88 protein-coding genes (1 of these 88 running past the window's edge) are annotated in these 115,343 nt (G+C 65.7%); 40 read left to right on the top strand and 48 right to left on the bottom strand.

All coding sequences use genetic code 11. The features are described 5' to 3' along the window. From HW466_RS15060 to rfbD, 4 genes are all read left to right on the top strand, one after another. A partial coding sequence (locus HW466_RS15060) for a GDP-mannose 4,6-dehydratase (protein ID WP_176316088.1) occupies nt 1–201 on the top strand: 201 nt, incomplete at its 5' end. Nucleotides 202–212: 11 nt separating this feature from the next. Continuing rightward, a complete protein-coding gene (gene rfbA, locus HW466_RS15065) occupies nt 213–1,106 on the top strand; it encodes a glucose-1-phosphate thymidylyltransferase RfbA (protein WP_059943849.1) in 894 nt (297 codons plus the stop codon). Next, nucleotides 1,091–1,642 carry a dTDP-4-dehydrorhamnose 3,5-epimerase gene (rfbC, locus tag HW466_RS15070; RefSeq protein ID WP_151004882.1) on the top strand — a complete coding sequence of 184 codons (552 nt, stop codon included), beginning with the start codon at nt 1,091–1,093 and terminating at the stop codon, nt 1,640–1,642. The genes rfbA and rfbC overlap by 16 nt, the downstream gene beginning before the upstream one ends. Before the next feature lie 8 nt (nt 1,643–1,650). Beyond that, nucleotides 1,651–2,571 carry a dTDP-4-dehydrorhamnose reductase gene (gene rfbD, locus HW466_RS15075; protein WP_151004880.1) on the top strand — a complete coding sequence of 307 codons (921 nt, stop codon included), beginning with the start codon at nt 1,651–1,653 and terminating at the stop codon, nt 2,569–2,571. Nucleotides 2,572–2,580: 9 nt separating this feature from the next. Here rfbD and HW466_RS15080 read toward each other — a convergent pair whose 3' ends face one another. From HW466_RS15080 to HW466_RS15190, 23 genes are all read right to left on the bottom strand, one after another. Next, nucleotides 2,581–3,258, bottom strand: coding sequence for a GNAT family N-acetyltransferase (locus HW466_RS15080; protein ID WP_239005939.1), 678 nt, complete (start codon nt 3,256–3,258; stop codon nt 2,581–2,583). Then, entirely contained in the window at nt 3,258–4,583 is a 1,326-nt protein-coding gene (locus HW466_RS15085; protein ID WP_151004876.1) for an aminotransferase class I/II-fold pyridoxal phosphate-dependent enzyme, read from the bottom strand. Before HW466_RS15085 ends, HW466_RS15080 begins: the two co-directional genes overlap by 1 nt. A gap of 37 nt (nt 4,584–4,620) precedes the next feature. Continuing rightward, nucleotides 4,621–5,535, bottom strand: a complete 915-nt coding sequence (locus HW466_RS15090) for a UDP-3-O-acyl N-acetylglycosamine deacetylase (RefSeq protein WP_151004891.1) — start codon at nt 5,533–5,535, stop codon at nt 4,621–4,623. Continuing rightward, nucleotides 5,532–13,133 carry a type I polyketide synthase gene (locus HW466_RS15095; RefSeq protein WP_239005927.1) on the bottom strand — a complete coding sequence of 2,534 codons (7,602 nt, stop codon included), beginning with the start codon at nt 13,131–13,133 and terminating at the stop codon, nt 5,532–5,534. Before HW466_RS15095 ends, HW466_RS15090 begins: the two co-directional genes overlap by 4 nt. A 2-nt stretch (nt 13,134–13,135) precedes the next feature. Then, nucleotides 13,136–14,668, bottom strand: a complete 1,533-nt coding sequence (locus tag HW466_RS15100) for an LTA synthase family protein (RefSeq protein WP_244138231.1) — start codon at nt 14,666–14,668, stop codon at nt 13,136–13,138. Nucleotide 14,669: 1 nt separating this feature from the next. Then, a complete protein-coding gene (locus HW466_RS15105; protein WP_239005928.1) occupies nt 14,670–15,491 on the bottom strand; it encodes an SDR family NAD(P)-dependent oxidoreductase in 822 nt (273 codons plus the stop codon). A 1,077-nt stretch (nt 15,492–16,568) separates the two neighbouring features. Then, nucleotides 16,569–18,044 (bottom strand): glycosyltransferase, encoded by a 1,476-nt coding sequence (locus HW466_RS15110; protein ID WP_151003306.1) that lies wholly within the window; start codon nt 18,042–18,044, stop codon nt 16,569–16,571. 15 nt (nt 18,045–18,059) lie between these two features. Continuing rightward, entirely contained in the window at nt 18,060–19,145 is a 1,086-nt protein-coding gene (locus HW466_RS15115; protein ID WP_059451355.1) for a CgeB family protein, read from the bottom strand. Continuing rightward, nucleotides 19,126–20,466, bottom strand: coding sequence for a glycosyltransferase family 4 protein (locus HW466_RS15120; RefSeq protein WP_239005929.1), 1,341 nt, complete (start codon nt 20,464–20,466; stop codon nt 19,126–19,128). The genes HW466_RS15115 and HW466_RS15120 overlap by 20 nt, the downstream gene beginning before the upstream one ends. Further along, a complete protein-coding gene (locus HW466_RS15125; protein WP_330989192.1) occupies nt 20,463–21,308 on the bottom strand; it encodes a polysaccharide deacetylase family protein in 846 nt (281 codons plus the stop codon). Before HW466_RS15125 ends, HW466_RS15120 begins: the two co-directional genes overlap by 4 nt. Before the next feature lie 131 nt (nt 21,309–21,439). Further along, a complete protein-coding gene (locus tag HW466_RS15130) occupies nt 21,440–21,991 on the bottom strand; it encodes a hypothetical protein (protein ID WP_059794142.1) in 552 nt (183 codons plus the stop codon). Then, nucleotides 21,988–23,100: a glycosyltransferase gene (locus HW466_RS15135; protein ID WP_151003308.1), complete on the bottom strand. Its 1,113-nt coding sequence runs from the start codon at nt 23,098–23,100 to the stop codon at nt 21,988–21,990. The genes HW466_RS15130 and HW466_RS15135 overlap by 4 nt, the downstream gene beginning before the upstream one ends. Continuing rightward, nucleotides 23,097–24,266: a nucleotide sugar dehydrogenase gene (locus HW466_RS15140; protein WP_059451350.1), complete on the bottom strand. Its 1,170-nt coding sequence runs from the start codon at nt 24,264–24,266 to the stop codon at nt 23,097–23,099. Before HW466_RS15140 ends, HW466_RS15135 begins: the two co-directional genes overlap by 4 nt. A 157-nt stretch (nt 24,267–24,423) precedes the next feature. After that, nucleotides 24,424–25,803 (bottom strand): BNR repeat-containing protein, encoded by a 1,380-nt coding sequence (locus tag HW466_RS15145; RefSeq protein ID WP_239005940.1) that lies wholly within the window; start codon nt 25,801–25,803, stop codon nt 24,424–24,426. A gap of 113 nt (nt 25,804–25,916) precedes the next feature. Continuing rightward, entirely contained in the window at nt 25,917–31,334 is a 5,418-nt protein-coding gene (locus HW466_RS15150) for a glycoside hydrolase family 99-like domain-containing protein (RefSeq protein ID WP_151003312.1), read from the bottom strand. Nucleotides 31,335–31,339: 5 nt separating this feature from the next. Beyond that, nucleotides 31,340–33,187: a BNR repeat-containing protein gene (locus HW466_RS15155; protein WP_151003314.1), complete on the bottom strand. Its 1,848-nt coding sequence runs from the start codon at nt 33,185–33,187 to the stop codon at nt 31,340–31,342. Beyond that, complete coding sequence (locus tag HW466_RS15160) at nt 33,184–35,391, bottom strand: coiled-coil domain-containing protein (RefSeq protein ID WP_151003316.1); 2,208 nt, start codon at nt 35,389–35,391, stop codon at nt 33,184–33,186. The genes HW466_RS15155 and HW466_RS15160 overlap by 4 nt, the downstream gene beginning before the upstream one ends. Continuing rightward, nucleotides 35,388–36,656 carry a UDP-N-acetyl-D-mannosamine dehydrogenase gene (gene wecC / locus HW466_RS15165; RefSeq protein WP_151003318.1) on the bottom strand — a complete coding sequence of 423 codons (1,269 nt, stop codon included), beginning with the start codon at nt 36,654–36,656 and terminating at the stop codon, nt 35,388–35,390. Before wecC ends, HW466_RS15160 begins: the two co-directional genes overlap by 4 nt. Beyond that, nucleotides 36,653–37,771 carry a non-hydrolyzing UDP-N-acetylglucosamine 2-epimerase gene (wecB, locus tag HW466_RS15170; protein WP_151003320.1) on the bottom strand — a complete coding sequence of 373 codons (1,119 nt, stop codon included), beginning with the start codon at nt 37,769–37,771 and terminating at the stop codon, nt 36,653–36,655. The genes wecC and wecB overlap by 4 nt, the downstream gene beginning before the upstream one ends. Nucleotides 37,772–37,785: 14 nt before the next feature. Beyond that, complete coding sequence (locus HW466_RS15175) at nt 37,786–38,958, bottom strand: KpsE/RkpR family capsule polysaccharide export protein (protein ID WP_239005930.1); 1,173 nt, start codon at nt 38,956–38,958, stop codon at nt 37,786–37,788. Beyond that, the gene (locus HW466_RS15180) at nt 38,955–39,617 is read right to left on the bottom strand and encodes an ABC transporter ATP-binding protein (RefSeq protein WP_059870078.1); all 663 of its coding nucleotides are present in this window, start codon (nt 39,615–39,617) and stop codon (nt 38,955–38,957) included. Before HW466_RS15180 ends, HW466_RS15175 begins: the two co-directional genes overlap by 4 nt. Further along, nucleotides 39,614–40,429 carry an ABC transporter permease gene (locus HW466_RS15185; RefSeq protein WP_151003331.1) on the bottom strand — a complete coding sequence of 272 codons (816 nt, stop codon included), beginning with the start codon at nt 40,427–40,429 and terminating at the stop codon, nt 39,614–39,616. The genes HW466_RS15180 and HW466_RS15185 overlap by 4 nt, the downstream gene beginning before the upstream one ends. Before the next feature lie 6 nt (nt 40,430–40,435). Next, on the bottom strand, nt 40,436–41,602 hold the full coding sequence (locus HW466_RS15190) for a polysaccharide biosynthesis/export family protein (RefSeq protein ID WP_059506969.1): 1,167 nt from the start codon (nt 41,600–41,602) through the stop codon (nt 40,436–40,438). 715 nt (nt 41,603–42,317) lie between these two features. On the opposite strand from HW466_RS15190, the gene HW466_RS15195 reads away from it, so the two are divergent. Further along, nucleotides 42,318–43,130, top strand: coding sequence for a mechanosensitive ion channel family protein (locus HW466_RS15195; RefSeq protein WP_059506968.1), 813 nt, complete (start codon nt 42,318–42,320; stop codon nt 43,128–43,130). 83 nt (nt 43,131–43,213) lie between these two features. On the opposite strand, the gene HW466_RS15200 is transcribed toward HW466_RS15195, so the two are convergent. Then, entirely contained in the window at nt 43,214–43,897 is a 684-nt protein-coding gene (locus HW466_RS15200; protein ID WP_059506967.1) for a DedA family protein, read from the bottom strand. A 171-nt stretch (nt 43,898–44,068) separates the two neighbouring features. Here HW466_RS15200 and mutL point away from each other — a divergent pair, with 171 nt between their 5' ends. Both mutL and miaA read left to right on the top strand, forming a co-directional pair. Next, a complete protein-coding gene (gene mutL / locus HW466_RS15205; RefSeq protein WP_151003322.1) occupies nt 44,069–46,066 on the top strand; it encodes a DNA mismatch repair endonuclease MutL in 1,998 nt (665 codons plus the stop codon). Further along, nucleotides 46,063–47,040 (top strand): tRNA (adenosine(37)-N6)-dimethylallyltransferase MiaA, encoded by a 978-nt coding sequence (gene miaA, locus HW466_RS15210; RefSeq protein WP_174905551.1) that lies wholly within the window; start codon nt 46,063–46,065, stop codon nt 47,038–47,040. The genes mutL and miaA overlap by 4 nt, the downstream gene beginning before the upstream one ends. Nucleotides 47,041–47,092: 52 nt before the next feature. Here miaA and HW466_RS15215 read toward each other — a convergent pair whose 3' ends face one another. Further along, nucleotides 47,093–47,488: a YybH family protein gene (locus HW466_RS15215; protein ID WP_151003966.1), complete on the bottom strand. Its 396-nt coding sequence runs from the start codon at nt 47,486–47,488 to the stop codon at nt 47,093–47,095. A 107-nt stretch (nt 47,489–47,595) separates the two neighbouring features. Beyond that, on the bottom strand, nt 47,596–48,651 hold the full coding sequence (gene purM, locus HW466_RS15220) for a phosphoribosylformylglycinamidine cyclo-ligase (protein WP_059506963.1): 1,056 nt from the start codon (nt 48,649–48,651) through the stop codon (nt 47,596–47,598). A 247-nt stretch (nt 48,652–48,898) separates the two neighbouring features. Here purM and hda point away from each other — a divergent pair, with 247 nt between their 5' ends. From hda to panB, 6 genes are read left to right on the top strand one after another with little or no spacing between them, the layout of a single operon-like run. After that, nucleotides 48,899–49,633 carry a DnaA regulatory inactivator Hda gene (gene hda, locus HW466_RS15225; protein ID WP_044844057.1) on the top strand — a complete coding sequence of 245 codons (735 nt, stop codon included), beginning with the start codon at nt 48,899–48,901 and terminating at the stop codon, nt 49,631–49,633. Between the two features lie 11 nt (nt 49,634–49,644). After that, nucleotides 49,645–50,322, top strand: coding sequence for a histidinol-phosphatase (locus tag HW466_RS15230; RefSeq protein WP_006750664.1), 678 nt, complete (start codon nt 49,645–49,647; stop codon nt 50,320–50,322). A 5-nt stretch (nt 50,323–50,327) separates the two neighbouring features. Next, on the top strand, nt 50,328–51,863 hold the full coding sequence (gene pcnB / locus HW466_RS15235; RefSeq protein ID WP_151003968.1) for a polynucleotide adenylyltransferase PcnB: 1,536 nt from the start codon (nt 50,328–50,330) through the stop codon (nt 51,861–51,863). Between the two features lie 35 nt (nt 51,864–51,898). After that, nucleotides 51,899–52,441, top strand: coding sequence for a 2-amino-4-hydroxy-6-hydroxymethyldihydropteridine diphosphokinase (gene folK, locus HW466_RS15240; RefSeq protein WP_059451334.1), 543 nt, complete (start codon nt 51,899–51,901; stop codon nt 52,439–52,441). Continuing rightward, the gene (locus HW466_RS15245) at nt 52,438–53,124 is read left to right on the top strand and encodes a deoxynucleoside kinase (protein ID WP_059451333.1); all 687 of its coding nucleotides are present in this window, start codon (nt 52,438–52,440) and stop codon (nt 53,122–53,124) included. Before folK ends, HW466_RS15245 begins: the two co-directional genes overlap by 4 nt. Before the next feature lie 44 nt (nt 53,125–53,168). After that, on the top strand, nt 53,169–53,984 hold the full coding sequence (gene panB / locus HW466_RS15250) for a 3-methyl-2-oxobutanoate hydroxymethyltransferase (RefSeq protein ID WP_059451332.1): 816 nt from the start codon (nt 53,169–53,171) through the stop codon (nt 53,982–53,984). A gap of 135 nt (nt 53,985–54,119) precedes the next feature. Here panB and HW466_RS15255 read toward each other — a convergent pair whose 3' ends face one another. The 5 genes from HW466_RS15255 to grpE form a co-directional block, all read right to left on the bottom strand. After that, on the bottom strand, nt 54,120–56,039 hold the full coding sequence (locus tag HW466_RS15255) for a chorismate-binding protein (RefSeq protein ID WP_151003970.1): 1,920 nt from the start codon (nt 56,037–56,039) through the stop codon (nt 54,120–54,122). Between the two features lie 4 nt (nt 56,040–56,043). After that, nucleotides 56,044–57,180, bottom strand: coding sequence for a molecular chaperone DnaJ (gene dnaJ, locus HW466_RS15260; protein WP_059451330.1), 1,137 nt, complete (start codon nt 57,178–57,180; stop codon nt 56,044–56,046). A 253-nt stretch (nt 57,181–57,433) separates the two neighbouring features. Then, the gene (gene dnaK, locus HW466_RS15265; RefSeq protein WP_151003972.1) at nt 57,434–59,383 is read right to left on the bottom strand and encodes a molecular chaperone DnaK; all 1,950 of its coding nucleotides are present in this window, start codon (nt 59,381–59,383) and stop codon (nt 57,434–57,436) included. A gap of 147 nt (nt 59,384–59,530) precedes the next feature. After that, nucleotides 59,531–59,971 (bottom strand): thioredoxin family protein, encoded by a 441-nt coding sequence (locus HW466_RS15270; protein WP_151003974.1) that lies wholly within the window; start codon nt 59,969–59,971, stop codon nt 59,531–59,533. A gap of 10 nt (nt 59,972–59,981) precedes the next feature. Further along, complete coding sequence (grpE, locus tag HW466_RS15275) at nt 59,982–60,527, bottom strand: nucleotide exchange factor GrpE (RefSeq protein WP_059451327.1); 546 nt, start codon at nt 60,525–60,527, stop codon at nt 59,982–59,984. Nucleotides 60,528–60,878: 351 nt separating this feature from the next. Between grpE and HW466_RS15280 the strand changes: the two genes are divergently transcribed. Further along, on the top strand, nt 60,879–61,040 hold the full coding sequence (locus tag HW466_RS15280) for a hypothetical protein (RefSeq protein ID WP_006476841.1): 162 nt from the start codon (nt 60,879–60,881) through the stop codon (nt 61,038–61,040). On the opposite strand, the gene HW466_RS15285 is transcribed toward HW466_RS15280, so the two are convergent. The 3 genes from HW466_RS15285 to hrcA all read right to left on the bottom strand — a co-directional run bounded on the left by HW466_RS15285 (nt 61,012) and on the right by hrcA (nt 63,650). After that, the gene (locus tag HW466_RS15285; RefSeq protein ID WP_059451326.1) at nt 61,012–61,419 is read right to left on the bottom strand and encodes an RNA-binding S4 domain-containing protein; all 408 of its coding nucleotides are present in this window, start codon (nt 61,417–61,419) and stop codon (nt 61,012–61,014) included. The two genes, HW466_RS15280 and HW466_RS15285, sit on opposite strands and share 29 nt — an antisense overlap. A gap of 5 nt (nt 61,420–61,424) precedes the next feature. Continuing rightward, nucleotides 61,425–62,489, bottom strand: coding sequence for a ferrochelatase (gene hemH / locus HW466_RS15290; RefSeq protein WP_059451325.1), 1,065 nt, complete (start codon nt 62,487–62,489; stop codon nt 61,425–61,427). A 138-nt stretch (nt 62,490–62,627) separates the two neighbouring features. After that, nucleotides 62,628–63,650, bottom strand: a complete 1,023-nt coding sequence (gene hrcA, locus HW466_RS15295) for a heat-inducible transcriptional repressor HrcA (protein ID WP_059451324.1) — start codon at nt 63,648–63,650, stop codon at nt 62,628–62,630. A 130-nt stretch (nt 63,651–63,780) separates the two neighbouring features. On the opposite strand from hrcA, the gene HW466_RS15300 reads away from it, so the two are divergent. Then, nucleotides 63,781–64,683: an NAD kinase gene (locus HW466_RS15300; protein ID WP_059451323.1), complete on the top strand. Its 903-nt coding sequence runs from the start codon at nt 63,781–63,783 to the stop codon at nt 64,681–64,683. A gap of 19 nt (nt 64,684–64,702) precedes the next feature. Continuing rightward, nucleotides 64,703–66,352: a DNA repair protein RecN gene (recN, locus tag HW466_RS15305; RefSeq protein ID WP_059506960.1), complete on the top strand. Its 1,650-nt coding sequence runs from the start codon at nt 64,703–64,705 to the stop codon at nt 66,350–66,352. A 127-nt stretch (nt 66,353–66,479) separates the two neighbouring features. On the opposite strand, the gene glnE is transcribed toward recN, so the two are convergent. Continuing rightward, nucleotides 66,480–69,281 carry a bifunctional [glutamate--ammonia ligase]-adenylyl-L-tyrosine phosphorylase/[glutamate--ammonia-ligase] adenylyltransferase gene (gene glnE / locus HW466_RS15310; protein WP_174905552.1) on the bottom strand — a complete coding sequence of 934 codons (2,802 nt, stop codon included), beginning with the start codon at nt 69,279–69,281 and terminating at the stop codon, nt 66,480–66,482. Nucleotides 69,282–69,510: 229 nt separating this feature from the next. Between glnE and HW466_RS15315 the strand changes: the two genes are divergently transcribed. The 3 genes from HW466_RS15315 (at nt 69,511) to tldD (ending at nt 76,141) form a co-directional block, all read left to right on the top strand. Further along, nucleotides 69,511–73,710, top strand: a complete 4,200-nt coding sequence (locus tag HW466_RS15315) for a YhdP family phospholipid transporter (protein ID WP_059546828.1) — start codon at nt 69,511–69,513, stop codon at nt 73,708–73,710. A 47-nt stretch (nt 73,711–73,757) separates the two neighbouring features. Further along, the gene (locus HW466_RS15320) at nt 73,758–74,585 is read left to right on the top strand and encodes a carbon-nitrogen hydrolase family protein (protein ID WP_059451319.1); all 828 of its coding nucleotides are present in this window, start codon (nt 73,758–73,760) and stop codon (nt 74,583–74,585) included. Nucleotides 74,586–74,674: 89 nt separating this feature from the next. Next, entirely contained in the window at nt 74,675–76,141 is a 1,467-nt protein-coding gene (gene tldD, locus HW466_RS15325) for a metalloprotease TldD (protein ID WP_059451318.1), read from the top strand. Between the two features lie 110 nt (nt 76,142–76,251). On the opposite strand, the gene HW466_RS15330 is transcribed toward tldD, so the two are convergent. After that, nucleotides 76,252–76,497 carry a hypothetical protein gene (locus HW466_RS15330; protein WP_170296680.1) on the bottom strand — a complete coding sequence of 82 codons (246 nt, stop codon included), beginning with the start codon at nt 76,495–76,497 and terminating at the stop codon, nt 76,252–76,254. A gap of 42 nt (nt 76,498–76,539) precedes the next feature. Between HW466_RS15330 and aroG the strand changes: the two genes are divergently transcribed. Beyond that, complete coding sequence (gene aroG, locus HW466_RS15335; protein WP_059465445.1) at nt 76,540–77,613, top strand: 3-deoxy-7-phosphoheptulonate synthase AroG; 1,074 nt, start codon at nt 76,540–76,542, stop codon at nt 77,611–77,613. A 120-nt stretch (nt 77,614–77,733) separates the two neighbouring features. Here aroG and hmpA read toward each other — a convergent pair whose 3' ends face one another. Then, nucleotides 77,734–78,942, bottom strand: a complete 1,209-nt coding sequence (hmpA, locus tag HW466_RS15340; protein WP_151005077.1) for an NO-inducible flavohemoprotein — start codon at nt 78,940–78,942, stop codon at nt 77,734–77,736. 95 nt (nt 78,943–79,037) lie between these two features. Further along, nucleotides 79,038–79,589 carry a cob(I)yrinic acid a,c-diamide adenosyltransferase gene (locus tag HW466_RS15345; protein WP_059506956.1) on the bottom strand — a complete coding sequence of 184 codons (552 nt, stop codon included), beginning with the start codon at nt 79,587–79,589 and terminating at the stop codon, nt 79,038–79,040. Nucleotides 79,590–79,729: 140 nt separating this feature from the next. Here HW466_RS15345 and HW466_RS15350 point away from each other — a divergent pair, with 140 nt between their 5' ends. From HW466_RS15350 to proC, 6 genes are all read left to right on the top strand, one after another. Continuing rightward, complete coding sequence (locus HW466_RS15350) at nt 79,730–81,139, top strand: FAD-binding oxidoreductase (RefSeq protein ID WP_059797852.1); 1,410 nt, start codon at nt 79,730–79,732, stop codon at nt 81,137–81,139. Between the two features lie 38 nt (nt 81,140–81,177). Beyond that, nucleotides 81,178–82,671, top strand: coding sequence for an FAD-linked oxidase C-terminal domain-containing protein (locus HW466_RS15355; RefSeq protein WP_059451314.1), 1,494 nt, complete (start codon nt 81,178–81,180; stop codon nt 82,669–82,671). 165 nt (nt 82,672–82,836) lie between these two features. After that, on the top strand, nt 82,837–83,925 hold the full coding sequence (gene glcE / locus HW466_RS15360; protein ID WP_059451313.1) for a glycolate oxidase subunit GlcE: 1,089 nt from the start codon (nt 82,837–82,839) through the stop codon (nt 83,923–83,925). 7 nt (nt 83,926–83,932) lie between these two features. Next, nucleotides 83,933–85,159, top strand: a complete 1,227-nt coding sequence (glcF, locus tag HW466_RS15365; protein WP_059506954.1) for a glycolate oxidase subunit GlcF — start codon at nt 83,933–83,935, stop codon at nt 85,157–85,159. 139 nt (nt 85,160–85,298) lie between these two features. Further along, the gene (locus HW466_RS15370) at nt 85,299–85,997 is read left to right on the top strand and encodes a YggS family pyridoxal phosphate-dependent enzyme (protein WP_059506953.1); all 699 of its coding nucleotides are present in this window, start codon (nt 85,299–85,301) and stop codon (nt 85,995–85,997) included. A 50-nt stretch (nt 85,998–86,047) separates the two neighbouring features. Beyond that, nucleotides 86,048–86,860, top strand: coding sequence for a pyrroline-5-carboxylate reductase (gene proC / locus HW466_RS15375; RefSeq protein ID WP_174905553.1), 813 nt, complete (start codon nt 86,048–86,050; stop codon nt 86,858–86,860). 95 nt (nt 86,861–86,955) lie between these two features. On the opposite strand, the gene ubiA is transcribed toward proC, so the two are convergent. From ubiA to recG, 6 genes are all read right to left on the bottom strand, one after another. Then, a complete protein-coding gene (gene ubiA, locus HW466_RS15380) occupies nt 86,956–87,828 on the bottom strand; it encodes a 4-hydroxybenzoate octaprenyltransferase (protein ID WP_151007156.1) in 873 nt (290 codons plus the stop codon). A gap of 279 nt (nt 87,829–88,107) precedes the next feature. Next, nucleotides 88,108–88,596, bottom strand: a complete 489-nt coding sequence (gene dpsA / locus HW466_RS15385) for a non-specific DNA-binding protein DpsA (RefSeq protein ID WP_059452029.1) — start codon at nt 88,594–88,596, stop codon at nt 88,108–88,110. Nucleotides 88,597–88,717: 121 nt separating this feature from the next. Then, nucleotides 88,718–88,873 (bottom strand): hypothetical protein, encoded by a 156-nt coding sequence (locus HW466_RS15390; protein WP_170296714.1) that lies wholly within the window; start codon nt 88,871–88,873, stop codon nt 88,718–88,720. A 98-nt stretch (nt 88,874–88,971) separates the two neighbouring features. Next, nucleotides 88,972–91,158: a catalase/peroxidase HPI gene (gene katG / locus HW466_RS15395; RefSeq protein WP_151006002.1), complete on the bottom strand. Its 2,187-nt coding sequence runs from the start codon at nt 91,156–91,158 to the stop codon at nt 88,972–88,974. Nucleotides 91,159–91,698: 540 nt separating this feature from the next. Continuing rightward, entirely contained in the window at nt 91,699–92,658 is a 960-nt protein-coding gene (locus HW466_RS15400) for a hydrogen peroxide-inducible genes activator (protein WP_059452027.1), read from the bottom strand. A 137-nt stretch (nt 92,659–92,795) separates the two neighbouring features. Beyond that, nucleotides 92,796–95,123, bottom strand: a complete 2,328-nt coding sequence (gene recG / locus HW466_RS15405) for an ATP-dependent DNA helicase RecG (protein ID WP_174905554.1) — start codon at nt 95,121–95,123, stop codon at nt 92,796–92,798. A 167-nt stretch (nt 95,124–95,290) separates the two neighbouring features. Between recG and queA the strand changes: the two genes are divergently transcribed. From queA to HW466_RS15435, 6 genes are all read left to right on the top strand, one after another. Then, complete coding sequence (gene queA / locus HW466_RS15410) at nt 95,291–96,358, top strand: tRNA preQ1(34) S-adenosylmethionine ribosyltransferase-isomerase QueA (RefSeq protein WP_151006185.1); 1,068 nt, start codon at nt 95,291–95,293, stop codon at nt 96,356–96,358. Between the two features lie 132 nt (nt 96,359–96,490). After that, nucleotides 96,491–97,678, top strand: coding sequence for a tRNA guanosine(34) transglycosylase Tgt (tgt, locus tag HW466_RS15415; RefSeq protein WP_151006186.1), 1,188 nt, complete (start codon nt 96,491–96,493; stop codon nt 97,676–97,678). A gap of 234 nt (nt 97,679–97,912) precedes the next feature. Beyond that, entirely contained in the window at nt 97,913–98,236 is a 324-nt protein-coding gene (yajC, locus tag HW466_RS15420; RefSeq protein WP_006476868.1) for a preprotein translocase subunit YajC, read from the top strand. A gap of 106 nt (nt 98,237–98,342) precedes the next feature. Further along, nucleotides 98,343–100,373, top strand: coding sequence for a protein translocase subunit SecD (gene secD / locus HW466_RS15425; protein WP_059452023.1), 2,031 nt, complete (start codon nt 98,343–98,345; stop codon nt 100,371–100,373). A gap of 18 nt (nt 100,374–100,391) precedes the next feature. Further along, nucleotides 100,392–101,342, top strand: coding sequence for a protein translocase subunit SecF (gene secF, locus HW466_RS15430; RefSeq protein ID WP_059452022.1), 951 nt, complete (start codon nt 100,392–100,394; stop codon nt 101,340–101,342). Between the two features lie 158 nt (nt 101,343–101,500). Beyond that, nucleotides 101,501–103,045 (top strand): S41 family peptidase, encoded by a 1,545-nt coding sequence (locus HW466_RS15435; protein ID WP_174905555.1) that lies wholly within the window; start codon nt 101,501–101,503, stop codon nt 103,043–103,045. A gap of 28 nt (nt 103,046–103,073) precedes the next feature. Here HW466_RS15435 and HW466_RS15440 read toward each other — a convergent pair whose 3' ends face one another. The 4 genes from HW466_RS15440 to HW466_RS15455 all read right to left on the bottom strand — a co-directional run bounded on the left by HW466_RS15440 (nt 103,074) and on the right by HW466_RS15455 (nt 106,304). Beyond that, a complete protein-coding gene (locus tag HW466_RS15440) occupies nt 103,074–104,351 on the bottom strand; it encodes an MFS transporter (RefSeq protein WP_059506946.1) in 1,278 nt (425 codons plus the stop codon). A gap of 175 nt (nt 104,352–104,526) precedes the next feature. Beyond that, the gene (locus tag HW466_RS15445) at nt 104,527–105,108 is read right to left on the bottom strand and encodes a YceI family protein (protein WP_059452020.1); all 582 of its coding nucleotides are present in this window, start codon (nt 105,106–105,108) and stop codon (nt 104,527–104,529) included. A 66-nt stretch (nt 105,109–105,174) separates the two neighbouring features. Further along, nucleotides 105,175–105,735, bottom strand: a complete 561-nt coding sequence (locus HW466_RS15450; protein WP_060346753.1) for a YceI family protein — start codon at nt 105,733–105,735, stop codon at nt 105,175–105,177. Nucleotides 105,736–105,743: 8 nt separating this feature from the next. Then, entirely contained in the window at nt 105,744–106,304 is a 561-nt protein-coding gene (locus HW466_RS15455; protein WP_151006124.1) for a cytochrome b, read from the bottom strand. Nucleotides 106,305–106,564: 260 nt separating this feature from the next. Here HW466_RS15455 and HW466_RS15460 point away from each other — a divergent pair, with 260 nt between their 5' ends. The 8 genes from HW466_RS15460 to HW466_RS15495 form a co-directional block, all read left to right on the top strand. After that, nucleotides 106,565–107,230 carry a paraquat-inducible protein A gene (locus tag HW466_RS15460; RefSeq protein ID WP_059452017.1) on the top strand — a complete coding sequence of 222 codons (666 nt, stop codon included), beginning with the start codon at nt 106,565–106,567 and terminating at the stop codon, nt 107,228–107,230. Beyond that, nucleotides 107,227–107,856 (top strand): paraquat-inducible protein A, encoded by a 630-nt coding sequence (locus HW466_RS15465; protein ID WP_059452016.1) that lies wholly within the window; start codon nt 107,227–107,229, stop codon nt 107,854–107,856. Before HW466_RS15460 ends, HW466_RS15465 begins: the two co-directional genes overlap by 4 nt. Continuing rightward, nucleotides 107,849–109,468, top strand: coding sequence for a PqiB family protein (locus HW466_RS15470; RefSeq protein WP_059452015.1), 1,620 nt, complete (start codon nt 107,849–107,851; stop codon nt 109,466–109,468). Before HW466_RS15465 ends, HW466_RS15470 begins: the two co-directional genes overlap by 8 nt. Continuing rightward, a complete protein-coding gene (locus HW466_RS15475) occupies nt 109,465–110,202 on the top strand; it encodes a PqiC family protein (RefSeq protein ID WP_174905556.1) in 738 nt (245 codons plus the stop codon). The genes HW466_RS15470 and HW466_RS15475 overlap by 4 nt, the downstream gene beginning before the upstream one ends. A gap of 502 nt (nt 110,203–110,704) precedes the next feature. Further along, entirely contained in the window at nt 110,705–112,834 is a 2,130-nt protein-coding gene (locus HW466_RS15480; RefSeq protein ID WP_151006829.1) for a site-specific recombinase, read from the top strand. 165 nt (nt 112,835–112,999) lie between these two features. Then, entirely contained in the window at nt 113,000–114,298 is a 1,299-nt protein-coding gene (locus HW466_RS15485; RefSeq protein ID WP_151006814.1) for a THUMP domain-containing class I SAM-dependent RNA methyltransferase, read from the top strand. Nucleotides 114,299–114,594: 296 nt separating this feature from the next. Continuing rightward, the gene (locus HW466_RS15490; RefSeq protein WP_059452011.1) at nt 114,595–115,011 is read left to right on the top strand and encodes a VOC family protein; all 417 of its coding nucleotides are present in this window, start codon (nt 114,595–114,597) and stop codon (nt 115,009–115,011) included. A gap of 73 nt (nt 115,012–115,084) precedes the next feature. Then, nucleotides 115,085–115,343: the start of a helix-turn-helix transcriptional regulator gene (locus HW466_RS15495; protein ID WP_059452010.1), read on the top strand. It continues 428 nt past the right edge of the window; the window shows 259 of its 687 coding nt (coding positions 1–259); it begins with the start codon at nt 115,085–115,087; the stop codon falls past the right edge of the window.

Genomic DNA, 115,343 nt, shown 5'->3' on the forward strand with positions numbered 1-115,343 from the left:
GACCGTCCGGGCCACGATCGCCGTTATGCAATCGATGCACGCAAGCTCGAGCGCGAACTCGGCTGGAAGCCGGCCGAAACGTTCGAAACCGGCCTCGCGAAAACGGTGCGCTGGTATCTCGACAATCAGGTGTGGGTCGACGAAGTCGCTTCGGGCGACTACCGAAAGTGGGTCGCAACGAACTACGCGCATCGCGCGTAAGGAGAACGGACATGGCGCGCAAGGGCATCATTCTCGCCGGCGGGTCCGGCACACGGCTCTATCCCATCACGCATGCGGTCTCGAAGCAGCTGCTTCCAGTCTACGACAAGCCGATGATCTACTACCCGCTCTCGACGCTGATGGTCGCGGGCATTCGCGACGTCCTGATCATTTCGACGCCGCAGGACACTCCGCGCTTCGAGTCGATGCTCGGCGACGGCAGCCAGTGGGGGATGAACATCCAGTATGCGGTGCAGCCGTCACCCGACGGTCTTGCGCAGGCGTTCATCATCGGTCGCGAATTCGTCGGCAACGATCCGTCGGCGCTCATCCTCGGCGACAACATCTTCTATGGTCACGATCTGGCGAAACAGCTCGCGCACGCGGATGCGCAAGACGCCGGCGCGACGGTGTTCGCCTATCACGTGCACGATCCGGAACGCTATGGCGTCGTCGAGTTCGATCAGGACTTCCGTGCCGTATCGATCGAAGAGAAGCCGGCCAAGCCGCGGTCGAACTATGCCGTGACCGGTCTCTACTTCTACGACAACCGCGTGTGCGACATCGCGGCCGACATCAAGCCGTCGCCGCGCGGCGAGCTTGAAATCACCGACGTCAATTCCCGCTATCTCGAGGACGGTGCGTTGAACGTCGAGATCATGGGCCGCGGTTATGCATGGCTCGATACGGGTACGCACGATTCGCTGATCGAGGCCGCGAGCTTCATCGCGACGCTGCAGAAGCGGCAAGGGCTGGTCGTCGCTTGTCCCGAGGAAATCGCGTACCGCCGGCACTGGATCGATGCCGAACAGGTGCAGGAACTCGCGCAGCCGCTGTCGAAAAACGGCTACGGCAAATATTTGCTGAACATTCTCACGGATCAGGTTGCATGGCCATCACGGTAACTGCTACGGCGCTCCCCGAAGTCAAGATCGTCGAGCCGAAGGTATTCGGCGACGCGCGCGGCTACTTCTACGAAAGCTTCAACGGGCGCGAATTCGCGGCGCTCGTCGATGCCGACGTCGAGTTCGTCCAGGATAACCACTCGCGCTCCGCGAAGGGCGTGCTGCGCGGGCTCCACTATCAGATCGAGCACGCGCAGGGCAAGCTCGTGCGCGTGGTCGAAGGCGAGGTGTTCGACGTGGCGGTCGACATTCGGCGGAGCTCGCCGAATTTCGGCAAATGGGCCGGCGTGACGCTGTCGGCCGACAACCATCGCCAGCTCTGGGTGCCGCCCGGCTTCGCGCATGGCTTCGTGGTGCTGTCTGAGTCGGCGCAGTTTCTCTACAAGACCACCGACTACTGGTTTCCGGAGCACGAGCGCAGCTTGCTGTGGAACGATCCCGAGATCGGCATCGAGTGGCCGCTCGACGGCGAGCCCGTGCTCGCGGCCAAGGATGCAGCCGGCAAGCGGCTCGCCGAAGCCGAGTGCTACAAGTGAGCGGAATCGTGCAACAGAAAACATCGCCCTGCCAACGGACCATTCTGCTCACCGGCATCAATGGACAGGTGGGATTCGAGCTGGCGCGCACTCTGCAGGGTCTCGGCAACGTCGTCGCGCTCGATCGCGGTGCGCTCGACTTGTCGCGCCTCGATCAGGTTCGCGAGGTCGTGCGCGTCGTCAAGCCACACCTCATCGTCAACCCGGCCGCCTATACGGCCGTGGATCACGCGCAGAACGACGTCGCGATGGCCACGCGTCTGAATGCGGAAGCACCGGCCGTGCTCGCCGAAGAAGCGAAGCGCATCGGCGCGGCGCTGATCCACTACTCGACGGACTACGTATTTGCCGGAACGAAGAACGGCGCGTATCTCGAGGACGATCCGGTCGATCCGCAAAACGTGTACGGCGCGACCAAACTCGCGGGCGAGCAGGCGATCGCGGCATCGGGATGCGCGCATCTGATTTTCCGCACGAGTTGGGTGTATGGCACGCGCGGCAAGAACTTTCTGTTGACCATGCTGCGCCTCGGCGCGGAACGCGACGAACTGAAGATCGTCGCGGACCAGATCGGTGCACCGACGTGGTCGAAGACGATCGCTGCGCTGAGCGCGAACGTCGCCGCGCAGGCCATCGGCGCCTCCACGAACGAAAAGGACGGCCAGCACGAATGGTGGAACACGCATTCGGGTGTCTATCACCTGTGCGCGGCCGGTTCGACCTCATGGCACGGATTCGCCGAAGCGATCTTCCGTCTTTCGAATCTGTCGAAAAAGCCGTCGTTGTCGCCCATTCCCGCCAGCGCTTATCCGACGCCCGCGTCGCGCCCGGCCAATTCCCGCATGTCGAATGCAAAACTGGCGGAGCACTTCGGCTTGTGCGCGCCGCATTGGGAAGCCGCGCTCGAATTGTGCATGAAGGAAATTTGATGCACGCCGTCAGGCGCGACGCGTGAGCCGCATCCGTACCGAATCAAGCTCGGCAGGCAGTTGCCGCGAGCGTTTACGCGACCGCGGCAGCGCGGTAAAGCCGAGCCGCTCGTACAGTGCGCGAGCGCGCTCGTTGCGGGTCAGCACGTCGAGCACGATGTCGCGGCTGTCGTCGTCAGGCAACGCCCCCGTCCCGAGCGCGTCGCGCAGCAGTGCGGTGAAGATGCCGGTACCGCGCCGCCGCTCGTCGGTCGCGCAATGCGCAATGAGGATCTGCGCCCGCTTGGGCGCCGGAATCTCGGTTTCGAGCACCAGCCCCCGCAGCAACTGGCCGATCGTGCGGCGCACGCCGAAAAAGCGCGCGAGAGCCCACACGATGTGAACGTCGTCGAACATCGTGCGGCGCCCGTCATGGATGGCCATCACGGCATGCACGGTGCCGTCGGCGCCGACCGCGACCCGATGCCTGCGCCAAGAGAACCGGCCGTGACGCGACCGGAACGCGTGTTGCAGGAACGCGATGCACTGCGCGTCGCTTTCACCGAGAAAGAAGCCGAATTCGCCGACACCGGATGCGAACACAAGCGGCGCGCACGCTGCCGCATCGTCCGCGCATGCGGCGCGAAACGGCGTCGACGCACCGGCATGCGGCACGTCGAAGGATGGCGCGAGCGCGACGGCCGGCATCATGCTGCGCTCGCCAGCCGTGCCAGCACGCCAACCGTCCGGCTGATCTGCTCCGGCTCGTGCGTCGAGCAGATGAAGAACCGCAGGCGCGCGGCCTTCTCCTCGACGGCCGGATAAAAGATCGGCTGCACGTTGATTCCTTCGTCGAACATCGCGTTGGCCCACTGCGCGGCTTTCAGCGAACTTCCGGTGATCACCGGCACGACCGCATACCCGGCGCTCGTGCCGGTGTTGAGCCCCGCCGCGCGTGCCTCGGTCAGGAACTGCCGCCCGCGCGCCTGCAGTTGCGCAACGCGCGCCGGTTCGGCCTGCAGGCGTTCGAGCGCGGCCAGCGACGCCTCGGCGAGCGTCGGCGCGAGTCCGACGCTATAGAGAAAGCCCGGCGCCAGATGGCGCAGCATGTCCACGAGCGGCTGACAGCCGGCGATGAAACCGCCGCAGCCGGCCAGCGTCTTGCTCATCGTGCCCATCCATATGTCGACCTGGTCGGGCGCGACCGCGCAATGTTCGCGAATGCCCTTGCCCGTCTCGCCGAGCACGCCGAGCGAATGTGCTTCGTCGACCAGCAGGAACGCGCCGTGACGCGCCTTCACGTCGACGAAACGCTGAAGGTCCGGGAGGTCGCCGTCCATGCTGTACAGCCCCTCGATCGCGATCAGCACGTGCCGGTATTCGCGACGCACGCGCGACAGCAGTTCGTCGAGCGCCTGCCAGTCGTTGTGCGCGAAGCTCAGCCGTTTCGCGCCGCTCAGCTGCGCGCCCTGCACGATGCTGTTGTGCGCGAGCGCGTCGTGGACGATCAGGTCGCCGGGGCCGAACAGCGCGCCGATCACCGTCACGTTGGTCGCATGGCCGCTCACGAACGCGACGCAATCGTCGGTCTCGTAGAACGCGGCCAGCGCCCGCTCGAGAGCGCGCTGCACCGGACGCTCGCCCGCGACCATCCGGCTCGCGGACGCCGACGTGCCGTAGCGGTCGATCGCGGCCTTCGCGCGTTCGGACACGGTCGCGTCGCCGGCGAGGCCGAGGTAGTTGTAGTTCGCGAAGTTCACGTATTCGCGGCCGCCGATCCGGGTGGTCGCGCCGGCAACGCCATCGTGTACGCGGAAGAACGGTGAATCGACGCGCAGCTTCTCGCCCATCTCGCGCATGATCCTGACCTGCTGATACTGCGGCATCGACTCGAAACGGCTGCGCGCCGACACGGCGTGTGCCGCCGGTGCAGCGGGCACGCCGGGGGCCGCGGCGGCTTCCGTCGCGCGCTCGAGTTGCCGTTTGAGGGCTTTCGCCGCCAGTTGCTGGCGAAGGTGTTCTCCGAGTGCCATGTCCTTGATTCCGGGCAGTCCGTCCGTTGTGTCCGCGTTACGCGGATACGTCGACCCATTCGTACGCGTCGGGTGTACCGAGCAACGCGCTGAGGAGCCTGTAGTTCATTTCGTGGGTGGGGCGATGGGCAATGACGCGCCCGAGCAGCGGCGAGCCTGCAAGCGCCAGGTCGCCGACGAGATCGAGCACGCGGTGTCTTACGAATTCGTCGGGCGCGCGCAGTCCGCCGATCACGTGGTTGCCGATGATCGACGCCGTGCAGGACGGCCTCGCGCCGCGCAGGATCGGCGTGCCCGTCAGGTAGCCGGCCGCGATCGCCGGCACGGCCCATTTGATTCGCCCGTACGAACGCGACGAAGAAATCTCGCTGGCGAACGTCTCCGGCGTGAGCTCGCCGTCCCACTGCATGTCGCCGAAGCCCTTGAGATCGTCGCGCACGCTGAATTCGTATCGCTCGGCGGGCTCGACGCGCAATTCGCGTCGTGACGCACCCTCCCCGTCGGCCACACCCACCGGCTTGAGAACCCGCAAAAAGCGCTTCGAGCGCTGCAATTCGGCACGGCCGCCGGCCGTGATCGCGTCGATCCACGGCCGCGCGCTTCCGTCGAGAATCGGCACCTCCTCCGCATCGAGTTCGACGATCGCGTGATCGATCTCGCAAGTCAGCAGCGACGCAAGCAGGTGCTCGACCGTACGCACACTCATGCCGTCGTCGGCACGCAGCATCGTGCAAAGCGGCTGTGCGCGACGCACCGCCGGCCCGGCGGCGAGCATTCCCAGCTCACGGTCGCCGCGCATGCGGCGAAACACGATTCCGTGCCGTTTGTCCGACGGCGTCGCGGGCACGATCCGCACCTGAACCCGGCGCCCTGTGTGCAGACCGTGTCCGGTCATCGTCACTGGCCGCGCGACCGTCCCTTCGCTGGCCTGCCATCCCTGCGGTGCTTTCACCCGGCATGCACCGGCGTCGACTTGCATGTTTCTGCCCCCTGATTCCGTTCGTGATCCTGATGACATGCGAGCGTCGCTCGTGCCTCGTCGCCCAATGCATGCCGCGCGACCAGCGCTTCCGCCAGCTCGTCCGATGTCGCGGCCTTTGCATCGCCGTTGCCCGCGTCGAACAATTCGACGATGCGCTCGGCCAGCGTGTGCACCGTCGCACCTTCCGCGATCGCCATGATCGACAGCTTCACACCGAAGGTCTCCTCGACGGCCATGCCGAGCTCCATGCCCATCAGCGAGTCCATTCCGAGATCGAGAACCGACCGGCCGGCATCGACACGCTCCGGCGACATGTGCAGAATCCGCGCGATCTGGCCGCGCAGCACCGTCTCGACGAGCGCGACCGCCTCGGCTGGCGGCAACGTACGCAATTGCTCGAGCAACACGCGGTCCTCGCTCGACGTTTCGGCCGCCCCACCCGTCTGCAATGCCGCGTATCGCCGAGCGTGCGCGGCCGGCATGCCGCGCGCGACGGCGCCCCAGTCGAGGCGCACGACGGCTTCGCCCGCGGTCCCTTCGGCCAGCGCGCGTTCAAGCGCGGCCATCGCTTCGTCCGACGTGATCGACGCACCGCCGATGCGCGACTGCAGCGCCTCGCGCGTGCCGGCGTTGCGCGCCAGGAAGCCGACATCCTCGATCGGCCCCCACGCCATGAACAGAGCCGGTTGCCCGGCCGTGCGGCGATGCGCGACCAGTGCCTCGAGGAAACCGTTGGCGGCCACATACGCGCCCTGTCCGGGGTTGCCGAGATAGGTGGTAGCCGACGAATACACGACGAAGAAATCGAGCGCGCAACGCTGGGTCGCGCGATGCAGGTTCCATGCGCCCGCGACCTTCGGCTCGAGCACCGCCGCGAAACGCGCATCGTCGACGTTGCGCAGGAGCCCGTCATCGATCTGCATCGCCGAGTGCAGCACGCCTTTGAGCGGCGTTCCGCGACACTCGATTTCGTCGACGAGGGCGTTGAGCGCCGCGCCGTCGGTCACGTCGCATCGAGCAACCGAAACATCGACGCCAAGCTTGTCTCGCCAGCGATCGGCTTCGGCCTGCATTGCCGCACCCAGTACGCCGCTGCGGCTCGCGAGCGTGAGGTGCCGTGCGCCGCGCTCGATCATCCAGCGCGCGGTCGCGAAGCCGAGCCCGCCGGTGCCGCCGACGATCAGATACGCCGCCTGCGGGTCGAGCCGCAGCGTCGGCACCGCGACGCCGCGCGTGGGCACCGGCGTGCCTGACGGATAGGTCACGAGCACCTTGCCGATCTGACGCGCCTGCTGCATGTAGCGGAACGCTTCCTCCGCACGTGCCGCCGGGAACGCGCGGTATGGCAACGGATGCAGCACACCTGCGGAGAACAGGCTCATCACTTCCTCGAACAGTCGCGTCGTGAGCGACGGCAGCACGCCCATCAGCTGATCGGCGTCGATGCCGAAATAGCTGATGTTGTTGCGGAACGGTCGCAGGCCGATCTGGCTGTTCTCGTAGAAGTCGCGCTTGCCGAGTTCGAGGAAGCGGCCGAACGGGCGCAGCGTGTCGATGCTGCGCACCATCGCTTCGCCGGCGAGCGAATTGAGCACGATGTCGACGCCTTCGCCGTGCGTGCGCGCACGGATCTCGTCGGCGAACGCGAGGCTGCGCGAATCGAACACGTGATCGACGCCGAGCAGGCGGATGAACTCGCGCTTCTCGTCGCTGCCGGCAGTGGCGAAGACTTCCGCGCCGAGATGTCGCGCGATCTGGATCGCGGCGATGCCGACCCCGCCCGCGCCGCCGTGCACGAGCACGCGTTCGCCGCGTCGCAGTCGCGCGAGTTCGCACAACGCGTAATACGCGGTGAAGAACGTCGTCGGAATCGTGGCGGCCTCCTCGAACGACATCGCGTCTGGCTTGCGCGCGATCGCGGTAGCGCGCGTGATCACGCGCGTCGCGAACGATGCCGGTGCGAAACCCAGCACCGCGTCGCCCGGCGCAAAGCCTTCGACGTCCGCGCCGACCCGCGCGACGCGTCCCGCCATTTCCATGCCGATCGTCGCGCCCGCGAAGCCCGATTCGACGGCTTCGTCGGACAGCAGCCCCATCGCATACATCACGTCGCGGAAATTGAGCCCGGTCGCCATCGGCTCGATCTCGACCTCGCCCGCGGCGAGATCGCGTTCCGGTATCGCGAACCATTCGAGGTTGCGCAACGAACCCGGCATGTCGAATGCGAGCCGGGCACGCGGCCGAGCCGATGCGCTCGACGGCGCGTCGTCACGCTCGGCCGCCCGCGCAGCGGGCAGCATGCGCGGCACGTAGCGGCCCTGCGGCACAAGCAGCACTTCTTCCTCGCCATCGTCGCCAAGCAGCGTCATCGCAAGCTGCGAGGCCGGCTGCTCGACGGCACGATCGACGTCGATCAACCTGAGCGGCAGCGTCGGATACTCGTTCGCAATCACGCGGCCCAGCCCCCACAACGTTCCATGCTCGGGGTGTGACGACGTGCCCGCGGCAAACGGCGCGCCACCGCGCGTCACGACACACAGTCGCCCGCGCTCCGTCGCGCCGGCTGCATCGAGATCGCGCACGAGCGATGCGAGCGCGAGCGCGCCGCCCTGCTGCGCGCGCATCATGGCCGCACCGTCGGCGGTGTCGAGCGATGCAACGGGCGCCACGAACACGACATGCGCCAGATGCCCGGCCGGCTGACGCGCCGACCATGCCGCGGCGTCGCGAACCGCTGCCGACTCGACGCGGCAACCCAGCCGCTCGAGCGCGTCCGCCAGCGCGATGCCGAACGCGTCGTCGTCGTCCTGCGCGATCAGCCAGTGCGCGCCGTCACTCTGCGCCGGGCAATGCGCCCGCCCCTCGTCCCGCGACGCGCCGGCAGGCGGCTTGCGCGCGACGAAGAAGGTCGGCATGCCCTCGAGATCGAGGCCTTGTTCGGTATCGCGCACCACGTCCACCAGTCCGGCGCGTTCGCACATCGACTCGATCGCGGCGGGCGTCAGTGCGCCGTACGCACCGGCCATGCCGCCACCACCGGCCGTGCCGAACACGATGTCGGAGAACCGGCTGCGTCGCGCATCGGCAATGACGACGAGCCCGCCCGGCGCGAGCCGCTCAGCGATCGCCGTCAGCGCGGCGAGCGGATCCGGATGCTCGCCCAGCATCCGGTTGACGATCACGATGTCGAACGGCGTCACGTCGCTGCATTGCGAGAACAGCGGTGCGTCGGTCGCGAACGCCAGCGTCCGCACGTGCGCGTGCGCGTCGGCATCGAACCCCGCGAGTTGCTGCGGCGTACCCGCCAGCAGGTGTTCGCAGCGCCCCGCCGGCAGCTCCATGTCAAGCGGCTGCAGTACGTCGCCATTTGGCGCACCGAATTCCAGTACACGCAAGCGGCGTGTATCCGGCCACGCCGCGACGGCCTGCGTCACGCAGGCGGCGAGCAGCGCGCGCGCATGCGCCCACGTCGGCGATGCATCGAAAAGCTGTTCGACCAGACTGCGCCCGGCCGACGACAGCAGCGCACCCTCGGACGACGGGTCGCGCAACACGCGCGGCAGCGCCGCGCCGACGTGCGCCAGCAGCGTCAGCTCGGCAACGTGGGCAGGCGATGCCGCCAGCACGTCGCGCCACAGCGCGTCGCGCGCGGGCATCGCCGCGCAGGCTTCGTCATCGCGAACCAGACGATCGCCTTCGAAGCGGGCCAGTCCGTCCTCGACGACGATTTCCGCCAGTCGCGCGACCTGTTGCGGGTGCGTGTCCGTCGGCAGCGTCGGCTGGGAGAACGCGCCGAGCGCATCCAGCGCATCGAGCGCATGCAGACCGGCGAGCACATCGAGCAGCGGCAGCATTTCGGTCAGATGCTGCGTGCGGCGCGCAAGATCCTCACGCGCTGCGACATGCGCGTTCGCACGCTCGACGAGCACGCCCGGCGGCGGCAGCGCGTCGGCCGTGTGACCGGCCGGCAGCGGCCGCGCTTCGAGCACGTAAGCGAAGCGCGCCGGCGCGCCGTGACGGCGCCCGGCGAGATCGACGCGACGGAAGCGGCACGCTGAAAGGCGCGCGACGATCTTTCCGTTTGCATCGATGAATTCGAACGACGCGACGATCGAATGCGGGCTGCGGCGATGAATACGCGCCAGCACACGACGAATCGCTTCGCCGTTCAGGAAGTCGACACGGCTGATCTGCACGGGAACGAACGCCGAATGCGCATCGTTCGGCGCGGCGCCGGCCTGCGCCAGCACCGCGAACAGCGGATGGAAGCCGCTGTCCATCAACGCGGGATGCAGCAGATAGTCCGAGCGCGCACGCGCATCGGCAAGAACCGACGGCACATCGAGCTCGGCAAGCGCGTCGTCGCCCGACACGCGCAGCGACCGCACCCACCGGAACGCCGGCCCGTAGCTCAGGCCGATTGCCGTCGTGCCCGCATACAGTGCGTCGCCGGAAAGCGCCGGACGCGACTGCAGATGGGCGACGACGGACGCGTCCGGCGTGCTGTCCGCATCGAGCGTATTGCCGCTTTCGAGCAGCCGCCCCGTCACGTTCAGGTTCCATGGAGCGTCCGACATCCGGTCGCGCGTCTCGATCGTGAACGACGCGGTGCGCACGTCGATCGAGAACCGGAACAGCTTCGCGTGCTGCGGCTGGAACACGACCGGCATGCGGATCTCGACGTTCTCGACAGCCACATCCGGTGTGCCGAAGAACGTGCGCGCCGCCGCGAGTGCCATTTCGACATAACCGGCGCCCGGGAACGCGACACCGCCGTCCACCACGTGATCGGCGAGCATCGGCACGCGCTGCGGATCGAGCTGGTTCTCCCAGGCAAACGCGTGCTCGTGCAGGCGGTAGCCGAGCAGCGGATGATCGACGCGGCGGTTCACGAGCCCGTAGCCCTCGACGCTCGGCACGAGCCAGTAACGCTCGCGCTGCCACGGATAAGTCGGCAGCGCGGCGTGCGGCACATCGGGGACGAGGCGGTCGAGATCGACACGCGCACCGTGCGCGAGCGCCGACAGGATCGCATGAGCAAGCATCTCCGCACTGTCGTGCTGGCGCTTGAGCGTGGGCACGACGACGCCCGGCGCGACACGCGCGGCAAGCGTCTGCTTCACGTAGGTACGCAGGATCGAATGCGGCGCGATCTCGATGAATACGCGCACGCGATCGTCGGCCAGGTGGGCGATTGCATCGCCGAAACGAACGGGCTCGCGAATGTTGCGCCACCAGTAACCCGCATCGAGCGCGGTACCCGGCAACGTGTCGCCAGTCACCGTCGACACGAATCGCGTATGCGTATCGCGCGGCGCAAGATCGGCCAATCCTTCGCGCACGACCGGCTCGATCGCATCCATGCGACTGCTGTGGAACGCGTAATCGAGGCCGAGCATCTGGTAGAAATGGCCGGCGTCCACGAGTGCCGCGCCGATCGCTTCGAGCGCGGCTTGCGAACCTGCGAGCGTCACCGAGTCTGGGCTGTTGGTGCCCGCGATTTCGATGGCCGCGGCCAGATCGAGACGCGCGATCCAGTCGCGCGCCGCGGCTTCGCCGATGCCGGCCGCCGCCATCCTGCCCGCGCCGCGCGTCAGGCCCTGGGCACCGCTGCGAATCCGGATCACGCGCACCGCTTCGGCGAGCGTGAGCGCGCCCGACACCCAGGCCGCGGCGATCTCGCCGACACTGTGGCCGACTGCCGCGTCGAAGCGGATGCCGCGTGCGGTCAGCACACGCGTGATGCCGACCTGCATCGCGAACAGCAGCGGCTGCGCGTTCTCGGTTGCAGCGAGCCATTCGGCGTCGACACCTTCGCACATGACTTCGACGAGCGACGCGTTGCCGTCTGCACGCCACAGCGCATCGACTTCGTCGAGCGCGTCGCGAAACACCGCATCCTCCGCATAGAGCCGCTTGCCCATGCCGGCCCATTGACAGCCGTTGCCCGCGTAGACGAACGCGACTGGCGCGTCGCCTTCGATGGCCTGCGCCTGCACGGCGCAGGCCGGCAGCCCGCGCTCCGACGGCTGCGCGAGTGCAGCAAGCGCCGCCAGGCCTTCAGCCCGATCCGCAGGCGCGACGACCGCGCGATGCTCGAGCCACTGACGACGCCGCGCGGCGGCCGCCGCCAGCGCGGCCCAGTCGGCGCCCGACTGCAGGCGCGCGAGATGACGTGCGGCAACGGCTGCCAGCGCGGCCGGCGACCGGGCGGTAAGGACCAGCGGCGGCAACGGAGCATCGATCCTTGCCGCCGGCTGTGCGACTGGCGTCGGCGCCGCGGCTTCGGTGACGACGACGTGCGCATTCGTGCCACCGAAGCCGAACGAATTGATGCCGATGGTCAGCGGTGCATCGCCGCGCGCAAGCGGCGTGAACCGATCGACCACGCGCAGGCGGCCGCCCTCGAAATCGATGCCGGGATTCGGCGTGTCGAAATGCAGCGAACGCGGCACCGCGCGGTGCTTCAGGCACAACACGGCCTTCAGCAGTCCGGCCATGCCCGACGCCGTTTCGAGGTGTCCGATATTGGTCTTGACCGAACCGATCAGCAGCGGATCGGACTTTGGCCGACCGCCCGACACCGCGTCGATCAACGCGCGCGCCTCGATCGGATCGCCGACCGCGGTGCCCGTGCCATGCGCCTCGAGATACGCGAGCGTGCGCGGATCGATGCCCGCGCGCCGATACACGGCGCGCAGCAGGTCCGCCTGCGTCGCGGCGGCCGGCACGTTGATGCCGCCGTGCGAATGACCATCCGAATTCACACCCGATCCGGCGATGACCGCGTGGATCGTATCGCCGTCGGCCAACGCCTGGTCGAGCGGCTTGAGCAGCACGAATGCACCGCCTTCGGCTCGCACGTAGCCGTCGCCGGTCGCATCGAACGCGCGGCAGCGGCCGCGCGGCGACAGCATCGACGCCTTCGAGAAGCTGACGAATCCAAACGGATGCAGCAGCAGGTTGACGCCGCCGGCAAGCGCCATCGCCGTTTCGCCCGACTGCAACGCACGGACCGCCTGATGAAGCGCGACGAGGGAGGACGAGCATGCGGTGTCGACCGACATGCTCGGGCCGCGCAGGTCGAACAGGTAGGACACGCGGTTCGATGCGATGCTGAGCGTGTTGCCGGTGGCCGAATACGGATCGATCGTATTCATGTCGTCCATATTGCGGTTGCCGTAATCCATGCCCGCCACGCCGACGAACACGCCGCAATCGCGTCCGCGCATCGAGGCCGGACGAACCCCCGCGTCCTCGAACGCCTCCCACGCGAGTTCGAGCAACAGCCGCTGCTGCGGATCCATTTGCGCCGCCTCGCGCGGCGAGATGCCGAAGAAATCGGCGTCGAAGCCCGCGACGTCGTCGACGACTCCCGCGGCGAACGTGTAGCTCTTTCCCGGCTCCCGTTTCGACGGGTGCTGGTAGAACGATGTGCCGAATCGATCCGGCGGAATGGCGGTCACGGCATCGCGTTCATCGCACAGCAGTTGCCAGAAGTCGTCGGGTCCCTCAACCCCACCGGGAAAGCGGCACGCCATCCCAATAATCGCAATTTTCTTTTCCATCATCACGCTGGCGTCTGCAGCATCCCGGTCGGCGACGCAGCGCGGGTGCAATCGACATGCACCATCGCGCGCTGTATCGCGGCACCGAGACGCTCGACGCGAACGTCTCGGCGCTCGCCGAGATCGTTCGCGAAGTTGCGCCAAATAAAGTAGTCGCTATTGGTCGGTTCGGTTTCGAGCGCGTCGAACACCGAGGTCAGCGCGGGAACGTGGTCACCGTAAAAGCACAGCACGGTCGGCCGCTCCCGCTTGCGGAGATAATCGGTCAGTTTGCCGATCATGCCGTCGGCATTCTCGACGTGTCGAAGATAGGCGGTCAGGTCGCGCCAGCGTGCGTCGTCGCCGAGCGTGTGCCGCGATTCGGATTCACCCGGCCCGACCGATTCCAGATGCAGCGGGCCGTGGTTTTCCATCGTGATCGCAAACGCGAACAGCGGCCCGTCGCCGTGCTCCTGGACGGCCGCGATGATCGCATCGGCCACCGGGCCATCCCCGATATACGGCCCGATCCGGGCCGCATCGCCGAAATCGCGAATATCCAGAAAGCGGTCGAAATGCATGAGCCGGAATGCCCGGCTGCGCCCGAAGAAATCGGCGTGATACGGATGAATCGCGAGCGTGCGATATCCGCCCCGCTTGAACCAGCCCGCCAGCGACGCACATGCGCGGCGCACATACATGTACGGGTAAAAACGCGAGTAGCCGAGCGCGGACGACGGCAACCCCGTCAGCATCGCGAATTCGCTGCGCATCGTATTGGCGCCCCAGGCGGGAACGTTCAGGCTGCCGTGCATGAATGCCTCGCGGCGTGCGCGATCGAAATTCGCATACGGCGCCGACGACACGCACGCGCCGAGCCGGCGCGCGTCGAAATAGGATTCGCTCTGGATGACGATTACGTCCGGCGTGCTGTCCGGACGGCCATCGGAAAACGGCCCGGCGTCGACCGCCCGAAAGAACGCGTTGCGCTCCGCACGCCGCAGCCCGTTTACGAGGTAAGCGACGAATGCCGCGAAGAAACCCGTCCGACGCTGATCCGCCATTGGGTCGAGCGTCAGCGGCATGCGGCACGACAGCGCGACACAGGCCGGCACGCAAGCGATGGCGATCAGTGCGGCGGCGCCACGCGCCAGCAAGCCGGCCGGTTGTTCGAGCAGAAACCCGATCGTCGCGACCGCCACGGCGACAACGATGCCGAGCACCTTGCCCGCACTCAGAAACGGCAGATAAAGACGCGGATGGGCGAAAACCTGGCTGAACAGGCTCAGGTCGGTGAAGACGAAGGGCTCACGGAGGGATTCGTATTTCGCGTTGCTGATGACGGCCAGCAACGCGATCAGCACGAGGGCAACGGATGCCGAGAAAAGTGGCCGTGCCGTCACCGCGAAAGTCGCGCCCGCCACGATCGCGAACGCGCAGACATGCAATGCGATCGCCCCCGGCGAACGAGGGAGCGACGCGCGCGGATACGCGATGGCCTCTACGAGAAACGAGAGTGCGGCTGCGGCAGCCGCGAACGCGAATCCGGGCTGCACGTCACGCCTTCCCGCGCGGGAGATAGGACAGACGGCCGAGAATGGCATCTGCCAGCGTGGCGGGCAGCAGACGCAGCAACTTGATGCCGAAGGCAAGACTGAACGGAAAGGCAATTTCCACGCGGCGTCGCGCGAGGCGCTTCTTGATGTATCCGGCAGCCTTCTCCGCACTCCACATGAACGGTTTGCTGCCGGGGAAGACGTCACTCATCGCCGTGCGGACGAAGCCGGGCATCACGACTGACAGACCGATACCCTCGCGGGCGAGGATCGGGCGCACGGAATCGCAGTAAGCGACCAGTGCGGCCTTGCTCGCACAGTACGCGGGCGAGATGGCCATACCCCGCAATGCGGCCAGCGAACTGACTACCGCGATCTGCCCGCGCCGACGCATGCGCATCCGGTCGATGACCGGCAGCACCGCATGCAACGCGCCGTACAGGTTGGTATCGACGACGTCGGCGGTGCGCGCGATGTGCTCCCAGTCGTCCGCGGAACGCAGCGTGCTGGCCACGCCCGCATTCGCGATCATCAATTCGATTGGATGCCGCGTATCGAAATCGATCATCCAGTCCTGGACGGCGGTCGAGTCGCGCACATCCATGCAGCCGATCACGACGCGGGCGCCGCGCGCACGACACTCCGCGGCGACTGATTCCAGCCGCGCCGCATTTCTGCCGATCAACCCCAGCGTGGTATCGGGCGCGGCATAACTCAATGCCAGCGCGCGTCCAAGCCCGGCACTGCTGCCGGTTATCACGATTGCTCGCGGCCTGCTTGCGCTCACCTGCCCTCCCCGGTTGCGAATATTGCTGTTTTCCATCGTTTTAAACAGACTTTGTTTTTCAGCGATGTGTGGTTATCGATCTTCAAGCGCCGAGCGCTGCCTGATATTTCGATCAAGCAGCGGACAACATCGTCGATTTATTGCGTTTGATTATTTCGTATGATTTAACGGCGACCGCAACATGCGACGCACTGGTATCGCACATCGGCGTAACGACGTGCGACCGCCCAATCAGGGTTGCGAAAAAATGTGCGGACCATGCAGCGAAACGTCGCCGCATGGAAATTTGCGCGGCGCGAAAGGTTGTTGGCCACAAGCTTACAACGCGCCGACGCGATCATACATCAATATTAATATTCGAGTAATCCCTTACATGTTACATCCGCTTACATCAGACGCACCCTCAGCGGTTCCACGCCATGCAAAGGACAAAACTCGCGTTGTTTGCAATCCTCCGGCATCGGCAGCACACCGATTCGTGAGGTACGAATTTCGGCAAAAAATGCCGAATTATTCGTTTTACCCTCTGGCATCCACCGCGTCGCGAGTTACGTCCGACGCGCGGATACACGATGCCTGCGTCCGCCGTGCGACGAGGCGCACACGGCAATCCTGCAAGCCGTTTTAAAGTTTTCCCGGCTCCTTGTCAGACATGAATCTTCCGACTTGACGATCCGGCACGAGCACGTGTGATGGCATTCTGCTCCGTCCAATTGGGACGTACAGAATTCCTCGAATGTTCTTTGCAAATCTTGATGATCCTTCGACTCGCTTGATCCGCCGTGCGATGTATGGAAATCGTCAGGCGCTGCGCTCGGAACGCCGCCGGACCGGCGACACCGGCGAAGCCAGGTGACCGTGCCATCGGTAAAAGTGAAATGCGCGGCCCCGCTCCCGTCGCGCGGGACCAGCCGGCGAACATGGTGCGGCGCGCGGCATTCGTCGGACAACATCGTTTGTCGTCGTGCGCTGCCTCGCCGTGCAAGCCTCGACGTTTCGCTCTGTTTTGACAATTTCCTTACGCAAACTCATTACGAGAAAGGAAGTCACCCTAACCAAATCGATCATTCTTGCCCGTCACTCGAGTTTCACTGGACTGCGCTTACGCTGAAATCACGATTCCACCCGGGCACGATGCTCTTGCCACGACCAATAGAGGACCATGCCGAAGCCGGCACAAACCGTTACGTTGAGCGGAATCAGTACATAGTTCTTTTTCTGAATCGCAAGAAAAACCGTCACGAGCGAATAAGCAAACGTGGCGATTTCGCCCGCGAGCAGAACGGCATTGATGCGCGGCATCGCTGAACGATAGGCCTCCTTGCCTTTTGGCGTACGATGAAAACCGCTATATACGCCGAAAACCGCGCGCACACCCCCGGCGAAGTAATACCAGGCCATCGGTAAAAACATCGCGATATAAAGGTAGGTATCCCATACCGCTTTCAGAACGCTCGACTTGTCATCGAATCTCGCACCCTTGCGGGAGCCGAACGCATTCGCAAGCGCCCAGATTGCAACCAGAACGAAAAAAACGAATGCGCCGAGGTGGATGCCCACGCCGTCAAAATGCACGAGGCAGGTCAACGGCATGCTGAGCAGGATCAGCACGTAGATCGAAGCCAGCAGCACCGACGAGAACATCACCGAGATCGCGTGCATCCGCTTCATCAGCGGCATGCTTTGCGACAACATCTGTCCGACATGCTTGAACCCGCTGTGGATAAGACCGCGCCCCCACCGTTCCCGTTGTATCCGAAACGCACTGATGGTCTCCGGCAGCACCGACATGGAAACGACTTCTCGCATATACGCGTATTTCCATTCGCCGAACTGCGCGCGATAGCCCAGATCCACGTCCTCGGTGACCGTCGACGCATTCCAGCCGCCCAACGCATCGACGCACTCCTTGCGCCACACACACGAACTGCCGCTCAGCGACGCCATGTCGCCGTCCTCGCTCAATCCCACCGTCACGTATTGCTGGTGGCCCATTTCCATGGCCTGGAACCGTGTCAGGAACGACACGTCACGATTCTCGTAACCGATGCCGGTCTGCAGAAAACCGAGCTTCGGATCAGTGAAGCACGGGATCGTCTTCAGCAGGAAGTCCGGCGGCGGTACGAAATCCGCATCGAAGATCGCAAAGAATTCGCCTGATGACTGCTGGATGCCGTTGACCAGGTTGCCGGCCTTGTAGCCGGTTCGAGACTGACGCTTGATGAGCCGAATGTTGATCCCGTCGGCGGCGTAGCGCTCGACTTTCGCACGCGCGAGCTTCGTCGTCGCATCAGACGAGTCGTCGAGCACCAGGATCTCGATCTCGTTGGCCGGATAGGTCAGCCGGCACGCCGCATCGATCAGCCGCTCGACCACCTCGGACTCGTTGCAGATCGGAAGCAGCACACTGACCCGGGGATGAAACCCGTCTTCGGAGATTCGGACAGGCTGCGCCAGTTCGGTCAGCTTGCGCCGTTCGACCTTGCGGGAAATCCGCAGCACGCGCAATTCGAGCAGCACGTACAGCGCAAAATAGAGCACCACCAGCAGGAAGATCAACTGGGCAGCATAGGAAAGCAGCGCGAGCATCGTGACCGCTTCTCCTCAGATCTTCACGACGGCGCAGATCTCTTCCAGCCGATGCGCCCACGTATGGTTCTGTCTCACGTAGCGCGCGCCTGCCTCTGCTCGTTCGAGATCATCCTGTGACGGGCCATGCCGCAGCCGCGAAAACAGCTCGCGCGCGTCGTCATGCGTATCGATCACGTGGCAGAACTCGCGGAAATACCGGTCGACCGCGCGGCTTGCATTCGTCACCGCGATACCGCCGCACGCGAGAATCTCCAGCAGGCGCCGCGAGAACATCGTCTCGGAGCCCGTCACGGAATTCACGTTGATCGAGATCGCATGAGACTTGTACACGTGCGCGGTCTCCCGATGCGGCACCTTGCCGTGCACGCGCAGCCCGTTCCTCTTCGGATAGCGGAACTCGAAGAAGCGTGACAGGCGATCGTGGTTCCGGTCGAATACGTTGAGTTGCAGATTGCTCTGCTCGCAGGTGTCGAACACCATGTCGAGAAAGCGGCGGCGTTCGTTCAGGATGCGCCGATAGTAGCTGCCCGTAAAGCATGCCTCGTTGCGAACGAAATTGAAGCCCGAGAAATTGTGCGATGCCGGTTGATACGGCATCACCAGCGTGTTCACCGGCACGTGCGCGGGCACGTGCTGTCGATATCGGTCGAGACACTCCACGTCGGTCGTGAACACGTAGTCAAATACCTTCGCCACGTCGATGAACGTGTCGAAGAACGCGCCGTCGTCCTTGTTCCAGAATACGGTCGGAACGCCTGCGCGCTTCGCGAACTCGACCAGCCGAAAGATCGCTGTCGGCTTGCTCAGCCGCATCAGCGGCGTCTGTCGCGCCAGCTCGTAGCGCCAGCTCCCGTCCACGCCGTGAAACGCCGACTCCACGAGCACGAGATCGGGTTTCCAGTTGCCGATCACGTCCGCGTAGTTGGCCGGCGTCATGGTCCGCACGCGACATTCCGCCGACAGGCAATCCGCGGTGAAGTAATCGGTGACGAGCGCAATCTTCAGGCGCCCAAAGCGTCCGGCCTGCTCCACATCCTCCGCAACCGCCGGATAGTCGTAGACCAACGAACCCAGTTTTCTAATGACCCTGCCGACCATTTAACCCCTCACCCTGCGACATTGGCAGCGCGTTCATGACAAATTCGCGCCAGCGGCGCTGCGTGGTCGCGTATTCTCTCGACCGCCCCCGGTACGCCGCGAGCGTACTGCGATCGGACAGCGCCACATCGATTACCCGCGCCAGGTCGACCGCATCGCCGGCCTTGAAAAACCAGCCGGCCGGATTCGAACCCATTTCGTCGCGAAACACCGGCAGGTCCGGCACGATCACCGGCTTGCCCATCGCGAGCGCTTCCACGAGCTTGATTGGCGGCACGATCTCGCAGACCTTGAATGGCTTGCGCGGAATGCACACCAACGCGCAACGACCGAGCGTCCGACGCGCCTGCTCGGGCGAGGTCCGGCCCAGAAAGCGAATCCGCTCCGACAATCCGAGGCGCTGCACCTGCGCCTCCAGCGCCGGCCGCGCCTCCCCTTCTCCGACGATCTCGACCCGCACCGCGCGCCCTTGCCCGCTCAACCGGGCGACCGCATCGATCAATGTATCGAGCCCTTCATAGCCGATCAGCGAGCCCGCGTATCCGATCGTGTCGGCGTCGATCTCCTCCGGTGGCGACGGCGTAAACCGCTCGGGGTCCACGCAATTCGGCAGCAGATGCATGCGCTCGCCGGCGATGCCCCAGCGGTCGCGCGCGAACCGCCCCAGTTGCTCGGAGATCACGAACAACTTGTCCGCGTGCCGGGCCACCAGCCCCTCCAGCTGGAGCCCTTGCGCGAACCCTTGTCGTCCCTCGTATTCCGGCATGCGCGAGATGCGCGTCAACTCCCACAACCCGCGCATCTCGTACTGGAACGGAATGCCCAGTTGCCGTGCCGCCAGCAGCGCCGGCAACGCATTCACGTGATTCGACGCCGCATGGATCACCGACGCGCGACACTGCAAGGCCACACGCGCGATGACGGGCGCTGCCTGCAACGCATACATCAGCACCGGCCGGTTGTTGAACGGCGCGCTCGCATGCAGATACCGGACCTCGCTCACCTGCGTCTCGCTTCCGGCGACGTCGGCCAGACGATCCGCACGATCGCCGGGATAACCGGGCCGCGTCAGCGCATGCACGCGACCGCCCGCCGCTGCCAATGCGCGCACGACTTCATGCGTGCGTGTCGTATAGCCACTCGTGTGATACGGCAATGCGCTCGCCGCCACATACAGCATGCTGTTCGGATCGCCGATGAACGGCACGCCGCGCGAGCGCTGCTTCACCTTGCGCTCGAGCAGATGCGCCGTCAGTCGACGACTCATCGCGAGCAGCGGCTCGGTCAACGCCGTCTGCAACGAATCGAGCATCGTGCTCATGCTTTCACCGCCCCGGCCGCCTTCAGTTCGGCACGGTCGAGATCGGTCGTATGCGTGGGTCGAATCTTGCCGCGAGCCTGCAGGTCCAGGAATTCCGATGTCGTGATCACGTCGTAGTCTTTCGTCAGACGCGACAGGAGTTTCCGGTAGCCTTCGACCCGCTGGTCGTCCCGATAGGTCGCGTGCCCGTTCTCATCCCAATACAGCAGCGACCACGAATGGAGCAGGAAAATCGAGAACGTCGGACTGCCGCTGAACGCGTCGAGCAGCAGTTTTCCCCACCACGGACGAAACCGGAAATACGGCGATTCGGGGTAAGTCAGACGTGCCCACCATTCTTCCTTGCCGACCTTCGGCAGAATCTTCTTCTCCGTCATCGGCACCTCGATCACGCCGTTCGACCACTGGAACGGCAGATTCGTGGGCTCGCTGTAGTTGCACTGCCCGGCATGGACCGCACACAGGGAATTGTTGAACGACAGTGGTACGCCGGTGGACTTCAGCGCGCGAATCGTCGACGCGTTCCAGCGAAACGAGCCGGCGCGGTGCGCCAGCACCGGCTTGCCCGTTTCCGCAGAAATCAGTTGCCCGAAGTGGCGAATCACGAACTCCGCACGCGCATCGTCGGTGTACTGATTCATGTATTGCGGGCGCCGCGCAAGGCCGTGCTCCGCCCAGAACGTGTCCGGCAGGTATTCCGGGTGCGTATGCAGTTGAACGTCCTGCCCCGCGGCATCGAGCCGGCGGACGACCTCTTTCGTCTCGTCGAGGTACGCATACGCGCCGCACTGGTCCACGAAGAACACGTGCTTGACGCCGAACTCATCCCCGATGGAAGCCATTTCGGCGATTCCCGCCCGCCCCTTCTCGTGCACTCCCCACATCAGCCGCTTGACGTGATCCTCCGTGGCGCGCTTGGGCAACGCCTCGGTATCCACCGTCAACATGGCATAGCGATTTCTATCCATCATGTTCAGTTCACTTTCACCAATGCGTTCCAGTCGGCGTCACTGGCGCGCGCCGCGGCCGGCGGCACGATCCGCGCATCGCGATAGCGCCACGCCAGATACGCGCGCTTTCTTTCGCGATACGAACGATCCTCGCCGCTCAATTCCGGCAGGTATTCCACCAGCCAACCCAGCCTTGAATAGAACGCGAAATCGGCCACGTCGGTCACCAGTACCGGCGCCAGCGCTTCGTTGCCTTTCAGCCGCGCGGAAAAACCTTCGCACGCACGACGCAGTGCATCGCGCTCCGTACCCGGCGCCCAGATCAGCAGCGTGTTCGCTTCTACCGAAACCGGCGCGTGTTTCAGCGTCGGCAGCCACGGATAATTCGTCACGTGCGGCGCGATCACGCCCAACGTGGACAACGCGCGCTTGACACCACGCCATGCGCGCTCCTTCAGTGTGGCCGGCGGTTTCCCGGCGAGCAAATCATGGCGCGTCAGCAACGTCCAGTCGGGCTTTGCCGCCAGCGCGCGCAATTCGCGCCGCAACGTCCGGGTTTCGTCGATGATGCTCAATGCGTTCGCCTCTTGTCAGCAATTTTGGCGAGGATCTCGTCCGCCGCGAGCGACGCGCCGTTCATCGGCACCGCACGTCGCGCCGGTGCCGCCTCGCGCAACATGTCCAGCAACGCGTCGACGGCGGCCTTGCGTTCCTGTTCGGTCTCGCAAGCCGAGACGACGGCAGGCATCACGTCGGCGACCATCCGCGCGCGGCGATCCTGATCGTCCACCAGTTGCGCGTTGGGCACCAGCAGCGCGGGAACGCCCGACTGCACCAGCTCACAGCAGGTGTTGTAGCCCGCGGCGCCGACAAATGCATCGAACGCGCGCAGATAGCGCGCCAACGGATAGACCGAGATCGGCAGCACGCCGGCCGGCAATTCGACGTCGCGCACCGAGATGGGCGCCCTTGCCCAGACCACCTGGAAACCGGCCGCCTCGAACGCGCCAATCAATCCGTGCCCGATGCCGGCGACATCCTTCAGATTGCCCGGACCGAGCGAAAAGAGAACGAAGCGGCCGGCCTGCGGCAGGCCGAGCGCCGTTCTCGCCGCCGCGCGGTCGAGCAATTCGTCATCCTCCAGCAGGCAGACCGGTGGCACCGTCAGCCGCGTGCCGCCATTCGTCAGGGACGCGCGTGCTTCGGTCGTGCCCAGTTCACCCGGCTGGATCACAAGGTCGAACAATGCTTCATCCACCGGCACCGTCTTGGTATCGGCCTTGAGCAGCCCGCGATTGGACCAGACGAGAATGGGCGCGCCATACACTTCGCATGCCGTCAGCAGCCCCTTGAACGGCCACGTTCCGTCGAATACGACCGCATCCGGGCGAACTCGCTCCAGCATCATGCCCAGCCGCACGGCCAGTTCGCTGTTCCAGCCGAACGTCGAACTCGACGACCAGTAATGCGAAACGAAATAGTCCGCTTCGAATCCCATCTCCTCGATGATCTCGATCGCCGATGCCAGCGAGAAAAAGAACGGGCGCGCGCGGCCCCGCAGGCGACGCGCGTATGCGAGGCACCGGTTCAGATGGCCCATGCCCGAGCCGTTCACGTTGAAGAACAGGATGCGCGGCAACACGCTCGCCGCGTGCAGTGGGTGACCGGACTTCTGGTCGCTCATGCGTCCCCGCCGAACAGGTCGCGCGTGTACACCTTGCCTGCGACATCCGACAGATCACCGGTCAGGCGATTTGCAACGATCACGTCGGCGGTGCGCTTGAATTCTGCGAGGTCGTGGACGACCGACGAGTTGAAGAACGTCGGTTCGTGCAAAGCCGGTTCGTAGACGATGACCTCGACGCCTTTTGCCTTGATGCGTTTCATGACGCCCTGGATGCTGGATGCGCGGAAATTGTCGGACCCGGCCTTCATGACGAGGCGGTAAATGCCGACAATCTTCGGTTTGCGCTTGAGAATGCTCTCGGCGATGAAGTCCTTGCGCGTGCTGTTCGACTCGACGATCGCACGAATCAGGTTCTGCGGTACGTCGCGATAGTTGGCCAGCAACTGCTTCGTGTCCTTGGGCAGACAGTAGCCGCCGTAGCCGAAGCTCGGGTTGTTGTAGTGCGCGCCGATGCGTGGATCGAGACACACGCCATCGACGATCTGGTGCGTATCGAGACCGTGCTGCGCGGCGTAAGTGTCCAGTTCGTTGAAATAGGCCACGCGCATCGCCAGGTACGTATTCGCGAAGAGCTTGATCGCCTCCGCTTCCGTGCTGCCCGTGAACAGCGTGGGAATGTCCTGCTTGATCGCGCCTTGCTTCAGCAGACCGGCAAACGCTTCGGCTCGCTCGGAACGTTCGCCGATCACGATCCGCGAAGGGTGCAGGTTGTCGTACAGCGCGCGGCCTTCGCGGAGGAATTCGGGAGAAAAGATCAGGTTGTCGGTGCCGAGCGCCGCGCGCGTACGTTCGGTGTAGCCGACCGGAATCGTCGACTTGATCACCATCACCGCACGCGGGTTGATCGCCATCACGTCGCGAATGACGATCTCGATCGAGCGCGTATTGAAGTAGTTCGTGTCCGGATCGTAGTCGGTCGGCGTGGCGATCACCACGTAGTCGGCGCCGGCGTATGCGTCCTCCTTGTCCAGCGTCGCGCGGAAGTTCAGGCTCTTGTGACGCAGGTAGTCCTCGATCTCGGCATCCTCGATCGGCGACTCCTTGCGGTTGAGCATCGCCACTTTCTCGGGGACGATGTCGAGCGCCACGACTTCATTGTGCTGCGACAGCAGGACGGCGTTGGACAGGCCGACGTAGCCTGTGCCGGCGATGGCGATTTTCATGCGTATTTCTCACAGGCAAACACTGGAATCTTCATCTCTTATATCTACCTTCAAATTCATCGGCTGCTTGATACGAGCAGTTGAAAATAACGAATCCCGAGCCCCTGATAGTGCGAGCATCCTGGCGATGCGACACGCACGACAGGGCAAGTCTCCATCAAGGCGACTTGCGCTCGGTATGCAGGATCAGATCCGAAGTGAAATCGCATGGGACGGCAGTGTTATCGCAGTTGCGCGGCTTGTCCCGGTTGTCTGCGGGCAAGCTGAACCACGTCACGACATGACTCTCCTTCGATTCATGTGCCGCCATATTCTCGAGTCTCACCACCTGAACGTTAGGCACTGCGCCATTAGGTGCCTGGACCTTCTTGATAGCCGGAGACGGGTTCCACACATTCGGAGAAAGCGCCTCCGCCACCTTCATCGACTTGTCGTCATAAACAAGCGTCTTGGCACCGATTTCCGGCTGGCTCACTTGTTCGATCAGGTGGCCGTCACTCGCCTTGACGCCCGAGAAGTTGATTTCACCCTTGATGGTGCCTCCGCCTCTCGGATCCCACCGGTAGGTCCATTGCGTCGCCGGCGCCGTTTTCCAGATTCCATTTTCAAGGCGAGCATGAAACAGCTGCGTGGCCCCCTTTGAATCGAATTTCAGGTACGAGATGACGGGCCGCCCAGCCCCGTCGAACCCCAACCGGATATTGTTCAACAGACCGCTTTTTTCAGGGATCTCGTCCACGACTTCCGCCGACCTCGGTGTAATCGGCAAAGGAATGATGTCGCCCGCACTGTTTTGCCACGTCTTGAGGTCACGACTTTTCGCGTAGTTCACGTTGAAGTTCGTTTCGACGAAGTAATTTTCTCGCCAAACCCACGCAACATGGAAGAACCCGTCAGGACCGCGAACGTAATTCGTATGGTACGCATTCACGGGCTTTTTTTCTGACGCAGGGGCAAAAATCGGGCGATTCGTCCAACGTACCCAACCAGAGCTATCGAGTCGATTGATAAATTCCTCACCGTCACCGCTGTGACCTGAACGGTACGAAAATCCCAGCGCACCGTCCATGAACCTGAAAAAATAAGGATACGTCGCTTGCGCCTCGTCTGATCCGATCATCGGTCGAACTGCTTCGAGGCCCGCCAACTTGTCCGGAGCGTCCATTCGTGCGTATACAAGCGGAGAGGCGTGCATGTTTCCGGAAACATGAAGACGATTCGACTTGTCGAGCGCTATGACGATCGAGTTGTGGGCATCCCACCCGACAAAGCGCGACGCAACCCTCGTCTTCGCAACTTCCCCGGTGCATTTGTTTATCTGTGCAACCGACAGCCATCGATCCGCGTCGTAGTACGAAACATAAATAAAATTCTTGTCTTCCAGAGCATCGAATTTGACACGCGAAGCGCCCCACACCCGATCGATCTTCAGGTCCGGCGACATATCCGCACACTTCGCATCAGTTGCCTCGGCTGCCCACGATGTCGAAGACGCTACGACACCCAGCAACACCAGCAATCCAACTGCAAACTGCATCGTTTCCAAGGGCACCTCCTCTCCGAATTACCCAAGCCGCACCATACAAGGAAACCGGCTGAAGCGGCGACCTCTCCGACTCGCACATATCGTCGGCGGTCGCCGCAGTCCATTTAGCCGCTCACCGCAGCCCCGGCCGCCGTGCGCACGCGTCCCATCTCAACTCCCGCAAAGGCCGCTTTCACGAGCCCGGCGTACTCCGGATATCGCCGAGTGACCACATCAACGCCCGCCTTGACCAACGCCGTCTTTTCGCCCTTGAAGCTGGCCGTTCGAACGTGATAGACAAACGACCAGGGAGAAATCAGGTTGCGCCAGCCGGCCTTAAAAGCACGCATGCAGAAGTCGTTCTCCTCGCCGTAGCCTCGGGGGAAGCCCTCCTCGTCGAACAACCCACATTCGTCAATGAGGGCTCGGCGAATATACATACAGAATCCCGATCCGGTCGGCACTTCAGGCGGAATACATGCCTGTGTTGCTTGTGTCACGAGGAGTGCGTACTCGTCATGGCTGAGATGCGGCGGACGCGGGCAATATTCGTTGAACTTCGGGAATGAAAACGCTCCTGCGTTATCACTCATCGCAGTGACGGTCGCTATCTTCTCGCGACTATAGGCGGCGGCCCGCAACCCCTCGAGCCATCGAGGCGTTACCACCGTATCCGAGTTCAACAGTACAACATCGTCGTCGCCCGCCTCGCGAATACCGCGATTTATCGTCTTGGTATAACCGATATTCACGTCGTTCTTGAGAATGACAACACCAGGCACTCCCTCGAACTCTTCCAGCATCGGCGTGATACCCGGATCAGGACTCCCGTCGTCGATCACGATCAACCGGTCCCGAGTCAGATCGGTATGCTGGAGCACCGATCGCAGGCAATCGCGAACGGCCGCGACCGCGTTATAGACCGGCACGATCACGGTCGTCGGCTGCGCATAGCCGATTGTTCGCGCCGCAACAGCGGCAGGTGCAGCACCCGTCGCGACCAAACCCTGTCGCTCGAATATCTTTGCATAACCGTCGGAAAGCGCAGCCTTCAAATTGTCTTGTGTGAAATGCTGCTCGACAAACATGCGTCCGGCTCGCCCCATTTCGGACACGAGCTTGTCGTTTTCGCAGAAGCGCACCACCGCGTCCACGACTCCGTCGATATCGCGGTAAGGCACAAGAATGCCCGTTTTCCCGTGCTGCACCAGTTCGCCCAGCGCTCCCCAGTCATAAGCGATAACCGGGCGGCGGGCTGCCATTCCCTCGGCAACCGTGCGGCCGAAGCTCTCGGCAAAGTGCGAGAGATTGAGAAGCACATTCAATTCCGACATTGCCTTGCGCGGATGTTCGGCATAGCCGGCAATGATCAGATTATCGGGACGCGCACCGGACTCGACCTCTTCCTGCCACTTTTTGACCTGAGCATTCACCGGACCAACCACCACGAAGCGGGCTCGCGGTGCGCGTGCGGCGGCTCGCCGCGCCACCTCGACGAAATCCTCGACGCCCTTCTTCGGAATATTCGAACTGACAATGCCGAACTTGATCGTGTTTCCGAACTTGTTCTCGAGTTCGAAATCGCTCAGTGTCACCGCATTGGGTACGTAAAGCGTCTTTTCCGGACGCGAAAACAACTGGCTCGTGGCACGGCTGTTCCCAATCACCCAATCCGAACGTTCGAATACACGCCCGATGATTTCGCTGATCGTCAATCCAAGTTGTTCACGCAAAGGATCATCAAGCGAGATCAGTTCGCGTGAGTGAACGACTCGGGTCCTGCCCATGCGCGCCGCAGCCTCCAACGGCTCGAGCAGCACGATTGTGTTTGCGTGCACTACATCGACTGCGTGACGTGCGATGATGTCCGCAAAGGTCACCGTCAACCAAGCCTTGCTGGCCCGATTGTTCTTCCATTGCGGATACGGAAAGCAATATACACCGAGACTGCGCTCGCATATTTCGCGAATATAGGCCATGTTTCCGCCGGACGGCAGAGTCATCACGACGTTGACGGATTGTTCCGCGAACGCGCTCAGCACGTCCAGCAGGCTCCGCTCTCCGCCGAACAGATGATGGCCCGAGATATGCGCACAGAGCATCACTGTCGGCCAATCGGGGTTCGGCTGCCTCTGCCCTTTGTGCCACGCGACCATCGGAAGCGGCTTTCCGTCCGTGATGGCTTCCTTCGTATCCGCAAGCGCATTTTTCGACCGATCGTGTACGTCCGCCTCTCTCGGATAAGATGCGATCCCCGCCGGCAATACTTGCGGCGTGACTCCTGCGACAGATTCTGCAGCCGACGCGAAGGCCTTCAGATAGGACCGCCCCCACCGCTGGTCTGGCTCAAGATATGTGCCCTCCGCCCACTCATTCCAGGCGTTGATGAAGACGAGCGACTCGCCGCCTTGGTTGAATCGCTGCTCTTGCTCGAGGATGCGCTGCATCCAGCGACGGAAGCCATATGGTGTCGCTCCGTGGAACACTCGCGCATCTGTCAGACGGCGAGCGGTATTGTCCCAACCCAGCATGGTTCCTCGATGAACCGGCCACGAATAGCCATCATCAAACTTGGCGATATCACCGTCGACCACTGCCGAGTAATCGAAAATCTGGCCGCCAAAGTTCTTGTGCAAGTCTTGCACCTTGTCACGCAGGTCAACCCGCTCTGCCTCGTGAGGCGGAAACAAGACATAACTATCGAGCCCGTAATTCTCGGGCGAACCTTGTAACGTTTCCAGCCCGAATCGAACGGCGCACAAGTGAATCTCGCCCAGCCCGGCCTTCCGGCATTCCTCCCGCCACGCAGCAGCGGTTTCGAGCCAGTTCGGAATGATCGAAATTCGATACACCATCATCACCGGCTTGCCGCCATACCGAATCCAGCGCGGGTCCTTCATCATCGGGATCAGTTCCCGGATCAGCGCGACATTGCTCTCGAGCGTATAGGTCTGCTCCATCAGCACATGCCGGTTCTGGCCGTCCCAGTTCCGTGACCAGTTCTCGTTGGCCCAGCAAACGCAGAAACCAGTGTCGACCTTCTTGGATCGAGCCATCTGCTCAATTGGATGATTCAACAGTTTTTTGCCGTCAAACCAGTAGTAGTAATAGCAGAACCCGTGAATCCCGAATTCGCTGGCCAGCTTGGCCTGTGCGACCTGAGTTTCCTCAAGACGCAGATCGTAGTATCCGAGCTCGGTCGGCACTCGCGGCTGATAATGGCCCCTGAACAGCTGTCGGGCTCGGGTGACGTTAGTCCACTCAGTGAACCCTTTCCCCCACCACAAATCGTTTTCCGGGATCGGATGAAACTGCGGGAGATAGAACGCGATCGTCTTCAACGTCCGAGCGCGAGCGGGCTGAATCGCTTGAGCGCCCTTATCCGCTTCGGGCTGGACAGACAGATTCCCGAGTTTTGCAAGCACGGACAACACGCCCAGAACAGTGGGCCGTCCCGGAAAACCGCTGGCGGCATTCTTGTCGCCAACGAGCTCACTCGCCCAGAGCGCCGACGCCAGCCCTCTCAGCAACAAAGGTTTGAGCCACACTTCAGCTCCAACCGGCACCGTGATCGTCTCGTCTGAAAGGCTCAACCCCAAGCGGGACAGCGCAATCTTCACGCCGTCGATTACACGATGATTACCGCTTTCCTTGGGAAGCGACACGAACCGCTTCGCGCGTATGCCCCAGTCTGGATTCGCGGTAAATTCGGCTGCCCGGTTCGCAATGTCCGACAACTCGTCGTCACCCTCGCCGGGCGCGAGCCACAGCACGGCCTGATAGTCGTCGAATACATTCGATCCGGCCAGTCGAAGAAAATTCTGGGCGTTTCCATCGCCGTCGCAGTCACCGACGATGGTCACGGATGCCGTCGAGTTGCCGAAGGCAACGTGCTCGACGTCGGAGAACCCCATCACAAACAAATCGTGTTGCTGCCCCAGACCGGAAAGCGTCCTTCTCACACGCTCCCACGCCTCGTCGTTCATCACGTTTGCCACGATCGCGATCGAGGCCATTGGACGTAGTCCGCGCAGCATGAACGCGTCTTTACCCAACCTGAACATCGGTTGATCAGTCCGACGATTAACGTTCGACTTCATCACAACGTGATGGGCGCCTCGGTTAACCCTACTCGCATCGACACTTGCTTCGCGCTCGCGGCCTCGATTAATCAAATGACCAAAAAGTCGAACGATTTCCGAATCGTTCGAGCAACGAAGTTCTGCCACCCAGCGTTGGAGTCTTTCCGCGTTTGTGCCCACGGACAGGACGTCTTTAAACAGCGCGCTGCGGCGATTGCCCTGCATCGAGTTTCCGTCGACGGCACTCAACACGGCTCCGAGCGCGGGTGCCAGCTTGTCGATAGAGACCATCGAGACTTCGTCGTACTCGAACAGGTCCGCCATTGCCGGCGAGTCGCATACCAATACCGGAACCCCCATTCCGACGGCATCGGTAAGCTTTGCGGGAACCTGAAACTGCGCCGCCAGCCCGCCGTCGTGCAGGAAAACACAGACATCAGCCATCGAGACGATGGCGGGAATTTCCGAGAATGGCTTGTTGGCGATGAATGCCATCTGACAACCACGGACCTGCTTGAGCGTCTCCTTCAGTGTCTGATCGGGGAAATCTCCCACGATTGTGAACAAGACATCGTCCCGCGCGAGCTCGGCGATTGCTTCGGCGGTCTCGACCAACCCCTTGTGCGACCGCGGAGTACCGAAGAACAGCACGATTTTCTTGTCCGCGGGCAGGCCGTATTTTTTTTTGCTCTTGCTCTTCAACTCCGGCGACGGAACAAAAACATTTTCGTCACGAGCATGACGAACGATCAGACCTCCATATCGGTTCTGCAACGCCGGGTTCGAGACAGTAACACCGTCGAACAAATTCACCAGACCAACGGCAATGCGCGTCCAGTCCTGGCCGGCCAGGTTCAACTTGGGGATGTGTTGATGCTTGTCCAGATACTCGGCGATGCCGATTGGCGACTCGGCCTGCACAAACGCCAGCTCCTCGTCGTCGATGTCCATCAACACCTTTGCATCCCAGATCATCTTGTACAGCGCGCCGAACAAGACATTGGGGCCGCGCGGCTTCGAGAGATGCACGATATCGTAGGGATGCGCGACAACCAATTCGATCGCCTGCTCGACAAATCGCGACTCGTCCTCTACCAGGATCGCGTGCTTCGCGATTTCGGTTTCCTGTATCGGCCCCCAGATCTCTCGCCCGAACTGGGGAAAGAGGCTGCCGATGATCTCTACTTCGGCAAATCGTTCATACAGCATCGCCAGCGTATAGGCTCGTCCTGCCGAATTATGTGCGAGTTCCCAACTGCAGACACCCACTCGCGGCTTGCCGGCCTCATCGCGGCTCTTTCGATATCTTTGCTTCGCGAGAGCGAGGTTCGTCGACGCTATCCGAGCAAGCCCGGGCGTGGTGATCAACACCTCGGTGTATTTCCGAATGGCTTCTTCGTACTTCCCCGAACGCATGTATTCATTGCCAAGTGCGAGCGGCGTTTTCATATTCTTGTTCATCACATTTACTTATTCTTGAATTGGATGTCCAACAACGTGACTGCAGAGTTCACGACCTGACAGTCCAAATCGTGCGCCGGCTGCTCGTTACGCTGCAACAACAGGCTGAGAACACTCTCATTTTCCCAGCGAGTTCGATCGATGATTGGCTCGGCAAAGCCGAGATCCTCATCCAGAATGAACCGTGTGTTCTTTTCTGACCACATGTAATCGGGTGCCGCCAGCAGGGTCGCAGCCATTTGACCGTTGCTGTGATCTCCACGAGCGATGACATACACGTTGTCGAATCGGTCAATAACGACTTCAGGGCGACTTATCGGAATCTGCAGCGTCCCCTTCCCTCGCAGCGCAAACGGCTGGGTGCGCGCAGAAATGACCTGATGCCTCCATTTCGCGCCATCGAAGTACAAATGCTGATACTGCGGAATTCCATCCGAATCATCCGCATAGAAGACAATGTGCGGATGGTTTCGGCTATCCAGTGCCATGCTGCACTGATTGATCAAATTACTTCCAGGCGAGATCGGAAAAATTATTTCAGCATTAACCTGCGTGATCGGAAGTTGATAGCCTCGCCCCTTTGACGTCTGCCAACTGACGCCATTATCGAGTGAACATGCATATCCGATATTTATATTGTTGATGAGGTCTTCTTCACCGAGCGTGTGCGTACGCCATACGAAGCTCAGATGCAGACTTCCGTCGCTGCCGATAGCCGGATGGTTCCAGTAAGCATTGCTTGTCCAGGGCTTCGACTCACTGCCGCTGAGAATCGGCAAGGGGCGATCCGCCCAACTCTCCGTCTCTTCGTCATAGACCTTGAGGCGAGCGTTTCCGCTATCGTGCACGCCGTCACGGTAAAGCAGGACGAGCGGAAATCCGTGGTGCGGCTGAATAAATGTTGGATAGGTCACCCGTTCCTCGGACATGCCCGTCATCGGGAGCTCATCCGTCCATCCATTAATATCGCTGGCCACGATGCTGCGGCGATAGCGCAACCGCGTAGCGTGATGCCCGTAGCACAGGTGGATATGACCACTCCTGTCCACGCCAATGCTAATACTGTTGTGTGCATCATTCAGATCGTACGATCCTTGTATATCATGATGCGCGATCGCGTCCGTCTTCAGATCGCGCCGAACAAGGCGCAGCGTACGTGAATCGACGTAAAACGCAGTAACCTGCCAGTCCAGATGGGTCAGTATTCCGTGATGCCGGAAAATGACGGTATTGATGGTATTACCGGCCCAGGCATCACCGAGATGAAATTTTGACAGCGTCACGACGTCGAACGTGGAACGCGAACAAGCGAGTCCGCGCAGTGTCGCGCTCGCATCGCTTTCGAGATGGGCCGACGTCATGCCAAGCGCCTGACATTGTTGATTGATTCGTGCTTTGGTCAACAACGCCTTGTCCGCCCCGGGTGCGCCGACCCGAATCGACGATTCGAAATGTTTCAACGCATGGGGGAAACTCCCCGCTAGGACAGCGGCGCGCCCCAGGCTGTTGTGAACGCCGGCGACGAGAATCTGACAAAGATGACGCTCGCTGACGCCCCAGTCCCGAGCGAGCCGCACGTAGAGTTTCGCCTCGGCGAATCGTCCGAGCTGCAGGCGGCCCGATGCCGCGAGCAAGGCGAGCTTTGCACGCTCGGGATGGTGTTGCAGGGTGGCGCGCTCCAGTCTGGCGAGGCTTTGCCAATCTCCAAACTGCCATTGGGTGCGTGCTCGTTCGAGCAGATTTTCGTCGTAAGGCACGACGGTCTGCTCGGGCCGAATCTCGACGATTTCGTCCGGCCGCACACGTTGACTTGCCAGTGCCCTGTAACGCAAGCTCACCGACTTCTTTCTCATAGCTCTGGCTCTCGAAGCAGGATGTCCTTGATCAGCTCAAGCTGTGCTTCCGCGCGAATCATTTCCTCCTGCACCATTCTTTGACGCGCCTTCAACTCCGCATCGTTCTCTTGCTGACTTTCGAGTTGTTGTTGCAATGCATTGATTTGCTCGATGTGCTCCGTCACCAGTCGGGAAGACTCGCCATGCTGATTCAGCAAGGTCGACTTTTCACTTTCCAGCTGCTTTTTGGCTGCCACCAGAAGCTCGACTTCTCGTTTGTGTTCGGCCTTCTGTTTGACGACCTCTTCATACTGCGCTGCCAACGTCTGCCGTTCCCGCTCTGATACGGCATTGGCTTGCTTGAGCGCATCGAGCTCACGCGAACGCTCGGCCGCATGCGCGCTCGCGCCTTCGAGTTGGTCGGCCAGTGCGGAGTTTTGTTGTTCCAGTGTTGCTTTGACTTGCGTTAGCAGCTCAATCTCACGATCGCGATCGATCGCGTGCCTGACGACGTCTTCGTACTGCTCAACCAATGCCAAATTTTCGCGTTCGAGACGTGCACGATCCTGCGCAAGGGCATCCACTTGTTGCGCGCGTTCGGTCACCTGCGCCGCAATCTCCGCTTGATGCTGAGTGGTAAGCTCCGCTATTTCCTGCTCCAGCCGCTTAACCATTCGCTCGAGTTCGAGGACGCGCCGCGCCTGCTCGGTTGACTGCCTCAGCATCGCCTCATGCTGGCCCTCCAGTGCCACCTTTTCCTGTTTGAGCTGCATCGCGACACGCTCCAGCGCTTCGACCTGCCTTGTTCGCGCGACTACTTGAGCGCTGATCTCGTCGTGTTGCGCCAGCGCCGACACCCTTTCTTGTTCCAGTTGTGCCCACGCCTGCTTCATCGATTCGACTTCCTGGCTACAAGCGATCAACTGCTCGATCACCTCCTCGTGCATTGCGATCGAGGCAAGAAGCTCCTCTTCCAGTTGAGCTTTGGCCTCTGTCAGGTCGGTAACATCCTGACAAAGCTCGCCGACACGCTCGATGTTTCTCTCGTGCTGCTCGACAAGCTCGGAACGCTCTTGTCCCAGTCTTACTTCGACCTGCTTCAGGTTTTCAACTTCCCGCGTACGGTCGGTCACCTGCCGGGCTGCATTTTCGTAACGAGCCTCAAGCTCGGTTTTTTCCCGCTCAAGGCGCGCGTTGGCTTGTTTGAGCGCATCGATTTCCTGATCTCGGGCACCAGAATGCTGCAACGCTGTTTCCTGATGCTTTACCAATGCGGATTTCTCTTGCGTCAGTTGCGCATTGATTCGCGCCAGCGCCTCGACTTCGCGCGTGCGTTCGGCAAGCAACTGCGCGTTCTCGTCACGCGCTCTCGCCAGACTGATCAGTTGCTGCTCGATTTCGTCCCGACGCTCGGTAAATCCGGCAACCTGCTGCGCTTCGCGTTGGCGCGCATGCTTGGCCTCGTGACGCAACTGGCTGGCCTGACGCGCCTCCGAATCGCTGAATTTCGTATCCGACGGCAGAATGTCGAGCAATGCTTCCGCTTCGGAGAGACTGCCCGCCTCATGAAGCCTGAAAGCGAGCCATTTCAGTCGAAAGGACTTCGGCTCCAACGCGTATGCTCGACGCGCCGCCTCTGCCGCGCTGGCGCGATCGCTATTCATGAGATGGCGCCCGAGCGTCGTATAGCCGTTCGCCCGAGTGACCGGAGAAATCGAGTCGCGAGCCATCAGCTTTTCCACCGCCTCGAAGCCCCCGCCACCATACGCGTCAATGACCTTCGTAAAGCCTTTCCCACCTAGCACTTTGGGGGGCGACTGGCGACGATAGTTGCGCCAGATCTTCCCGAGCGCGCCGGGTACGGAGAACAGTGTCTTCGGCGAATCGACGCCTTGAATCAAAAGATTCCCGAGCTTGATGTTCAGGGCGTTATCCGTTTCAAGCCTATGCACCTTTCTCTGTGCGTTGACCAAGGCACGCAAACGCAAATTTTCGGCCAACGCATTGTGCAACTCGTCACCGGTCCTGCTCGCGCTGGGCCCCGGATTTCCGAATGTCCCGCTCGCCCCCCCTTCCTTCGCAGCCCTCTCCTGCTGATAGTAATGTTCGAGTTCTTCCTGAACCTGGTGAAGCTGCAACAGAAGAATCTCGTTCTCCTCCTTCATTGCTGCAAGGCGAGACTCATCATTGACCCCGACGGTCGAATTTTCTTGTTCGATCATTGTTCTATGCCCTTCCAAATGCCGCGAGTATCGATGAGTACCTTTCCACCGATCCGGTCAGGTTTCATGCTTTTGAATTCAGCGTGATCAACCAACAACACGAATATGTCGGCTCGCGAAACTGCCTCGTCCAGCGTCGCCAGATCCATTCCCGACGTCGCCAAGTGTCCCGGCATTTCTTCGAGGTTCGGCTCGACGATCATGATCTTGCCGGGATGGCTTTTGGCAAGAATTCCCGCGATCTGGAGCGCCGGACTTTCGCGCAAATCGTCGATATTTGCCTTGTAAGTAATGCCCAGGCACGCGATACGGATATCGCCACGCGTGGTGCCGGACCTCACCATCCGGACAATGGCGTCGTTCACCTTGCCAATGACCCATTGCGGCTTGGCGTCGTTGACGCGACGAGCCGCCTGGATCAACGTCGACTCATCCGGCGCGCTGTCCACGATGAACCAGGGATCGACAGCGATGCAGTGCCCGCCCACTCCGCAACTGGGTTGCAAGATATTCACGCGAGGATGCCGGTTTGCCAGCTTTATGAGCTCCCAGACATCGATGCCCTGCTTGTCGCAGATCATCGAGAGCTCGTTGGCAAAGGCAATGTTGACGTCACGAAAACTGTTCTCGGTCAGCTTGCACATTTCCGCGGTGCGAACGTCCGTGACAATGCAGTCGCCCTGCACAAATGACTTGTAGAGTGCGACGGCCGCATCGGAACATCCACGCGTCATGCCGCCGATCACACGATCGTTTACGACCAGCTCATGCACGATGCGGCCGGGGAGAACCCGTTCGGGACAGTAAGCGATGCGAATGTCGGAGTCGTCACCCACTTGCTGCGGAAAGCTGAGGTCCGGGCGCATCTCTGCCAGCCAGTTGGCCAACATTTCCGTCGTGCCGACGGGTGACGTCGATTCAAGAATGACGAGGTTGCCCTTGGAGAGCACGGGAGCGATTGACTTCGCCGCCGACTCGATGCAGTTCAGGTCGGGCCGGTGATCCGACGTCAATGGCGTCGGTACGGCAATGACGAATGCATCCGCCGGCTCGGCCTGCGTAGCCGCTCTCAGATAGCCGGCGCCCACTGCTGCCTGAACCAGGATGTCCAGTTCAGGCTCGACAATGTGGATATCGCCACGGTTGATCGTGTCGACGACGTACGGCGATACATCGATGCCAATGACCCGCAGTTTGCGTGAAGCGAATAGCGTTGCGGTCGGCAAGCCGATGTAACCGAGGCCGATGATTGAAATGGTGTTCAACGTGTACTCACTAGAATATCGCGAATGCGTTGCGCGGCCTTGCCGTCGCCGTACGGATTCGCCGCTCGCGCCATCGCGGCATAGCTCGCCGGATCGTCGAGTAATCTGGTTGCTTCCGCAACTATCTTGGCCGAATCGGTTCCCACGACCTTTGCCGTACCGGCCGCAACGGCTTCAGGGCGTTCCGTCGTTTCGCGCGTTACAAGTACCGGCTTGCCCAAGGCCGGCGCTTCTTCCTGAATGCCGCCGGAATCCGTAATGACCAGTGCTGCCCGGTTCATCAAGTAGACGAATGGCAAGTAGTCCTGCGGTTCAACCAGGAACACGCCAGGAGCATCTGCAAGAAGACGATGTACCGGCTGCTTGACCTTGGGATTGAGGTGAACCGGGAAAATGATTTCAACGTCGCGCCGCTGCGCGATTTCGAGCAGCGCGAGACAGACGGCCTCGTGGCCATTGCCCAGATTTTCCCGGCGATGGCCGGTCACGAGAATCAAGCGCTTTTCCGGATTGAGAAACGCGAATCGGGTATCCAGCGCTTTGCGCTGAACAGCATCCTCACGGATGCCGGCCACAGTTTCCAATAGGGCATCGACAACCGTATTGCCCGTTATGTGGATGCGATCTCCCGAAACACCCTCTCGCAAAAGATTGTCACGCGCACACGATGTCGGAGCGAAGTGATACTTCGCCAGTACGGTCGTAAGACGGCGATTCGCCTCTTCAGGCCACGGCGCCGAGAGATTCCCGGTGCGCAGACCAGCCTCCACGTGACCTACACAGATTTGCCGATAATGTGCCGACAGCGCTGCGGCAAGCGTTGTCGACGTGTCGCCCTGTACCAGCACGAGGTCCGGACGAGCATCGCTCAACACGGAATCAAGACCTGCCAATGCCTTGCTCGTCATCCCCAGAAGCGATTGATCGGGTGCCATGACGTCCAGATCGTAGTCGGGTCGAACGCGAAAGAATCCGAGCATCGAGTCGAGCATCTGCCGATGCTGCGCAGTCACGCAGACCTTCGTTTCGATATCGGGATCCTTCTTCAGCACGTTGACCAACGGCGCCATCTTTATGGCTTCCGGTCGCGTTCCGAGCACGATCAGGGTTCTCATTGCTGTCCCCGATCTCAATCCACATGATCCATGATGATGCTCTCCAGCAGCTTCACCACTCCGGCCAGTGCAGCAGCAACCAGCAACGTGACAAAGGCGTTGTAGAGCCGCCCCGGTTCCGTCGGATAGCCTGGCTTGGTCGGCGTCTGAATGATCGAAACCATTTTCAAGGTCCGCGCAGCATCCATCCGCCCCTTCTCCAATGCGGACAGTGCCGTCTTATACAGATCCTGGGCGAATCCGACTTGCATTTGAAGGCGCTGGAACTCCTCGACGGTGTAGTTGAGCGTTTTCCTCGACGGAGAAGCCAGTTCGGCGCGCTTCTGGGCGATCTGCTGCTCCAGCGCATTGAGCGTATTCCTGAGCATCACGACCGTAGGCTGATTCGGACTCAGGGATGCCGGCAGCGCCGACAGCTGAGTCTGAACATCGGCCTTTTGCGCCTCGAGCTTGTCGATGATCGCGTTCAGACTCTCCACCGTTGCCTGCGGAGCGACCAAACCCTTGCGATTCTGAAAGTCGATTACGGTATGCGTGGCATCGAGAAGGCGGTCGTGCGCTGCGGTCACTTGCCTCGACAGGAAGTCGACCTGCGATTGCGCCAGTTGATGACCGATCTGATTCATGTGAGCCTCGCCCTCCCGAACCATCAGCTTGACAATCGCCTGCGACATGTCGGGATCGTATGCCTGCGCTCGAATATGCAATACGCCGCTATAGTCATCGTACTGAACATCGACGCGCGACAACCAATACTGATAGAACCATTCGGTCGGCGCATTTTTGAACCACATCCGTGAAATGGGATCCCGGCGCCAGTTGCTGAAATGCGAGCGCAAATCCAGAGATGCATCGAGCTTCTTGAGCATATCGAGCGACAAGAGATACTCACGCAGCAGCAACTGGTCCGCACGATTCGGGCCACCGGCACCCGGCACGATCGCGGATACATCTACGCCCGGATTGCTGATCTGATCGGTCGTTTGAATGATGACGTTGGCCTCGGACACGTAACGATCAGACGCAATCAACAGCCAGTACGGAATCGACAGCACTGCGTAAGCAAAAATCAGCTTGATAATCAGCCTAAAGATCCTGACAGAGCACACGACATCCCTGGCCTTTCTAAAAATGGCCACTAGCCGAGCAACGACGCCCTCTTCCCCGATAGATAGCTGCTTTTTCATGCAAAAATACTTTCCTTGTACGCCCGCAGTGCCTCGTCGAGATCATCGAACCAGGACGCGCGACCTTCGTTTATCCAAATTCCAGACTGGCAGAACTGCCGAAGCGTGCTTTCGTCATGGGAAACCATGATCACACTCGCCTGACTTGTTTTTCCCTTGAATGCGTCAGCGGCCTTTTTCCTGAATTTCGCATCACCCGCAGCCGTAACCTCATCGGATATATACACGTCGAAATCGAATGCAAGCGACAATGCAAATTGCAAACGCGATCTCATCCCTGACGAATAGGTTTGAACCGGTCTGTCGAAAGCCTCGCCCAGCTCGGCGAAGTCCTGAATAAAGTCGAGCCGATCTCGAAGTTCGTCCTGCCGGCCGTGAATCCGGCACACAAACTTTGCGTTCTGCCGCCCGGTCAGCGTACCCTCGAGCCCGCCCGCTCCCATTGGCCACGACACACGGCACAACCGCTCGACGCGCCCCTTGGTGGGATGGTCGACGCCACCGATGATGCGCAACAACGTTGACTTACCTGCCCCGTTTACCCCAATCAATGCAACGCTTTGTTTTGGCGGGATTGTCATGTCAATCCCGCGCAGCACCCATTTCCCGACGCCGTGCTCGGTCATGTACCGCTTATGAACGCCCTCGATACAGATCATCGCGTCACCAATTTATTAGAAAAACGCCGGTAAAGCGCCAGACCCAGCAACATGGTGCCGAGGGCCCACCCATAGAGATAGGTGAGACTGATTCCAGGTGCCGTGTGATACGACGGCAAAAAGCCGGTTCGCACCAGTTCCAGGCCATGCACGACCGGGTTGATGAGCAGAATGTCCCGATACGGATTAGGTATCGAAATGATCGGGAACAAAGCCCCGGAGATGTAATAAAGCGGCAAATAAAACAACTTGAAAATGTGATCCACTTCGGGAACGAAATTCATCGCCACCGACGTTACCAATCCGAGTCCCAAGCCAAATAACCACAATCCCGTAAGGCTTACGATAGCCAATAGCGGATCCGCCGGAAGCAAAACCGGATTGAGTAGATCAGGGGTTATCACTCGTCCTGCAGCCAGCGCCGAAGCAATTATGATGATCGATATCGGGACCATCAAAAACAGCTCCAGCACCGCTCTTACGATCGCCGCGTCAAACGGTTTTACCTGCCGGTAAACAAAGAACGCGTAGTTGCAATCAATTCCGTGCAACACCTGGATCCACGTGCGCCTCCAGAGCAGGAAGCCAATGAATCCCGCGATGATCCACATCGTTATCGCAATTCCGCCGACTTCATGAATCCGGAAGGTCGTATATCCAAAAGCGTGTATCGCGATATAAATCACGGGCTCCATCAACAACCACAACCACGCCGCGCGCGCCTCGAACAACCGATCGAGTGCCTCGCGCAGGAACATGGCTCTCCAAACGGAGACCGTGACTTCGAACGGAGTACGCACCTTTCCCACCATCACGCCTTACTCCAGTTCCCGGTTGATGGTCGCCGCCGGGCTGGCCACCATCACGACGAGCGTGAGGAACTTCTTGAACTCCACCTCGGGCGAGTTCGAGACGTAAATCACGTCATGATTCTGAATCGGGAAGTTCTGCGTCACGAAGAACGCAGCGGGATCCCGCAGGTTGATCTCGTAGACCACCGGCACCGTGCCATTGATGGCGTTGACCGTCTTGTCCTGTGCGTCGACCAGCTTCGCGTCTTCGAACCGGAACACGAACACGCCGCGCGCATCGGCACGGTTGTCGTTGAGCCCCCCCGAACGCGCGAGCGCCTGGGCCAGCGAAATGCCTTGCGCCTCGAACGGAATCTCGTCGTTCTTGCCCGTTGCGCCCAACACCGAAAAACTCTGCGACTGGAAGAGCGCAGTCACGACATCGCCCGGTTTGAGCACGACGTTCTGACGCGGATCGCGAATCACCGAATCGAGCGGCATCGTCGCGGTGACACTGCCTCGCGACAGCTGCACGGCCATACGGTTGACCGACTGCTTCACGCCGCCGGCGAATGCCAGCGCATCGAGCAGACGCTCGCCCTTCGGCGTCAACGGCATCAGTGCGCTCGTGTTGACCTCGCCAACGACCGTGATATTCGACGCATTGTTCTTGGTGACGCTCACGAGCACTTGCGGCAAATTCGCCTTGCCCTTGAGATGGCTGACGATGCTCGCCTCGATCTGCTCGGTCGTGCGCCCCTTGACGGCGATCCGCCCCGCGAACGGGATGGTGATCGTGCCGTCCGCGGCCACCATCTGGTTGGGCAACGTGACGCTGTTGGTCGTGGTCGTCGTCATCGGTTGCGCCGGCGCCAGCGTGCTGAACAGCATCGCCGGCGGTGCCTCCCAGATCGTCACTTCGATGACGTCGCCCGGGCCGATCAAGTAGTTGTTCGTAACCGCACTGGGAAAGATGGTCGCGAACTGACCCAGTTTCTTGCTGTCCGCAAGCTTCCTCGCCAACGTGTCGTTGACGTCCACCAGTTGAATGCCTTCGATCCGCCCACCGGTCTCAGGTGCTTGCTGCACTTTCTGGCGCGACGCGCCGGAAGCAGGTATCCAATCCGGATAGGTCCCACACCCCGAAAGCGCCAAAGCGGCAAGAACGGAAATTGCCAATAAACTCTTTTTCATGGATCTTGCGGCCAAGACTTTTTACTATTGATTTGCCAGCGTTATTTCCCGGGCGCTCAATCAACGCATCCCCCGAACCCCCGGTCGCCCTTTCATCAGTCGATTGGCTCGATCAGGCCATCGACCTCTCAAAAATTCTTCACTTAAATTTGCATTCTTTCGGCCATTAGCGACCGAAAAAGCAACAAATCTCCCCTCTGTGACAGCAGAAGAAATGGTGACTGCATGTCAATTTCCGCCACGGATACAGGCTCGATGGCGAACGAACTTCCAGAGAACGACGGGGAATAACCAAAACAACGGCGCGCCTGAAAAGCGCGTGCGGCCTTACCAGCCAACAGTCTGCGCCCATTGTCGGGTGGTCGATCCTTCTCGAGCAATCGCACGGTCCGCTCGAGTTCTCGCAACTTGCAGCGCAGGGTTTCCCAAACGCCGGCATTATCGCATGGAAGTAGGACGCATCCGAATTTAGTCCGAAAGCGACAGGATCAGTCCGCACCCGAGAACCTGCGGTAATAGGCGGTAATTAATTCGGATTGCATGATGGATTTAACAATGCTTACGCACCGAAAAACAGCGTGCGTCGCGCTGATTGAAACGTTTTCGATGCCGTCGCCCAAGCAGGCGCGGTGGTTGTCTCGGTCTCAAGGGTCGGTTATAACCGTGCGACGAATATCGGCCGCAGGCCATCCTTTAAACCCGCCTTGGAGCCCTCATGCTGAATCTGGAATCCGCCCAACAATTCCTGATGACCCGCGGCCTCGACTTCGGCCTCAACCTCCTCGCCGCGATCGTCTTGTGGTTCGTCGGCCGCTGGGCGATCCGCATCGCCACGCGCCTGCTCGGCAAGGTCGTGCGCCGTAGCGGCAAGGTCGATCCGACGCTTACCGACTACCTGACCTCGGTCGTCAGCGTGCTGCTGACGATCCTGCTGATCCTCGCGATCCTGCAGATCTTCGGCGTGCAGACGACGTCGTTCGCCGCGCTGCTCGCCGGCCTCGGCCTCGCGATCGGCACCGCCTGGGGCGGGCTGCTTGCCCACTTCGCCGCCGGCGTGTTCATGCAGGTGCTGCGTCCGTTCAAGATCGGCGACGTGATCAGCGCGGGCGGCGTCACGGGCACGGTGAAGGAGCTCGGCCTGTTCGGCACGACGATCGTCACCGCCGACAACGTCGTGACGATCGTCGGCAACAACAAGATCTTCTCGGACAACATCGCGAACTACAGCGCGACGCCGCATCGCCGCGTCGACCTGACCGCCAAGATCGCGAACGGCGTCGACGCGGCCGATGCGATCAATCGCCTGAAGACGCAGATCCAGTTGATCCCGAACGTGCTGAAAGTGCCGGCGCCGGATGTCGGCGTGCTGCAGTTCACGCCGGAAGGTCCGCTCCTGTTCGTGCGTCCGTCGACGCAGCCGGAGAATTACTGGCAGGTGTACTGCGATACCAACCGCGTGATTCTCGAGACGTTCCGCGACGCGCAATACCCGACGCCCGAAACGCCGATCTTCCATCGCACGAACTGACGAAACGGTGCGGCCCGCACGGACGAAAAAAAAGCGTGGCAACCGCCACGCTTTTTCACTGCGCCGAAGCGAAATCGTCCGGCTCAGCGCCCGCCCGCGTTCGGCGTGCTGTCCGATCGCCGCCCACGCACCAGCTTCCACAGCGCGCCGAGCGCAACCGGCACGATCGCCGCACCGATCCCTGCCAGCACGATCACGTTCAGATACTGGCGGATGAACGGAATATTGCCGAAGAAGTAGCCGAGCAGCACCAGCAGCAGCACCCAGACCAGCGCGCCGATCACGTTGAACAGCTGGAAGCGCGCGACGCTCATCGACGACGCGCCGGCAACGAACGGCGCGAACGTGCGCACCACCGGGATGAAGCGCGCGAGCACGATCGTCTTGCCGCCGTGCTTGTCGTAGAAGGTATGCGTCTTCTGCAGCGCCGCGCGATCGAGGAAGCGTTCGAGCACCGGAATATGCGTATTGAAGACCTTCGGCCCGATCCAGCGGCCGATCATGTAGTTCACGGTATTGCCGGCGGTCGCCGCAACGAGCAGCAGCACGATCAGCGCGGCGACGTTCATGTCGCCCGTCGCCGCGAACGCGCCGCCGATGAACAGCAGCGAATCGCCCGGCAGGAACGGCAGCACGACGAGGCCCGTCTCGCAGAACACGATCAGGAACAGCACCAGATACACCCACGCACCGTACTGCCGGATGAAGTCGCCGAGGAACGCGTCGATATGCAGGACCAGGTTGACGAAATGAAGCAGCGTATCCAAATGCGATTCCTCGAAGGCGAAAGGGCCCGAACGGCCAAAATGCGGATATGCCCGCCGGACAAGGCGGCGCGCGGAACGGAGCCATCATACCGAAACTACCTTAAGGCTCCGTGAAAAAACGTAACCGGCACCGCCCCCGGCACGCCCGCGCCGCCTCGCTATAATTCGGCCATGTCCGAAATCACCGAAACGGCCGCGGGCGCCGCGCCCGCCCCCGCTCCGCGCCCGCTGCGCGCGATCCAGCCCCTGCCCGACCAGTTGATCAGCCAGATCGCTGCCGGCGAGGTCGTCGAACGCCCGGCGTCGGTCGTCAAGGAGCTGCTCGAGAACGCGATGGACGCCGGCGCGACGACGCTGCGCATCGTGCTCGAGGAAGGCGGCGTCAAGCGCATCTCGATCACCGACGACGGCTGCGGCATCCCGCCCGCCGAACTGCCGCTCGCACTGATGCGCCACGCGACGAGCAAGATCCGCTCGCTCGAGGAGCTGGAGGCCGTCGCGACGCTGGGGTTTCGCGGCGAAGCGCTCGCGTCGATCGCGTCGGTGGCCGAGATGTCGATCACGAGCCGCACGGCCGACGCCGCGCATGCGACGAAGATCGACGCGACCACCGGCGCGCTGTCGCCGGCTGCCGGCGCGGTCGGCACGACGATCGAGGTGCGCGAGCTGTACTTCAACACGCCCGCGCGCCGCAAGTTCCTGAAAAGCGAGCAGACCGAGTTCGGCCACTGCCTCGAAATGATCCGCCGCGCGGCGCTCGCACGGCCGGACGTCGCGATCTCGGTGCTGCACAACGGCAAGGCCGTCGAGCACTGGAATGCGACGGAGCCCGCACAGCGGGTCGCGAAGATTCTCGGCGACGGCTTCGCGACCGCGCACCTGCCGCTCGACGAGCAGGCGGGGCCGCTGGCCGTCTATGGCTGCGCGGGCCTGCCGACGGCGAGCCGCGGCCGCGCCGACCAGCAATACTTCTTCGTCAACGGCCGCTTCGTGCGCGACAAGCTGCTCACGCACGCGGTACGCGCGGCATACGAGGACGTCCTTCACGGCGACCGCTATCCGTCGTACGTGCTGTTCCTCGACCTGCCGCCGGAAGCCGTCGACGTGAACGTGCACCCGTCGAAGATCGAGGTGCGATTCCGCGATTCGCGCTCGATCCACCAATACGTGTTCCACGCGGTGCAGCGCGCACTCGCGCGCCATGCGGGCGCGTCGCCGGAAACCACCGCGGGCGGCCATGCCGCGCAACTCGCGCCGGCGCCAAGCAGCCCCGCATCGTTCCTGAATACGCCGCTCGGCCAGGGCACGGCCACCGGCGCGGGCGGCAGTAGCGGCTTCTCGGCGGCGCGGTCATCGTCGTCGTCGGGCAACACGTGGATGCGTCAGGCACGCATGACGCAGGGCACGCTGCCGGTCGCGCAACCGCTCGCGCTCTACGATGCGCTGTTCGGCCGCAAGGACACGGGTGCGGGTACACCGGACGGCACGACGGCCCTCGCGCGCGATTCGGCGGACGCAGCCAATGCGCCCGTCGCGCCGCTGCCGGGCTTCGCCACATCGCCCGCTGCCGCGAGCGTGCATGACGAGCAGCCGCTCGGGTTCGCGCTCGGCCAGATCCACGGAATCTATGTGCTCGCGCAGAACGCGCACGGCCTCGTGATCGTCGACATGCACGCGGCACACGAGCGGATCCTGTACGAACAGTTCAAGAATGCGCTGGCCGACCGCACGGTCGCGGTGCAGTCACTGCTGCTGCCGATATCGATGACGGCGACGCCGGTCGAGATCGGCACGGTCGAGGAAGAACGCGACACGCTCGAATCGCTCGGCTTCGACCTCGCGGTGCTGTCGCCGACGACGCTCGCGATCCGCGCCGTGCCCGCACTGCTGAAGGACGCCGACCTGCAGTCGCTCGCGCGCGCGGTGCTCGCCGACCTGCACGCGTTCGGCGGCTCGCGCGTGCTCACCGAGCGCCAGCACGAGCTGCTCGGCACGCTCGCGTGCCACCACGCGGTGCGCGCGAACCGGCGCCTGACGCTCGACGAGATGAACGCGCTGCTGCGCCAAATGGAAGCGACCGAACGCGCGGACCAATGCAATCACGGCCGGCCGACCTGGTACCAGCTCACGCTGAACGACCTCGACCGTCTCTTCATGCGCGGCCAATGAGCGCTTCATCGCAGCCCCGCCCTACGACGATCGCCTGTCTGCTCGGCCCGACCGCCTCCGGCAAGACGGCGGCCGCGCTGGCGCTCGCCGCGCGCCGCCCGATCGAGATCGTCAGCGTCGATTCGGCGCTCGTCTACCGCGACATGGATATCGGCACCGCGAAGCCGACGCGCGACGAGCGCGCGAGCGTGCCGCACCACCTGATCGACATCATCGACCCGGCCGACGCCTATTCGGCCGCCAGTTTCCGCGCGGATGCGCTGCGCGTGATCGGCGAGATCGCCGCGCGCGGCCGCACGCCGCTGCTCGCGGGCGGCACGATGCTGTACTACAGGGCGCTGACGCAGGGCCTCAACGACCTGCCGACGGCCGACCCGGCCGTGCGCGCGGAACTGGACGCCGACGCCGCACGCGACGGCTGGCCCGCGCTGCACGCGCGGCTCGCGCAGGTCGACCCGGCCACGGCCGCGCGGCTCGCCCCGAACGACTCGCAACGGATCCAGCGCGCGCTGGAAGTGTTCATGCTGAGCGGGCAGCCGATGTCGGCACTGCTCGCCCCGCCGACGCGCATCGACGACGCGGCGGCCGCTTACCGCTTCGTGCCGGTCGCGCTCGAACCGTCGGATCGCGCTGTGTTGCACGCGCGCATCGCGCAACGCTTCGACGCGATGCTCGACGCCGGCTTCATCGACGAAGTCGAGCGACTGCGCCGCCGCGACGATCTCCATCCCGGCCTGCCGTCGATGCGTTGCGTCGGCTATCGGCAAGTGTGGGAATTCCTCGACGGCGACACCGATTACCGGACGATGCGCGACAAGGGCATCTTCGCGACGCGCCAGCTCTGCAAGCGGCAGATCACGTGGCTGCGCGCGATGCCCGAGCGCGTCGTCGTCGACTGCATCGCGCCGGATTCGACCGGCCGGGCCGTCGACGCGCTCGAGCGCGTGCTGGACGGCCGTATCGAGGATCGCTGACGGGGCCGGATCGATACGCATCGATCCTGGCCGGCAGCGATGCTCCTCCCGCTCAGTGCACGAGCATCACGAGATTCGCGTCCCGCACCAACTGCCATCGGCCATTCGACTTGCGGAAGATCGTCAGCGTATGGCCGGCGCGGCGCACCGTCTCGCCGGCCGGGGGCGTCGCCTCGATCTCGATGAAATTGCGCATGTACGCCCAGTCGCCCATCACGCGCAGTTCGTCGATCCGGTAACGGCCGTCGACCTTCGGCCCATTGCCCGCCGCCGCGTTTGCATCGCGCGACGCGGCCGCGAATGCTGCCTTGTCGAACGGCGGCTGGCCGGCCACCATGAAAATCGCGTCGTCGGCGATCAGGTCGAGCACGCTCGCCAGATCGCCGCGCCGGCTCGACACGAACCAGGTTTCCACCAGATCGCGAATCGCGCGTTCGTCCTCGGTCATCGTCGTTCCTCCTTCGGCGGCCCGCCGATACGCGGGGCCATGCCAGAAAAAAAGCCGCCCGGATCGACTCCGGGCGGCTTTGCTTGCTGCATCCTGCGTGCGGTGCGTCAGACCACGACCGTCTGCGCCTCGCCTTCGCGGCTCGCACGCACGGTGCCGATCTTCCACACCTGTTCGCCGGCGGCCGTCAGCTCGGCGATCGCGGCGTCGGCATCGGCCGCCGCGACGATCACGGCCATCCCGATCCCGCAGTTGAACACGCGGTGCATTTCCGCGTCGGCGACGCCGCCGTGCTCCTGCAGCCACTTGAACAGCGGCGGCAGCGGCCAAGCGTTCTGGTCGAGCTCGGCCGTCAGGCCTTCGCGCAGCACGCGCGGAATGTTCTCGACGAGGCCGCCACCGGTGATGTGGGCCATGCCCTTCACCGACAGCTTCTGCATCAGCGCGAGCAGCGGCTTCACGTAGATGCGCGTGGGCGCCATCAGCGTGTCGGCCAGCGAGCGGCCGTGGAAATCGGCCGACAGGTCGGGATTCGCGCGCTCGATGATCTTGCGCACGAGCGAGAAGCCGTTCGAGTGGATGCCGCTCGACGCGAGGCCGAGCACCACGTCGCCTTCGGCGATCGTGCTGCCGTCGATGATCTTGCTCTTCTCGACCGCGCCGACCGCGAAGCCGGCCAGGTCGTATTCGCCGTCCGGGTACATGCCCGGCATTTCGGCGGTCTCGCCGCCGATCAGCGCGCAGCCGGACAGCTCGCAGCCGTGCGCGATGCCCTTGACGACCGTGGCGGCCGTGTCGACGTCGAGCTTGCCGCACGCGAAGTAGTCGAGGAAGAACAGCGGCTCGGCGCCCTGCACGAGGATGTCGTTCACGCTCATCGCCACCAGATCCTGGCCGACGGTGTCGTGTTTGTTCAGATGAAAGGCCAGCTTGAGCTTGGTGCCCACGCCGTCGGTGCCCGACACGAGCACCGGCTCCTTGTACTTCTTCGGCACTTCGAACAGCGCGCCGAACCCGCCGATGCCGCCGAGCACGCCGTCGCGCAGGGTTTTCTTCGCAAAAGGCTTGATCTTGTCGATGAGGGCGTCGCCCGCGTCGATGTCGACGCCTGCGTCGCGGTAGGACAGACCCTGAGCGTCGGGAGCGGATTTCGGAGGATTCATGGGGGAATGCGAGAAGGTCGGTAAAATGCGATTTTACCCGAAGCCGGCCCGTTGGCCGGAATTCCCAGCACCGAATCGTCAGGGATTGCATCTTGGTCGACACGTCCCCGTTTTCATCGCCACGCGAGCCGCGCCGAAACCCGCGCGCCGCCGTGCGTGCGGCCGAGTGTGCAGGCACCGGAGCAGCCCCCCGCGCGTGCCCGGCGTACGGCGCGCGTTTCATCAACCGACCCGCATTGTGACTGTTGTGTCCCGTCAACTGACGCTCGATCTCGGCACGCCGCCGCCCGCCACGTTCGACAACTTCATCATGAATGAGGAGAACGACGAGCTCATCTCGCGGCTCCAGAAGCTCGACCTCGCGCTCGCGGCAGGGCCCGTGCCGGACCGGTCGTTCTACATCTGGGGCGAGCCCGGCAGCGGCCGCACCCATCTGCTGCAGGCGCTCGTGAGCGACGCGTCGTACGGCTACGCGCGCTACCTGACGCCGCAAAGCCCGCTCGGCGCGTTCACGTTCGACCCGCGCATCGGCATCTACGCGATCGACGACTGCGACAAGATGAGCGATACCCAGCAGGTCGCGCTGTTCAACCTGTTCAACGAGGTCCGCGCGCACCCCTCGAGCGCGTTCGTCGCGGCGGGGCCCGCGGCGCCGCTCGCGCTCGACGTGCGCGAGGATCTGCGCACGCGGCTCGGCTGGGGGCTCGTGTTTCACCTGTCGCCGCCGTCCGACGCCGGCAAGATCGCCGTGCTGAAGCTCGCGGCGAAGGAGCGCGGGATCGCGCTCACCGACGACATCGCCGCCTACCTGCTGACCCATTTCCGCCGCGACATGCCGAGCCTGATGGCGCTGCTCGACGCGCTCGACCGCTTCTCGCTCGAGCAGAAACGCGCCGTCACGCTGCCGCTGTTGCGCCGGATGCTGGCCCGCCCCGGCGACGACATCGCGCCGCCGGGCACAGGCCCGAACCGCTTCGAGTAAAATGCGCATCCATGACTAATCTGGCACTCTTTGACCTCGATCACACGCTGATCCCGACCGATAGCGACCACGAATGGGGCCGCTTCATGGTGAAGCTCGGCATCGTCGACGCGGAAAGCTTCTCGCGTCAGAACGATCAGTTCTTCGCCGACTACAAGGCCGGCAAGCTCGACATCCATGCGTACCTGTGCGCGATGCTCACGCCGCTCGCGAAGTATTCGCGCGCGCAGCTCGCCGAATGGCACGAGCAGTACATGCACGAGGTGATTCGCCCCGCGATGACGCCCGCCGCGCTCGAGCTCGTGCGCAAGCACCTCGATGCCGGCGACCTGTGCTGCGTCGTGACCGCGACCAACGAGTTCATCACGCGCCCGATCGCGACCGCGTTCGGCGTCGACACGCTGATCGCGTGCGAGGTCGAAACGACCGACGGGCATCCCGACTCGCCGTACACGGGCCGGCCGACCGGCACGCCGAGCTATCGCGAAGGCAAGATCGTGCGCACCGAAGCGTGGCTCGCGTCGCTCGGCAAGCACTGGGACGACTTCGAACACAGCTACTTCTACAGCGACTCGCACAACGACATCCCGTTGCTCGAGAAAGTCACCGACCCGATCGCGACCAACCCCGACGACACGCTGCGTGCGCATGCAAGCAACCGCGGCTGGCGCATCCTCGATCTCTTCTGAACGTCGTGATCAAAAAATTCATTCGCAAGCTGCTCGGCCAGGACGGCGCCGAACAAACGTCGCCCGCCGAGGCACCCGCCGCCGACACGGCCGCTGCGCAGCGCCCCGCGAAGGGCAGCCGCGGCGGCGCCGCGAAGAAGCCGCGCAGCAATCATGAACCGACCGTCGTGCCGGCCAGCGTGCACCAGATCGATCCGTCGCTGATCTCGCGCAATGCCGTACGCGTGACCGACACGCTGCAGCAGGCGGGCTTTCGCGCGTTCATCGTCGGCGGCGCGGTGCGCGACCTGCTGCTCGGCATCGCACCGAAGGACTTCGACGTCGCGACCGACGCAACGCCGACCGAGGTGCAGCGGCTGTTCCGCCGCGCGCGCCTGATCGGCCGCCGCTTCCAGATCGTCCACGTGCAGTTCGGCCAGGAACTGATCGAGGTGTCGACGTTCCGCGCACTGGTCGACGCGCCGCCCGAAGCCGCCGCGGCCGAGCCGCCGAAGCGCCTGAAGCGCGACGAGCTCGACCGCCGCACGCATGCGGTGGACGCCAGCGGCCGCGTGCTGCGCGACAACGTGTGGGGCGAGCAGCACGAAGACGCCGCGCGCCGCGACTTCACGATCAACGCGATGTACTACGACCCGTCGACGCAGACGGTGCTCGACTACCACGACGGGATGGCCGACATGCGCGCCCGCCTGTTGCGGATGATCGGCGACCCGGCCACGCGCTATCGCGAGGATCCGGTGCGGATGCTGCGCGTCGTGCGTTTCGCGGCGAAGCTCGGCTTCGAGATCGAGCCGCACACGCGCGAGCCGATCAACGCGCTCGCCGATCTCGTCAACAACGTGCCGGCCGCGCGCCTGTTCGACGAAATGCTGAAGCTGCTGCTGTCGGGCCACGCGCTCGCATGCCTGCAGCGGCTGCGCAAGGAAGGGCTGCACCACGGGCTGCTGCCGCTCCTCGACGTCGTGCTCGAACAGCCGCAGGGCGAGAAGTTCATCACGCTCGCGCTGAACAACACCGACGCGCGCGTGCGCGCCGGCAAGCCTGTGTCGCCGGGTTTCCTGTTCGCGACGCTGCTGTGGCACGACATGCGCCAGCGCTTCGAGCAATACACGGCGGAAGGCGAATTCCCGGTGCCGGCGCTCCATCGCGCGATGGACGACGTGATCGACATGCAGACCGAGAAACTCGCGATCCACAAGCGCTACTCGGCCGACATGCGCGAGATCTGGGGCCTGCAGCTGCGCCTAGAAAAACGCTCGGGCCGCAGCGCGATGCGGCTGCTGGAACACCAAAGGTTTAGAGCGGGGTATGATTTCCTCCTGTTACGCTGCGAATCCGGCGAGCTCGATGCGCAAGTCGGACAGTGGTGGACGGATTTCATCGAAGGCGACGCGGCCGCGCGCGAGGCACTCCTCACGCAGGGCGGCTCGAAGGAGAAATCGCCCCGCAAGCGGCGCCGCCGCGGCGGCGCGCGAAACCGCAAGCCGGGCGAAAGCGCCGCCGAGCAGGCGCCGGACACCGCGGGCGGTTCCGACGACTGACGCGCACGCCGGCGAACGACGTAGGAAGTGATGCCATGACGGTTGCATATATCGGACTGGGGGCGAATCTCGGCGATGCGCGCCAGACCCTGAAGGACGCGGTGGTGTGCCTCGCGCAGCAGCGCACCATCTCGATCCTCGGCAAATCGAGCCTGTATCGCACGGCGCCCTTCGAAGCGGGCGGCGACGACTACTACAACTGCGTCGTCAAGATCGACACGACGCTGTCGGCCCGTGAGCTGCTCGCGCTCTGCCAGAAGATCGAACATCACTTCGGGCGCGAGCGCCCGTATCGCAACGCGCCGCGCACGCTCGACCTCGATATCCTGCTGTTCGGCTCAGATTCGATCGACGAGCCCGACCTGATCGTCCCGCATCCGCGCCTCACCGATCGCGCATTCGCGCTCGTGCCGCTCGTCGAGATCGAGCCGGCGCTCGACATCCCCGCGCGCGGCCGCGCCGATGCGTACCTCGCCTCCGTCGCGGATCAGCGCGTCGAGAAGGTGCAGACCTGTCAATGCCTGATGCAGAAGGCCCTTGCCGCCGGCGCTGACGCCGACAAGAACCGCTGCCGATGAACATCAATCCGCTGACCGTCACCGCGCCCGACCTGCGCGCCCCGCATCGCTATCTGGTGATCGAAGGGCCCATCGGCGTCGGCAAGACGACGCTCGCGCGCCTGTTCGCCGAGCGCTGGTCGATGCAGACGCTGCTCGAGCGCCCGCAGGACAACCCGTTTCTCGAACGCTTCTATCGCGACACCGCGCGCTACGCGCTGCCCGCGCAGCTGTCGTTCGCGCTGCAGCGCGCGCAGCAGGCGCGCGAACTGATCGGCGCGCTCGATACGGGCCGGCCCGTCGTCGCCGATTTCATGCCGCAGAAGAACGACATCTTCGCGCGGCTGAACCTGCCGGAAGACGAATGGCAGCTGTACCGGTCTATCGCGACGCACGTGGACGTGCCGCAAGCCCCCGCGCCCGATCTCGTCATCTATCTGCAGGCGAGCCCAGAGGTGCTGTTCTCGCGCATCCAGAAGCGCGGGCTGCCGATGGAGCTGCAGATCAGCGACGCGTACCTGCGCTCGCTCGTCGATGCGTACAACGAATTCTTCTACCACTACGACCGCACGCCGGTGCTCACGGTCGCAGCCGAACACCTGAACCCGCAAGACTCCCCCGACGACCTCGCGCTGCTGATCGAGCGCATCGACACGATGCGCGGCCGCAAGGAATTCTTCGTCAAGGGCGAGACGACGCGCTGACGCGTCCTCGCTCGGTCGCTCCTCCCTATCGAACCGGATTTCCCATGACCTATCTCCAGGAATCGAGCCGGCCTGCCGTCACCGTGCCCAAGCTGCAGGCAATGCGCGAGGCCGGCGAGAAGATCGCGATGCTCACCTGCTACGACGCGAGCTTTTCCGCGCTGCTCGATCGCGCCGGCACCGATGTGCTGCTGATCGGCGACTCGCTCGGCAACGTGCTGCAGGGCCACACCACCACGCTCCCCGTGTCGATCGACGACATCGCCTACCACACCGCATGCGTCGCGCGTGTGCAACCGCGCGCGCTCGTCGTCGCCGATTTGCCGTTCGGCACGTACGGCACGCCGGCGGAGGCGTTCGCGAACGCGGTGACGCTGATGCGCGCCGGCGCGCAGATGGTCAAGCTCGAAGGCGGCGAATGGCTCGCCGACACGATCCGCTTCCTCGTCGAACGCTCGGTGCCGGTGTGCGCGCACCTCGGTCTCACGCCGCAGTCGGTGCATGCGTTCGGCGGCTTCAAGGTGCAGGGCCGCACCGAAGCCGGTGCCGCGCAGCTGCTGCGCGATGCGCGCGCGATCGAAGATGCCGGCGCGCAGCTCGTCGTGCTCGAAGCGGTGCCGACGCTCGTCGCGTCCGAGGTCACGCACATGCTGAAGATTCCGACGATCGGCATCGGCGCAGGCCTCGATTGCTCGGGCCAGGTGCTGGTGCTGCACGACATGCTCGGCATTTTCCCCGGCAAGCGCCCGCGTTTCGTGAAGGATTTCATGCAGGGCCAGCCGAACATCCAGGCGGCCGTCGAAGCGTACGTGAGCGCCGTGAAGGACGGCTCGTTCCCGGGCCCGGAACACTCGTTCTGACGCGCGGTTAGCGTCCGTTCGATAAAAAAGCGCGGCACCCTTTGCAGGGTGCCGCGCTTTTTCTTTGGGCGGCGCCGCGTTGCCGAAGATCGACGGTGCCGGTTCTTCGGACACGCGGCCCGGGCGCTCATCGCGTCATTTCAATACCGCATCGAGCGCACCGCGCAGTGCATTGGTCAGCAGCAACGCGTCGGCGCGCGCCAGGTCGTCGAGCGTGACGATGCGCTCCTCGGCGCCGAACGTGCGATCGTCGAGCAGCACGCCGCGCATCACGCCCGGCAGCACGCCGCTCGACAGCGGTGGAGTCACCCATCGTCCGTCGAGCTTCACGAACAGATTCGAGCGGCCGCCTTCCGTCACCTCGCCGCGCTCGTTGACGAACAGCATGTCGAAGCCGCCCAGCGCCTCCGCCGCTTGCCATGCACGGTCGTATTCGGCACGGCGCGTCGTCTTGTGCACCAGCAGCGCGTCGTCCGTGCGCGTCGGTGCGAAGCCGTGCGCGGACGCGAGCATCACGCCGACCGGCCCCGCGGGCAGCGGCTTCAGCGGCGCGGCCGTGATGTCGACCGCGCCGTCCTTCGCGAGCGCGAGCTTCATCCGGTACGGGCCGTCGCCGTCGAGCGCCGCGCAGCGCGCGTCGATCTCGCGGCGCAACGCATCGGCATCGAGGCGGAAGCCGAATGCATCTGCGCTGCGCCGCAGCCGCGCGAGATGGCGCTCGAGATGCCGGATGCCGTCCGCTCGCGTCGCGGCGGTGGTCTCGAACAGCTGGAAGCCGGGATCGGCGTCGGTCAGGAATCGCGCCTTCAATTCGCACTCCGCATATTCGTCGGCGGCGACGCTGTCGAGCACGATGCCCGCGCCGACACCCATCGTGCCGCGTCGCCGGCCGGCCGCGGCCGTTGCCGCGTCACGCGTAGCGATCGTTGCGGCGCCCTCGGCATCGACCGCCTCGAGCGTCAGTGTCCGGATCGCGACCGACAGGCAGAAATCACCGCAGCCGCCCGCATCGTCGCGCGACGCATCGTCTGCCGACGCCCTGTTCCTCGGCGCGTCGAGCCAGCCGATCGCGCCCGTATAGAGCCCGCGCGGCGTCGACTCGATCGCGTCGATCAGTTCCATCGTCTTGTGCTTCGGCGCACCGGTGATCGATCCGCATGGAAACAGCGCACGCAGCATCTGCGCGAACGTGGTGCCGTCGCGCCAGCCGGCTTCGACCGTCGACGTCATCTGCCAGACCGACGCGTACGGTTCGACCGAGAACAGCGCCGGCACCCTCACCGTGCCCGTGCGCGCGATCCGCGACACGTCGTTGCGCAGCAAATCGACGATCATCACGTTTTCCGCGCGGTTCTTCGGATCGCTGGCGAGGAACGCGGCGGCGGCCGCGTCGTCGCGCGGATCGGCCGAGCGCGGCGCGGTGCCCTTCATCGGCCGCGCGCGCAGCACGCCGCCGTGCTTCTCGACGAACAGCTCGGGCGAGCACGACACGACCCACGTACCGTCGGGCAGCGCGATCAGCGCGCCGTAACGCACGGGCTGTCGCGCGCGCAACCGCCGGTACAGCGCGAGCGGTGTGCCGAACATGTCGAAATTCAGCCGGTACGTGTAGTTGATCTGATACGAATCGCCCGCGCGCAGCGCGTCGTGCACGGCGGCAATCGCCGCGTCGAACGCATCGCGCGACACGCTCTTCGCGACGTGCGCGACGCCCGCGATCGTCGGCGCACCGCCGCCGTCCTGCTGCGCGAGCCACGCGTCGACTTCGTCGCGCGACAGGCGCTCGCAGCGCGCATACAGCAAAAAGCGCAGCGGGGCATGGCCCGGCTGCGCTCTTTCGAGATTGCGTCCGAATTCGTAATCGCCGACGACGACCGCATGCAGCCCGTCGCGCAGATCCTGCATCACCGCCGCATCGAGTTCGTCGAGCCGTGCCGGATCCGTGCACACGCGTTCGCGCACGAAACCGGAATACAAACGACTCGACCGCGCGGACGCGGTCGAGTCGCAATCGTCCAAGAGCGCGAACGACGCGCTCTCGTTGCCTTCAGTCATGCCGTTACTCGAAGAAGCTCTTCACCCGGTCGAACCAGCTCTTGCTCTGCGGGCTGTGACGCGCACCGCCCTCGGCCAGCGACTTCTCGAACTGCTTGAGCAGGTCCCGCTGCTGCTCGGTCAGCTTCACGGGCGTCTCGACCTGCACGTGGACGTACAGATCGCCCGCGATGCTCGAACGCAGACCCTTGATGCCCTTGCCGCGCAGGCGGAACGTCTTGCCCGACTGCGTGCCTTCCGGCACCGGGAACGACGCACGGCCGGCCAGCGTCGGCACCTCGATCTCGCCGCCGAGTGCGGCGGTCGTGAACGGAATCGGCATCTGGCAGTGCAGATCGTCGCCGTCGCGCTCGAACACCGAGTGCGGCTTGATGTGGATCTCGACGTACAGGTCGCCCGGCGGCCCGCCGTTGATGCCCGGCTCGCCGTTGCCGGCCGAGCGGATCCGCATCCCGTCGTCGATGCCAGCCGGGATCTTCACTTCGAGCGTCTTGGTTTCCTTCACCTTGCCCGAGCCGTGGCAGTGCACGCACGGTTCGGGGATGTAGGTGCCGGTGCCGTGACACTTCGGGCAGGTCTGCTGGATGCTGAAGAAGCCCTGCGACATGCGCACCGTGCCCTGGCCGTGGCACGTCGGGCAGGTTTCCGGCTTCGTGCCCGGCTTCGCGCCCGATCCGTGACAGACTTCGCACGACACCCAGCTCGGCACGCGGATCTGCGTGTCGTAGCCGTGCGCGGCCTGCTCGAGCGTGATTTCCATGCTGTAGCGCAGGTCGGCGCCGCGATACACCTGCGGCCCGCCGCGGCCGCCGCGCGCGGCACCGCCCGCGGCCTGACCGAAGATGTCGCCGAAGATGTCGCCGAACGCGTCCGCGAAACCGCCGAAACCCTGTCCGCCCGCACCGCCCATGTTCGGATCGACGCCCGCGTGGCCATACTGATCGTACGCCGCGCGCTTCTGGTCGTCCGACAGCATTTCATAGGCTTCCTTCGCTTCCTTGAAATGCTCTTCCGCATCCTTGCTGTCCGGATTGCGGTCAGGGTGATACTTCATCGCAAGCTTGCGATACGCCTTCTTGATTTCGTCGTCGCTCGCATTCTTCGCGACGCCCAGAACCTCGTAGTAATCCCGTTTCGCCATATCGATTCGCTGTGCCGACGCGCGTCATGCACGCGGCGGCTCCTTTCGCCCGCAGTAAAGTCTCTCGACTCGTCTGGCGCTGCGCCGTCCGCGGACGGCTCGCGCAGCACCCGCCAAAAAACAAATGTGCCCGGAGGGCCGCGAAGCCCGCCAGGCGTGGAGTCGATCCGGCCATCCGGAAGGAAAGACAGACCGCTGTTCAGCCGCGCCGCGCGCGTGTCGCGCGCGGCGTGCGGTGCCATGGCAACCCGGCTCAGTCCTTCTTCACTTCCTTGAACTCGGCGTCGACGACGTCGTCCGCAGCCTGCTGCGCACCCGCGTGGGCCGCACCTTCCGCTGCACCCGCCGCGCCGGCCGCACCAGCCTGCTGCGCCTGCATGTCGGCGTACATCTTTTCGCCGAGCTTCTGCGAAGCCTTGCCGAGCTCCTCGACCTTCGAGTCGATCGCCGCCTTGTCGGCCGACGTATCCTTCAGCACGTCCTCGAGCGACTTCAGCGCCGCTTCGATCTTTTCCTTCTCGCCCGCGTCCAGCTTGTCGCCGTACTCGGTGAGCGCCTTCTTCGTGCTGTGGACCAGCGCGTCGCCCTGGTTGCGCGAATCGGCCAGCTCGCGCAGCTTGTGGTCTTCCGCTGCGTTCGCTTCCGCGTCCTTGATCATCTGGTCGATTTCGGCGTCGGACAGACCCGAGTTCGCCTTGATCGTGATCTTGTTTTCCTTGCCGGTCGCCTTGTCCTTCGCGCCGACGTGCAGGATGCCGTTCGCGTCGATGTCGAAGGTCACTTCGATCTGCGGCACGCCGCGCGGTGCGGGCGGGATGCCTTCGAGGTTGAACTCGCCGAGCAGCTTGTTGCCTGCCGCCATCTCGCGTTCGCCCTGGAACACCTTGATCGTCACGGCCGACTGGTTGTCGTCCGCCGTCGAATACACCTGTGCGTGCTTCGTCGGGATCGTCGTGTTCTTGTTGATCATCTTCGTCATCACGCCGCCGAGCGTTTCGATGCCGAGCGACAGCGGGGTCACGTCGAGCAGCAGCACGTCCTTGCGATCGCCCGACAGCACCTGGCCCTGGATCGCCGCGCCGACTGCGACGGCTTCGTCCGGGTTCACGTCACGGCGCGGATCCTTGCCGAAGAACTCCTTCACCTTCTCCTGCACCTTCGGCATGCGGGTCTGGCCGCCGACCAGGATTACGTCGTCGATGTCCGACACCTTGACGCCGGCGTCCTTGATCGCGATGCGGCACGGTTCGATCGTGCGCTCGACCAGGTCCTCGACCAGCGCTTCCAGCTTCGCGCGGGTGATCTTGAGGTTCAGGTGCTTCGGACCCGATGCGTCGGCCGTGATGTACGGCAGGTTGATTTCGGTCTGCTGGCTCGACGACAGCTCGATCTTCGCCTTTTCGGCGGCTTCCTTCAGGCGCTGCAGCGCGAGCACGTCCTTCGACAGGTCGACGCCCTGCTCCTTCTTGAATTCGCCGATGATGTAATCGATGATGCGTTGGTCGAAGTCCTCGCCGCCGAGGAACGTGTCGCCGTTGGTCGACAGCACTTCGAACTGCATTTCGCCGTCGACGTCCGCGATCTCGATGATCGACACGTCGAACGTGCCGCCGCCGAGGTCATACACGGCGATCTTGCGGTCGCCCTTCTCGGCCTTGTCGAGGCCGAATGCGAGCGCAGCCGCGGTCGGCTCGTTGATGATCCGCTTGACTTCGAGGCCCGCGATGCGGCCGGCGTCCTTGGTCGCCTGACGCTGGCTGTCGTTGAAGTAAGCCGGCACCGTGATCACGGCTTCCGTGACCGGCTCGCCGAGGTAGTCTTCGGCCGTCTTCTTCATCTTGCGCAGCACTTCCGCCGAAACCTGCGGCGGCGCCAGCTTCTCGCCGTGCGCTTCGACCCATGCGTCGCCGTTGTCGGCCTTGATGATCGCGTACGGCATCAGGCCGATGTCCTTCTGGACTTCCTTCTCTTCGAAGCGGCGGCCGATCAGGCGCTTCACCGCGAACAGCGTGTTCTTCGGGTTGGTCACGGACTGACGCTTGGCCGGTGCGCCGACGAGCACTTCGTTATCGTCCATGTAGGCGATGATCGACGGCGTGGTGCGCGCGCCTTCCGAGTTCTCGATGACCTTGACCTGGTTGCCTTCCATGATGGCGACGCACGAGTTCGTGGTGCCGAGGTCAATACCGATGATCTTTCCCATTTTTCCTAATCTCCAGAAATGCTTGTTTGCTGCGCGAAACGCCGCTTTTTTGGGCGGTTTCGCGCGCCAGAATTCAACTCTGTTCCCGAAATGCGTCCGGCCGATCCGTTTTCAAGACCCGCCAAGCGATGCGGATATTAAATTTTTTCAATCGCCGCCGGTAGACGGATCGTGCGGACCGCCGTCGCGCTCCGACGGCGCACCGGCGGCCGCGGCGATCTTCGCGCGCGCCGCCGACACCGCCGCCTGGAACTGCGCCAGGCCATGCCAGCCGGTCGCGCGGCCGAGCCGCTTGCCGCGATGAAAAAAGAACCACGTCGGCACGCCGTGCAGGCCGAAGCGGCGCCCCAGCTCATGATGTTCGTATACGTTGCAGTGGAACCACTTCAGATCCAGCGCGCGGATCGCGTCCGGCCGGGCGAGCATCGCCTTCTTCGCGATCTCGCAGTTGAAGCAGTCGACGCCCCAGAAGAACACCACGGCGAGCGCGTCGCCGGCGCCGGCGACAGCGGCGTCGAACGTGTCGGCCGCCAGCGCCTGCATGTCGAACGCTTCGAACGCGGCCGGATCGACGCCGGCGGGAATCATCGCGGCAGCCTTACTTCGGCTGGGCGACCGTGACGAGCGCCGGGCGCAGCACGCGGTCCGCGATCATGTAGCCCTTTTGCAGCACGGCCACCACGGTGTTCGGCTCCTGATCGGCCGGCACCATCGAAATCGCCTGGTGCTGGTGCGGATCGAACTTCTCGCCGACCGGGTTGATCGCGACGACGCGGCCCTTCTCGAGCGCGCTCGTCAGTTGGCGCAGCGTCAGCTCGACGCCTTCACGCACCTTCGCGATGTCGCCGGACGTGTCGCTGACGGCAGCCTCGAGGCTGTCCAGCACGGGCAGCAGGTGCTCCGCGAAGCCCTCGATCGCAAACTTGTGCGCCTTCGACACATCTTCCTGCGCACGACGGCGCACGTTCTCGGTCTCGGCCTTCGCCCGGAGGAAGCTCTCCTGCAGCTCGGCGACCTTGGCTTGAGCCTCCGCGAGCGCCGCGTCGGCTGCTTCGGCGGCGGGAGCAGCGCCTTGCGCCGCCTGCTTCTCGCTGCCGATCTCTTCGGCCGATTGGGTAGCCGGGTTCTCTTGCGTGTTTTCCATGTCGCTGAAAGTCGATTAGAGGTTGAAGCCAAATCGGCAACCGCCGGATCGTATGCCGGCGGCACCGCACATTGTTGGTGCAAATAAGGGCGAAAACTGCGATTTCAAGAGGGCTATTCGCCGGTATTCGCCAATACCGCGAAACAACCGCACCGCGCGCTGCCCGATTGCGCGCATTTGTCGTCAGATCAGACGAAACGGCCGGTAACAACGCTTACCAGGCAAGTACTAGCTCGCCACAGGGGGCTGCACTACACTCCATTCAAGCGTCGAGAAAGCGCGTTTACCCTAGCTTACCGCCGCCTGACATCCACCTGGCGCCGCATTCACCGTCCGAGCGAGGCGAGTACCGTGAAATTGACCTTTGCCATATCGGTGGTCGCGCTGGTACTGATTGCCGGCACCACCACCATCTGCCTGTCCGGAGCCGTGACCGACCGCACGACCGAATACGGAAGCGCGCGGGCTACCTTCGACCAGATGTTCAGCTCCCACCAGAAAATCTGTCGATGATGCGCCGGTCGCGCTTGGTCGGCCGGCCGTGCAGTTCCGCCGCCGGCTCGCGATACGTGCGGCGCCGCTCCAGTTCGGCGAGCCGCGCGACGCGCCCCGCTTCCGTTTCCTCGTAAAGCGTCTGCGCGATGCTCGCGGGCCCGCGCACGTCGCAGATGCCGAGCACGGCAATGTGCCAGACGACACCGTCGATCGCAATCTCGACCTCGTCGCCGACGCGCACGTCCTTCGCCGGCTTGACTGCCGCCCCGCCGATCTTCACGTGGCCCTTGTCGACCGCGTCGGACGCGAGCGAGCGCGTCTTGAAGAAGCGCGCTGCCCACAGCCATTTGTCGATGCGCAGCCTGGCGCCGGGTTCCGTCGAAATCTTGTAGTTCATCGCGTTCAGCTCACCGTTTCGGGCTGGGCGGCCTTCACCGGCCAGCCCTGCAGATTCTCGGCGACGATCTCGCCCAGCGCGCCGATCCAGGCCGGCGCGCCGTTCAGGCACGGAATCCGGTGGAAGGCCTGGCCGCCGCCCGCGATGAACTCGTCGCGCACCTCCATCCCGATCTCCTCGATCGTCTCCAGACAATCGGCCGTAAACCCGGGACAGAACACGTCGGCCCGCCGCACGCCGGCCTCCCCGAGCTCGCGCAGCGTCGGCGCCGTGTATGGCTGCAGCCACTCGGCCTTGCCGAAGCGCGACTGGAACGTCACACGGCATTCGAGCGTCGACAGCCCGAGCGCGGCCATCAGCAGCGCGCCCGTCTGCTGGCACTGGTCGTGATAGGGATCGCCCAGGTCGAGCGTGCGTTTCGGCACCCCGTGAAAACTCAGCACGAGCTTGTCGCCGGCCGCGAAGTCGGGCCGGCCGTGCTGCGCCCAGTAATGGCGCACCTGCTCCGCGAGTGCATGGATGTAGGCCGGATGGTCGGCATATTGCCGCACCGTGCGCACCTCCGGCTGGTTGCGCATCCGCGCGAGCGCGGCGAACGCGGCATCGAATGCGGTGGCGGTGGTGGACGCCGAGTATTGCGGATACATCGGCATCAGCAGCACGCGCTCGACGCCCGCCCGCTTGAACTGCGCGAGGGCCTGCGCAATGCCCGGACTGCCGTAGCGCATCGCGTAGTCGACCGTTACCTGGTAGCCGTTCGATGCGAGCAGGTGGCGCACGCCTTCGGTCTGCCGCTCGGTGTACACGCGCAGCGGCGAGCCCTCTGGCATCCAGACGGCAGCGTATTTCTTCGCGGACGCGCGGCCGCGCAGCGGCAGGATCAACGTGCGCAGCAGGACCTGCCAGATCGCCTGCGGGATTTCGACGACGCGGGGATCCGACAGGAATTCGGCCAGATAGCGCCGCACCGCGCGCGGCGTCGGGGCGTCGGGCGTGCCGAGATTGATCAGCAGCACGCCGATGCGATGGGAGGCGGCAACACTCGAAGGCGGCTCGAGATCGAAACGCATGGGCAGAAACGTGCTCGGGGCACGCAGTCGGACGGCCCTCAATTATAGCGGGCCGCCTTGCTCGGGTCGGCTGGCCGTTCGGCCGACTGGCGATGCACGCGGCGTCGCGGCACGATGGCGAAACGGTATCGGTTCGGGTTACTGCTGGCTCAGCGTGAGCGACAGCAGCCGCGCGGTGATGTCGACGATCGGGATCACGCGGTTATACGCCATGCGAGTCGGGCCGATCACGCCGAGCGTGCCGACGATCTTGCCGTTCACCTCGTAGGGCGCCGTCACGACGCTCATTTCCTCGATCGGCACCAGCGTCGATTCGCCGCCGATGAATATCTGCACGCCCTGCGCGTGGCTCGACACGTCGAGCAATTGAAGGAGGCCCGTCTTTTGGTCGAATACGTCGAACAACTTGCGCAGCCGCGCCATGTCGGACGACAGATCCGCCACCTCGAGCAGGTTGCGCTCGCCGGAAATGAGCACGGTGTCCTCGGTGTCGGGCACCTCGGTGCTGGCCGTCACGGCCGCGTGCATCAGCGTGGTCATGTCGCCGCGCAGCTGGTCGATCTCGTCGCGCAGGCGGCGGCGCACCTCGTCGAAGGACAGCCCGGCGAAGTGCGCATTGATGTAGTTGGATGCCTCGGTGAGCTGGGACGGCGAATAGTCGCGCGGCGTCGCGAGCATGCGGTTCTGCACGTCGCCCTCGGGCGTGACGATGATCAGCAAGATGCGCTTGTCCGACAGGCGCATGAACTCGATCTGCTTGAATACATGGCTGCGGCGCGGCGTCAGCACGACGCCCGCGAACTGCGACAGGTTGGACAGCACGCTCGCCGCGGCTGCCACCACGCGTTGCTGCGGTTCGCCCGCCTGCAGCGTGTTCTGCACCTGGCGCGCGACGGCCTCGGCGTCGATCGGCGCCTCGACCGTCAGCATCGTGTCGACGAACAGCCGGTAGCCGCGCGGCGTCGGTACGCGGCCGGCCGACGTATGCGGGCTCGACACGAGGCCGAGCTCCTCCAGGTCGGACATCACGTTGCGGATCGTTGCCGGGCTCAGCTCGAGCCCGGAATAACGGGACAACGTGCGCGAGCCGACCGGCTGACCGTCGGCGATATACCGTTCGATCAGGGTTTTCAGGAGGGTTCGTGCGCGAGGATCTAGCATGGTGGAAAATTTTAGCGCAACCGCGCGAGCACGGCGAGTGGCCGCGGCCACTGTCGCACGGGCCGATCGATCCGGCCCTGTCTTCACACAGCCGGTTCTTTTCGTCAACGAGCTATGGTGTAATGCCGGCATGAAAACCGGTAATCAGTTCAATACTGTTGCGCTCGTGGGCCGGAGCAACACGCCCGGCATCGCCGAGCCGCTCGCCACGCTGGCTGGCTGCATCGCGAAGCTGGGCTTCGAGGTCGTGTTCGAAGCCGAAACGGCCCGCGAAATCGGCATCTCCGGCTATCCGGCGCTCACTCCGGCAGAAATCGGTGCGCGCGCGGACGTGGCGGTCGTGCTCGGCGGCGACGGCACGATGCTCGGCATCGGCCGGCAGCTCGCGCCGTACAAGACTCCGCTGATCGGGATCAACCACGGGCGGCTCGGCTTCATCACGGACATCGCGGCGGCCGACATGCAGGCGCTCGTGCCGGTGATCCTGTCGGGCAAGTTCGAGCGCGAGGAGCGCTCGCTGCTCGAGGCCCGGATCGTGCGCGACGGCGAGCCGATCTACCACGCACTCGCGTTCAACGATGTCGTCGTGAACCGCAGCGGCTTTTCAGGGATGGTCGAGCTGCGCGCGTCGGTCGACGGCCGGTATATGTACAACCAGCGCTCGGACGGCCTGATCGTCGCCACGCCGACCGGCTCGACCGCATACGCGCTGTCGTCGGCCGGGCCGATCCTGCACCCGCAACTCCAGGGCATCGTGCTCGTGCCGATCGCGCCGCATGCGCTGTCGAACAGGCCGATCGTGCTGCCCGACGATTCGAAGATCGCGATCCAGATCGTCGGCGGCCGCGACGTCAACGTGAACTTCGACATGCAGTCGTTTACCTCGCTGGAGCTGAACGACACGATCGAGGTGCGCCGCTCGAAGCACACGGTGCCGTTCCTGCATCCGGTCGGCTACAGCTATTACGCGACGCTGCGCAAGAAGCTGCACTGGAACGAGCACGCATCGAACGAAGACGACAAGGCGTCCTGACGCACCCGAGCCCGACACCATGCTTCGCCACCTCTCGATCCGCGACTTCGTCATCGTCGCCGCGCTCGATCTCGAATTCGACAGCGGCTTTACCGTCTTTTCCGGCGAAACCGGCGCCGGCAAGTCGATCCTGATCGACGCGCTGGCCCTCGCGCTCGGCGAACGCGCCGACGCAAGCGTCGTGCGCGCCGGCTGCGGCCGCGCCGACATCACCGCCGAATTCACGCCGCACGACCGCGTCGCGCGCTGGCTCGACGAACACGCGTTCGACGCCGAGGACACCGTGATGCTGCGCCGCGTGATCGACGCAAACGGCCGCTCGCGTGCGTTCATCAACGGCACCAGCGCGACGCTCGCGCAATTGCGCGAGCTTGGCGAGATGCTGGTCGACATCCACGGCCAGCACGCGCATCAGCTGCTGATGCGCCCCGATGCGCAGCGCGAACTGTTCGATACGCACGCGGGGCTCGTCGCCGATGCCGCGAACGTCGCACGCGCGTGGCGCGTCTGGCGCGACGCGACGCAGGCGATCGATGCCGCGAAGGCGCACGAACGGGAACTGCAGCTCGAACGCGAGAAGCTCGCATGGCAGCTCGCCGAACTCGACAAGCTCGCGCCGCAACCGGGCGAATGGGACGAAGTCGGCAGCGAGCACAAGCGCCTGTCGCATTCGGCGAACCTGATCGCCGGCGTGCAGGGTGCACTCAACGCGCTGTCCGAGGCCGACGACGCGATGCTCCCGCAGCTCGGCGCGATCGTGTCGAAACTGCGCAGCCTGGCCGATTACGACTCCGGGCTCGGCGATGCGCTCGCCTCGCTCGAACCGGCCGAGATCCAGCTGCAGGAAGCCGTCTATTCGCTGTCGCACTACGCGCAGCGCCTCGATCTCGACCCGGCCCGGCTCGCGCAGGTCGAAACGCGCCTCGACGCGCTGCACTCGACCGCCCGCAAGTTCAGGCTGCCGCCCGACACGCTGCACGAGGAGCATGCGGCACGCCGCGCGCAGCTCGCCGCGCTCGACGCAGCGGCCGATCTCGGCGCGCTGGAAGCCGCGCAAGCCAAGGCGTGGGAAGCCTATCTCACCGACGCGAAACGCCTGTCGAAGTCACGCGCGCAGGCCGCGAAGGCGCTCGGCGCGGCCGTCACGGCCGGCATGCAGGAGCTGTCGATGGCGGGCGGCAGCTTCGAAGTCGCGCTCGTGCCGCTCGCCGATGGCGGCCCGCACGGGCTCGAGCAGGTCGAATTCCGGGTCGCCGGACACCCCGGCGTGCCGCTGCGCCCGCTCGCGAAAGTCGCGTCGGGCGGCGAACTCGCACGGATCAGCCTTGCGCTCGCGGTAATCGCGAGTGCCGCGAGCCCGACGCCGACGCTGATTTTCGACGAAGTCGACACGGGCATCGGCGGCGGCGTCGCCGAGGTGGTCGGCCGGCTGCTGCACCAGCTCGGGCGTGACCGCCAGGTACTGTGCGTGACGCACCTGCCGCAGGTCGCCGCGCGTGGCGACCATCACTTCCAGGTCGCGAAGGGTGCCGACGAGCGCGGCGGCACCGTTTCGTCGGTCGTCGCGCTCGACAAGGCGAGCCGGGTCGAGGAAATCGCCCGGATGCTCGGCGGCCTCGAGATCACCGCGACGACGCGCAAGCACGCGAAGGAAATGCTGGCGGCCTGACGCGGGCACCGGTCGCCGCATGCGACAAGGCCGGCGCCCGCGCCGGCCTTTCCCGACGAACGGCCGCGGCCACCCGACCGCCCCCAGCCCGCCTCGGCGATTCGAACAGTCGATTCGAACGCCCGCCTCAAACAGCCGTTTCGACCGCCCCGAACACCCGCTCCCAGAGCGCCGTCACGGCCGCCCGCTCGTCGGCCACCAGCGCCGGATCGACGCGAGCCTTTTCCATCCCGTCGAGCCGCAGCTTGTGCTGCAGCTTCCGGTACTTGCGGTACGCGGCGCCGACGCGCTCGGCTTCGTCCTCGCCCATCAGCCCGAACCGCGCGACCTCGCGCAGCAGCGCGATGTTGCCGGTGTTGCGGATCAGCTCGGCATCGCTCGATGCATGCAGCAGCACCCAGTACTGAACGATGAACTCGATGTCGACCATCCCGCCGCGATCGTGCTTCAGGTCGAACAGCTCGGTCTGGTTCGGGTGGCCGGCGAACACCTTGCCGCGCATGTCGACGATCTCCTTCGCCAGCACCGCCCCGTCGCGCGGCGTCGTCAGCACCTGCTGGCGGATCGCCTCGAAGTCCGCGCCGATCTGCGTGTCGCCCGCGCTGTAGCGGGCCCGCGTGAGCGCCTGGTGCTCCCACACCCACGCGGTATTCGCCGCGTCGCCCTCGCGCAGCTGGTAGCGGCGGAACGCATCGAGATCGGTCACGAGCAGCCCGGCCTCGCCGTTCGGCCGCAGCCGCAAGTCGATGTCGAACAGCGCGCCCGCGCCGGTCGCGGTCGTGAGCCACGTGATCAGCCGTCGCGTAAACGTCGTGTAGACGTCCGCCGAGCGCTCGTCGGGGTCGTCGTACAGGAAGATCAGGTCGAGATCCGATGCATAGCCGAGTTCCTTGCCGCCGAGCTTGCCGTACGCGATCACCGCGAACTTCGGCACGTCGCGGTGACGTTTCGCGAGCTGCGACCAGACGACCTCGATCGTCACGTCGAGCACCGCGTCGGCGAGCTCCGACAGGCGGTCGCTCACGTGCTCGACCGACAGCTGCCCTGCCAGGTCGATCAGCAGAATCCGGAACACCTCGGCGTGCTGCGCGTGCCGCAGCAGGTCCATCTGCTGCTCGGGGCCGTCGGCGGCGGCGAGACGCGCACGCAACGCGTCCTTGAACGCGGGCCAGTCGAACGGGCTGGCGATCGCTTCGTCATCGAGCAGTTCGTCGAGCAGTTGCGGATGGCGGATCAGGTAGCCGCCGCCCCAGCGCGTCGCGCCGAGCACCGACAGCACGCGATCGAGCGCGGCCGGATACTCGGTCAGCAGCGCCAGATAGACGCCGCGCCGGCTGACCGTCTCGAGCAGGTCGAACAGCCGCACGATGGTCTCGTCACGGCGCGCGGCGTCGATCCGCGGCGCCGCCTCGAGCGCGCGTTGCGCGACGCTGTCGAAGCGTTGCCGGCTCTTTTCCGGCAGGCCCGCGTAGCGCGACGATTGCCAGATCGCGCGCAGCCGCGCGAGCACGGTCGCCGGATCGGTGAAGCCCAGCCCGTCGAGGCGCGCGCGCAGCGCGTCGTCTTCGCCGTCGTCGGCGAGCGCCCCGCTCCAGATCCACGATGCGGCGGTGTCCTCCCCCGCCGCGCAGGGGCCGCCGTTCGCCTTGTCGGCAAAGATCTGGTCGAACTGCGCCTCGACGAAGGTGCGGTGGCCGTCGAGCACCTGCATCAGCGCCGCGTAGTCGGCAAAGCCGAGCGATGCGGCCAGCGCCGCGCGCTCGTGAGGATCGACCGGCATCGCGTGCGTCTGCGCGTCGTCGCGGTACTGCAGCCGGTGCTCGAGCGTGCGCAGGAAGTTGTACGCGTCGGTCAGGCGCTCGCGCACGTCCTCGCCGATCAGCCCGCGCGCCTGCGCATGGCGCAGCACCGCGAGCGTCGGCCGCACGCGGAATTCCGCATCCTGGCCGCCGCGGATCAGCTGGAACACCTGCGCGCTGAACTCGATCTCGCGGATGCCGCCGCGCCCGAGCTTGATGTCGTCGGCCTTGTCGGGCCGCATCGATGCGCGGCGCGCGGCTTCCTGGCGAATCTGCTGGTGCAGCGAACGGATCGCGCCGATCACGCCGAAGTCGAGATAGCGGCGATACACGAACGGCTTGACGATCGATTCGAGCTGCGTCGCGAGCCGCCGCGCCGCGTCGCTGTCGCCTTCCGACACGAGCCGCCCCTTGATCCACGCATAGCGCTCCCATTCGCGCCCCTGCACGTAGAAATATTCCTCGAGCATCCCGAGACTGCAGACGAGCGGCCCCGAATCGCCGTTCGGGCGCAGCCGCATGTCGACGCGAAACACGTAACCGTCGGCGGTGACCTCGGACAGCACGCCGATCAGGCGCCGGCCGAGCCGCGTGAAGTATTCCTGGGTGGACAGCGGCGAGCGCGTGCCGCCGGCCGTCTCGCCGTCGTCCTCGTAGACGAAGATCAGGTCGATGTCCGACGACACGTTCAGCTCGCGGCCGCCGAGCTTGCCCATCCCGACCACGCCCAGCACGACGCGCTGGCCGTCGGCGCCGCGCGGCTCGCCGTACATCGCCTCGAGTTCGGCCGACAGCAGCGCGAGCGAGCGCTGCACGGCCACCTCGGCGAGATCGGTCATCGCGGACGTCACCTCGGCGACGTCCGCGACGCCGCGCAGGTCGCGCTCCGCGATCGCGCCGAACACCTCGACCCGCAACTGCCGCAGCGCGCGCTTCAGTTGCTCGTCGCCCTGCGCGACCGCGCCGGTGGGCGATGCGAGCAGCTCGGTCAGGCGCGCGTCGAGCTGCGCGCGCACGAGCGGCGCGGCGGCCCACGCGGCGATCTGGTCGCGCAGCGCGGGACGGGCGGCGGCCGCGCGGGCGATATAGCGGGAGAAGGACGGGCTGATCAGGGCGGAAGCGTCGGTCATCGAAAAGCGGCCTGGCGGTAAGGCCTGCCGCTGCGCGAGCACGCTTGCGCGCCCCCGCCGCCGACAGGCCCCGTGGACTCGGCGCGGTTGTCGCGACGCGGATGCGCCGCCGCGACAACCGCGCGCCGGAAGGCCCGTGCCGCACTGCCGCGAAGGCCGCCGGCACGAACCCCTGTGATACATTTCAACGTCAGTCTGCAAAACTACCATATCGCCGCCCTTCCGCCGCATGTCCGACCGTCAGGAATCCGCGTTAGCCAAGCCCGAAGCGGGACCTCCGAAGCACGATCATCCCGTCCTGCGTCGCGTGTTCAGGGTGACGCTGGCAGTCGGGATCGGCACGTACTTCGTCGCGGCCGGCGCGTTCCTCGGGCTGCGCTATGTGCTGCTGCCGCGCATCGACGAATTTCGCCCGCGCATCGAGCGCGCGGTGTCCGACAAGCTCCACGCGCAGCTTTCGATCGGCAAACTGTCTCCTCACTGGTCCGGCATGCAGCCGGGCGTCGAAGTCGCCAACCTCACCATTCGCGGTCGTGACGGCCAGGTCGCGCTGTCCGTTCCGCACGCGACGGCCGCGCTGTCGTGGATGTCGTTGCTGCGGCTGTCGCCCGCGCTGTCGAGCCTGATCGTCGACCATCCGGACCTCGTCGTCGCGCGCACGGCCGACGGCTCGCTGAGCATCGCGGGCGTCGGCGTCGCGACCACCCATGGCGGAAACGACACGTTCGGCACCTGGCTGCTGAAGCAGGAAGCGATCGTGCTGCGCAACGGCACGCTGCGCTGGCGCGACGCGCAGCACGACGCGCCGGAGCTCGCGCTGGCGGGCATCCGCCTGGCGGTGCTCAACGACGGCCGCGAGCACCGGGCCGCGCTGCAGGCGCCCGCGAACGGCACGCTGCTGCTCGGCCCGCTCGATTTCCGCGCGCGCTTCCGGCACAAGCCGCTCGCGCCGATCGGCAAGCCCACGAACTGGACCGGCGACGCGTATCTGTCGACCGGCCCGGTCGATCTGCAGACGCTCGGCCGCTATCTCGACATTCCGCTCACGATCCACGCGGGCCGGATCGACAACGCCATCTGGGCGACCTTCGAGAACGGCCACCTGCGCTCCGCCGGCGGCGACCTGCAGGGCGCCGACGTCGTGCTGCGCGTGCGGCCGACCCAGCCGCGCCTCGACGTGCCGACGGTCGGCTTCGGCTGGGACATGGCGCTCGACGCCGGCCGCGACTACACGCTGCATCTGACGCGCTTCAACGCGGAGCTCGGGCAGACGCCGCTGCCGGACGGCACGCCGCTCGCCCGCTCGCTCGCGCTGTCGACGCTGACCGCCCGCTACCGCGTGCCGGCCGCCGACCAGGGGCAACTCCTGAGCGTCGTGGGCGACCGCGTCGATCTCGGCATCCTGAGCGAATTCATCCGCGGGTTGCCGCTGCCGGCGCGGCTGCGCAACGAACTGATCAAGCTCGACCCGCGCGGGATGGTGTCGAACTATCACATCGAGGTCGAACGCGCGAAGCCGGCGCGGGCCGAGCTCGCCGACGAGGAGCGCCGCACCGGCGCCGCGCCGATCGTTCGCTACCGCTTCCTGGGCGACCTGCAGGGCATCAGCTTCGCCGCGCAGGAGCCGCCGCCGGGCCTCTCGCCGCGCGGCCATCCGCGCGCCGGCTGGCCGGGCGTCGAGAACCTGTGGGGCCACGTCGACGCGAACGAGACGGGCGGCGCCGCGCACTTCGACGCGGTCAATGCGGCGGTCACGGTGCCCGGTGAATTCGACGAGCCGCGCCTCACCTTCGACCGGCTGCGCGGCAACGCCAAATGGGCGATCACGCCGGCGCCGGGCGAAAAGCACGCGCGCGTCGAGGTGACGTTGCCCGACCTGTTCGTCGCGAACCCCGATGCGGAAATCGCGGTGTCGGGCTCGTACACGAACCCAGGCCACGGCCGCGGCTCGCTCGACCTGCGCGCGGATTTCGCGCGCGCGTCGGTGGCGCGCATTCCGCGCTACCTGCCGACCGGGATGTCCGAGCACCTGCGCACGTACCTCGGCCATGCGCTGCAGGATGGCCAGGTGTCCAAGGGCGCGTCGATCGTCGCGCGCGGCCCGCTCGAAAAATTCCCGTTCGAACACGAGCCGGATGCCGGCGTGTTCCACATCGTCGCGCCATTTACCGGCGGGCGCTTCGAGCCGACGCCGTATCCGCCGCGCAAGCTCGCGAACGGCACGCCGAGCGTCTGGCCCGCGCTCGACGGAATCGACGGCGTGTTCGAGCTCGCGCAGAACAAGCTGCGCTTCGACATCGCACGCGCGCACTACAAGCGCGTCGCGCTGACGAAGGTCGCCGGCCGGATCGACGATCTCGGCAACCCGTCGAAGTCGCCGCTCGTCATCGACGGCCACGCGCAAGGCCCGCTCGCGGACCTGATCGACTACGCCGACAACAGCTCGCTCGGCGCGATGAGCGGGCACATCGGCCAGCGGATCGATGCGCAGGGGCCTGCGGCGCTCGCGCTCAAGATCACGATTCCGCAGCACGTTCCGCATCCGCATACGCACGTCGAAGGCGCACTGGCGTTCGGCGGCAACACGCTGTCGACCGACGGCGTGCCGCCGCTGTCCGCGCTGCGCGGCAGCGTGCGCTTCACCGAGGCCGGTGCATCGCTGCACGACCTGTCGGGGCGCTTCCTCGGCGGTCCGGTGCGCGCGAACGGCAACTTCCAGTCGCACGGCCCGTACGCCGTCGATGTCGACGGCAAGCTCGCGCTCGACGCCACGCGCGGCCTGAACCTGCGCGGCACGGCCGCGGCGCTGCTCGAGCACGTGGTCGGCGACGCGCCGTACCAGCTCGCCGTACGCGGCGCGCCGGGCCGGCTGCCGGAGGTCACCGCGCGTTCCGACCTGACGGGCGTCGCGCTCAACTTCCCCGCGCCGTTCGCGAAACCGGCCGGCACGCCGATGCCGTTCCGCTTCACGCTGCAGCCGGCCAGCCAGGCGGGCGGCAAACGCCTCGAGCATGCCGACCTGACGCTCGGCCCCGTGTCCGCGACCTACCTGCTCGACGCGACGCCCGGCCAGCCGCTGCGCGCGGTGCGCGGCGCGATGGGCATCCACCGGATGCCCGACCTGCCGCAGGAGGGCGTAAGCGCCGCCGTCGACGTCGACGAACTCGACGCCGACGCCTGGCTCGCACTGGCCCGCACGCTGCAGCACGACGCGACGCGCGCGCCGGAACCGCAAGCCGCGCCGCGCATCGACGTCGCGAGCTTCACGCCGAAGCGCTTCGCGCTTCACTTCGGCACGCTGAAGCTGCTCAAGCGCAACTGGGAGAACGTGATCATCGGCGCGTCGCACATCGACGAGCTGTGGCAGGCGAACATCGCGTCGAACCAGGTATCGGGCTACCTGTCCTGGGCGCCGGGCGGAGGCCACAACGGCGCGGGCGTGCTAAACGCGCGGCTCGCGAAGCTCGTGATTCCGGACAGCGCGCAGCACGACCTCGTCGGCCGCGCAATGAACCTGCCGACGCCGACCGACCGGCCGATGCCGTCGGTCGACCTGATCGTCGACCAGGTCGTCGCGCGCAACCACGACATCGGCCGCCTCGTCGTCAACGCGCGCAACATCGACGAAGCCGGCACGCCGGTGTGGCAGCTCGACAAGCTGGAGCTGTCGAACCCGGCCGCGAAGCTGACGGCAACCGGCAACTGGCGCACGTCGCGCCGCGCGCTGGCCCGCGGCGTCGACGAAAACGATGCGCCGCGCCGCAGCGTGTTCGACTTCAAGCTCGACGTCGGCAACGCGGGCGCGCTGCTCGACCTCGTCGGCCTGCCGCGCACGCTGGCGGACGGCCACGGCACGGTGACCGGCAAGGTCGGCTGGCGCGGCGGCCCGACCGCGGTCGACCTCCCGTCGCTCGGCGGCCAGGTCGCACTCGACCTGGAACACGGCCAGATCCTGAAGGTCGATCCGGGCGCCGCGAAACTGCTCGGCGTGCTCAGCCTGCAGAGCCTCGCGCGCTTCCTGACGCTCAATTTCCGCGACGTGATCGGCAAGGGACTGCCGTTCGACAAGATCACGGGCACCAGCCGCATCTCGAACGGCATCGCCCGCACCGACGACTTCTCGATGACGACCGCGCCGGCGAACGTGACCGTGCGCGGCGCGGTCGACCTCGGCACCGAGACGCAGGACCTGCACGCGCACGTCGCGCCGAAGATCGGCGCCGGCACGGCCGCGATCGCCGCCGCGATCATCAATCCGCTGCTCGGCGTCGGCGTGCTGGCGGCGAACTACGCGCTGTCGGAGACGCTGTCGCACGCGTTCGCGCTGGACTACGCGATCACCGGCTCGTGGGCGCATCCGCACATCGAGCGGGTGCGGGGCGATCAGGGTAAGATGAACCACGGTCCGGCCGATGCGGCGAGCCACTGATGCGCTCGGTCGGGCCGCACCCCATTTATGACGCAACCGATCCAGCGATGACCGATCACACCCGTTTAGCCACACCCTTTCGGGTCGCCGCGCTGCAGATGGTGAGCACGCCGGACGTCGCACGCAATCTCGCCGAAGCCGGCCGCCTGATCGCGGAAGCGGCCGGCGAGGGCGCGCAGCTCGTGCTGCTGCCCGAGTATTTCTGCTTCATGGGCCATCGCGACACCGACAAGCTCGCGCTCGCCGAACCCTACCGCGACGGCCCGATCCAGCGCTTTCTTTCGGAGGCCGCGCAGCGTCACGGCGTCTGGGTGATCGGCGGCACGCTGCCGCTGAAGGCGCCCGAACCCGATCGCGTGCTGAACACGACGCTCGTGTTCGACCCGAGCGGCCACGAAGCGGCGCGCTACGACAAGATCCACCTGTTCAACTTCGAGAAAGGCGACGAATCGTTCGACGAGGCGCGCACGATCCGCGCGGGCGACACTGTCGTCGCGTTCGACGCGCCGTTCGGCCGGGTCGGCCTGTCGGTCTGTTACGATCTGCGCTTTCCGGAGCTGTATCGCAGGATGGGCGACTGCGCGCTGATCGTCGTGCCGTCGGCGTTTACGTATACGACGGGCCGCGCGCACTGGGAGATGCTGCTGCGCGCGCGAGCCGTCGAAAACCAGTGTTACGTGCTCGCGGCCGCGCAAGGCGGCAAGCACGAGAACGGCCGGCGCACCTGGGGCCACAGCATGCTGATCGACCCGTGGGGCGAGATCGTCGCGGTTCGCGACGAAGGCGCGAGCGTCGTGATCGGCGCGCTCGATCCGCAGCGCATCGCCGACGTGCGCCAGAGCCTGCCCGCGTGGCGGCATCGCGTGCTGACCTGAACCGCTGCCCCCGGCGCTTGAAACGCCGCCCGGCCAACCCATCTGCCCAGAACGCACCCGACAACTTTTTGAGAACCCTCGATACCCGCATGAACATCATCGAACCCGGCATCCGCAATCTTGCGCTGGCGAAGGACATCCTCCTCACGCCGTACGGCCTCGACGAGAGCCTGCTCACGCGCACGATCGCCGACATCTTCACGCATCGCGTCGACTACGCGGACCTGTACTTCCAGGCAACCCGCAGCGAAGCGTGGAGCCTCGAGGAAGGCATCGTGAAGTCGGGCAGCTTCAGCATCGACCAGGGCGTCGGCGTGCGTGCGGTCGCGGGCGACCGCACCGCGTTCGCGTACTCGGACGACCTGTCGCCGGAGGCCATCGCCCAGGCGGCCGCGGCCACCAAGGCGATCGCGGCGGCCGGCGGCGGCCGCCAGAAGATCAAGGCGGCGACGTCGCTGAAGGGCATCTCGGGCCGCGACCTGTACCTGCCGTCCGATCCGCTCGCGTCGCTCGACGCGACGGCCAAGGTCAAGTTGCTCGAGCGCATCGAGCAGATGGCGCGCGGGCGCGATCCGCGCGTCACGCAGGTGATGGCGGGCCTCGCCGGCGAATACGACGTCGTGCTGGTCGCGCGCAGCGACGGCGCGCTCGCGGCCGACATCCGTCCGCTCGTGCGCGTGTCGGTCACGGTGATCGCCGAACAGAACGGGCGCCGCGAGATCGGCTCCGGCGGCGGCGGCGGCCGCTTCGACTACGGCTACTTCACCGACGAGGTGCTGTCGCGCTACGTCGACGACGCCGTGCATGCGGCGCTCGTGAACCTCGACGCGCGCCCCGCCCCGGCCGGCGCGATGACGGTCGTGCTCGGGCCGGGCTGGCCGGGCGTGCTGCTGCACGAGGCGATCGGCCATGGCCTCGAGGGCGACTTCAACCGCAAGGGCTCGTCGGCGTTCGCCGGGCGCATCGGCGAGCAGGTCGCCGCGAAGGGCGTGACCGTGGTCGACGACGGCACGCTGCCGAATCGCCGCGGTTCGCTGAACATCGACGACGAAGGCAACCCGACGCAGTGCACGACGCTGATCGAGGACGGCATCCTGAAGGGCTACATCCAGGACACGCTGAACGCGCGCCTGATGAAGATGCCCGTCACCGGCAACGCACGGCGCGAGTCGTATGCGGCGCTGCCGATGCCGCGCATGACCAATACGTACATGCTGAACGGCGACAAGGATCCGCAGGAAATCATCGCGTCGGTGAAGAACGGCCTGTACGCGGTGAACTTCGGCGGCGGCCAGGTCGACATCACGAACGGCAAGTTCGTGTTCTCGGCGTCCGAGGCGTACATGATCGAGAACGGCAAGATCACGTACCCGGTGAAGGGCGCGACGCTGATCGGCAGCGGCCCGGAATCGCTGAAGTACGTGAGCATGATCGGCAACGACATGTCGCTCGACTCGGGCGTCGGCGTGTGCGGCAAGGAAGGCCAGAGCGTGCCGGTCGGCGTCGGCCAGCCGACCCTGCGGATCGACAAGATGACGGTCGGCGGTACGGCATAACCGCATGGCGGCGCAGACAATCCGCGCATTTTGACTAAAACGCGCGGATTGTCCGCATTTTCGAGCATCCCCGGTTGCCAGCCGCCCGGCGACCGGGTATAAATTCCGAATCAACTTTTTTGACGAACCGAATCTCCGTCATGTCCGCCAAGTTTTACTTTTACTTTTTTTGGTATCTCAGACCGCTGGCGGATCGAGAGGGTTGATGGCGCGTAAAGCGCAACCGAAATTCCCGAAAAAACCGCCGGCGAACCCGGCGGTTTTTTTTCGCCCTTCGCCACCCGGTCGCCGCCGCAGCGGATCCCGCGGCCCCGACCGAAACCACTGAATCGCTTGAATTGATGAATCTGCCGCACGCGCACTGACCGAACGGCGCCCGCAAAATTAGGAGAAACAGCATGCCCCCGCACAACACCGACGACGTCCGCATTCGCGAACTCAAGGAACTGACGCCGCCCGCCCACCTGATCCGCGAATTCGCATGCTCCGAGGCCGCGTCCGAGCTGATCTACAACTCGCGCCAGTCGATGCACCGCATCCTGCACGGGATGGACGACCGGCTGATCGTGGTGATCGGGCCGTGCTCGATCCACGATACGAAGGCGGCGATCGAGTACGCGGGGCGGCTCGTGAAGGAGCGCGAGCGCTTCAAGGGCGAGCTGGAAATCGTGATGCGCGTGTACTTCGAGAAGCCGCGCACGACGGTCGGCTGGAAAGGCCTCATCAACGATCCGCACCTCGACAACAGCTTCAAGATCAACGAAGGGCTGCGCACCGCGCGCGAACTGCTGCTGCAGATCAACGAGATGGGCCTGCCGGCCGCGACCGAATACCTCGACATGATCAGCCCGCAGTACATCGCCGACCTGATCTCGTGGGGCGCGATCGGCGCGCGCACGACCGAGTCGCAGGTGCACCGCGAGCTCGCGTCGGGGCTGTCGTGCCCGGTCGGTTTCAAGAACGGCACCGACGGCAACGTGAAGATCGCGGTCGACGCGATCAAGGCCGCCTCGCAGCCGCACCATTTCCTGTCGGTGACCAAGGGCGGTCACTCGGCGATCGTGTCGACGGCCGGTAACGAGGACTGCCACGTGATCCTGCGCGGCGGCAAGACGCCGAACTACGATGCGGACAGCGTGAACGCCGCATGCGCCGACATCGGCAAGGCCGGCCTCGCCGCGCGCCTGATGATCGATGCGAGCCACGCAAACAGCTCGAAGAAGCACGAGAACCAGATCCCCGTGTGCGCGGACATCGGCCGCCAGGTCGCGGCCGGCGACGAGCGCATCGTCGGCGTGATGATCGAGTCGCACCTGGTCGAAGGGCGCCAGGACCTGAAGGAAGGCTGCCCGCTGACCTACGGCCAGAGCATCACCGACGCGTGCATCGCGTGGGACGACAGCGTGAAGGTGCTTGAAGGCCTCGCGGAATCGGTGAAGGCACGGCGCGTCGCGCGCGGCAGCGGCAACTGAGCGCCGGCAGGCCCGAGGCGGCGCCTGCCGCCCGCGGGCTGGCGGCCTGCGCCTCGCGCTGCAACGATAAGGCCCGGCTCGCGCCGGGCCTGTTCGTTTGGGGGAACCGCCGTCAGGTCCTCATTCGAGCGCACCCGAACCGAAGATCTCGGTATTGATGCGTGCCGGCTCGACGCCCAGCGCGACCAGCGCGTCGCGTTGCGCCTTCATGAACGCGACCGGGCCGCACACGTAGTAGTCGGCGTCCGGCACCAGCGCGTATTGCTTCACGCGTTCCGGCGTCAGGCGCCCTTCGAGGTCGTGATCGACGCCGCCGCAGTCGTTGGGGCCGACCCGCTCGTACAGCACCGTGCGCTTCACGTTCGCATGGTCGCGCACCGTATCGTTCAACCAGTCGCGGAACGCGTGCACCGCGCCCGACCGGCATGCGTGGACGAACCGCACGTCGCGCGTGCTGCCTTCGCCGACGAGCGTCGATGCCATCGACACCATCGGCGTCAGGCCGACCCCGCCGGAGATCAGCACGACCGGCGTATCGATGCCGCGCTTGAGCGAAAATTCGCCCATCGGCGCGGTCACTTCGACGATCGCGCCCTCCTCCACACCGTCGTGCATCAGCGTCGACACCTTGCCGGGCGGGATGGCTTCGGGCTGGCCGGCCTCGCGCTTCACCGAGATGCGCAGCCACTTGCCGTGCGGCGCATCGGACAGGCTGTACTGGCGCGGCTGGTCGACGCCGAGCTCGCCGACGAAGCGCTTCACCGTGACGTACTGGCCCGGCTCGAAGGTCGGCGCGTCGCCGCCGTCGGCGGGTGTCAGGTAGAACGACGTGATCTCGTCGCTTTCCCGCACCTTGCGGGCGACTCTGAACGGACGGAAACCGCTCCACGCGGCGCCCGCGTAGAGGTCGGCCTCGGCGCCGATCAGGATCTGCGCGAGCTGGCCGTACGCGACGCGCCACGCGTCGAGCGTCTGCGCATCGACCGCGTCGCCGAGCACCTCGACGATCGACGCGAGCAGGTTCTCGCCGACGATCGGGTAATGCTCGGGACGGACGTTCAGGCTCGCGTGCTTGTGCGCGATATGCGACACCGCGCCGCCCAGTGCGCCGAGATTGTCGATGTTCGCCGCATACGCATAGACGGCCTTCGCGAGCGTTTCCGGCTGGCTGCCCGTCTTCTGGTGCGTCTGGTTGAACAGGTTCTTCAGTTCCGGATGACGCGCGAACATGCGCTGATAGAAATGCTTCGTGATCGTCGCGCCATGCTCGGCCAGGACGGGGGCGGTGGCCTTCACTCGGGCCATCTGGTCAGCGGTGATGTGGGTCATGTTCGTTCTCCGTTAAACATGCACATACGATACATGTTTAAAAAAACGCCGCCCCTCTGGCAAATTGTCGCATCGCGCAAAAACGCTGCCGCGCGTCAGCGGATCCGGCCGCGCTCCCACAGCACGTCCGACCCGCCGTCCGTGCGGTTCAGCACGCGCGCCAGCACGAACAGCAGGTCCGACAGCCGGTTCACGTAGCGCCGCGGCGCATCGTTGAGCGTGTCGGTGCGTCCGAGCGCGACGATCGAGCGCTCGGCGCGCCGGCATACCGTGCGGCACACGTGCGCGAGCGACGCCGCGCGCGAGCCGGCCGGCAGGATGAATTCCTTCAGCGGCGGCAGCGTCGCGTTGTAGTCGGCGAGCCACCGGTCGAGGCGCGCGAGGTGCGTGTCGTCGAGTACCGCATGGCCGGGAATGCACAGCTCGCCGCCGAGATCGAACAGGTCGTGCTGGATCGTGACCAGCGCGGTGCGCACGTCGTCCGGCAGCGGCTCGGCGAGCAGCACACCGAGGTTCGAGTTCAGTTCGTCGACGTCGCCGATCGCGGCGATCCGCGCGTCGTCCTTGCCGACGCGCCGCCCGTCGCCGAGGCCCGTGGTGCCGTCGTCGCCCGTGCGCGTCGCGATCTTGCTCAAGCGGTTGCCCATCCGAATGTCCTCTCGTGCGCGGCCGCGATGCGGCCCGGTTGCGTAGGAACGCGATTATCGCAGCCCGCGGCGGCAGGCGCAGCCGGCGTTACAGCGTAGAATGGGCCGAAAGTTCGACAAGCAGTCGCCAGGAGACATTCGTGAATCACCCTGCCCCGCCGGCCACCGCGCGCCGCCCGCTGCCCCCCGCCATGCTCGATGCGCTGCGCGCCGCCTTCGGCGAGCGCGTGTCGACCGCCGATGCCGTGCGCGCCCACCACGGCCGCGACGAGTCGCCGTTCGATCCGCAATTGCCCGACGCCGTCGTATTCGCGCACAACGCCGATGAAGTACGCGAAGTCGTGTCACTGTGCTCGCTCTACAGCGTGCCGCTGATCCCGTATGGCGCGGGCTCGTCGCTCGAAGGCCACCTGCTCGCCGTGCGCGGCGGCGTCTCGCTCGACCTGTCGGAAATGAACCGCGTGCTGTCGATCAACGCGGAAGACCTGACCGTCACGGTCGAGCCGGGCATCACGCGCAAGGCGCTCAACGAAGCGCTGCGCGACACCGGCCTGTTCTTCCCGATCGATCCGGGCGCCGACGCCAGCATCGGCGGGATGACCGCGACCCGCGCGTCGGGCACCAACGCCGTGCGCTATGGAACCATGCGCGAGAACGTGCTGGGCCTCACGGCCGTGCTGGCCGACGGCCGCGTCGTGAAGACGGGCTCGCGCGCGCGCAAGTCGTCGGCCGGCTATGACCTCACGCGGCTGTTCGTCGGCTCCGAAGGCACGCTCGGCGTGATCACCGAGATCACGCTGCGCCTGCATCCGCTGCCCGAAGCCGTGTCGGCCGCGATCTGCACGTTCCCGTCGATGGGCGACGCGGTGCGCACCGTGATCGAGACGATCCAGATCGGCGTGCCGATCGCGCGCGTCGAGTTCGTCGATTCGCTCGCGGTGCGCTCGATCAATCGCCACTCGAACCTGACGCTCACGGAAGCGCCGACGCTGTTCTTCGAATTCCACGGCACCGAGGCCGGCGTGAAGGAACAGGCCGAGCTCGTGCAGACGCTCGCGGGCCAGAACAACGGCCAGGGCTTCGAATGGGCGACCCGCCCCGAGGATCGCTCGCGGCTCTGGGCCGCGCGCCATAACGCGTACTTCGCGATGCTGCAGCTCAAACCCGGCTGCCGCGCGGTGACGACCGACGTATGCGTGCCGATCTCGCAACTCGCCGCGTGCGTCGAGGAAACCGAAGCCGACCTGCGCGCATCGTCGCTGCCCTGCCCGATCGTCGGCCACGTCGGCGACGGCAATTTCCACGTCGCGATCCTGATCGACCCGGACAAGCCCGACGAAATCGACGAAGCCGAACGCATCAACGACCGGATCGTCGAGCGCGCGCTGCGCCTCGGCGGCACCTGCACCGGCGAGCACGGCGTCGGCCTGCACAAGATGCGCTTCCTGCCGAAGGAGCACGGCGACAACGCGATCGACGCGATGCGCGCCATCAAGCTCGCGCTCGATCCGCGCAACCTGATGAATCCCGGCAAGATCTTCACGTGCTGACACGGCGGCGCGCCGCCGCGCCGCCCGCAGGAGACCCGATGAACGCTTCCGTCGAACTGTCGAGCGCGATGCGCGCGCAGCGCCAGCGCGAAGTCGTGCAGGCGCTGATGGCCGTGCTGCCGACGCATTGCCTGCTGTTCCGCGACGAGGACACCGCCCCGTACGAATGCGACGGCCTGTCCGCATATCGCCGGCTGCCGCTGGCGGTCGCATTGCCCGAAACCGAATCGCAGGTGCAGCGGATCGTGCAGATCTGCCGGCGCATGGAAGTGCCGATCGTGCCGCGCGGGGCGGGCACGAGCCTGTCCGGCGGCGCGCTGCCGATCGCCAACGGCGTGGTGCTGTCGCTCGCGCGCTTCACGCGCATCGTCGAGGTCGACCCGTACGCGCGCACGGCCACCGTGCAGCCCGGCGTGCGCAACCTCGCGATTTCGGAAGCCGCCGCGCCTTACGGACTGTATTACGCGCCCGATCCGTCGTCGCAGATCGCCTGCACGATCGGCGGCAACGTCGCGGAAAATTCGGGCGGCGTCCACTGCCTCAAATACGGGCTGACGGTGCACAACGTGATGCGCGTGCGCGCGGTCACGATCGACGGCGAGATCGTCGAATTCGGCTCGCTCGGCCTAGACACGCCGGGCCTCGACCTGCTCGCGGTGATGATCGGCAGCGAAGGGATGTTCGCGATCGTCACCGAGGTCACGGTGAAGCTGATTCCGAAACCGCAGACCGCGCAGCTCGTGATGGCGAGCTTCGACGATGTCGTGAAGGGCGGCGAGGCGGTCGCCGCGATCATCGCGTCGGGCATCATCCCGGCCGGGCTGGAGATGATGGACAAGCCGGCCACGCAGGCCGTCGAGGCGTTCACGCACGCGGGTTACGACGTCGACGCGAAGGCGATCCTGCTGTGCGAATCGGACGGCACGCCCGAGGAGGTCGCGGAGGAAATCGTCCGCATGACGGCCGTGCTGCGCGAACATGGCGCGACACGCATCCAGGTGTCGCGCAACGAAAGCGAGCGGCTGCGCTTCTGGTCCGGCCGCAAAAATGCGTTTCCGGCCGCCGGGCGCATTTCCGCCGACTATTACTGCATGGACGGCACCGTGCCGCGCCGCGCGATCGGCCCGCTGCTCGCGCGCATCGAGCAACTCGAGACGCGCTACGGGCTGCGCTGCATCAACGTGTTCCATGCGGGCGACGGCAACATGCATCCGCTGATCCTCTACAACGCGAACGATCCGGACGAGCTGCACCGCGCCGAGCAGTTCGGTGCGGAAATCCTCGAGTGCTGCGTGGAATTCGGCGGCAGCGTGACGGGCGAGCACGGCGTCGGCATCGAAAAGCTCAATTCGATGTGCGTACAGTTCTCGCCGCAGGAGCGCGATGCGTTCTTCGCGGTCAAGCGCGCATTCGATCCGGCCGGGCTGCTCAATCCCGACAAGGGCATCCCGACCCGCGCGCGTTGCGCCGAATACGGCCGCCAGCACGTACGCGGGGGGCTGCTGCCGCACCCCGACCTGCCGCGCTTCTGAGCGGCGCGTGTCGACGCGCGGGCCGCGATGCGCGCCCCGCTCGCGCCAGCCATGCGCGCGGCGGCGGCTGCATGCCTTCGCGATACCGCGCTTAGGGATAGTCGCGATGTGGATTCGCGCCACCCCGGTACAATCGACCGGACAACAACGAGGCAGCAACGGAACATGGAAGAGGACGACATCGTCGCCGGATGGGCCGAGCGCATCCGTGCCGCCAGTGCAGACGGCCGGCCGCTGCGGATTCGCGGCGGCGGCACCAAGGACTGGTACGGCCAGGCGCTGGACGGCGAAATACTCGACACGCGCGCGTTTCAGGGCGTCGTGTCGTACGACCCGGCCGAGCTCGTCGTCACGGTCCGCGCGGGCACGCCGCTCGCGCAGCTTGAAACCGTCCTCGCCGAGCGCGGCCAGATGCTGCCGTTCGAGCCGCCGCATTTCGGCCGCGCGGCCACCGTCGGCGGCTGCATCGCGGCGGGCCTCGCGGGCCCGCGCCGCGCGACCTGCGGCGCGCCGCGCGATTTCGTGCTCGGCGTCACGCTGATGAACGGGCGCGGCGAAGTGCTGCGCTTCGGCGGACAGGTCGTGAAGAACGTCGCCGGCTACGACGTGTCGCGGCTGATGGCCGGCTCGCTCGGCACGCTCGGGCTGATGCTCGACCTGTCGATCAAGGTGCTGCCGGTACCGGTCGCCGAAGTCACGCTGAAGTTCGAGATGACCGCGACCGACGCGGTGCGCAAGCTCAACGAATGGGGCGGCCATCCGCTGCCCGTCAGCGCGAGCGCGTGGCGCAACGGCACGCTGGTACTGCGGCTGTCGGGCGCGGAAGCCGCCGTGAAATCGGCGAAGACGCTGCTCGGCGGCGAAGTCGTCGACGCGGTCGAGGCCGAGCGCTTCTGGGCCGGCCTGCGCGAGCACACCGATCCGTTCTTCAACGGCATTCCGCCCGGCTATGCGCTGTGGCGCCTCGCGCTGCCGTCGATCACCGAACCGATGCACCTGCCCGGCACGCAGCTGATGGAATGGGGCGGCGCGCAGCGCTGGTGGATCACCGACGCCGACGCGCAAACGGTGCGCATGAGCGCGAAGCAGGCCGGCGGCCATGCGACGCTGTTCCGCGCGGGCGATTCCTACGATCGCAGCGCGGGCGTGTTCACGCCGCTGCCCGCGCCGCTGATGAAGATTCACCGCGGGCTGAAGACTGCGTTCGATCCCGCGCGCATCTTCAATCGCGGCCGGCTCTACCCCGATCTCTGAGGGCTCGATGCAAACGAACCTCGCCGATTTCATCCGCAATACGCCCGACGGCGACGAGGCCGACGCGATCCTGCGCAAGTGCGTGCACTGCGGCTTCTGCACCGCGACGTGCCCGACCTACCAACTGCTCGGCGACGAACTCGACGGCCCGCGCGGCCGCATCTACCTGATCAAGCAGATGGTCGAGGGCGCGCCGGTCACGCGCAGCACGCAGCAGCATCTGGACCGCTGCCTCACCTGCCGCAGCTGCGAGACGACCTGCCCGTCGGGCGTCCAGTACGGCCGGCTCGTCGAGATCGGCCGCAAGCACGTCGAAGCGCAAGTGCAGCGTCCCGTGCAGCAGCGGCTCGTGCGCCGCATGCTCGCGAGCCTCGTGCCGAACGCGGCGCTGTTCTCGCCGGTCATGCGGCTCGGCCAGCACGTGCGGCCGCTGTTGCCGAAGCGGCTGCGCGACAAGGTGCCGCCGCGCACGCGGCTGCTCGAATGGCCGCAGCGCACGCATCCGCGCAAGATGCTGATGCTCGCCGGCTGCGTGCAGCCGTCGATGCTGCCGAACATCAACATCGCGACCGCGCGCGTGCTCGACGCGCTCGGCGTGGAGGCGGTCGTCGCGCCCGACGCGGGCTGCTGCGGCGCGATCCGCCTGCACCTGAACTATCACGACGAAGCGCTCGACGACGCACGCCGCAACATCGACGCGTGGTGGCCGTACGTCGAGCAAGGCGCCGAGGCGATCGTGATGAATGCATCGGGCTGCGGCGCGACGGTGCTCGAATACGCGCACCTGCTGCGCGACGATCCGGCCTATGCGGAGAAGGCGCAGCGCATCGTCGCGCTGACGCGCGACATCTCGGACGTGCTGCTCGCGTTCGAGGCCGAGCTCTCGACGCTCGCGCGGCGCCGCGCGATCCATACCGTCGCGTATCACCCGCCGTGCACGCTGCAGCACGGCCAGCAGTCGCGCGGCAAGGTCGAGCGCCTGCTCGAGACGCTCGGCATCGACGTGCGGCTGCCTGCCGACAGCCATCTGTGCTGCGGGTCGGCCGGCACCTATTCGCTGACGCAGCCGTCGCTGTCGTACCGGCTGCGCAAGCAGAAGCTGCTGAAGCTGCAGGCGCTCGAGCCGCAGATGATCGTGTCCGGCAACGTCGGCTGCATCGCGCATCTGCAAAGCGGCACGCAGATACCGGTCACGCACTGGATCCAGCTGGTCGAGCATCTGCTGTACGGGTAACGCGCGTTCCCGCTATCGGCGCGAACGGGCACTCGCGCGGCGGGCGCGCGGGCGTCCGTATAATGGGCGAGTCGACGCGGTGCGTGCCGTGCCGCGTTCGTCACCGTACTCGCTTCCCGTGCCTGCTTCCGTGCCCGTCATGTCCGACTTCGCCGCCCGTCTCGACTCCGTTCACCGCCGCATCGCCGATGCCGCCCGCGCCGCCGGCCGCGATCCCGCCACCGTCTCGTTGCTCGCCGTATCGAAGACTTTTCCCGCCGACGACGTGCGCGCCGCGCATGCGGCAGGGCAACGCGCGTTCGGCGAGAACTACGTGCAGGAATCGATCGACAAGATCGACGCGCTCGCCGATCTGCGCGCGGATCTCGAATGGCATTTCATCGGGCCGCTGCAATCGAACAAGACACGCCCGGTCGCCGAACGGTTCGACTGGGTCCATTCGGTCGACCGGCTGAAGATCGCGCAGCGCCTCGCCGAACAACGCCCCGCGCACCTGCCGCCGCTCAACGTGTGCGTGCAGGTGAACATCAGCGGCGAGGCATCGAAGAGCGGCGTCGCGCCGGCCGACGTGGCCGAGTTTGCGCGCGCGGTCGCCGCGCTGCCGGCACTCCGCCTGCGCGGCCTGATGGCGATTCCCGAGCCGGCCGGCGATACCGATTCGCAACGCGTGCCGCATCGTGCGCTGCGCGCGCTGTTCGATGCATTGCGCGCCGACGGCCTGCCGCTCGACACGTTGTCGATGGGCATGTCCGCCGATCTCGAAGCCGCCGTGCTCGAAGGCGCGACGATCGTGCGCGTCGGCACCGCGATCTTCGGCGCGCGCGACTATTCGCACTGAGCGCGGCCCTTTTCCGCCTTTCCGTTCACTCACCTGCTCAATCGGACATCATGAAAATCGCATTCATCGGCGGCGGCAACATGGCCGCGGCCCTCATCGGCGGCCTGATCAAGCGCGGCGTCGCCGCTGACGGCCTGTATGCCATCGACGTCAACGAGGACGTCCGCGCACGCGCGGCGCAGCAGTTCGGCATCCGCACCGGTGCTGCCATCGACGCGACGCTCGCCGACTACGACGCGATCGTGCTCGCGGTGAAACCGCAGGTGCTGAACGACGTCGCGCAGGCACTCGCGCCGCATCTGAAATCGCAGCTCGTGATCAGCATCGCGGCGGGCATCCGCGGCACCGACCTCGCCCGCTGGCTCGGCGACTACGCACGCGTCGTGCGCACGATGCCGAACACGCCCGCGCTGGTCGGCATGGGCGTGACGGGCCTCGCCGCGCTGCCGGGCGTCGACGCCGCCGGTCGCGAGCTCGCGTCGAACGTGCTCGGCGCGGTCGGCGAAATCGTGTGGTTCGACGACGAAGCGCAGCTCGACGCGGTCACGGCAATCTCGGGCAGCGGCCCGGCCTACGTGTTCTATTTCATCGAAGCGCTGCAGGAAGCCGCGCGCCGCCTCGGCATGAACGACGAACAAGGCCGCGCGCTCGCGGTCGCGACGTTCGCGGGCGCCGCGCAACTGGCCGCGCAATCGGGCGAGCCGGCGAGCGTGCTGCGCGAGCGCGTGACGTCGAAGGGCGGCACGACGGCCGCCGCGCTCGCGTCGTTCGACGCGCAGGGCGTGAAGGAAGCGATCGTGCGCGGTGCGCTTGCAGCCGAGGCGCGCGCGAAGGAAATGGGCGACGAGCTCGGCCGCGCGTAAGCGCAGCGACCCACGCGGTGCACGCCCGGCACCGCCAACAAAAAAGCGGCCTCGGCCGCTTTTTTGTTGGCATCGCGCGCCAGCGCGCGGCCGCTTCAGTTGCCCGTCGCACCCGCCAGCAGGTAATGCGCGGCGATTCCCGCGAACAGCACGCCGCCGAGCCAGTTGTTGTGCCGGAACGCCGCGAAGCACGGCATCCGCTCGCGCCCCTTGATCAGCGTGTAGTGATACAGCGCGCAGCCGACGGCCGCCGCCCAGCCGGCCCAGTACGCGAGGCCGAAGCCGAGCGTCATGCCGATCCATGCGTAGATGCCGAGCGTCGCCGCATAGCAGGCCATCACGGCCGCGACGTCGAAGCGGCCGAACGTCAGCGCGGACGTGCGGATGCCGATCTTGATGTCGTCGTCGCGATCGACCATCGCGTATTCGGTGTCGTACGCGACCGACCAGAAAATATTCGCGATCAGCATCACCCACGCGAGCATCGGCACCGTGTCCTGCACGGCCGCGAACGCCATCGGAATGCCGAAGCCGAACGCGATGCCGAGATACGCCTGCGGAATCGCGAAGAATCGTTTCATGAACGGATACGAACCGGCGACGAACAACGCGACGACCGACAGCTCCTTCGTCAGCGTGTTGAGCGGCAGGATCAGCAGAAACGCGAGGAACGACAGCACCACCGCGATCGCGACGGCTTCCCATGCGCGGATCTTGCCGGACGTCAGCGGCCGGTCGGCCGTGCGCTTCACGTGGCGATCGAAATCGCGGTCGGCATAGTCGTTCATCGCGCAGCCGGCCGAGCGCATCAGCAGCGTGCCGAGCGCGAAGATCACGATCAGCGGCCAGCGCGGATGGCCGTCCGACGCGATCCACAGTGCGTTGAGCGTCGGCCAGAGCAGCAGCAGGCTGCCGATCGGCTTGTCCATCCGGACGAGCCGCAGATACAGGGGAAAGCGGGCAAGCATGGCGAAGCACCGGGAAGATAATCCCGGCATTTTAGAGCCGAGCCGCGCTTCGCGTCATGTCGGGATCGCCCGCGAGCGCATGCGGCGCGCCGCGCGTCGGCCGCTTCGGCCCGGCGCAAGCAGCTTGGCCGGGGCCGCTCGCCAATCGACAGACGGACCTGCGCGACGCAGGCATCGGCGGCCGGGCGGAATTCGCGCCGATGCAGGCGACCTGGCCCCGATTCGGGCCGCGCTGCCCGCCGATGCGTGCCGCATGGCGGCCGACCGGCCGCAACGAACCTACGCGAGCAGCGAGCGCAGCATCCACGCGGTCTTTTCGTGCGTCTGCAGGCGCTGCGTCAGCAGGTCGGCGGTCGGTTCGTCGCTCGCCGCATCGGCGATCGGGAAAATCTCGCGCGCGGTGCGCACGACCGTCTCGTGTCCTTCGACGAGCTGACGGATCATTTCTTCGGCGGCCGGCACCCCGTTCGCCTCCGGCACCGACGACAGCTTCGCGAAATCCGCGAACGTGCCCGGCGCGACGACGCCGAGCGTGCGAATGCGCTCGGCGACCGAGTCGACCGCGAGCCACAGTTCGTTGTACTGCTCTTCGAACATCAGGTGCAGCGTGTTGAACATCGGCCCGGTGACGTTCCAGTGAAAGTTGTGGGTTTTCAGGTACAGCGAGAACGTATCGGCAAGCAGACGCGACAGGCCGTCCGCGATCTTCCTGCGGTCCTTGTCGCTGATGCCGATGTTGATCTGCGTGGCGTTGCCTTTCTTGGCCATCTTCGGGACTCCTCGTTCGAAATGTTGAACCGGCGAAAATGTGTCGAGCAAACCGCATGCCGTATTGCGCGGCATCCGTCCTCGACATGCAAGTCTAGCGCGGACGCGCGATTCGCTGCATTCAGGCACCCGCGCTCGACACGAGCGGCGCGAGCACGTGCAGCGCCTGCGCGGCCAGCTCGGCCGCGCCGCCGACGACGATCGCGAAACCGACGATGCGCCGCGCCCACTCGGCCGGCGTGAACGCGGTGCGCATGTTCAGCATCATTTGCATCATGGTCGTCACTCCTTCGACAAGGTTCTGGAGAAAAAACGGCCGGTCGTGCGACCGGCCGTTTCACGTTACAACGTGACTGCGTTACCGCATCGCGACATTCACGCGAGGTCGAAGCGATCGAGGTTCATCACCTTGTTCCAGGCCGCGACGAAATCGCGCACGAACTTCTCGTGCGCGTCCGCGCTGCCGTACACCTCGGCGAGCGCGCGCAACTGCGAGTGCGAACCGAAGATCAGGTCGACGCGCGTACCGGTCCACTTGACCTGGCCGGTCGCCCGATCGCGCCCCTCGAACACGTCGTGCGCGGCCGACGCCGGCGTCCACTCCGTGCCCATGTCGAGCAGGTTCACGAAGAAGTCGTTGGTCAGCGAGCCCGGACGATCGGTAAACACGCCGTGCTTGGCGTCACCGACGTTCGCGCCGAGCACGCGCAGGCCGCCGACAAGCACCGTCATCTCCGGCGCGCTCAGCGTCAGCAGCTGCGCCTTGTCGACCAGCAGCGCCTCGGCCGGGGTCTTGTACGCGCGCTTCAGGTAGTTGCGGAAGCCGTCCGCGACCGGCTCGAGCACGGCCATCGCTTCGATGTCGGTCTGCTCCTGCGACGCGTCCATCCGGCCCGGTGCGAACGGGACCGTCACCGCGACACCCGCGCTCTTCGCGGCCTGTTCGACGCCGGCCGCGCCGGCCAGCACGATGAGGTCGGCGAGCGACACCTTCTTGCCCCCCGTCTGCGCATCGTTGAACGCCTTGCGCACGCCTTCCAGCGTCTCGAGCACCGTCGCGAGCGCGGCCGGCTGGTTCACTTCCCAGTCCTTCTGCGGCGCCAGGCGGATGCGCGCACCGTTCGCGCCGCCGCGCTTGTCGGAACCGCGGAACGTCGAAGCCGATGCCCAGGCGGTCGACACGAGCTGCGCGACCGACAGGCCCGATGCAAGCACCTTCGCCTTCAGCGCCGCGACGTCGGCGTCGTCGATCAGCTTGTGATCGACGGCCGGAATCGGGTCCTGCCACAGCAGTTCCTCGGCCGGCACTTCCGGGCCGAGATAGCGGGCGCGCGGGCCCATGTCGCGGTGCGTGAGCTTGAACCAGGCGCGCGCGAACGCGTCGGCGAATTCGGCCGGATTCTCGTAGAAGCGGCGCGAGATCTTTTCGTAGGCCGGGTCGAAACGCAGCGACAGGTCGGTCGTGAGCATCGTCGGGCGATGCTTCTTCGCCGGATCGAATGCATCCGGAATCACCTCGTCGGCGCCCTTCGCGACCCACTGATGCGCGCCGGCCGGGCTCTTCGTCAGTTCCCATTCGTAGCTGAACAGGTGCTTGAAGAAATCGTTGCTCCACTTCGTCGGCGTCGACGTCCACGTGACCTCGAGGCCGCTCGTGATCGCGTCGCGGCCCTTGCCCGATGCGTACGTGCTCTTCCAGCCGAGACCCTGCTGTTCGATGCCGGCCGCTTCCGGTTCCGGGCCGACGTTCGATGCGGGGCCCGCGCCGTGCGTCTTGCCGAACGTGTGGCCGCCGGCAATCAGCGCGACCGTCTCTTCGTCGTTCATCGCCATCCGCGCGAACGTCTCGCGGATGTCGCGCGCCGCCGCGACCGGGTCGGGATTGCCGTCCGGACCTTCCGGGTTCACGTAGATGAGGCCCATCTGCACGGCCGCGAGCGGATTCTCGAGTTCACGGTCGCCCGAGTAACGGCTGTTCGGGCCGCCGCTCAGTTCCAGCCAGATCTTTTCCGAACCCCAGTAGACGTCGTCCGGTTCCCATGTGTCGACACGGCCGCCGGCGAAGCCGAAGGTCTTGAAGCCCATCGATTCGAGCGCGACGTTGCCGGTCAGGATCATCAGGTCGGCCCACGAGATGTTGCGGCCGTACTTCTGCTTGATCGGCCACAGCAGCCGGCGCGCCTTGTCGAGGTTGCCGTTGTCCGGCCAGCTGTTCAGCGGCGCGAAGCGCTGCTGCCCGCCGCCCGCGCCGCCGCGGCCGTCGGCGATCCGGTATGTGCCGGCGCTGTGCCAGGCCATCCGGATGAACAGGCCGCCGTAGTGGCCGAAGTCGGCCGGCCACCAGTCCTGCGACGTCGTCATCAGCGCCTGCAGCTCGCGCTTCACCGCAGCGAGGTCGAGCTTCTTGAACGCTTGCGCGTAGTCGAAATCCTTGTCCATCGGATCGGACAGCGCCGAGTGTCGATGCAGGATGTCGAGATTGAGCTGATTCGGCCACCAGTCCTTGTTCGACGTGCCGCCGGCCGCCGTATGGTTGAACGGACATTTCGATTCGGTCGACATGCTTTTTTTCTCCTTTACTTGCTCGTGAGCCCCCACTTGCCGGGCGCGGTTCGTGGAGCATTGCGGGGGGATGAAACGGAACGGTCGGTCCCGTCGTGCTACGGGGTGCCAGGCGGCGTGGCTTCCGATGCGGGCTGCGGAAGTTCGGACATGCGATGGTCCCTCATGGCTGGTTGGCGGTGAGGCTGGGAACACGGAACCGGCATGCCGCGGCACTCATCCACCATACACACGGTCCGCCAGATACGCGAACGCAATCGGACGCAGGCTGCGGGCCGCGGCCCTCGCGCGATTTACGACCTCGTCGCGCGACGGGATGTTCCGCTGCGCGTGCTGCAGTATCGACCGCATCATGACATCCTCCTTTGACAGCTGCATTCAGCGTGCAAACCGGCCGCCGATCCGTTGCAGTTCATGGAGTCGATTCTAGTAATTTCTATCGATTATTTGAATTTAATAAATTTCATCTATTCGATAGGCAAAAATAAACGGGACCACGAGGCCCCGTTCACCGGTCTCCCTGAATGCATGCTGCCCCGCTCAGTTCATCGTCGTCGGCATGTCGAGCTTCGCGACGCCCGGCAGATCGCACGCGGCGATCGCCTCGCTGATCGCGTCGATCGCCGGCATCCGCGTGAAGCTCTTGCGCCACACCAGCACGACGCGACGGTCCGGCACCGGTTCGTTGAACGGCACGTACGACAGCAGCTCGGCGTCGGGACCGTTCGCGCGCGGGCCGACTTCGGCAACCGACATCCGCGGCAGCACCGTGATGCCGACACCGCTCGCGACCATATGACGAATCGTTTCGAGGGACGAGCCTTCGAAGGTCTTCTGGATACCGTCGGCCGTCTGCGAAAAGCGCATCAGCTCCGGGCACACGCCGAGCACGTGGTCGCGGAAGCAATGGCCATTGCCGAGCAGCAGCATGGTTTCCTGCTTCAGGTCCTCGGCGTCGATCTCGTCGCGCTTCTCCCATGGATGGCCGGCCGGCAGCGCGACGACGAACGGCTCGTCGTACAGCGGCCGCACCATCAGGCCGGTCTCGGGAAATGGCAGCGCCATGATCGCGGCGTCGATCTCGCCCTGCTTCAGCAGCTCGAGCAACTTCAGCGTGTAGTTCTCCTGCAGCATCAGCGGCATCTGCGGCACGCGCTGGATCATCTGCTTGACGAGCGTCGGCAGCAGGTACGGCCCGATCGTGTAGATCACGCCGAGCCGGAACGGGCCGACGAGCGGATCCTTGCCCTGCTTCGCGATCTCCTTGATCGCGAAGGTCTGCTCGAGTACGCGCTGCGCCTGCGTGACGATCTGGTCGCCGATCGGGGTCACGCTCACTTCGCTCGCGCCGCGCTCGAAAATCTGCACGTTCAGCTCGTCTTCCAGCTTCTTGATCGCCACCGATAGCGTCGGCTGGCTCACGAAGCATGCTTCGGCCGCGCGACCGAAATGCCGCTCGCGCGCGACCGCGACGATGTACTTCAATTCAGTGAGGGTCATTGTGGGTCAATCAGGGATATACAGGCGATAGGTTTAATTTATACACCTGTTGGCATCGGTTCGCCAAGTTTCTCTGCATCTCGATGCACCCGATCGCTGCCAAATGGCGGTTTTAAATCCGGCCCTGAATACGCGGATCAGGCCTTCAGATATTGCTCCCGCGCGCCCAGCCAGCGCGCGAGATGCTGCGTGACCACGTCGGGATACGCGGCGATCAACCGCGCCGCTGCCTCGCGTGCCGGGTCGATCAGCCAGCCGTCCGTCTCGAGGTTCGCGAAGCGCAGCATCGCCGCGCCGGACTGGCGTGCGCCGAGAAATTCACCCGGGCCGCGGATTTCGAGGTCGCGCCGCGCGATTTCGAAGCCGTCGGTCGTCTCGCGCATCGTCTTCAGCCGCTCGCGGCCGGCGATCGACAACGGGCCCGTGTACAGCAGCACGCACACGGACGCCGCGGTGCCGCGCCCGACGCGGCCGCGCAACTGATGCAACTGCGCGAGGCCGAAACGCTCCGCGTGCTCGATCACCATCAGCGACGCGTTCGGCACGTCGACGCCGACCTCGATCACGGTCGTCGCGACGAGCAGCTGAACTTCGTTGCGCGTGAACGCGTCCATCACGGCCGCCTTGTCGGCCGGCGACAGCCGCCCGTGTACGAGCCCGACCTTCAGCTCGGGCAGCGCCGCGGCGAGCGTCTCGTAGGTTTCGACGGCCGTCTGCAGCTGCAGCGTCTCGCTCTCCTCGATCAGCGGGCATACCCAGTACACCTGGCGGCCCGTCAGCGCGGCCTCGCGCACGCGGGCGATCACCTCTTCGCGCCGCGCATCGCCGACGAGGCGCGTCAGCACCGGCGTGCGGCCCGGCGGCAATTCGTCGATCGTCGACACTTCGAGATCCGCGTAATACGTCATCGCGAGCGTGCGCGGAATCGGCGTGGCCGACATCATCAGCTGGTGCGGCTGGAAATCGCGCGCGCCGTTGGCCGCATTCGCGGCCTTCGCGCGCAGCGCGAGACGCTGCTCGACGCCGAAGCGGTGCTGCTCGTCGACGATCACGAGGCCGAGCCGCGCGAATTCGACCGTGTCCTGGATGATCGCGTGCGTGCCGATCACGAGCTGCGCGGTGCCCAGCGCCGCCGCCTCGATCGCCGCGCGCTTCTCCTTCGCCTTCAGGCTGCCCGCGAGCCATGCGACCGATACGCCGAGCGGTTCGAGCCACGCGCGCAGCTTGCGCGCGTGCTGCTCCGCGAGGATTTCGGTCGGCGCCATCAGCGCGGCCTGGTAGCCGGCGTCGATCGCCTGCGTGGCCGCCAGCGCCGCGACGACCGTCTTGCCGCTGCCGACGTCGCCCTGCAGCAGCCGCTGCATCGGGTGCGCGAGCGTGAGGTCGTGCGCGATCTCGTCGACGACGCGCGACTGCGCGCCCGTCAGCGTGAACGGCAGCGCCGCATAGAGGCGTGCCGTCAGCGAATCGGCGTCGGTCGCGGCGCGGCGCGGCATCGCGGGTGCCGCGCGCGTGCGGCGCTCCTCGTGCGCGCGCTTGAGCGACAGCTGCTGCGCGAGCAACTCCTCGAACTTGATGCGCGTCCACGCCGGATGCGAGCCGTCCATCAGCGCGGCTTCGTCGGAATCGACGCCGGGGTGGTGCAGGATCCGCACGGCCTGCGCGAGCGTCGGCACGCCGAGCGGCTTCAGGTAGTCGCGTTCGATCTCGGGCGGCAGCAGCTCGGGCAGCGGCGTGCGCTCGACCGCGTTCTCGATCGCCTTGCGCAAATACGCCTGCGACACGCCGGCCGTGCTCGGGTAGACCGGCGTGAGCACCTGCGGCAGCGGCGCATCGGCTTCGACGACGCGCACGGCCGGATGCACCATCTCCATCCCGAAGAAGCCGCCGCGCACGTCCCCGCGCACGCGCAGCCGCTGGCCGACTGCCATCTGCTTGACCTGCGAGCCGTAGAAATTGAGAAAGCGCAGCACGAGCTGCTCGCCGTCGTCGTCCCGGATCTTCACGACCAGCTGGCGCCGCGGCCGGTAGGCGACTTCGTTGTCGAACACCACGCCCTCGGTCTGCGCGATGCCGCCCGGCAGCAGTTCGCCGATCGGCGTGAGCGTGGTTTCGTCCTCGTAGCGCATCGGCAAATGCAGCACGAGATCGATCGAGCGCGTGAGGCCGAGCTTCGCGAGCTTGTCGGCGGTCTTCACGGGTTTGTCGGCGGCCGCCTTCTTCTTGCGCTTCGCGCCGGACGTATCGGCCGCCGCTGCGTCGTCGCCGCCGGCGCCCGGTTCGACGTCGGACGCGGCGGCGGCCGGCCGCGCGAGCCGCCCGTCGGCGCCGCGCTTCGGGCCCGCACGGCGCGTCGCCGCGCCGCGCGGCGCCGCGCTTTGCGCGGCTGACGCTGCATCGTCCGCGTCGAACGGATCGGCGGAATCGGCCATGGCGGCGGAGGAACGGCGTGGTGACACAGGCATCGGATCGTCTGGGTGCTTCGCAAGGCAAGTACAATAGCGGCTTTCACGTCGTCCGAACGAACGACGCCGGCCAGGCCGCGCATCCCGCCATCATAGCGGCTCGCGCGCTCCATTCATGCGTTTCCGCCGTGTCGGCGGCGCCCGCCGGCCGTTTCGAACCAGCCCGCATGTTCACGCTTTCCGATTTCGATTTCAATCTGCCCCCCGAGCTGATTGCGCAAACCGCACTGCCCGACCGCACCGCGAGCCGCCTGCTCGAGGTCGACGGCACCGTCGAGCCCGCGTGCCTCGTCGACCGCCGCTTCACCGAGCTGCCGTCGTGCATCGCGCCCGGCGACCTGCTCGTGTTCAACGATACCAAGGTGCTGAAGGCGCGTTTCTTCGGCCAGAAGGCCAGCGGCGGCAAGATCGAGGTGCTGATCGAGCGCGTGACCGGCACGCACACGGCGCTCGCGCAGATCCGCGCGAGCAAGTCGCCGGGCGCCGGCACGACGCTGCGCCTGGCCGACGCGTTCGACGTGACGGTCGGCGAGCGCGTCGAGCCGTTCTTCACGCTGCACTTCCCCGCGCCGTGCCTCGACCTGATCGAGCAGCACGGCCGCCTGCCGCTGCCGCCGTACATCGAGCACGACGCCGACGCGAACGACGAGACGCGCTACCAGACGGTCTACGCGGCCAACCCGGGCGCGGTTGCGGCTCCCACGGCCGGGCTGCATTTCGACCAGCCGCTGCTCGAGAAGCTCGATGCGATGGGCGTCGAGCGCGCGACGCTGACGCTGCACGTGGGCGCCGGCACGTTCCAGCCGGTGCGCGTCGAGAACATCGCCGAGCACAAGATGCACAGCGAGTGGTACGACCTGCCGCAGTCGCTCGTCGACAAGATCGCCGCGACCCGCGCGCGCGGCGGCAAGGTGATCGCGGTCGGCACGACGTCGATGCGCGCGCTCGAAGCCGCGGCGCGCAGCGCCGAGGAAGCGGGCCAACCGCTCGCGGCGATGCAGGCCGAGACCGACATCTTCATTACGCCGGGCTACCGCTTCCGCGTCGTCGACCGGCTCGTCACGAACTTCCACCTGCCGAAGTCGACGCTGCTGATGCTGGTGTCCGCGTTCGCGGGCGTCGAGACGATCCGCGCCGCGTACCGGCACGCGATCGACGAGCGCTACCGCTTCTTCAGCTACGGCGACGCGATGCTGCTCACGCGGCGCGACACGCCGGAGGCGCCGCGCGCGTAAGCGCGGCGGCGGCCGCATCCGTGTTCCGGCCGCGCGCCTCGAAGGCGCGCGCCTGCTTTTCCGACCGCCGGCTTGCCGGCGGCGTTTCCAACATGCGCCGGACTGTTTTCCGGTGGCAAGGAGAATGACGCGATGACCGAAGGTTCATCCCACGATACGCACGCTCCCGTGCACGCGCGCCCCGCCAACGGGCTCGAATTCGAACTGCTGACGACCGACGGCCATGCGCGCCGCGGCCGCGTGAAGCTCAACCACGGCGTGGTCGAAACGCCGATCTTCATGCCGGTCGGCACCTACGGCACCGTGAAGGCGATCCAGCCGCGCGAGCTGCACGAGATCAACGCGCAGATCATCCTCGGCAACACGTTCCACCTGTGGCTGCGCCCCGGCCTCGACACGATCGACGCGCACGGCGGCCTGCACGGCTTCATGGGCTGGAACAAGCCGATCCTGACCGACTCGGGCGGCTTCCAGGTGTTCTCGCTCGGCGACCTGCGCAAGATCACCGAGGACGGCGTGACGTTCGCGTCGCCGATCAACGGCGACAAGCTGTTCCTGTCGCCGGAAGTGTCGATGCAGATCCAGAAGGTGCTGAACTCGGACATCGTGATGCAGTTCGACGAATGCACGCCGTACGCGACCAACGGCGTGCCGACCACGCACAAGGAAGCGGCCGACTCGATGCGCATGTCGCTGCGCTGGGCGAAGCGCTCGCTGGACGAATTCGACCGGCTCGGCAACCCGAACGCGCTGTTCGGGATCGTCCAGGGCGGGATGTTCGAGGACCTGCGCGACGAGTCGCTCGCGGGCCTGTCGGAGCTCGGCTTCCACGGCCTCGCGATCGGCGGGCTGTCGGTCGGCGAGCCGAAGGAAGACATGATGCGCGTGCTGCGGCACGTCGGCCCGAAGCTGCCGGCCGACAAGCCGCATTACCTGATGGGCGTCGGCACGCCGGAGGATCTGGTCGAAGGCGTCGCGAACGGCGTCGACATGTTCGACTGCGTGATGCCGACCCGCAACGCGCGCAACGGCTGGCTGTTCACGCGCTTCGGCGACGTGAAGATCCGCAACGCGACGCACAAGAATTCGCTGAAGCCGCTCGACGCGAGCTGCGCGTGCTACACGTGCCGGAATTTCTCGCGCGGCTACCTGCATCACCTGCACCGCGTCGGCGAAATCCTCGGCGCGCAGCTCAACACGATCCACAACCTGCACTACTACCTGCAGCTGATGAGCGAGATCCGCGACGCGATCGAAACCCACACGTTCGACGCGTTCCGCCAGCGCTTCGCGGAGGATCGCGCGCGAGGGGTCGACTGACGGTCCGGCGCGCCAGCGCCGCCCACCGTCACATGCAACGTGTATCAAGTTGAGCGGTCCCGACACCGGTCGCGACCGCCAAACATTACAATTACCTTTCCAGACGCGCGGCCTCGCTGCCGGTTCGTGCTTTAACAGCTTGATCCGAAAGCGCATTTGCCGCGCCGTTTGCACAAGGGGCCGGTGGTAGAATAACCGGCTTATTTTTCGATCTTCCCCTACGGAGAGACCAACGTGCCGTTCATTTCCAATGCCTTCGCGCAAGGTGCCGGTGGCGCCGAATCGAGCCTGATGAGCTTCCTGCCGCTCATCCTGATGTTCGCGGTGCTGTACTTCATCATGATTCGTCCGCAGATGAAGCGCCAGAAGGAACACCGCAACATGCTCGCGGCCATGGCGAAGGGCGACGAAGTCGTCACGAGCGGCGGCCTCGTCGGCAAGGTGACGAAGGTCACCGAAGGCTACATCGGCGTCGAAATCGCCGAAGGCACCGAAATCACCGTGCAGAAGGCTGCCGTCACGACCATTCTGCCGAAGGGCACGATCAAGTCGCTGTAAGGCTTTCACCGAGCGTCCGGCTCCCCGCGTCGTGCCCGCCTGAGAGAGCGGGCCGCCGCGGCGCCGGACGCGACGCTTTCACGCCAACCACCCGTTCGGCCCCCTCATGAATCGTTATCCACTCTGGAAATATGTCGTGATGGTCGTGGCGCTCGCCATCGGCCTTCTGTACACATTGCCCAACTTCTTCGGCGAAGCGCCGGCGGTGCAGGTGTCGAGCGGCAAGGCCACGGTCAAGCTCGACTCGACCACGCTGACCCAGGTCGAATCCGCGCTCGCCTCCGCGCAGATCACGCCGGACGACGTCACCTTCGAGAACACGGCGTCCAACGCGAACATCCGCGTGCGCCTGAAGGACACCGATACGCAGCTGCGCGTCAAGGACCTGCTGCAGAAGTCGCTGAACGCCGATCCGAACGATCCGCAATACGTCGTCGCACTGAACCTGCAAAGCGCGTCGCCGCGCTGGCTGACCGCGCTGCACGCACTGCCGATGTATCTCGGCCTCGACCTGCGCGGCGGTGTCCACTTCCTGCTCCAGGTCGACATGACGGGCGCGCTCACGAAGAAGCTCGACTCCGACGCGTCCGACGCGCGCACGCTGCTGCGCGACAAGAACATCCGCGACGGCGGCGTCAGCCGCGTCGACCAGTCGGTCGTCGTGAACTTCAGCGATGCGCAGACGGCGGAAGACGCCCGCAAGCTGCTCGCCGCGTCGCTCACCGAACTGCAATGGGCGACCCAGCCCGGCGGCGGCGGCACGCAAGTCGTCGGCACGTTCACGCCGGCCGTGCAGAAGGCCGTCGAGGATGCCGCGCTCAAGCAGAACCTGACGACGCTCCACAACCGCGTGAACGAACTCGGCGTGTCCGAGCCGATCCTGCAACAGCAAGGCAGCGACCGCATCGTCGTCGAACTGCCGGGCGTGCAGGACACCGCAAAGGCGAAGGACATCATCGGCCGCACCGCGACGCTCGAGGCGCGCCTCGCCGATCCGATCAACACGCACCCGAACCCGAACGACCCGGTGCCGCCCGGCGAGGAGCTGTTCACGCAGGGCAACCAGGCGCCCGTGCTGCTGAAGAAGGACGTGATCTTCACCGGCGACCGCATCATCGATGCGTCGGCCGGCTTCGACGAACACCAGCGTCCGTCGGTCAACATCCGCCTCGACTCGGCGGGCGGCCGCTCGGTGCGTGCGGTGTCGCGCGAGAACATCGGCAAGCCGATGGCGATGGTGCTGTTCGAGAAGGGCAAGGGCGAGGTGCTGACGGTCGCGACGATCCAGTCCGAACTCGGCGACCGCTTCCAGATCACGGGCCAGCCGACGCCGCAGGCCGCGGCCGATCTCGCGCTGCTGCTGCGCGCCGGCTCGCTCGCCGCGCCGATGGACATCATCGAGGAACGCACGATCGGCCCGAGCCTCGGCGCCGACAACATCAAGATGGGCGTGCACTCGGTGATCTGGGGCTTCTGCGCGATCGCCGTGTTCATGATCGCGTACTACATGCTGTTCGGCGTGATCTCGGTGATCGGCCTGTCGGTGAACCTGCTGCTGCTGGTCGCGGTGCTGTCGCTGATGCAGGCCACGCTGACGCTGCCGGGTATCGCGGCAATCGCGCTCGCGCTCGGCATGGCGATCGACTCGAACGTGCTGATCAACGAGCGCGTGCGTGAGGAACTGCGCGCGGGCCAGCCGCCGCAGATCGCGATCCAGGCCGGCTACGCGCACGCGTGGGCGACGATTCTCGACTCGAACGTCACGACGCTGATCGCCGGCCTCGCGCTGCTCGCATTCGGCTCGGGCCCGGTTCGCGCGTTCGCGATCGTGCACTGCCTCGGCATCCTGACGTCGATGTTCTCCGCGGTGTTCTTCTCGCGCGGGATCGTCAACCTCTGGTACGGCGGCCGCAAGAAGCTGAAGTCGCTCGCGATCGGCCAGGTGTGGAAGCCGGAAGGCGCCACGGCCGGTGCCGCGGGTGCAGCGTTCGCCGCGGCCGACGAATCGACCGACACCGCGCGCGCCGCGAAGCTCGCCGCGCCTGCCAACGGCAACGCGCCGCGCGCCGGCAAGCCGCAGCTGCGCAACCGCGCGCAGCAGCGCGTGTCGCCGAAGAAACCGGGCTCGACCCAATAAGGCCCCGGAGACGAAGCCATGGAATTTTTCCGCATCCGTAAAGACATTCCGTTCATGCGGCACGCGCTGGTGTTCAACGTGATCTCGCTGGTCACGTTCCTCGCCGCCGTGTTCTTCCTGTTCCACCGCGGGCTGCACCTGTCCGTCGAATTCACCGGCGGCACGGTGATCGAGGTGCAGTATCAGCAGGCCGCGCAGCTCGAACCCGTGCGCAACACGCTCGGCAAGCTCGGCTACGCCGACGCGCAGGTGCAGAACTTCGGCACGTCGCGCAACGTGCTGATCCGCCTGCAGCTGAAGGAAGGCCTCACGTCCGCGCAGCAGAGCGACCAGGTGATGTCCGCGCTGAAGGCGCAGAGCCCCGACGTCACGCTGCAGCGCGTCGAGTTCGTCGGCCCGCAGGTCGGCCGCGAGCTCGCGACCGACGGTCTGCTCGCGCTCGCGTGCGTGGTGATCGGCATCGTGATCTACCTGTCGATCCGCTTCGAATGGAAGTACGCGGTCGCCGGCATCATCGCGAACCTGCACGACGTCGTGATCATTCTCGGCTTCTTCGCGTTCTTCCAGTGGGAGTTCTCGCTGGCGGTGCTCGCCGCGATCCTCGCGGTGCTCGGCTACTCGGTCAACGAGTCGGTCGTCATCTTCGACCGGATCCGCGAAACCTTCCGCCGCGAGCGCAAGATGAGCGTGCCGGAGGTGATCAACCACGCGATCACGACCACGATGTCGCGCACGATCATCACGCACACGTCGACGGAAATGATGGTGCTGTCGATGTTCTTCTTCGGCGGCCCGACGCTGCACTACTTCGCGCTCGCGCTGACGGTCGGCATCATGTTCGGCATCTACTCGTCGGTGTTCGTCGCGGGCTCGCTCGCGATGTGGCTCGGCATCAAGCGCGAAGACCTGATCAAGGAAAAGAAGACCGCGCACGATCCGGACGATCCGAACGCGGGCGCGCAGGTTTAACGCATCGCGCCGTTTCGGCGGATACCCGAAGGCCGGTCCTGTTGGACCGGCCTTTTTTCATGCGCGCGCCTCGCCCGCTTCCTGCGGTGCGGCGCACGGGCCGTCGGCTACAATCGCTTCACCATCCCGCCCCGCCACCCGTCGAAGCCGCGGTCCTCATGATGCCTGCCTCGCGTGTCGTTCATCGTATCGTCGCCTGGAGCACCGGTGCCGCCGTCGCGGCTGCATTCGTTGCATGCGCATCGGCCGGCGCCCGTGCGCAATCGGCGTCCGCACCGCCCGCTGCCGCCGCTGCTGTCGCGGCGTCACAACCGTCACCCTGCCCGCCCGACTGGGAACGCCAGCTCTGCGAACTGAAGGCCGCGGTCGAAGTGCTGAAGAAGCAGCACCTGACCGACGTCGACATCGGCGCGTTGCTCGACGCCACCGTGCACGACGGCATCAAGACGCTGCCGTACGCGCGGTTCTTCAACGCGACGGAGGAACAGGAACGGCGCGACGACGAGCGCCGCGCGCGCGACGGCACGCCGGGCATCGGCATCGTGTTCGAGACGCGGCCCGACGGACTGCACATCATCGACGTGATCCCCGATGCGCCCGCCGAACGCGCCGGCGTGCGGCCCGACGATCTCGTCGTCGCGATGAACGACCGGAGCGTGGTCGGCATCGACAGCAGCGAGGTCGTCAAACTCGCGAAGGGCGAAGCGGGCGTGCCGCTGAAGCTCACGGTCCGGCGTGGCGCGAACCGTGCGACGCTGACCTTCGCGCCGGTCCGCGCGATCGTCCACCCGCACCCGGCAACGGCAAAGCGGCTCGCCGGCGACATCCTGTACACGCGACTGTCGAGCTTCCCGGAGCCGGCGGTCGGCAACTATATCGACGCAGTGCAGGCCGCGCGCCGCGCGGGGCCGCCCGTGAAAGGCGTGATCCTCGACCTGCGCATCAACGGCGGCGGCGCGCTGAATGCGGCGATCGGCATCACCGCGCTCTTCGCCGGGCGCGACCGCACCGTGATGGTGACGCTCGAGCGCGACGGCACGAAGCGCCGCCGCTTCACGACCAACTGGCCCGACTACGAACTGCCCGTCATGCACGGCCAGGATCCGCTCGCGCCGCTGCAGGCGGACGACTGGTGGCGCACCGTGCCGCTCGTCGTGCTGGTCGACGGACAGAGCGCGTCGGCAGCCGAAGCGACCGCGGCCGCACTGAAGGATCTCGGCCGCGCGCGCCTGCTCGGGATGCCGACCTACGGCAAGGGACTCGCGCAGACCGGCGTCGACCTGATCGACGGCACGCGCATCAATTTCACGTTCGCGCGCAATCTGCGGCCGAACGGCTGCCCGATGGACGGCTACGGCGTCGTGCCGGACTGGCTCGTGCCGCCGCGTCGCGACTCGGACGTCGACGGCGTGCTGCTGTGGTACCGCGAAGTCGATCTCGCCCGCGCGCCGTATGCGGACCGGCTGGCGCCCGATCCGTTCGCGCAGGTACGCAAGGCACGGCAAGCACTGCGCGACGCACGCGTGCGCGACAAAATCGATACGTCGAAGAGCGCGGCGCTGCCGCAGCGGGAATTCGGCACCGCCGCCGACTGGCAGCTCCGGCAGGCGCTCGACGCGCTCGCCGGTCGGCCGGTGCAGACCGTCGCCGCGCCCGCGCAACTGATGCCGGCGCAGCCGGCATGCGAGCGCGTCGGCGACTGACGCGCCGCCGCGCACCGCGCGCTGCGCGTCACCGGAACCCGAACCGCCGGCGCAACACGATCAGCGCGACGAGGCTCAGCACGGCCGCGAACATCAGGTAGAAGCTCGGCGCGGTCTTCATCCCGGTCGCGCGGATCAGCCACGCGATGATGAACGGCCCGAAGCCGCCGAAGATCGTCACCGCGACGTTATACGCGAGCGACATTCCCGTCGTGCGCGTCTGCACCGGAAACACTTCGGACAGCAGCCCGGGCAGCGCCGCGAAATAGCCGGTCATCAGGAACGCGAGCAGCACCTGCAGCGCGATCAGCGTGCCGAAGCCCGGATGCGCGACCAGGTACGCGAACGCCGGGTAGATCAGCACGAGGATGCCGATGGCCGGGGCAAGCATCACGCGCACGCGTCCGTAACGATCGGACCAGTGGCCGACGAGCGGCGCGAACGCCATCTGGATCACGCCGACGACGAGGATCGCGGCGAACGCGGCCGACGGCGCAAGGCCGAGCTGCTTCACGCCGTAGGTCGGCATGAACAGCACGAGATAGGTCGCGACGGTGCCGAGCACCACCGCGCCCATCGCGGCGACGAGCCGCGCCTTGTGCGACGCGAACGTGTCGCGCAACGGGCTCGCGGTGCTTTCGGCCGCGAGGAATTCGGGCGTCTCGTCGACCTTCGAGCGGATGTAGTACGCGACAGGCCCGAGCAGCAGCCCGAAGAAGAACGGAATGCGCCACCCCCAGGCGGCCATCTGGTCGGCCGTGAGCTGCGCGTTCAGCACGGTGCCGAAGCCGGCGGCGAGCAGCGTCGTGAGGCCCTGGCTCGCGACCTGCCAGCTCGCGAAGAAGCCGCGCCGGCCCGGCACGTGCTCGGCCAGGAACGCGGTCGCGCTGCCGAATTCCCCGCCGGCCGAGAAGCCCTGCATCAGCCGTGCGGCGACGAGGATCAGCGGCGCGGCGACGCCGATCGTCTGGTAGGTCGGCAGCACCGCGATCACCAGCGTGCCGGCCATCATCAGCAGGATCGACAACGTGAGCGCGGCCTTGCGGCCCGCGCGGTCCGCGTATGCGCCGAGCACGATCGCGCCGAGCGGGCGCATGAAGAACGACACGCCGAACGTGCCGAGCGTGAGCAACAGCGACACGGTGTCGTTGCCGGCCGGAAAGAACAGCTTCGAGATCGTCACCGCGAAGAAGCCGTAGACGACGAGGTCGAACCACTCGAGCGCATTGCCGATCGATGCGGCGATCACCGCGCGCCACACGCGCGGTGACGAGGCGATGGAGCTGGACTGCGTGACGGCATGCATCGGCGATCTCCTTGTCGTTGTACGTTGTGTCCGGCGCGCCGGTTCTCGCGCCGCGCGCTGCGCCGACGATTATAGGCGCGCAAAAAAAACCGCCGCGCCCCCGGGGAAACGGAAGCGCGGCGGCTGGCTCGCGAGGGCCGGCGGCGCGACGCGGCGGCCGGCCCGACCGGGCGCGTTACTGCTGCTTGACGGCTTCGGCCGTGATCAGCAGCTTCGTCTTCATCTTGAAGCCGTACTGCTTGCCGTAGTCGAGGCCGAAATCGTCGCGGCTGAATTCGCCGACCGCGTCGACGCCGCACACTTCGCGCTTGAGCATCGGATGCGGCATGCACTTGAACGAATCGATCTTCAGCGTGACCGGCTTCGTGACGCCGTGCAGCGTCAGGTTACCGACCACCGACACCGGCTTGTCGCCGTCGAACTTGATGGTGCCCTTGTAGTTCGCCTGCGGGAACTTGGAGACGTCGAAGAATTCGGCCGTCTGCAGGTGCTCGTCGAGCTTCGCGCTGCCCGTGTGGATCGACGCGATGTCGGTCGTCACGTCGACCGTGCCGGTCTTCGCCGCGCGATCGAGCGTCACGGTGCCGCTCGACTTGTCGAACTTGCCGCGCCAGACCGACAGGCCGCCGAAGTGGTCGGCCTCGAAGCTCGGGTACGTGTGGCTCGGATCGAACTGGTACGTCGCGCTGTCGGCGAATGCCGAGAACGACAGCGAAGCAGCCAGCGCGCCGGCGGCGATGATCAGATGCTTTTTCAAACGCTTTCTCCTTGGAACAGCGCCGCGCCCTCGCGCGGCATTCGGGGTGGTGCGACAGCCCGCCGCTTACTTCGTGGCGACGAGATGGAACTTGATCTGCACTTCGTCGGCGACGATCGACGTGTCCTTCCACTCGCCGGTGCCGACGTTGAACGTCGAACGCTTGATCGGCAACACGCCGTCGAAGGTCTGGGTCGCGCCGCTCTGCGTGACCGTGACGGGCACGGTGACAGTCTCGGACTTGCCCTTGATCGTCAGCTTGCCGGTCACGTTGTACTTGTTGCCGCCGGCCGGCGCGATGGCCGTCGACGCGAAGGTCGCCTGCGGATACGTCTTCGCGTCGAACCAGTCCTTGCCCGCGACCTGGTCGTTGTACATCTTGTCGCCGAGGTCGAAGCTCGCGATATCGATCGTCATTTGCGCGCTGCCCTGCGCGGCCTTCGCCGGGTCGAACTTCACCTGCGCGGAGAACTTCTTGAATGCGCCTTCGGTCGGCACGTTCATCTGCTTCGACACGGCGGACACCTTGCTCTTCGCGAGATCGACGTCGGCATGCGCCGCGGCCGACGCGACGAGTGACACCGCGGCGAACGCGGCCAGCATGGAGCGGGAGAAAGACACTTTCATGGGATCCTTCATTTGGCGGAGGGAAGCATCCGCGACAGCAGGCCGTCGCGGTCCAACAACTGGTGCTTGAGCGCCGCGAGTACATGCATGGCGACCAGCGCAAGCAGAATGTAATTCAAAGACACGTGCAGCGTCTTGAAGGTTTCCTTCAGCACCGGATCGGGATCGATCAGGCGCGGCAGCGGCACGATGCCGAGGTAGACGACCGGAATGTTCGACGCGGAGCTGTACAGGTAGCCCGTCGCCGGAATCACGATCATCAGCACGTACAGCAGCATGTGCACGCCATGCGACAGCGCGCGCTGCCACGCCGGCGTGCTGTCCGGCAGCGGCGGCGGCTGATGGGTCGCGCGCCACAGCACGCGCACGACGGCGAGCGCGAACACCGTCACGCCGATCCACTTGTGCCACGAGAAATACTTGAGCTTCGTCGGCGTGAAGCCGGGGATGTCGGTCATCACCCAGCCGAGCGCGAAGCCGCAGACGATCAGCAGCGCGATCAGCCAGTGCAGCGCGATCGCGGTGTGCGCATAGCGTGCCGGCCGGGCCGGCGGCGATTTCGATGCCATCTTGGATTTCCTCAGTTGAGCGAACGGCCGCGCCGGTAAATTCGTCCGACGCTTGTCAAGGGCGCCATGCTACCGCAACCTTTTGTCACGCGCGGACTCTCAAGACAGGCTCGCCAGCCCGCTGCCATGTCCGCGCCATGTTACCGATCGGTCACGCGCACATGGGGCGTTGACACGCCGAAAAAGGCGTTTTGGTAAGATTGGCGCGGGTTCCGGCCCCGTCGACGCGTTCCCCCAGCCGTCGCAGCACCGCCTTTTCCATGCAACGATACGACCTGATTGCCTGCCACGAATGCGACGCACTGTTGCATAAACCGCGCCTGAGCGGCCGCGAAATCGCGCGCTGCCCGCGTTGCGACGCGCTGCTCTATCGCAACAGCACGACGCAGATCGAGCGCATCAGCGCGCTCGCGGTCGCGGCACTCGTCACGTTCGTCATCGCGCAGGCGTTCCCGATCCTCGAGATGGACCTGAACGGCACCCGCGTGCAGACGACCCTGATCGGCGCGATCGATGCGCTGTGGCATCAGGACATGGAGATCGTCGCGGTAATGGTGTTCTGCTCGACCGTGCTGTTCCCGCTCGTCGAGATGGCCGCGCTCCTTTACGTGCTGTTGCCGATCCGCCGCGGCGTCGTGCCGCCCGGCCTCGATCTCGTGCTGCGCACGATCCAGCTCGTGCGGCCGTGGGGGATGATCGAGGTGTTCATGCTCGGAATCGTCGTGACGATCGTGAAGATGGTGAGCCTCGCGCGCGTCGTGCCCGACGCGGCGCTGTTCGCATTCGGCGCGCTCACGCTGATGACCGCCGTCGTGCTGATGTTCGATCCGCGCACGCTGTGGGACATCGCCGACGAGCTGCGCGCCCGGCGCACGCCTGCGCCGCCCGACGGCAAAGCGCCGCTGCCGGAAGCGCCCCGCCGATGACGATGCCGACCGCCGCCCGGGAGGGCTACGCCAGCTGCCATGCCTGCGGGCTCGTGCAGACGATCGACCATCCGCATGCGCATTGCGCGCGCTGCGGCAGCGCGCTGCACTTTCGCACGCCGAACAGCATCATGCGCGCGTGGGCGCTGCTGATCGCGGCCGCGATCCTCTACATTCCGGCGAACCTGCTGCCGATCATGCGCACGTCGTCGATCGTCGGCTCGCAGGAAGACACGATCATGAGCGGCGTCATCTACTTCTGGACGTCCGGCGACTGGCCGCTCGCGGTGGTCGTGTTCGTCGCCAGCATCCTCGTGCCGATGCTCAAGCTCGGCGTGCTGACGATCCTCGTCGGCACCGCGCAGCGGCGCACCGCGTGGCGGCCGCTGCAACGCACGCGCCTGTACCGGATCGTCGAGCGGATCGGCCGCTGGTCGATGCTCGACATCTTTGTCGTGACGCTGACCGTCGCGCTCGTCCATTTCCGTTCGCTCGCCGTCATCACGGCCGGCCCCGGCGCACTCGCGTTCGGCTCGGTCGTGATCCTGACGATGCTTGCGTCGATGCAGTTCGATCCTCGCCTGATCTGGGATCCAGTCGAAACCTCAGGGAAACACCATGAATAGTCCGCAAGGCCCGCAGCAAGACGCGCCCCGGCCGCCCGATCCGGCGATCTCGACGAAAAGCGGCTGGCTGCCGTCGCTCGTCTGGCTCGTGCCGCTGATCGCCGCGCTGATCGGCATCGGCCTCGTGATCAAGTCCGTGCGCGAGCGCGGCCCGGAAGTCACGATCAGCTTCCACAGCGCGGAAGGGCTCGAGCCCGGCAAGACGCAGGTCAAGTACAAGGACGTCGAGATCGGCATGGTCAAGACGATCAAGCTGTCGAAGGACCTGTCGCGCGTGCTCGTCCAGGTGCAGTTGAAGAAGGAAGCCGAGGACTTCGCGGTCAAGGGCTCGCGCTTCTGGATCGTGCGTCCGCGCGTCGGTGCGACCGGCGTGTCGGGGCTCGGCACGCTGCTGTCGGGCGCGTACATCGGCGTCGATGCCGGCCACGGGCAGGACACGCAGACCGACTTCACGGGCCTCGAGACACCACCGGCCGTGACCGGCGACCAGAAGGGCACGCAATACGTGCTGCGCGGCGATTCGCTCGGCTCGGTCGACATCGGCTCGCCCGTCTACTACCGCCGCGTGCAGGTCGGCCAGGTGGTCGGCTTCTCGCTCGACAAGGACGGCACGGGCGTCACGTTCAACGTGTTCGTGAATGCGCCGTACGACCAGTACGTCGGCGTGAACTCGCGCTGGTGGCAGGCGAGCGGCGTCGACCTGCGGCTCGATTCGAGCGGCCTGAAGCTGAACACGCAGTCGCTCGCGACGGTCATCCTCGGCGGCATCGCGTTCCAGACGCCGCCGAACCAGGACAGCGGCGCGACCGCGCCGAACAACACGACGTTCCGCCTCGGCTCCGACGAAGCGGACGCGATGCGCGATCCGGACGGCCAGCCGCTGCAGGTCGTGATGAACTTCAACCAGTCGCTGCGCGGGCTCGCGGTCGGCGCGCCGGTCGACTTCCGCGGCATCGTGCTCGGCGAGGTGACGAACATCGGCATCGACTTCGATCCGAAGACCAAGAACTTCCTGATGCCAGTGACGATGAACGTGTATCCGGAGCGGCTCGGCCCGCGCTTCCGCGAGACGATCGAGAGCAAGGGCGAAGCGGCCCGCCGCGAGATCGTCGAGCGCCTCGTCACGCACGGGCTGCGCGGCCAGCTGCGCACCGGCAACCTGCTGACGAGCCAGCTGTACGTCGCACTCGACTTCTTCCCGAAGGCGCCGGTCGTGAAGATCGACGCGGCCCGCCAGCCGCTCGAGCTGCCGACCGTGCCGAACACGCTCGACGAACTGCAGCTGCAGGTCGCCGACATCGCGAAGAAGCTCGACAAGGTGCCGTTCGACCAGATCGGCGCGAACCTGAACAGCGCGCTGTCGAATGCCGACAAGCTGTTCAAGCAGCTCGACACGCAGGTCGCACCGGAAGCGCGCGACACGCTGTCGGCCGCGAAGCAGACCTTCTCGACCGCCGAGGCGACGCTGCAGCAGGATTCGCCGCTGCAGTCCGACGTGCGCGGCGCGCTGAAGGAGCTCACGCGCACGCTGCAATCGCTGAACGCGCTCGCCGATTATCTGGAGCGCCATCCCGAATCGCTGCTCAAGGGCAAGCCAGGAGATCAACAATGACGACGACACGCGCGAACATCGTCGCGAGCGGCGCGGCGGCAGTCTTCGCCGCGCTCGTGCTCGCCGCGTGCAGCTCGCCGCCCGCGCGGTTCTATACGCTGAGCCCGGCCGATGCGGCCGCGCCCGTGCGCAGCGCGCCCGCCAACCCGTCGTTCCTGATCGAGGTGCCGTCCGTCGGCGTGCCCGAGCAGGTCGCGAAGAACCAGCTCGTCGTGCAGAAGAACGCCGCGCAGGTCGACGTGCTCGAGCAGGAGCGCTGGGCCGCGCCGCCCGCCGACGAAATCCGCCGCGCGTTGTCCGACGATCTCGCCGCGCAGCTCGGCACGATCGACGTCGCGAATTCCGCGTATCCGGCCGGCGTGCCGGTCTATCGGATCAGCGTGAACGTGCAGCGCTTCGAGTCGTGGCCCGGCAAGCGCGCGGCGATCGATGCGGTGTGGAGCGTGCGCGCGCTCGGCACGCAGGCCGTGATGACGTGTCGCACGAGCGTCGCGGAACCGGTCGCCGACGGTTACGACGCGCTCGTCGCCGGCCACCGGCGCGCGCTCGAGGTGATCGCATCGCAGGCCGCGTCCGGCGTGCGCGCGATGGCCGCGCGACGCGGCGCCACCGCTGCGTCGACCACGGCGACGACTGCGTCCGGCAAGTCGATGGCCACCGCGCCCGTCGTGCCCTGCCCGGCCAATCCGACGCCCCGCGACGATGCGGGCGCGACCGGCAAGTCCGGCGCGTAAGCGCGACGCGCGGGCCGGCGGCCGGCGTCCGCCGCATGCGCGCGGTGCCGCTGCACTCGGCACACGCCGCCGATAATCATCGTCGGCCTGGGTGCGCGCGCAACCGCACACGCGAACCTGCCGCCCTCGCCGCCCGGGGCGCCGCTGGCCGTCCATCTGCCAAACGGCGGTTTTGCATTGTTTGAAAAAATCCGCCGGAACCGGCACGAGTCGACACGGTCGGCTTGCGTTTTCACGCCCGATTGACGATCCTACGCACTTTCCGGCTCGCGCCGCTCGTCGTGCGCGCGCGCCGGCGGCGATCCGCCCGTCGTGTCCGGTCCGATCGCCGCGTCTGCCGGGGCGCGCACGCGTGTCCGCGTGCGTCGCATCGGGGCAGTCCGCATCGCGGGGCGCCGCGCATCGTCCGGCCCCCAACCAGCCTCACCGTTCTCCCCGGTGCCGCGCCGTATTCCGGCCGGCATCCCGAACCCGCCCGCCCAGGGCTTTCGCTATTCCGTTTATGTTTCGTTCCCTGACGACCCTGATCAAGAAGTGGCGCGCGTCGCGCAGTGCGGGCCACCAGCTCGACGCGCTGCTCGCGCACGCAGACGCGGACGCGTCGTACGCCGAGCGCAGCGAATGGCTGATCGAGCTCGCGCACTGGCTGCGCCGCAACGGCGCGATGCAGGTCGCGCACGACACGCCGGCCGAACGCGCTGCCGACGCCGACACACGCGCGTATCCGGCGCACGCGCGGCTGCGCTACCTGTTCCACGTGCTCGACCGCAATCCCGCGTGGAAGTCGCACGCCGCGCGCATCCTGCGCGGAATCCTGCGCGAATGCGACGGCATCTCGCTGCTGTGCGACGCGGGGATGCCCGTGCATTCGGGCTTCTTCGGCGCGCTGTTCGAGCGCATCGACGCGTCGCTGATTCCGCCCGCGCCGAACCGCCGCGAACTGACGGCGCTGTTCACGCTGATGTTCCCGACGCCGGAAGACGCGCAATGGATCGATGCGCTGCCCGACGACCTGCTCGCCCGCTTAGCGGAGCTGATCTCGTTCGACGTCACCGACGAGGAGCGCCACGAGCCCGGCTCGTTCTCGCGCGACCTGCTCGCCGCGCTGCACAACCTCACCTGCCAGATCAGCTCGACCGGCCTGTCGCAGACGGTGCGCAGCCGCCTGTCCGACGACGACGCGCGCCAGCCCCTCGAAACGCAGCCGTTCTACCGGCTCACGCGCGCGATGCTCGCGGTCGAGACCGCGCACGCGGCCGTCGAGGACGGCGGCGACGCGAGCAAGCTGCTGCACGAGGTGAATTACCTGCGCGTGCTGCTCGACGAATGCCGGATCGCCGTCGACGACGTGTTCGCGCACTTGTACCGCAACGGCGTGTCGGTCGACATCGTGTTCCAGGTCGAACGCATGCGCATGCGCATCCTGCGCGCGGAAATGCTGCTCAATGCATGGATGGCACGCGACGACCTGCGCGGGATGGCGCGCCTGACCGCCGAGCTCGTCGACGCGAACCAGAACAGCCAGAGCGTGTCGCACCTCGTGCGCAGCAACTTCTCGCTGTTCGCGCGCAAGCTCGTCGAGACCAACGCGGACACCGGCGAGCACTACATCTCGCGCGGCCGCGCGGAGTACCTGAAGATGCTGCGGATGGCCGCGGGCGGCGGGCTCGTCACCGTCGTGACCGTGTGCGTGAAGTTCGCGATCACCGGCGCGCACCTGCAGTCGATGCTCGAAGGGCTGCTCGCGGGCATCAACTACGCGGCGAGCTTCATGCTGATGCACTTCCTGCATTTCACGCTCGCGACCAAGCAGCCCGCGATGACCGCGCCGACCCTCGCGCGCGAGCTCGACGACACGGGTCACGAGGAAGGCGTGAAGGCGTTCGTCGCGTCGGTGATCGCGCTGATCCGCACGCAGGCCGCGGCGATTTCCGGCAACGTGCTCGTCGTGCTGCCCGTGTGCCTGCTCGTGCAGCTGTTCGCGGGCAACCTGCTGCACGCGAACCTGATTTCGCCGGGCAAGGCGCATGCGACGCTGCATTCGTTCTCGCTGCTGGGGCCGACGCCGTTCTACGCGGCGCTCACGGGCGTGCTGCTGTGGGCGTCGAGCCTGCTCGCGGGCTGGGCCGACAACTGGTTCGTGCTGCACCGGGTCGGCGACGCGCTCGCGTACAACCGGCGGCTGCGGCTCACGCTCGGCGCGGCAGGCGCCGCGAAGCTCGCGCACTTCTGCCGCTCGAACGTCGCGGGCGTGGTCGCCAACGTCGGCCTGGGCCTGATGCTCGGCCTGATTCCGGCGATCGTCACCGTGTTCCTGTTCCCGTTCGAGGTGCGCCACGTGACGCTGTCGGCCGGCTCGATCGGGGTCGCGCTCGGCGTGCTCGGCAAGGACGCACTGCGCACGCCCGAGCTGTGGTGGGCCTGCGCCGGCGTGCTGAGCATGGCGATCCTCAACGTGCTCGTGAGCTTCGCGCTCGCATTCACGATGGCCGTGCGCTCGCGCAGCCTGCGCCGCACCAAGGTGCGCGCGCTGATCGGCGCGATCGTGCGCACGGTGCTGGCGAAGCCGTCCGCGCTGTTCTGGCCGGCCGGCACGCCGGCCGCCCGCGCCGGGCAGCCGGGCTCGCATTGAACTTCCAGCGTCGGCGCGCCGCGCGGGCGGGCGCCGACGCGCGGGCCGGCCGGCTCGACGTCACGGCCGGCGCATCGGCGCCGGCATCCCGAATCGGATGCGACGCCGGCTCCGGCCGTCCGCGCCGCGTACAATAGTGGACTTTTGCACGTCCTCACCCGCCTTATGTCCTCGCCCACCCTGTACGAATTCTTCGCTCCCTGCCCGCGCGGCCTCGAAGCGGCGCTTGCCGCCGAGCTGGCCGAAATCGCCGGCCGACACCTGGACGGCGCGCCGTTCACCGCGGGCGCGCAGGTGCCGGGCGGCGTTCATTTCCGCGGCGGCTGGGCTGCCGGCATGGCCGCGAACCTCCATTCGCGCATCGCGAGCCGGATCCTGCTGAAGATCACGCACCGCCCGTACCGCAACGAACAGGATGTCTACGCGCTCGCGCTCGAGCAGCCGTGGGAACGCTGGTTCGCGTCGACGCAGACGCTGCGCGTCGACATCACCGCGATCAAGTCGCCGCTGAAGAGCCTCGAATTCGCGACGCTGCGCGTGAAGGATGCAATCTGCGACCGGATGCGCGACAAGACGGGCGCACGCCCGAGCATCGATACCGGCGCGCCGGACGTGCGCGTGTTCGCGTTCCTGACGGCCACCGAGTGCACGCTGTACCTCGATACATCGGGCGAGCCGCTGTTCAAGCGCGGCTGGCGCCTCGACAAGGGTGCGGCACCGCTGCGCGAGAACCTCGCGGCCGGCATCCTGCGCCTGACGGGCTGGACGCCCGGCACGCCGCTGTACGACCCGATGTGCGGCAGCGGCACCTTCCTCGCGGAAGCCGCGCAGATCGCGCTGGGCGTCGCGCCGGGCGTCGAGCGCCGGTTCGGCTTCGAAAAGCTCAAGCAGTACGACATCACCGCATGGCAGGGCCTGAAGGTCGCGGCGATCGACGCGAAACGCGCGGCGCGCGGCAAGCGCGATTCGCTCGGCGTGTACGGCAGCGACATCTCGGGCGACATGCTCGAGAAGGCGCGCGCGAACCTCGAGCGCGCGGGCGTGCCGTCGGTGTGGCTCAAGCAGGTCGACGCGCGCGGGATGACGCCGCCGTGCGACGGCCCGGGCATCATCCTCGCGAACCCGCCGTACGGCGAGCGGATCGAGGTGCGCGGCCGCAGCGCGCGCGGCGAGGTGCGCGAGACGGGCCGCAATCGCGGCAACGACGACGCATTCCGCCGCACGCACACCGATGCGCCGGACAGCGAATTCTTCAACGCGCTCGGCGATGCGCTCAAGCAGCGCTTCACCGGCTGGCAGGCGTTCCTGCTGACGTCGGACCGCTCGCTGCCGGGCCAGCTGCGCCTGCGCGAATCGGCGAAAACGCCGCTGTTCAACGGCGCGCTCGAATGCCGGCTGTTCCGCTTCGACCTGATCGCCGGCAGCGTGAAGCCACGCCCGGCCGCGCCGGAAGGCGACGCCTGACACGCGCGACGGCCGCCGCGGCCGCCTGCCGACATCCCCACGACGCCCGGCCCGAGCCGGGCGTTTTATTTCCAGCGCACGCGCGCGGGACAAGCCCGTCCCGCATGACGCCACGCCGCCCTCGCGCCGCTTCGGTTCCCGCACGCCTTTGACCCTCGAAGCCGAGGGGCCTCCCCTTTTTGTCAGTACCGCCACGACTACTGACAGCACGCTGTCAGCAGCCCCCGATCACACTGCAATCCCGGCGCAATGCAAGGCTGGTTTCCATCAAGAATCCAAACAACAAGGAGCTCGTCATGACGTCCGCAACCGCAACTGCAACCGAAGCCGCAACCCTGGAACGCGCGATCGCGTGGTTCGACATCCCGTCCCTCGATTTCGACCGGGCGATCCGTTTCTACGAAACCGTGCTGCAGACGACGCTGCAGCGCGAAGTCATCGGCGGCGTGCCGATGGCCATGTTCGATCACGAAGCGTCGGGCACGGGCGGCAGCATCGTGTTCGATCCGCAGCAGATGAAGCCGAGCGCGAACGGCGTGCTCGTGTACCTGAACGCCGGCGAATCGGTAGTCGCGGCGCTCGAACGCGCGAAGCGCGCGGGCGGCGTCGTGCAGGGCTCGGTCGTCGAGCTGCCGAACAACTACGGCTACATCGGCTACCTGATCGATACCGAAGGCAACCGCGTCGGCCTGCACGCACCGAAATGCCACTGAGCGCGTCCACGATCCGGCCGGGGCGGCGCTATCATCGCGAAGTCCCCGTAGCCGTTGGAGTCGAGGTTCAGCCATGACGCGCCGTGCCGACCGCTTGTTCCAGATCGCCGAGCTGCTGCGCGGGCGCCGTCTCACGACCGCGCAGCAGCTCGCCGACTGGCTGTCGGTGTCGCCGCGCACGGTCTATCGCGACGTGCGCGACCTGCAACTGTCAGGGGTGCCGATCGAAGGCGAAGCCGGCATCGGCTACCGGCTGAACCGCAACGCGAGCCTGCCGCCGCTCACGTTCACCGCCGAGGAGCTCGCGGCGCTCGCGGCCGGCGCGCGGATGC

The organism is Burkholderia territorii, from assembly GCF_902833055.1.
Taxonomy (GTDB): domain Bacteria; phylum Pseudomonadota; class Gammaproteobacteria; order Burkholderiales; family Burkholderiaceae; genus Burkholderia; species Burkholderia territorii.

Excerpts from the sequence above, each read along its gene's own strand:
- HW466_RS15400 (WP_059452027.1), bottom strand. The coding sequence starts at position 92,658 with ATGACCCTCACTGAATTGAAGTACATCGTCGCGGTCGCGCGCGAGCGG.
- hmpA (WP_151005077.1), bottom strand. The coding sequence starts at position 78,942 with ATGACCCACATCACCGCTGACCAGATGGCCCGAGTGAAGGCCACCGCC.
- panB (WP_059451332.1), top strand. The coding sequence starts at position 53,169 with ATGACCTATCTCCAGGAATCGAGCCGGCCTGCCGTCACCGTGCCCAAG.
- HW466_RS15085 (WP_151004876.1), bottom strand. The coding sequence starts at position 4,583 with ATGGCACTCGGAGAACACCTTCGCCAGCAACTGGCGGCGAAAGCCCTC.
- HW466_RS15105 (WP_239005928.1), bottom strand. The coding sequence starts at position 15,491 with ATGGAAAACAGCAATATTCGCAACCGGGGAGGGCAGGTGAGCGCAAGC.
- HW466_RS15490 (WP_059452011.1), top strand. The coding sequence starts at position 114,595 with ATGACGTCCGCAACCGCAACTGCAACCGAAGCCGCAACCCTGGAACGC.
- recN (WP_059506960.1), top strand. The coding sequence starts at position 64,703 with ATGCTTCGCCACCTCTCGATCCGCGACTTCGTCATCGTCGCCGCGCTC.
- HW466_RS15160 (WP_151003316.1), bottom strand. The coding sequence starts at position 35,391 with ATGATCGAACAAGAAAATTCGACCGTCGGGGTCAATGATGAGTCTCGC.
- HW466_RS15155 (WP_151003314.1), bottom strand. The coding sequence starts at position 33,187 with ATGAGAAAGAAGTCGGTGAGCTTGCGTTACAGGGCACTGGCAAGTCAA.
- HW466_RS15120 (WP_239005929.1), bottom strand. The coding sequence starts at position 20,466 with ATGAGCACGATGCTCGATTCGTTGCAGACGGCGTTGACCGAGCCGCTG.
- hemH (WP_059451325.1), bottom strand. The coding sequence starts at position 62,489 with ATGCGTTTCGATCTCGAGCCGCCTTCGAGTGTTGCCGCCTCCCATCGC.
- secD (WP_059452023.1), top strand. The coding sequence starts at position 98,343 with ATGAATCGTTATCCACTCTGGAAATATGTCGTGATGGTCGTGGCGCTC.
- HW466_RS15145 (WP_239005940.1), bottom strand. The coding sequence starts at position 25,803 with ATGCAGTTTGCAGTTGGATTGCTGGTGTTGCTGGGTGTCGTAGCGTCT.
- grpE (WP_059451327.1), bottom strand. The coding sequence starts at position 60,527 with ATGGAAAACACGCAAGAGAACCCGGCTACCCAATCGGCCGAAGAGATC.
- HW466_RS15435 (WP_174905555.1), top strand. The coding sequence starts at position 101,501 with ATGATGCCTGCCTCGCGTGTCGTTCATCGTATCGTCGCCTGGAGCACC.
- dnaK (WP_151003972.1), bottom strand. The coding sequence starts at position 59,383 with ATGGGAAAGATCATCGGTATTGACCTCGGCACCACGAACTCGTGCGTC.
- wecB (WP_151003320.1), bottom strand. The coding sequence starts at position 37,771 with ATGAGAACCCTGATCGTGCTCGGAACGCGACCGGAAGCCATAAAGATG.
- glcE (WP_059451313.1), top strand. The coding sequence starts at position 82,837 with ATGGAAGAGGACGACATCGTCGCCGGATGGGCCGAGCGCATCCGTGCC.
- recG (WP_174905554.1), bottom strand. The coding sequence starts at position 95,123 with ATGCCTGTGTCACCACGCCGTTCCTCCGCCGCCATGGCCGATTCCGCC.
- aroG (WP_059465445.1), top strand. The coding sequence starts at position 76,540 with ATGCCCCCGCACAACACCGACGACGTCCGCATTCGCGAACTCAAGGAA.
- HW466_RS15285 (WP_059451326.1), bottom strand. The coding sequence starts at position 61,419 with ATGAACTACAAGATTTCGACGGAACCCGGCGCCAGGCTGCGCATCGAC.
- queA (WP_151006185.1), top strand. The coding sequence starts at position 95,291 with ATGTTCACGCTTTCCGATTTCGATTTCAATCTGCCCCCCGAGCTGATT.
- HW466_RS15455 (WP_151006124.1), bottom strand. The coding sequence starts at position 106,304 with ATGGCATCGAAATCGCCGCCGGCCCGGCCGGCACGCTATGCGCACACC.
- HW466_RS15245 (WP_059451333.1), top strand. The coding sequence starts at position 52,438 with ATGAACATCAATCCGCTGACCGTCACCGCGCCCGACCTGCGCGCCCCG.
- HW466_RS15470 (WP_059452015.1), top strand. The coding sequence starts at position 107,849 with ATGAATAGTCCGCAAGGCCCGCAGCAAGACGCGCCCCGGCCGCCCGAT.
- HW466_RS15095 (WP_239005927.1), bottom strand. The coding sequence starts at position 13,133 with ATGGAAAAGAAAATTGCGATTATTGGGATGGCGTGCCGCTTTCCCGGT.
- HW466_RS15355 (WP_059451314.1), top strand. The coding sequence starts at position 81,178 with ATGAACGCTTCCGTCGAACTGTCGAGCGCGATGCGCGCGCAGCGCCAG.
- HW466_RS15465 (WP_059452016.1), top strand. The coding sequence starts at position 107,227 with ATGACGATGCCGACCGCCGCCCGGGAGGGCTACGCCAGCTGCCATGCC.
- HW466_RS15390 (WP_170296714.1), bottom strand. The coding sequence starts at position 88,873 with ATGATGCAAATGATGCTGAACATGCGCACCGCGTTCACGCCGGCCGAG.
- HW466_RS15180 (WP_059870078.1), bottom strand. The coding sequence starts at position 39,617 with ATGATCTGTATCGAGGGCGTTCATAAGCGGTACATGACCGAGCACGGC.
- folK (WP_059451334.1), top strand. The coding sequence starts at position 51,899 with ATGACGGTTGCATATATCGGACTGGGGGCGAATCTCGGCGATGCGCGC.
- HW466_RS15135 (WP_151003308.1), bottom strand. The coding sequence starts at position 23,100 with ATGAGCGACCAGAAGTCCGGTCACCCACTGCACGCGGCGAGCGTGTTG.
- tgt (WP_151006186.1), top strand. The coding sequence starts at position 96,491 with ATGACCGAAGGTTCATCCCACGATACGCACGCTCCCGTGCACGCGCGC.
- miaA (WP_174905551.1), top strand. The coding sequence starts at position 46,063 with ATGAGCGCTTCATCGCAGCCCCGCCCTACGACGATCGCCTGTCTGCTC.
- HW466_RS15450 (WP_060346753.1), bottom strand. The coding sequence starts at position 105,735 with ATGAAAGTGTCTTTCTCCCGCTCCATGCTGGCCGCGTTCGCCGCGGTG.
- HW466_RS15125 (WP_330989192.1), bottom strand. The coding sequence starts at position 21,308 with ATGGCTTCCATCGGGGATGAGTTCGGCGTCAAGCACGTGTTCTTCGTG.
- glnE (WP_174905552.1), bottom strand. The coding sequence starts at position 69,281 with ATGACCGACGCTTCCGCCCTGATCAGCCCGTCCTTCTCCCGCTATATC.
- HW466_RS15480 (WP_151006829.1), top strand. The coding sequence starts at position 110,705 with ATGTTTCGTTCCCTGACGACCCTGATCAAGAAGTGGCGCGCGTCGCGC.
- HW466_RS15370 (WP_059506953.1), top strand. The coding sequence starts at position 85,299 with ATGTCCGACTTCGCCGCCCGTCTCGACTCCGTTCACCGCCGCATCGCC.
- HW466_RS15115 (WP_059451355.1), bottom strand. The coding sequence starts at position 19,145 with ATGGTCGGCAGGGTCATTAGAAAACTGGGTTCGTTGGTCTACGACTAT.
- rfbA (WP_059943849.1), top strand. The coding sequence starts at position 213 with ATGGCGCGCAAGGGCATCATTCTCGCCGGCGGGTCCGGCACACGGCTC.
- HW466_RS15110 (WP_151003306.1), bottom strand. The coding sequence starts at position 18,044 with ATGCTCGCGCTGCTTTCCTATGCTGCCCAGTTGATCTTCCTGCTGGTG.
- HW466_RS15320 (WP_059451319.1), top strand. The coding sequence starts at position 73,758 with ATGACCGATCACACCCGTTTAGCCACACCCTTTCGGGTCGCCGCGCTG.
- glcF (WP_059506954.1), top strand. The coding sequence starts at position 83,933 with ATGCAAACGAACCTCGCCGATTTCATCCGCAATACGCCCGACGGCGAC.
- rfbC (WP_151004882.1), top strand. The coding sequence starts at position 1,091 with ATGGCCATCACGGTAACTGCTACGGCGCTCCCCGAAGTCAAGATCGTC.
- dnaJ (WP_059451330.1), bottom strand. The coding sequence starts at position 57,180 with ATGGCGAAACGGGATTACTACGAGGTTCTGGGCGTCGCGAAGAATGCG.
- HW466_RS15150 (WP_151003312.1), bottom strand. The coding sequence starts at position 31,334 with ATGAACAAGAATATGAAAACGCCGCTCGCACTTGGCAATGAATACATG.
- HW466_RS15185 (WP_151003331.1), bottom strand. The coding sequence starts at position 40,429 with ATGGTGGGAAAGGTGCGTACTCCGTTCGAAGTCACGGTCTCCGTTTGG.
- HW466_RS15190 (WP_059506969.1), bottom strand. The coding sequence starts at position 41,602 with ATGAAAAAGAGTTTATTGGCAATTTCCGTTCTTGCCGCTTTGGCGCTT.
- HW466_RS15270 (WP_151003974.1), bottom strand. The coding sequence starts at position 59,971 with ATGATTCCCGCCGGCGTCGATCCGGCCGCGTTCGAAGCGTTCGACATG.
- purM (WP_059506963.1), bottom strand. The coding sequence starts at position 48,651 with ATGAATCCTCCGAAATCCGCTCCCGACGCTCAGGGTCTGTCCTACCGC.
- HW466_RS15080 (WP_239005939.1), bottom strand. The coding sequence starts at position 3,258 with ATGCCGGCCGTCGCGCTCGCGCCATCCTTCGACGTGCCGCATGCCGGT.
- mutL (WP_151003322.1), top strand. The coding sequence starts at position 44,069 with ATGTCCGAAATCACCGAAACGGCCGCGGGCGCCGCGCCCGCCCCCGCT.
- HW466_RS15215 (WP_151003966.1), bottom strand. The coding sequence starts at position 47,488 with ATGACCGAGGACGAACGCGCGATTCGCGATCTGGTGGAAACCTGGTTC.
- proC (WP_174905553.1), top strand. The coding sequence starts at position 86,048 with ATGAAAATCGCATTCATCGGCGGCGGCAACATGGCCGCGGCCCTCATC.
- HW466_RS15440 (WP_059506946.1), bottom strand. The coding sequence starts at position 104,351 with ATGCATGCCGTCACGCAGTCCAGCTCCATCGCCTCGTCACCGCGCGTG.
- HW466_RS15195 (WP_059506968.1), top strand. The coding sequence starts at position 42,318 with ATGCTGAATCTGGAATCCGCCCAACAATTCCTGATGACCCGCGGCCTC.
- katG (WP_151006002.1), bottom strand. The coding sequence starts at position 91,158 with ATGTCGACCGAATCGAAATGTCCGTTCAACCATACGGCGGCCGGCGGC.
- HW466_RS15140 (WP_059451350.1), bottom strand. The coding sequence starts at position 24,266 with ATGAAAATCGCCATCGCCGGCACAGGCTACGTCGGCCTGTCCAACGCC.
- HW466_RS15460 (WP_059452017.1), top strand. The coding sequence starts at position 106,565 with ATGCAACGATACGACCTGATTGCCTGCCACGAATGCGACGCACTGTTG.
- HW466_RS15475 (WP_174905556.1), top strand. The coding sequence starts at position 109,465 with ATGACGACGACACGCGCGAACATCGTCGCGAGCGGCGCGGCGGCAGTC.
- secF (WP_059452022.1), top strand. The coding sequence starts at position 100,392 with ATGGAATTTTTCCGCATCCGTAAAGACATTCCGTTCATGCGGCACGCG.
- tldD (WP_059451318.1), top strand. The coding sequence starts at position 74,675 with ATGAACATCATCGAACCCGGCATCCGCAATCTTGCGCTGGCGAAGGAC.
- HW466_RS15175 (WP_239005930.1), bottom strand. The coding sequence starts at position 38,958 with ATGAAAAAGCAGCTATCTATCGGGGAAGAGGGCGTCGTTGCTCGGCTA.
- ubiA (WP_151007156.1), bottom strand. The coding sequence starts at position 87,828 with ATGCTTGCCCGCTTTCCCCTGTATCTGCGGCTCGTCCGGATGGACAAG.
- hrcA (WP_059451324.1), bottom strand. The coding sequence starts at position 63,650 with ATGCTAGATCCTCGCGCACGAACCCTCCTGAAAACCCTGATCGAACGG.
- HW466_RS15300 (WP_059451323.1), top strand. The coding sequence starts at position 63,781 with ATGAAAACCGGTAATCAGTTCAATACTGTTGCGCTCGTGGGCCGGAGC.
- HW466_RS15255 (WP_151003970.1), bottom strand. The coding sequence starts at position 56,039 with ATGACTGAAGGCAACGAGAGCGCGTCGTTCGCGCTCTTGGACGATTGC.
- HW466_RS15485 (WP_151006814.1), top strand. The coding sequence starts at position 113,000 with ATGTCCTCGCCCACCCTGTACGAATTCTTCGCTCCCTGCCCGCGCGGC.
- dpsA (WP_059452029.1), bottom strand. The coding sequence starts at position 88,596 with ATGGCCAAGAAAGGCAACGCCACGCAGATCAACATCGGCATCAGCGAC.
- HW466_RS15230 (WP_006750664.1), top strand. The coding sequence starts at position 49,645 with ATGACTAATCTGGCACTCTTTGACCTCGATCACACGCTGATCCCGACC.
- HW466_RS15315 (WP_059546828.1), top strand. The coding sequence starts at position 69,511 with ATGTCCGACCGTCAGGAATCCGCGTTAGCCAAGCCCGAAGCGGGACCT.
- HW466_RS15345 (WP_059506956.1), bottom strand. The coding sequence starts at position 79,589 with ATGGGCAACCGCTTGAGCAAGATCGCGACGCGCACGGGCGACGACGGC.